Origin of the sequence: Roseovarius confluentis, from assembly GCF_002917925.1 — a bacterium.
Classification (GTDB): Bacteria; Pseudomonadota; Alphaproteobacteria; order Rhodobacterales; family Rhodobacteraceae; genus Roseovarius; species Roseovarius confluentis.
In genome coordinates, this window is sequence record NZ_PPFE01000002.1 from 1 (window position 1) to 113727 (window position 113727).

Annotated in this window: 108 protein-coding genes and 1 pseudogene (1 of these 109 only partly in view); 68 read left to right on the top strand and 41 right to left on the bottom strand. The window is 63.4% G+C overall.

The features are described from left to right. The 5 genes from C2I35_RS04835 to C2I35_RS04855 form a co-directional block, all read left to right on the top strand. Nucleotides 1-127, top strand: a 127-nt coding sequence (locus C2I35_RS04835; protein ID WP_146049968.1) for a formate--tetrahydrofolate ligase, incomplete at its 5' end; no start/stop codon positions are given. 3 nt (nt 128-130) lie between these two features. Further along, nucleotides 131-1003 carry a universal stress protein gene (locus C2I35_RS04840; RefSeq protein ID WP_103761928.1) on the top strand — a complete coding sequence of 291 codons (873 nt, stop codon included), beginning with the start codon at nt 131-133 and terminating at the stop codon, nt 1001-1003. A 120-nt stretch (nt 1004-1123) separates the two neighbouring features. After that, nucleotides 1124-2107, top strand: a complete 984-nt coding sequence (locus C2I35_RS04845) for a Bug family tripartite tricarboxylate transporter substrate binding protein (RefSeq protein ID WP_103761929.1) — start codon at nt 1124-1126, stop codon at nt 2105-2107. 138 nt (nt 2108-2245) lie between these two features. Then, nucleotides 2246-2773 (top strand): tripartite tricarboxylate transporter TctB family protein, encoded by a 528-nt coding sequence (locus C2I35_RS04850; RefSeq protein ID WP_103761930.1) that lies wholly within the window; start codon nt 2246-2248, stop codon nt 2771-2773. 78 nt (nt 2774-2851) lie between these two features. Further along, nucleotides 2852-4309 carry a tripartite tricarboxylate transporter permease gene (locus tag C2I35_RS04855; RefSeq protein WP_274594493.1) on the top strand — a complete coding sequence of 486 codons (1458 nt, stop codon included), beginning with the start codon at nt 2852-2854 and terminating at the stop codon, nt 4307-4309. A gap of 74 nt (nt 4310-4383) precedes the next feature. Here the strand turns inward: C2I35_RS04855 and C2I35_RS04860 are convergent, their stop codons facing one another. Next, nucleotides 4384-5790 (bottom strand): helix-turn-helix domain-containing protein, encoded by a 1407-nt coding sequence (locus C2I35_RS04860; protein WP_103761932.1) that lies wholly within the window; start codon nt 5788-5790, stop codon nt 4384-4386. 127 nt (nt 5791-5917) lie between these two features. Here C2I35_RS04860 and C2I35_RS04865 point away from each other — a divergent pair, with 127 nt between their 5' ends. The 6 genes from C2I35_RS04865 (at nt 5918) to C2I35_RS04890 (ending at nt 12779) form a co-directional block, all read left to right on the top strand. After that, entirely contained in the window at nt 5918-6973 is a 1056-nt protein-coding gene (locus C2I35_RS04865) for a ketopantoate reductase family protein (protein ID WP_103761933.1), read from the top strand. 371 nt (nt 6974-7344) lie between these two features. Then, entirely contained in the window at nt 7345-8352 is a 1008-nt protein-coding gene (gene eutB / locus C2I35_RS04870) for a hydroxyectoine utilization dehydratase EutB (protein WP_103761934.1), read from the top strand. Beyond that, the gene (locus tag C2I35_RS04875; protein WP_103761935.1) at nt 8342-9328 is read left to right on the top strand and encodes a cyclodeaminase; all 987 of its coding nucleotides are present in this window, start codon (nt 8342-8344) and stop codon (nt 9326-9328) included. Before eutB ends, C2I35_RS04875 begins: the two co-directional genes overlap by 11 nt. A gap of 7 nt (nt 9329-9335) precedes the next feature. Beyond that, nucleotides 9336-9818 carry an Lrp/AsnC family transcriptional regulator gene (locus tag C2I35_RS04880; RefSeq protein WP_103761936.1) on the top strand — a complete coding sequence of 161 codons (483 nt, stop codon included), beginning with the start codon at nt 9336-9338 and terminating at the stop codon, nt 9816-9818. 112 nt (nt 9819-9930) lie between these two features. Next, on the top strand, nt 9931-11397 hold the full coding sequence (locus C2I35_RS04885) for an NAD-dependent succinate-semialdehyde dehydrogenase (protein ID WP_103761937.1): 1467 nt from the start codon (nt 9931-9933) through the stop codon (nt 11395-11397). 11 nt (nt 11398-11408) lie between these two features. Further along, complete coding sequence (locus C2I35_RS04890) at nt 11409-12779, top strand: aspartate aminotransferase family protein (protein ID WP_103761938.1); 1371 nt, start codon at nt 11409-11411, stop codon at nt 12777-12779. Between the two features lie 85 nt (nt 12780-12864). Here the strand turns inward: C2I35_RS04890 and C2I35_RS04895 are convergent, their stop codons facing one another. Genes C2I35_RS04895 through C2I35_RS04905 form a run of 3 tightly spaced genes read right to left on the bottom strand, consistent with a single transcriptional unit; the run spans nt 12865 to nt 14666 of the window. After that, the gene (locus C2I35_RS04895) at nt 12865-13920 is read right to left on the bottom strand and encodes a YeeE/YedE family protein (protein ID WP_103761939.1); all 1056 of its coding nucleotides are present in this window, start codon (nt 13918-13920) and stop codon (nt 12865-12867) included. Between the two features lie 42 nt (nt 13921-13962). Beyond that, complete coding sequence (locus C2I35_RS04900; RefSeq protein ID WP_371931646.1) at nt 13963-14343, bottom strand: ArsR/SmtB family transcription factor; 381 nt, start codon at nt 14341-14343, stop codon at nt 13963-13965. 8 nt (nt 14344-14351) lie between these two features. Further along, a complete protein-coding gene (locus C2I35_RS04905) occupies nt 14352-14666 on the bottom strand; it encodes a thioredoxin domain-containing protein (RefSeq protein ID WP_103762464.1) in 315 nt (104 codons plus the stop codon). Between the two features lie 135 nt (nt 14667-14801). Between C2I35_RS04905 and C2I35_RS04910 the strand changes: the two genes are divergently transcribed. The 14 genes from C2I35_RS04910 to C2I35_RS04975 all read left to right on the top strand — a co-directional run bounded on the left by C2I35_RS04910 (nt 14802) and on the right by C2I35_RS04975 (nt 27707). Further along, complete coding sequence (locus tag C2I35_RS04910) at nt 14802-15542, top strand: cytochrome c biogenesis CcdA family protein (protein WP_103761940.1); 741 nt, start codon at nt 14802-14804, stop codon at nt 15540-15542. Between the two features lie 18 nt (nt 15543-15560). Then, entirely contained in the window at nt 15561-16112 is a 552-nt protein-coding gene (locus C2I35_RS04915; RefSeq protein WP_103761941.1) for a thioredoxin family protein, read from the top strand. Nucleotides 16113-16252: 140 nt separating this feature from the next. Beyond that, nucleotides 16253-16726: a sulfur oxidation c-type cytochrome SoxX gene (gene soxX / locus C2I35_RS04920; RefSeq protein ID WP_103761942.1), complete on the top strand. Its 474-nt coding sequence runs from the start codon at nt 16253-16255 to the stop codon at nt 16724-16726. Between the two features lie 20 nt (nt 16727-16746). After that, entirely contained in the window at nt 16747-17169 is a 423-nt protein-coding gene (gene soxY, locus C2I35_RS04925; protein WP_103761943.1) for a thiosulfate oxidation carrier protein SoxY, read from the top strand. Between the two features lie 23 nt (nt 17170-17192). Then, nucleotides 17193-17522, top strand: a complete 330-nt coding sequence (gene soxZ, locus C2I35_RS04930) for a thiosulfate oxidation carrier complex protein SoxZ (protein WP_103761944.1) — start codon at nt 17193-17195, stop codon at nt 17520-17522. 62 nt (nt 17523-17584) lie between these two features. Then, nucleotides 17585-18409 (top strand): sulfur oxidation c-type cytochrome SoxA, encoded by an 825-nt coding sequence (soxA, locus tag C2I35_RS04935; protein ID WP_103761945.1) that lies wholly within the window; start codon nt 17585-17587, stop codon nt 18407-18409. 90 nt (nt 18410-18499) lie between these two features. Then, nucleotides 18500-20197, top strand: coding sequence for a thiosulfohydrolase SoxB (gene soxB / locus C2I35_RS04940; RefSeq protein ID WP_103761946.1), 1698 nt, complete (start codon nt 18500-18502; stop codon nt 20195-20197). A 25-nt stretch (nt 20198-20222) separates the two neighbouring features. Continuing rightward, nucleotides 20223-21497, top strand: a complete 1275-nt coding sequence (soxC, locus tag C2I35_RS04945) for a sulfite dehydrogenase (protein WP_103761947.1) — start codon at nt 20223-20225, stop codon at nt 21495-21497. Then, nucleotides 21481-22701, top strand: coding sequence for a c-type cytochrome (locus C2I35_RS04950; protein ID WP_103761948.1), 1221 nt, complete (start codon nt 21481-21483; stop codon nt 22699-22701). Before soxC ends, C2I35_RS04950 begins: the two co-directional genes overlap by 17 nt. 4 nt (nt 22702-22705) lie before the next feature. Further along, on the top strand, nt 22706-23422 hold the full coding sequence (locus C2I35_RS04955) for a c-type cytochrome (protein ID WP_425442878.1): 717 nt from the start codon (nt 22706-22708) through the stop codon (nt 23420-23422). Between the two features lie 28 nt (nt 23423-23450). Further along, complete coding sequence (locus tag C2I35_RS04960) at nt 23451-24716, top strand: NAD(P)/FAD-dependent oxidoreductase (protein ID WP_103761949.1); 1266 nt, start codon at nt 23451-23453, stop codon at nt 24714-24716. Between the two features lie 88 nt (nt 24717-24804). Then, the gene (locus C2I35_RS04965) at nt 24805-25236 is read left to right on the top strand and encodes a DUF302 domain-containing protein (RefSeq protein WP_103761950.1); all 432 of its coding nucleotides are present in this window, start codon (nt 24805-24807) and stop codon (nt 25234-25236) included. Then, on the top strand, nt 25236-26453 hold the full coding sequence (hemA, locus tag C2I35_RS04970; RefSeq protein ID WP_103761951.1) for a 5-aminolevulinate synthase: 1218 nt from the start codon (nt 25236-25238) through the stop codon (nt 26451-26453). The genes C2I35_RS04965 and hemA overlap by 1 nt, the downstream gene beginning before the upstream one ends. 207 nt (nt 26454-26660) lie before the next feature. Continuing rightward, nucleotides 26661-27707, top strand: coding sequence for a YeeE/YedE family protein (locus C2I35_RS04975; RefSeq protein ID WP_103761952.1), 1047 nt, complete (start codon nt 26661-26663; stop codon nt 27705-27707). A 3-nt stretch (nt 27708-27710) separates the two neighbouring features. On the opposite strand, the gene C2I35_RS04980 is transcribed toward C2I35_RS04975, so the two are convergent. From C2I35_RS04980 to C2I35_RS05000, 4 genes are all read right to left on the bottom strand, one after another. Then, nucleotides 27711-28658, bottom strand: coding sequence for an MBL fold metallo-hydrolase (locus tag C2I35_RS04980; protein WP_103761953.1), 948 nt, complete (start codon nt 28656-28658; stop codon nt 27711-27713). After that, nucleotides 28658-29572 carry an MBL fold metallo-hydrolase gene (locus C2I35_RS04985; RefSeq protein ID WP_103761954.1) on the bottom strand — a complete coding sequence of 305 codons (915 nt, stop codon included), beginning with the start codon at nt 29570-29572 and terminating at the stop codon, nt 28658-28660. The genes C2I35_RS04980 and C2I35_RS04985 overlap by 1 nt, the downstream gene beginning before the upstream one ends. 404 nt (nt 29573-29976) lie before the next feature. Continuing rightward, on the bottom strand, nt 29977-30537 hold the full coding sequence (locus C2I35_RS04995) for a thioredoxin family protein (protein WP_103761956.1): 561 nt from the start codon (nt 30535-30537) through the stop codon (nt 29977-29979). Nucleotides 30538-30617: 80 nt separating this feature from the next. Then, on the bottom strand, nt 30618-31304 hold the full coding sequence (locus tag C2I35_RS05000) for a response regulator (RefSeq protein WP_103761957.1): 687 nt from the start codon (nt 31302-31304) through the stop codon (nt 30618-30620). A gap of 301 nt (nt 31305-31605) precedes the next feature. Between C2I35_RS05000 and C2I35_RS05005 the strand changes: the two genes are divergently transcribed. The 7 genes from C2I35_RS05005 to C2I35_RS05035 all read left to right on the top strand — a co-directional run bounded on the left by C2I35_RS05005 (nt 31606) and on the right by C2I35_RS05035 (nt 40349). Beyond that, the gene (locus C2I35_RS05005; RefSeq protein ID WP_103761958.1) at nt 31606-32229 is read left to right on the top strand and encodes a sensor histidine kinase; all 624 of its coding nucleotides are present in this window, start codon (nt 31606-31608) and stop codon (nt 32227-32229) included. Between the two features lie 61 nt (nt 32230-32290). Next, a complete protein-coding gene (locus C2I35_RS05010; RefSeq protein WP_103761959.1) occupies nt 32291-34039 on the top strand; it encodes a sensor histidine kinase in 1749 nt (582 codons plus the stop codon). After that, nucleotides 34036-35274 carry a sigma-54-dependent transcriptional regulator gene (locus C2I35_RS05015; RefSeq protein WP_103761960.1) on the top strand — a complete coding sequence of 413 codons (1239 nt, stop codon included), beginning with the start codon at nt 34036-34038 and terminating at the stop codon, nt 35272-35274. The genes C2I35_RS05010 and C2I35_RS05015 overlap by 4 nt, the downstream gene beginning before the upstream one ends. Before the next feature lie 143 nt (nt 35275-35417). Then, nucleotides 35418-36752, top strand: coding sequence for an acyltransferase family protein (locus C2I35_RS05020; RefSeq protein WP_103761961.1), 1335 nt, complete (start codon nt 35418-35420; stop codon nt 36750-36752). Nucleotides 36753-37003: 251 nt separating this feature from the next. Beyond that, nucleotides 37004-38005, top strand: coding sequence for a DctP family TRAP transporter solute-binding subunit (locus C2I35_RS05025; RefSeq protein ID WP_103761962.1), 1002 nt, complete (start codon nt 37004-37006; stop codon nt 38003-38005). Nucleotides 38006-38137: 132 nt separating this feature from the next. Continuing rightward, nucleotides 38138-38863, top strand: a complete 726-nt coding sequence (locus C2I35_RS05030) for a TRAP transporter small permease (protein WP_103761963.1) — start codon at nt 38138-38140, stop codon at nt 38861-38863. Nucleotides 38864-38867: 4 nt separating this feature from the next. Next, nucleotides 38868-40349, top strand: coding sequence for a TRAP transporter large permease (locus C2I35_RS05035; RefSeq protein WP_103761964.1), 1482 nt, complete (start codon nt 38868-38870; stop codon nt 40347-40349). A 72-nt stretch (nt 40350-40421) separates the two neighbouring features. Here the strand turns inward: C2I35_RS05035 and C2I35_RS05040 are convergent, their stop codons facing one another. The 7 genes from C2I35_RS05040 to bcoG form a co-directional block, all read right to left on the bottom strand. Further along, nucleotides 40422-41207, bottom strand: a complete 786-nt coding sequence (locus C2I35_RS05040) for a carnitinyl-CoA dehydratase (protein WP_103761965.1) — start codon at nt 41205-41207, stop codon at nt 40422-40424. Further along, complete coding sequence (locus tag C2I35_RS05045) at nt 41197-43242, bottom strand: acetate--CoA ligase family protein (protein ID WP_103761966.1); 2046 nt, start codon at nt 43240-43242, stop codon at nt 41197-41199. Before C2I35_RS05045 ends, C2I35_RS05040 begins: the two co-directional genes overlap by 11 nt. Before the next feature lie 49 nt (nt 43243-43291). Then, nucleotides 43292-44452 (bottom strand): acyl-CoA dehydrogenase family protein, encoded by a 1161-nt coding sequence (locus tag C2I35_RS05050; RefSeq protein ID WP_103761967.1) that lies wholly within the window; start codon nt 44450-44452, stop codon nt 43292-43294. A gap of 4 nt (nt 44453-44456) precedes the next feature. Further along, the gene (locus C2I35_RS05055; protein WP_103762466.1) at nt 44457-45866 is read right to left on the bottom strand and encodes a carnitine 3-dehydrogenase; all 1410 of its coding nucleotides are present in this window, start codon (nt 45864-45866) and stop codon (nt 44457-44459) included. Between the two features lie 14 nt (nt 45867-45880). After that, nucleotides 45881-46420 carry a lipocalin family protein gene (locus tag C2I35_RS05060; protein ID WP_170067125.1) on the bottom strand — a complete coding sequence of 180 codons (540 nt, stop codon included), beginning with the start codon at nt 46418-46420 and terminating at the stop codon, nt 45881-45883. 32 nt (nt 46421-46452) lie between these two features. Then, nucleotides 46453-47217, bottom strand: coding sequence for an SDR family oxidoreductase (locus C2I35_RS05065; RefSeq protein ID WP_103761969.1), 765 nt, complete (start codon nt 47215-47217; stop codon nt 46453-46455). Nucleotides 47218-47293: 76 nt separating this feature from the next. Then, entirely contained in the window at nt 47294-48205 is a 912-nt protein-coding gene (bcoG, locus tag C2I35_RS05070) for a 3-dehydrocarnitine:acetyl-CoA trimethylamine transferase BcoG (protein WP_103761970.1), read from the bottom strand. A gap of 73 nt (nt 48206-48278) precedes the next feature. Between bcoG and C2I35_RS05075 the strand changes: the two genes are divergently transcribed. The 4 genes from C2I35_RS05075 to C2I35_RS05090 all read left to right on the top strand — a co-directional run bounded on the left by C2I35_RS05075 (nt 48279) and on the right by C2I35_RS05090 (nt 53329). Continuing rightward, nucleotides 48279-49223: a GlxA family transcriptional regulator gene (locus tag C2I35_RS05075; RefSeq protein WP_103761971.1), complete on the top strand. Its 945-nt coding sequence runs from the start codon at nt 48279-48281 to the stop codon at nt 49221-49223. A 31-nt stretch (nt 49224-49254) separates the two neighbouring features. Continuing rightward, nucleotides 49255-50508: an NAD(P)/FAD-dependent oxidoreductase gene (locus tag C2I35_RS05080; RefSeq protein WP_103761972.1), complete on the top strand. Its 1254-nt coding sequence runs from the start codon at nt 49255-49257 to the stop codon at nt 50506-50508. Nucleotides 50509-50670: 162 nt separating this feature from the next. Further along, a complete protein-coding gene (locus C2I35_RS05085; protein ID WP_103761973.1) occupies nt 50671-51129 on the top strand; it encodes a (2Fe-2S)-binding protein in 459 nt (152 codons plus the stop codon). Between the two features lies 1 nt (nt 51130). Further along, on the top strand, nt 51131-53329 hold the full coding sequence (locus C2I35_RS05090; protein WP_245890404.1) for a xanthine dehydrogenase family protein molybdopterin-binding subunit: 2199 nt from the start codon (nt 51131-51133) through the stop codon (nt 53327-53329). 243 nt (nt 53330-53572) lie between these two features. On the opposite strand, the gene urtE (C2I35_RS05095) is transcribed toward C2I35_RS05090, so the two are convergent. The 6 genes from urtE (C2I35_RS05095) to C2I35_RS05120 form a co-directional block, all read right to left on the bottom strand. Continuing rightward, on the bottom strand, nt 53573-54268 hold the full coding sequence (urtE, locus tag C2I35_RS05095; protein WP_103762468.1) for an urea ABC transporter ATP-binding subunit UrtE: 696 nt from the start codon (nt 54266-54268) through the stop codon (nt 53573-53575). Nucleotide 54269: 1 nt separating this feature from the next. Next, nucleotides 54270-55010 (bottom strand): urea ABC transporter ATP-binding protein UrtD, encoded by a 741-nt coding sequence (gene urtD / locus C2I35_RS05100; RefSeq protein ID WP_103761974.1) that lies wholly within the window; start codon nt 55008-55010, stop codon nt 54270-54272. Further along, a complete protein-coding gene (gene urtC, locus C2I35_RS05105; protein ID WP_103761975.1) occupies nt 55007-56269 on the bottom strand; it encodes an urea ABC transporter permease subunit UrtC in 1263 nt (420 codons plus the stop codon). Before urtC (C2I35_RS05105) ends, urtD (C2I35_RS05100) begins: the two co-directional genes overlap by 4 nt. Nucleotide 56270: 1 nt before the next feature. After that, nucleotides 56271-58226: an urea ABC transporter permease subunit UrtB gene (gene urtB / locus C2I35_RS05110; protein ID WP_103761976.1), complete on the bottom strand. Its 1956-nt coding sequence runs from the start codon at nt 58224-58226 to the stop codon at nt 56271-56273. Nucleotides 58227-58297: 71 nt separating this feature from the next. Further along, on the bottom strand, nt 58298-59572 hold the full coding sequence (gene urtA / locus C2I35_RS05115) for an urea ABC transporter substrate-binding protein (protein WP_103761977.1): 1275 nt from the start codon (nt 59570-59572) through the stop codon (nt 58298-58300). 293 nt (nt 59573-59865) lie between these two features. Continuing rightward, nucleotides 59866-60240 (bottom strand): hypothetical protein, encoded by a 375-nt coding sequence (locus C2I35_RS05120; RefSeq protein WP_146049970.1) that lies wholly within the window; start codon nt 60238-60240, stop codon nt 59866-59868. 140 nt (nt 60241-60380) lie between these two features. Between C2I35_RS05120 and C2I35_RS05125 the strand changes: the two genes are divergently transcribed. Genes C2I35_RS05125 through ureG form a run of 8 tightly spaced genes read left to right on the top strand, consistent with a single transcriptional unit; the run spans nt 60381 to nt 66014 of the window. Continuing rightward, entirely contained in the window at nt 60381-61313 is a 933-nt protein-coding gene (locus C2I35_RS05125) for an urease accessory protein UreD (protein ID WP_245890438.1), read from the top strand. Nucleotides 61314-61318: 5 nt separating this feature from the next. Further along, on the top strand, nt 61319-61621 hold the full coding sequence (locus tag C2I35_RS05130; RefSeq protein ID WP_103761980.1) for an urease subunit gamma: 303 nt from the start codon (nt 61319-61321) through the stop codon (nt 61619-61621). A gap of 20 nt (nt 61622-61641) precedes the next feature. After that, nucleotides 61642-62217 carry a HupE/UreJ family protein gene (locus C2I35_RS05135; RefSeq protein ID WP_103761981.1) on the top strand — a complete coding sequence of 192 codons (576 nt, stop codon included), beginning with the start codon at nt 61642-61644 and terminating at the stop codon, nt 62215-62217. Nucleotides 62218-62221: 4 nt separating this feature from the next. Continuing rightward, nucleotides 62222-62527, top strand: a complete 306-nt coding sequence (locus C2I35_RS05140; RefSeq protein WP_103761982.1) for an urease subunit beta — start codon at nt 62222-62224, stop codon at nt 62525-62527. Then, a complete protein-coding gene (gene ureC / locus C2I35_RS05145; RefSeq protein WP_103761983.1) occupies nt 62527-64287 on the top strand; it encodes an urease subunit alpha in 1761 nt (586 codons plus the stop codon). The genes C2I35_RS05140 and ureC overlap by 1 nt, the downstream gene beginning before the upstream one ends. Nucleotides 64288-64292: 5 nt before the next feature. Beyond that, nucleotides 64293-64766, top strand: coding sequence for an urease accessory protein UreE (locus C2I35_RS05150; protein ID WP_103762469.1), 474 nt, complete (start codon nt 64293-64295; stop codon nt 64764-64766). Further along, nucleotides 64756-65394 (top strand): urease accessory protein UreF, encoded by a 639-nt coding sequence (locus C2I35_RS05155; RefSeq protein ID WP_103761984.1) that lies wholly within the window; start codon nt 64756-64758, stop codon nt 65392-65394. The genes C2I35_RS05150 and C2I35_RS05155 overlap by 11 nt, the downstream gene beginning before the upstream one ends. Next, complete coding sequence (gene ureG / locus C2I35_RS05160) at nt 65391-66014, top strand: urease accessory protein UreG (protein ID WP_103761985.1); 624 nt, start codon at nt 65391-65393, stop codon at nt 66012-66014. The genes C2I35_RS05155 and ureG overlap by 4 nt, the downstream gene beginning before the upstream one ends. A gap of 563 nt (nt 66015-66577) precedes the next feature. On the opposite strand, the gene C2I35_RS05165 is transcribed toward ureG, so the two are convergent. Next, the gene (locus tag C2I35_RS05165) at nt 66578-67033 is read right to left on the bottom strand and encodes a cyclophilin-like fold protein (protein ID WP_245890405.1); all 456 of its coding nucleotides are present in this window, start codon (nt 67031-67033) and stop codon (nt 66578-66580) included. Nucleotides 67034-67373: 340 nt separating this feature from the next. Between C2I35_RS05165 and C2I35_RS05170 the strand changes: the two genes are divergently transcribed. The 11 genes and pseudogenes from C2I35_RS05170 to C2I35_RS22720 form a co-directional block, all read left to right on the top strand. Beyond that, on the top strand, nt 67374-67832 hold the full coding sequence (locus C2I35_RS05170) for a (R)-mandelonitrile lyase (protein ID WP_103761987.1): 459 nt from the start codon (nt 67374-67376) through the stop codon (nt 67830-67832). Between the two features lie 60 nt (nt 67833-67892). Continuing rightward, nucleotides 67893-68894, top strand: coding sequence for a PQQ-dependent sugar dehydrogenase (locus tag C2I35_RS05175; RefSeq protein ID WP_211286112.1), 1002 nt, complete (start codon nt 67893-67895; stop codon nt 68892-68894). Nucleotides 68895-68990: 96 nt separating this feature from the next. Beyond that, entirely contained in the window at nt 68991-69887 is an 897-nt protein-coding gene (locus C2I35_RS05180) for a LysR family transcriptional regulator (protein WP_103762471.1), read from the top strand. 109 nt (nt 69888-69996) lie between these two features. Next, the gene (locus C2I35_RS05185) at nt 69997-70758 is read left to right on the top strand and encodes a carboxymuconolactone decarboxylase family protein (RefSeq protein WP_103762472.1); all 762 of its coding nucleotides are present in this window, start codon (nt 69997-69999) and stop codon (nt 70756-70758) included. A 50-nt stretch (nt 70759-70808) separates the two neighbouring features. After that, nucleotides 70809-71453 (top strand): NAD(P)-binding domain-containing protein, encoded by a 645-nt coding sequence (locus tag C2I35_RS05190; protein ID WP_103761988.1) that lies wholly within the window; start codon nt 70809-70811, stop codon nt 71451-71453. An 11-nt stretch (nt 71454-71464) separates the two neighbouring features. Next, entirely contained in the window at nt 71465-71860 is a 396-nt protein-coding gene (locus C2I35_RS05195; protein ID WP_103761989.1) for a (R)-mandelonitrile lyase, read from the top strand. A gap of 355 nt (nt 71861-72215) precedes the next feature. Then, nucleotides 72216-72863 carry an aldehyde dehydrogenase iron-sulfur subunit PaoA gene (gene paoA / locus C2I35_RS05200; RefSeq protein ID WP_103761990.1) on the top strand — a complete coding sequence of 216 codons (648 nt, stop codon included), beginning with the start codon at nt 72216-72218 and terminating at the stop codon, nt 72861-72863. Next, complete coding sequence (locus C2I35_RS05205; protein WP_103761991.1) at nt 72860-73807, top strand: FAD binding domain-containing protein; 948 nt, start codon at nt 72860-72862, stop codon at nt 73805-73807. The genes paoA and C2I35_RS05205 overlap by 4 nt, the downstream gene beginning before the upstream one ends. A gap of 4 nt (nt 73808-73811) precedes the next feature. After that, on the top strand, nt 73812-75992 hold the full coding sequence (locus tag C2I35_RS05210) for a xanthine dehydrogenase family protein molybdopterin-binding subunit (protein ID WP_103761992.1): 2181 nt from the start codon (nt 73812-73814) through the stop codon (nt 75990-75992). Between the two features lie 520 nt (nt 75993-76512). After that, the gene (locus C2I35_RS05215) at nt 76513-77163 is read left to right on the top strand and encodes a class I SAM-dependent methyltransferase (protein ID WP_245890406.1); all 651 of its coding nucleotides are present in this window, start codon (nt 76513-76515) and stop codon (nt 77161-77163) included. A gap of 289 nt (nt 77164-77452) precedes the next feature. Next, nucleotides 77453-77605 (top strand): annotated as a pseudogene (locus C2I35_RS22720) (IS3 family transposase); the annotation flags it as partial. Between the two features lie 283 nt (nt 77606-77888). Here the strand turns inward: C2I35_RS22720 and C2I35_RS05225 are convergent. Further along, a complete protein-coding gene (locus tag C2I35_RS05225; protein ID WP_103761994.1) occupies nt 77889-78809 on the bottom strand; it encodes a response regulator transcription factor in 921 nt (306 codons plus the stop codon). Further along, nucleotides 78799-82146 (bottom strand): hybrid sensor histidine kinase/response regulator, encoded by a 3348-nt coding sequence (locus C2I35_RS05230; protein ID WP_103761995.1) that lies wholly within the window; start codon nt 82144-82146, stop codon nt 78799-78801. Before C2I35_RS05230 ends, C2I35_RS05225 begins: the two co-directional genes overlap by 11 nt. Before the next feature lie 269 nt (nt 82147-82415). Here C2I35_RS05230 and urtA (C2I35_RS05235) point away from each other — a divergent pair, with 269 nt between their 5' ends. The 9 genes from urtA (C2I35_RS05235) (at nt 82416) to C2I35_RS05275 (ending at nt 92210) form a co-directional block, all read left to right on the top strand. Continuing rightward, on the top strand, nt 82416-83687 hold the full coding sequence (gene urtA / locus C2I35_RS05235; protein WP_103761996.1) for an urea ABC transporter substrate-binding protein: 1272 nt from the start codon (nt 82416-82418) through the stop codon (nt 83685-83687). Nucleotides 83688-83844: 157 nt separating this feature from the next. Then, the gene (gene urtB / locus C2I35_RS05240) at nt 83845-84753 is read left to right on the top strand and encodes an urea ABC transporter permease subunit UrtB (protein WP_245890407.1); all 909 of its coding nucleotides are present in this window, start codon (nt 83845-83847) and stop codon (nt 84751-84753) included. A gap of 13 nt (nt 84754-84766) precedes the next feature. Continuing rightward, nucleotides 84767-85921 (top strand): urea ABC transporter permease subunit UrtC, encoded by a 1155-nt coding sequence (urtC, locus tag C2I35_RS05245; RefSeq protein ID WP_245890408.1) that lies wholly within the window; start codon nt 84767-84769, stop codon nt 85919-85921. A gap of 9 nt (nt 85922-85930) precedes the next feature. Continuing rightward, nucleotides 85931-86683 (top strand): urea ABC transporter ATP-binding protein UrtD, encoded by a 753-nt coding sequence (gene urtD / locus C2I35_RS05250; protein ID WP_103761998.1) that lies wholly within the window; start codon nt 85931-85933, stop codon nt 86681-86683. A gap of 11 nt (nt 86684-86694) precedes the next feature. Beyond that, on the top strand, nt 86695-87384 hold the full coding sequence (urtE, locus tag C2I35_RS05255; protein WP_103761999.1) for an urea ABC transporter ATP-binding subunit UrtE: 690 nt from the start codon (nt 86695-86697) through the stop codon (nt 87382-87384). Nucleotides 87385-87406: 22 nt separating this feature from the next. Beyond that, a complete protein-coding gene (gene fmdA / locus C2I35_RS05260; RefSeq protein ID WP_103762000.1) occupies nt 87407-88636 on the top strand; it encodes a formamidase in 1230 nt (409 codons plus the stop codon). A gap of 61 nt (nt 88637-88697) precedes the next feature. Next, nucleotides 88698-89033, top strand: a complete 336-nt coding sequence (locus C2I35_RS05265) for an FmdB family zinc ribbon protein (protein ID WP_103762001.1) — start codon at nt 88698-88700, stop codon at nt 89031-89033. 753 nt (nt 89034-89786) lie between these two features. Next, entirely contained in the window at nt 89787-90431 is a 645-nt protein-coding gene (locus C2I35_RS05270) for a GNAT family N-acetyltransferase (RefSeq protein ID WP_103762002.1), read from the top strand. Between the two features lie 60 nt (nt 90432-90491). After that, the gene (locus tag C2I35_RS05275) at nt 90492-92210 is read left to right on the top strand and encodes a tetratricopeptide repeat protein (protein ID WP_245890409.1); all 1719 of its coding nucleotides are present in this window, start codon (nt 90492-90494) and stop codon (nt 92208-92210) included. Between the two features lie 36 nt (nt 92211-92246). Here the strand turns inward: C2I35_RS05275 and C2I35_RS05280 are convergent, their stop codons facing one another. The 4 genes from C2I35_RS05280 to C2I35_RS05295 form a co-directional block, all read right to left on the bottom strand. Next, on the bottom strand, nt 92247-92819 hold the full coding sequence (locus tag C2I35_RS05280) for a hypothetical protein (RefSeq protein ID WP_103762003.1): 573 nt from the start codon (nt 92817-92819) through the stop codon (nt 92247-92249). 73 nt (nt 92820-92892) lie between these two features. Beyond that, a complete protein-coding gene (locus C2I35_RS05285; protein ID WP_103762004.1) occupies nt 92893-94194 on the bottom strand; it encodes a gluzincin family metallopeptidase in 1302 nt (433 codons plus the stop codon). 43 nt (nt 94195-94237) lie between these two features. Then, on the bottom strand, nt 94238-95566 hold the full coding sequence (locus tag C2I35_RS05290; RefSeq protein ID WP_103762005.1) for a TfuA-like protein: 1329 nt from the start codon (nt 95564-95566) through the stop codon (nt 94238-94240). Next, nucleotides 95563-96762 carry a YcaO-like family protein gene (locus tag C2I35_RS05295; RefSeq protein WP_103762006.1) on the bottom strand — a complete coding sequence of 400 codons (1200 nt, stop codon included), beginning with the start codon at nt 96760-96762 and terminating at the stop codon, nt 95563-95565. The genes C2I35_RS05290 and C2I35_RS05295 overlap by 4 nt, the downstream gene beginning before the upstream one ends. A 202-nt stretch (nt 96763-96964) precedes the next feature. Between C2I35_RS05295 and C2I35_RS05300 the strand changes: the two genes are divergently transcribed. The 3 genes from C2I35_RS05300 to C2I35_RS05310 are packed head-to-tail and all read left to right on the top strand — an operon-like array spanning nt 96965 to nt 98787. Next, nucleotides 96965-97672, top strand: coding sequence for a cyclic nucleotide-binding domain-containing protein (locus C2I35_RS05300; protein WP_103762007.1), 708 nt, complete (start codon nt 96965-96967; stop codon nt 97670-97672). Beyond that, nucleotides 97669-98043: a DUF3307 domain-containing protein gene (locus tag C2I35_RS05305; RefSeq protein ID WP_170067127.1), complete on the top strand. Its 375-nt coding sequence runs from the start codon at nt 97669-97671 to the stop codon at nt 98041-98043. Before C2I35_RS05300 ends, C2I35_RS05305 begins: the two co-directional genes overlap by 4 nt. Before the next feature lie 42 nt (nt 98044-98085). After that, nucleotides 98086-98787, top strand: a complete 702-nt coding sequence (locus C2I35_RS05310) for a Crp/Fnr family transcriptional regulator (RefSeq protein WP_103762009.1) — start codon at nt 98086-98088, stop codon at nt 98785-98787. Between the two features lie 917 nt (nt 98788-99704). Here C2I35_RS05310 and C2I35_RS05315 read toward each other — a convergent pair. The 7 genes from C2I35_RS05315 to cbiE all read right to left on the bottom strand — a co-directional run bounded on the left by C2I35_RS05315 (nt 99705) and on the right by cbiE (nt 105712). Further along, nucleotides 99705-100004: a hypothetical protein gene (locus C2I35_RS05315; protein WP_146049972.1), complete on the bottom strand. Its 300-nt coding sequence runs from the start codon at nt 100002-100004 to the stop codon at nt 99705-99707. Nucleotides 100005-100546: 542 nt separating this feature from the next. After that, the gene (gene cobF / locus C2I35_RS05320; protein ID WP_103762011.1) at nt 100547-101284 is read right to left on the bottom strand and encodes a precorrin-6A synthase (deacetylating); all 738 of its coding nucleotides are present in this window, start codon (nt 101282-101284) and stop codon (nt 100547-100549) included. Between the two features lie 67 nt (nt 101285-101351). Beyond that, nucleotides 101352-102071, bottom strand: a complete 720-nt coding sequence (gene cobA / locus C2I35_RS05325; protein ID WP_103762012.1) for a uroporphyrinogen-III C-methyltransferase — start codon at nt 102069-102071, stop codon at nt 101352-101354. Next, nucleotides 102068-103378 (bottom strand): cobyrinic acid a,c-diamide synthase CobB, encoded by a 1311-nt coding sequence (locus C2I35_RS05330; RefSeq protein ID WP_103762013.1) that lies wholly within the window; start codon nt 103376-103378, stop codon nt 102068-102070. The genes cobA and C2I35_RS05330 overlap by 4 nt, the downstream gene beginning before the upstream one ends. Continuing rightward, complete coding sequence (gene cobM / locus C2I35_RS05335) at nt 103375-104178, bottom strand: precorrin-4 C(11)-methyltransferase (protein ID WP_103762014.1); 804 nt, start codon at nt 104176-104178, stop codon at nt 103375-103377. Before cobM ends, C2I35_RS05330 begins: the two co-directional genes overlap by 4 nt. Then, the gene (locus C2I35_RS05340; RefSeq protein WP_103762015.1) at nt 104175-104531 is read right to left on the bottom strand and encodes a cobalamin biosynthesis protein; all 357 of its coding nucleotides are present in this window, start codon (nt 104529-104531) and stop codon (nt 104175-104177) included. Before C2I35_RS05340 ends, cobM begins: the two co-directional genes overlap by 4 nt. Beyond that, nucleotides 104528-105712, bottom strand: coding sequence for a precorrin-6y C5,15-methyltransferase (decarboxylating) subunit CbiE (gene cbiE / locus C2I35_RS05345; protein ID WP_103762016.1), 1185 nt, complete (start codon nt 105710-105712; stop codon nt 104528-104530). The genes C2I35_RS05340 and cbiE overlap by 4 nt, the downstream gene beginning before the upstream one ends. Between cbiE and C2I35_RS05350 the strand changes: the two genes are divergently transcribed. Next, on the top strand, nt 105711-106460 hold the full coding sequence (locus tag C2I35_RS05350; RefSeq protein WP_103762017.1) for a cobalt-precorrin-6A reductase: 750 nt from the start codon (nt 105711-105713) through the stop codon (nt 106458-106460). The two genes, cbiE and C2I35_RS05350, sit on opposite strands and share 2 nt — an antisense overlap. On the opposite strand, the gene cobJ is transcribed toward C2I35_RS05350, so the two are convergent. The 6 genes in view from cobJ to cobW are tightly spaced (at most 3 nt apart) and all read right to left on the bottom strand, a layout consistent with a single transcriptional unit that may run on beyond the window. After that, nucleotides 106433-107185, bottom strand: coding sequence for a precorrin-3B C(17)-methyltransferase (gene cobJ, locus C2I35_RS05355; RefSeq protein ID WP_103762018.1), 753 nt, complete (start codon nt 107183-107185; stop codon nt 106433-106435). The two genes, C2I35_RS05350 and cobJ, sit on opposite strands and share 28 nt — an antisense overlap. Next, nucleotides 107182-107913 carry a precorrin-2 C(20)-methyltransferase gene (locus tag C2I35_RS05360; RefSeq protein WP_103762019.1) on the bottom strand — a complete coding sequence of 244 codons (732 nt, stop codon included), beginning with the start codon at nt 107911-107913 and terminating at the stop codon, nt 107182-107184. The genes cobJ and C2I35_RS05360 overlap by 4 nt, the downstream gene beginning before the upstream one ends. Continuing rightward, a complete protein-coding gene (locus tag C2I35_RS05365; protein ID WP_103762020.1) occupies nt 107910-108539 on the bottom strand; it encodes a precorrin-8X methylmutase in 630 nt (209 codons plus the stop codon). Before C2I35_RS05365 ends, C2I35_RS05360 begins: the two co-directional genes overlap by 4 nt. Then, nucleotides 108539-109669, bottom strand: a complete 1131-nt coding sequence (locus C2I35_RS05370; protein WP_103762021.1) for a ferredoxin-like domain-containing protein — start codon at nt 109667-109669, stop codon at nt 108539-108541. The genes C2I35_RS05365 and C2I35_RS05370 overlap by 1 nt, the downstream gene beginning before the upstream one ends. Continuing rightward, nucleotides 109666-112941, bottom strand: a complete 3276-nt coding sequence (cobN, locus tag C2I35_RS05375; RefSeq protein WP_103762022.1) for a cobaltochelatase subunit CobN — start codon at nt 112939-112941, stop codon at nt 109666-109668. The genes C2I35_RS05370 and cobN overlap by 4 nt, the downstream gene beginning before the upstream one ends. A gap of 3 nt (nt 112942-112944) precedes the next feature. Then, nucleotides 112945-113727 carry the 3' portion of a cobalamin biosynthesis protein CobW gene (cobW, locus tag C2I35_RS05380; RefSeq protein WP_103762023.1) on the bottom strand. It continues 270 nt past the right edge of the window, so the window shows 783 of its 1053 coding nt (coding positions 271-1053); its start codon lies beyond the right edge, outside the window; it ends in the stop codon at nt 112945-112947.

Consider the following 113727-nt stretch of genomic DNA (forward strand, 5'->3'; position numbering starts at 1 on the left):
GTCGGCCGGCGCGGGCTTCGTCGTCGTCGTCTGCGGCGAGATCATGACCATGCCGGGCCTGCCCAGCCGCCCCGCGTCCGAATCCATCCGCCTGAACGACCAGGGCGAAATCGAAGGATTGTTCTAAGCCATGGCTTACGACTCCATCCACAGCATCATGCTTCCGGTGCGGGGCGACGGCAAAGGCGACAACGTCTTTGCCCACGCCGCCGCCCTGGCGCGGCGCTTCGGTGCCCGGGTCCGCGTGGTGCATTGTCATCCGAAAACCGAGGACATGATGCCGTACGGCGTCGTGATCCCGACCATGCTGCGCCGCCAGATCGAGGATGCGGCGCATGCCAATGCCGACGTGACCCGCGACCAGCTCTACGGTGAGTTCGAGAAGCAAGCCAAGAAACTCGGGCTCGAGATCGCTGATCACGAGATGGACAAGCCGACGACGCGGTTCATCGAATACGAGGGCAAACAGGTCGACGCGGTGCAAAGATACGGTCGCCTGTGCGACATTGTCTGCGTGGCCAAGCCGGACCAGGAGATGAACCTCGGGGTCAACACGCTGAAATCGGCGCTGTTTTCGTCCGGTCGCCCGGTGATGATGTGCCCCGATAACGACGTGTCGGACGCGGATTTCGCGGATCACGTGGCCATCGGCTGGAACGGGTCGCTCGAGGCGACGCGGGCCGTGGCCATGGCGATGCCGCTGATTTCCAGCGCCAAGAAGGTCACGATCCTGCACACCGGTGACAGCCCCAAGGACGAACATCCCGGGGCGGATCAGTTGCAGCGCTATCTCGAACTGCGCGGCGTTGCGTCCGAGATCCGGATGTTCAAGGCGGAGGGGCGCAACGTGGGCCGGCAGCTTCTGTCGGAAACCCGCGCGGCGGGCGCCGGCATGCTGATCATCGGCGCCTATCACGACAGTTACGAACGGGAATCCCTGTTCGGTGGCAACTCGCAAGTCGTTGTCGCCGAGGCGGATTTTCCCGTCGTCATGGTTCATTGAGGAGAGAAGGGAGGACAGGCGAAGACTGACTGCAGTACCAAGAATGGGGCAGGCGCCAACCATATCAAGAAACAGCGCGCACCAGCCTCGACACACATGGAGACCATAGGGAGGATAACCATGAATACGTTTAAACTACTCGTTGCGAGTGCATCGGCTCTGGCATTGACGGCGCCGGCGGCGCTGGCGGAATGGCAGCCGAAAAAACCGGTCGAGTTCATCATCATGGCCGGCACCGGCGGTGGCGCGGACCAGATCGCACGCCTGCTGCAAGGCCTGATCCAGAAGAAGGACCTGAGCCCGCGGCCGTTCATCCCGATCAACAAGCCGGGCGGGTCGGGCGCCGAGGCGCTGCGCTACATGCAGGACAAGACGGGCGACAACCACACCGTCATGATGACGCTGAACAGCTTCTACACCACGCCGATCATCCAAGAGGACCTTGGCATCGACGTGACCGAGTTCACGCCGATCGGCCTGATGGCGATGGACACGTTCCTGCTGTGGGTCAACACCGACCGCGAGGACATCACCGATCTCGACAGCTTCAACGCGGCCGTGTCCGAAGCGGGCAAGGACTGGAAAGTCGGCGGCACCGGGTCGGGCCAGGAAGACAGCGTTCTGACCGCGATGATGGAAGCCGAGTTCGGCTATGACGTGACCTACATCCCGTTCCCGGGCGGTGGCACGGTGGCCAAGAACCTCGTGGGCAACCAGATCGACAGCACGGTGAACAACCCCGCCGAGCAGATGGAGTTCTGGCGCGCGGGCAACACCAAGCCGCTCGTGCAGTTCTCGGCCGAGCGGATGGCTGCCTTCCCGGACGTGCCGACGGCCAAGGAGCTGGGCGTGGAGATCGAGTACTACATGCAGCGCTCGGTCAACGGCCCGCCGGACATGGATCCGGAAGCGGTGGAATGGTACGTGAACCTGTTCCAGGAGCTGTTCGACAGCGAGGAATGGCAGGCGTTCTGCAAGTCCGATGGTTTGACCTGCGAGACGATGATGAAAGGCGAGGACCTTGCCACGTTCCACGCGAACCAGAAGGTCGCGCACGAGAAGCTGATCGAAAAGGTCGGCGCCGCGTCTATCACCGGCGAATAAGACAGTCCTGAAAACAGCGGGGTCCGGATGTACCGGGCCCTGCACCTGGATGCCTGACGATCCGGGCGCGGGCAGATTCGTCCGGCAGGGACACGCCCCCTCGAAAGATCGCAAACGATTTATACGGAGCCAAAGAGAATGACGGTCCGGACAGCGGAACTTCTGATGGCCATCACGACACTGATAGTGTCGCTCGGCCTGATGCTAAACGTATACACAGACGACCTCAGTATCGGCTGGGTCAGGGGCAGAGGTCCCGGTGCAGGCATGTGGCCGTTCTGGTTGTCGGCGGGGATGGCCTTGGCTTCCGTCGCCACACTCGTGCGGTGGGCGCAGAAAAAGACGCCCGAGTCGCGCAGCACCGATCCCTACATCTCGAAAGACACGATTTTCCTCGTGTCGATCTCGGCGGGGTCGATCCTGGCACTGCTGATCATGATGACGTTCATCGGCACCTACCTGGCGCTGATCGTCTTCATGCTCTTCTTCGTGCGCTTCATGGGGCGGCATTCCTGGCCGATGACCCTGGCATTCGCAATCGGCACACCGATCTTCGTCTACCTGCTCTTCGAGGTGGCCCTGACGAAGTATTTGCCGAAGGGTCTGCCGATCTTCGAGGACGGTTTCCTCTGGATCGACAACTTCCGCTACGAATGGTTCTACTGAGAGGTCTGACGACAAATGGAAACGATACTTGTATCATTGACAGCAGGCCTTCTTGAGGCGTTTCAGCCCCTGAACCTGATGATGATTTTCGCGGGCTGCCTTGCGGGGCTGTTCGTGGGCTGTATGCCGGGCCTCGGCTCGGTCAACGGGGTGGCGATCCTGCTGCCCATCACCTTCCTGGTGCCGCCGACGACGGCGATCATCTTCCTTGCCGCGCTCTATTACGGGGCGATGTACGGCGGGGCGATCAGTTCGATCACCCTGGGCATTCCAGGGGCCTCGACGGCCGTGGCGACGGTGTTCGACGGGCGACCTATGGCCCAGGCCGGCAAGGCCGACCAGGCGCTCATGGCCGCGGCCATCGCGTCGTTCATCGGCGGCACGGTCTCGATCATCCTCTTCACGCTTTTCGCGCCGCCTCTGGCTGCCTTCGCGCTGAAGTTCGGACCACAGGAGGAGTTCGCGCTGATGCTGTTGGCCTTCGCCACCTTCATCGGTCTGGGCGGGGACGACATACCCAAGACGATCTTCTCGATCCTTCTGGGCCTCGTGCTGGCCGCGGTCGGCTTCGACATCATCTCGGGCAGCCCGCGCCTGATCTTCTTCGACATGGTCGAATTCCAGCGCGGCATCGGCTTCCTCGTGCTGGCGATCGGCATCTACGGTGTGGGCGAGATGCTCTGGACGCTGGAATCCACCAGCGGCAAGGTCCAGATGCACAACGTCAAGATCTCGATGTCGCGGATGAAGGCCAACTTCAAGCAGATCCGGGAATACATCAACTCGACCTGGGTCGGCTCGTTCCTCGGCTTCTTCGTGGGCACGCTGCCCGCGGCGGGGGCCACCCCTGCGGCGCTGATGTCCTATGGTCTCAGCAAGACCTTCTCGAAGGATCCCGACAGCTTCGGCAAGGGTAACGTGGCCGGTGTGGCCGCGCCTGAATCGGCCAACAACGCGGCCTCGACGGGCTCGATGCTGCCGATGATCACGCTGGGCATTCCCGGCTCGCCCACCACGGCGATCCTGCTGGGCGGCATGATCATCTGGGGCTTGCGCCCCGGGCCGCTGCTGTTCACCGAAAGCCCGGATTTCGTCTGGGGCCTGATCGGCTCGATGTACGTGGCCAACGCGGTGACGGTGATCCTGAACATCGCGCTTATCCCGATCTTCATCCGGGTTCTTGCGATGCCGTTCACCCTGCTGACGCCGATCATCTTCACGCTCTGCGTGCTGGGGGTCTTCGCCACGACCGACCGGATGTTCGACACCTGGATCATGCTGATCATCGGCGTGGTGGGCTACCTGATGCGGAAGTTGAACTACCCGGTGGCGCCGGCGGTACTGGCCATCGTTCTGGGGCCCTTGGCCGAACGGTCGCTGCGCCAGTCGCTGATCTCGGCTCAGGGTGACGCGACCACGTTCATCACCCGACCGATCTCGCTGGTCTGCATCTGCCTTGCACTGGCGCTGGTCTTGTTCCCGGTCGTGCAGCGCATCATGCGCAAGCGCAAGAAGGCGGCGGAAAGCCAGGCCTGATACGGGCCACGCAGCTTACCGCGACGCCCAACGCCTGCCCCCTGATCTCCCGGGGGGCAGGCTTTTTTACGCCGTCAGCTTTCGTAGCGGGTGGAGCCGCGCCGGTTGGCGTCGATCGGCAGGTTGATGAACAACGGTTGGTGCGCGCGCTGCGAACAGGCCTGGCGCGGACAAAGCTGACAGTTGATGCCGATCGGCTGATAAAGCGTCGGATCGTCGATCTTGAAGCTGGCGGCATAGCGGAGGCGGTGCGCGTGCCGGGCCTCGCATCCCAGCGTCAGCGTCAGGCGCCGATCCTGGGTTTCCGCGCTGAACACGGGCCGGTGGACCGTCCGGCTGATCGAGAAGAACTGCTGCCCGTCCGGCATCTCGACGAATTGCGGAAAGATCACGCCGGGCACCGAAAAGGCGGCGTGCACGTTCCACACCGGGCAGGCCCCGCCATATTCCGCCAGATCGAACGACGTCGCATTGAACCGCTTGGTCACGTTGCCCGCACGGTCCAGCCGCAACAGGAAGAACGGTATCCCCTGCGCCTTGTCGCGCTGCATTGTCGTCAGGCGGTGGCAGACCTGCTCGAACGTCACGCCGAAGGCCAGCGCGATGCGGTCGATGTCATAGCCCGTCTCCTCGGCGGTCTTCAGGAACGGCTCGTAGGGCATCAGGAACGCGGCGGCGAAATAATTGCCAAGCTCGACCTCAAGCCGGGGCTGGACCCGTTCGGGATCGGCCTGGGCGTTCCGGGCCATCCTGGCAATCATCCGGCCCTCGGTCAGGAAAGCCAGCACATGCGCCATCTGGAATGCGCGGTTCTCTGTATTGAGCGCTTGCGACAGATGCAGCGTCCGACTCTTCTCGTCGTAGATCCGAAGCGATTCGCCCATTTCTTCCAGCGGTCGGACCTCGGCGGACACACCGTGGTGTTTCCTGAGCCCCGCGCGCATGTCCACAAAGAGCGATTCGGGCGCGACCGGAATCTCGCGCCGGGCATTTTCGGCGGCCACCTCGAGCACGGCGAAATAATTGCTGTTCTTGCGGAAAAAATCGTGGATCGCGTTTTCGGGCGAGGCGTTCAGCATCTGTTCATCCCGGCCATCCATCCCGCCGCGCATGATAAGTCTCAGCGCAGCGCGATGCGCCCGGTGCAGTTGCAGGAAATGATCGACAAGCGCGGGGGCGCGGTCGATCGCGCTGCGCAGCTCCTGCACGTCCGGCGGATCGCCTTCCAGCGTGGTGTCGCCGAAGGCGTTGCGCAGGTCGGCCAGCATATGGGCGCTATCGTCTTTTGTCAGTTCCTTGACGTCCACTTCGAACGTCTCGGAAATGGCCAGAAGCATTTTGACCGAGAGGCTTCTCTGGTTGTTTTCCAGGAGGTTAACATAGGCCGGGCTGATCCCGATACGCTCGGCGACTTCTGCTTGGGTCATATCGCGAGCGATGCGCATCTGGCGCAGCTTTGGTCCGATGAAAGTCTTTGACATGGGGTAAACTTTACAAAATTACAGAATAGTGGAGTGTAAGTATTATCAATAACACATTTACACGAATTTTGTAGAAGAATCTGTTCACGCAATTATGTTGCGCAGTGAATAACAAGGAGATCGCATCATGGCTCGCAAGGTTCTTATTCTGGGCGCATCCTACGGCTCGCTGCTGGGCACGAAACTGTTGATGGCCGGCCAGGACGTCACGCTGGTCTGTCGCCAGGCGACGGCCGACATCATCAACGAGCACGGCACCGAAGTGCGCATCAAACTTCGCGACGAAGACGAGCACCGCGCGTTCAAATCCGGCGACCTGCCCGGCACGCTGGATGCAAAGGCACCTGGCGACGTGATCCCCGAAGACTATGACCTCGTGGCCCTCGCCATGTCCGAACCGCAATACGGCAACGACGAGATCTCGAAGCTGATGAAGCGGATTGCGGCGGCCGAGCGGCCCTGCATGTCGATCATGAACATGCCGCCGCTGCCGTATCTGAAGCGCATCGAAAAGCTGGATGCCGACGCGCTGCGGCCCGCATTCAACAGCATTGAGCCGTGGGAGGGTTTCAAGCCGGGCCTCGTCTCGCTTTGCAGCCCCGACCCGCAGGCGTTCCGCCCGCCCGAGGAGGGCCCCAACGTGCTGCACGTCGGTCTGCCCACCAACTTCAAGGCTGCACCTTTCGAAGACCCGGCGCATACCGCCATCGTGCGCGAGTTGGAGGAGAAGATCGAAGCGGTGCGCGTGGATGGTAAAGATGTGCCCGTCAAGCTTCGGCTGTTCGACTCGCTGTTCGTGCCGTTCGCGAAATGGGCCATGCTTCTGACCGGCAACTACCGTTGCGTTCAGCGCGACGGCGCGCGTCCCATCAAGGAAGCCGTGCACGGCGACCTTCTGGAGTCGCAGTCGATCTACAAAAAGGTATGCGACCTTGTCACGGCGCTTGGGGCAGACGAAGAGGATCAGGTTCCCTTCGAAAAATACGCGAATGCCGCGAACGGCCTCTTGAAGCCATCCTCCGCCGCGCGTGCCATCGAAAGCGGTGCCGAGGAGATCGAGCGCGTGGATCTGCTGGTCAAGCTGATTGCGGACCAGATGGGGCAGCCAATGGCAGAAGCCGACGAGACCGCCGAGATCATTGATACCCGGCTGGCGGAAAACCGGCGCAAGGCGGCCGCCTGACTTTCCCGAACTGAAGGCAACTGGACCGCCCCGTGATGTGTGTCACCGGGGCGGTCTTGTTTTTGGGCCGGGTTCAGCCAGCCAGGACGGTGACGTGTCTTTTAGGGACCCAACCTGAGCTGCAAGCCAATGGCCTTTCTGGTCGCAAAGCCAAAGGCGTTTGTCCGGTTCAAACCGATCGGTCTGTCCGTCACCCGTGCTCGGGCCGGCACCAACCGAAAGCGTGTAATCGCCCAGGGAATCCGCCCCACTGACCGCGCCGCGGCGCATTCCGGTTGCGTTTGACCCATCGCATCCCGCATCTTGTTCCAAAAGGGACCGGGTCTCAGCACTTCCGGGTCTGCAAAGCTAACAGCCAGAGGAGTTTCCACTTGGCATTTGCGTTGTCCAACATCCTTGCCGCGCGACGGACGATTGCGGGAATTGCCGACAACACCCCGTTCGTGCCGTCCCCCTTCATGACGCAGAAGTCGGGCGCAGAATTCCTGATGAAGCTCGAGAACATGCAGCCTATCGGCGCGTTCAAGCTGCGCGGCGCGGTGAATGCGGTGATGAACCTGCCGGAGGATGTTGAAGGCGTCACGTGCTGTTCGACCGGGAACCACGGGCGCGGCGTGGCCTATGCCGCCGCGCACCGCGGACTGCGCGCCGTGGTCTGCATGTCGAACCTGGTGCCGCAGGCCAAGGTGGACGGCATAAAGGCCCTGGGCGCCGAGGTGCGGACCTGCGGTAAAAGCCAGGACGACGCCTTGGCCGAAAGTCTGAGGCTGGTCGAGGCCGAGGGTCTGGTGGAAATTTCACCCTTCGACGATCCGCATGTCATCGCAGGGCAGGGGACCATCGGGCTGGAAATGTTGCAGGCGCGTCCCGATCTGGGCACGATCCTTGTGCCATTGTCAGGCGGCGGGTTGGCGGCGGGCGTTGCCGTCGCGGCAAAAACGATCAACCCGCAGATCAAGGTCATCGGCGTCAGCATGGATCGAGGCGCCGCCATGCATGCTTCCATTGCCGAGGGTCGGCCTGTCGAGGTCGAAGAGGTCGCAAGCCTCGCGGATAGCCTTGGAGGCGGGATCGGGATGAACAACAAGCTGTCTTTCGCCCTGTGCCGCGATTACCTCGATGACACCGTGCTGGTGACCGAGGAAGAGATCTATCACGCCATGCAGGTGCTGTTCTACGAGGACCGGATCGTGGCGGAAGGGGCGTGCGTTGTCGGAATCGCCGCGCTTCTGGCTGGCAAATTACCAGAGATGCCGGGGCCGATCGGTACGATTATCACGGGCCGCAACCTCGATATGGGAATGTTTCACCGAATCATGGCCGGTGAGGACATTCAGCTTGGCGACACGCTGGTGAAAGGGAACACCTATGTCACATGAAATCCAGATCGTGACCGAGGCCGAATTGCGCGCGGCGATCCGGCTTGACGTGGACATGGTCGGTGTCATCGAACGCGCCTTCGCCGCGCTGGCGGGCGGCGATGTCGTGATGCCGCCAATCCTTTCCATGGACCTGCCGCAGGTCAACGCCGAAGTCGACGTGAAAACCGCGTATATCCCCGGCTTCGACGGTTTCGCCATCAAGGTCAGCCCCGGCTTTTTCGACAACCCGGCACTGGGCCTTGCCAGCCTTAACGGCCTGATGATCCTCTTCTCGGCCAAGACGGGCCTGGTCGAAGCGGTCTACCTGGACAACGGCTATCTGACCGACATCCGCACGGCGGCCGCGGGTGCGGTGGCCGCGCGGCACCTCGCCCCGGACACGATTGAGACAGCAGGCGTCATCGGAACCGGCGTGCAGGCCCGGCTTCAGATGCAGGCCGCACATCTGGTCCGTCCTTTCAAGCGCGTGCTCGTGCACGGGCGAGACGCCGACAAGGCCGCCGCCTGTGCCGAGGATCTTGCCGCGGCACTGGAAATCGAGGCTGAGGCCGTCACCGATCCCGCCGCGCTGGTGGCCGACAGCCAGCTTGTCGTCACCACCACGCCAGCGCGATCCCCGGTGCTGATGGCCGACTGGCTTCATCCCGGTCTTCACATCACCGCCATGGGCTCGGACCAGGAAGGCAAGAACGAGATCGACCCGCAGGCCATCGCGGCCGCGGACCTTTACGCCTGTGATCGGGTCAGCCAATGCGAAACCAGCGGCGAGCTGGAAGCCGCCCGGGCCGCGGGGGTTCTGACGGGCGCCACCCCGCCGGAGCTGGGAGACATCATTGCCGGAAAGGCCCGGGGCCGACAGTCGGCGCAGGACATCACCATCTGCGATCTCACCGGCACCGGGGCGCAGGATACCGCTATCGCCAGTCACGTCCGCGCGGCACTGCCCGATGCGGGCACGCGTATTCGGACCTGACCCGACCATGACACGGCTGGACGCGCGCGATATCGAGATCCTCAAGGTCCTGGCCGAGGACGGACGGATCACGAAAGCCGCGCTTGCCGAGCGTGTGGGCTTGTCAGCCTCGCCGTGCTGGGAAAGACTGAAGCGACTGGAAAAGGCGGGTCTGATAAGCGGCTACCGCGCCGAGATCGCTTTGCGGAAAATCGGCCCGCACGTGACGGTCTTCGTGGCCGTGGAACTGACCGATCATACCGCCGCGACATTCCGCATTTTCGAGGATGCCGTGCAGCAGTATCCGCAGATCGTCGCCTGCTGGGGCATCGGCGGCGGCTATGATTACCTGATGCAGATCGTGACCCCCGACATCAATGCCTATCAGCGGCTTGTCGACCAGATGCTCAACGACCGGATCGGGATGGCGCGGTATTTCAGCTATGTCGTGACCAAGCCGGTCAAGGGCCTGACCGCCCCGCCCATCGACGTGATTCTGGGTGCGCAGTAGATTCTTCTGTGCCTGCTGCAATTTGCAGAAAAATCCACTTCCACGGCAGGTTCATTCAGGCTCACCCATTGCCCAAACCATATAAAACCTCCGCAAGTCAAAGGAGGACACAATGCCCGACACGTCTTTGCGCCTGATCGAAGACCTGCGCCTCGTGCGCAACTTTTCCTATGTTGGTGGCAAATGGGTCGCCGCCGCCGATGGCAGCACCCTGACCGTGACAGATCCCGCCGATGGCGCGGTCGTTGGCGAGGTTGCCAGCCTTTCTGCCGATGAAAGCGCCGAGGCCGTCACCGTCGCCCAGCACGCCTTTCCGAAGTGGTCGTCCATGCTGCCACAGGACCGCTCCGCGATCCTGCGCCGGTGGTTCGACCTGATCATCGAGAACCGAGAGGACCTCGCCAAGCTGATGGTCGCCGAACAGGGCAAACCCCTGTCCGAGGCGCGGGGCGAGATCGACTACGCCGCGTCCTTCGTCGAATTCTACGCTGAAGAGGCAAAGCGCCCCAACATCGAGGGCGTCACCAGCCATCTGAACACCGCCGAGGTCGAACTGTGGCTTGAACCCGTGGGCGTCGTGGCGCTGATCACGCCGTGGAACTTCCCCTCGGCCATGCTGACGCGCAAGGCTGCCGCGGCCCTTGCCGCCGGCTGCACCATCGTTGCGCACCCCAGCCATGAAACACCGTTCTCGGCGCTGGCACTGGCCGAATTGGCCGAACGCGCGGGCGTCGCGCCGGGGGTATTCAACGTCGTCACGGGCCGCGCCTCGACCGTGGTGCCGCCATGGACCGACGACTCGCGGGTGCGGGCCCTGTCCTTCACCGGCTCGACCGAGGTCGGGCGGCTGCTCTACCGCGCGTCGGCGGAAACCGTGAAGAAGCTGGTGATGGAACTGGGCGGTCATGCCCCGGTGATCGTGTTCGACGATTGCGACCTCGATCATGCCGTCGCCGAGACCATCAAGGCCAAGTTCGCCACGTCCGGTCAGGACTGCCTGGGCGCGAACCGCATCTATGTCCAGCGCGGCATCTACGATGAATTCTGCACGCGTTTCACCAACGCGACACAGGCGCTGACGATTGGCGTCGGCATGGATGACTGCGATCTCGGCCCGCTGATGAACGAAGGCGCCGTCGCCAAGCAGGAGGCGCATGTCGCCGACGCCTTGGAAAAAGGCGCGAAACTGGCCTGCGGCGGCAAGCGTAATCCGCTCGGGCGGCTGTTCTACGACGCGACCGTGCTGACCGATGTTCCGGACGAGGCCGAGATCATGCGAGAGGAAACCTTTGGGCCCGTCGCGCCGATCACGCCGTTCGAGACCGAGGACGAAGCCATCCGCCGTGCCAACGACACCGAATACGGCCTTGTGGCTTACGTCCACGCCCACGACCCGCGCCGCATCTACCGGCTGAGCCGTGCGCTGCAGTTCGGCATGGTCGCGGTCAACCGCACCAAGGTCACCGGCGCGCCGATCCCGTTCGGCGGGGTCAAGCAATCCGGCCTTGGCCGCGAGGGCGCCCGAAAGGGAATGGAAGAGTTCATGGAAATCAAATACGTCTGCCGCGATTGGGGCTAAGGAGAGTACGAATGCTGAAGAACGATCAACTTGACCAGTGGGACCGCGAGAACTTTTTCCATCCCTCGACCCACCTGGCGGAATTCGCCCGGGGTGAGGCGCCGCAGCGCATCGTGACCGGTGGCTCCGGCTGTCATATCGAGGACCGCGACGGCAACCGTCTGCTCGACGCTTTTGCGGGGCTTTACTGCGTGAACGTGGGCTATGGCCGGCCCGAGATTGCCGACGCCATCGCCGAACAGGCCCGCGAGCTGGCCTATTACCACGCCTATGTCGGCCACGGCACCGAGGCGGCGATCACGCTCGCCAAGATGGTGCTGGACCGCGCGCCGGACCACATGTCGAAAGTCTATTTCGGCCTGTCGGGCTCGGACGCCAACGAGACCAACATCAAGCTGGTCTGGTACTACAACAACATCCGTGGGCTTCCGCAGAAGAAAAAGATCATCTCGCGCTGGCGCGGCTATCACGGCTCGGGCCTGATGACCGGCTCGCTGACCGGGCTGCACCTCTTTCACCAGAAGTTCGACCTGCCGCTGGCGCAGGTGCTGCACACCGAGGCGCCCTATTACTATCGCCGCGCCGATGTGAACCAGACCGAGGAACAGTTCGTCGCTCATTGCGTGGCCGAGCTGGAGGCGCTGATCGAACGCGAGGGGGCCGACACCATCGGCGCCTTCATCGGCGAGCCCGCGCTGGGTACCGGGGGCCTCGTGCCGCCGCCGGCAGGCTACTGGGCCGCGATCCAGGAAGTGCTGGCTAAGCACGACATCCTGCTGATCGCCGACGAGGTCGTCACCGGCTTTGGCCGCCTGGGCAGCATGATGGGCTCCGATCATTACGGCATCAAGCCCGACATCATCACCATCGCCAAGGGCCTGACCTCGGCTTATGCGCCCCTGTCCGGGTCCATCGTGTCCGACAAGGTCTGGAAAGTGCTGGAACAAGGCACGGATGAGAACGGCCCCATCGGCCACGGCTGGACCTACTCGGCGCACCCGATCGGGGCCGCCGCCGGTGTCGCCAACCTCAAGCTGATCGACGACCTGAAGCTCGTGCAAAACGCCGGCGAGGTTGGGGCCTACTTCAAGAAGGCGCTGACCGAGGCCGTGGGCGACCACGTTCACGTTGGCGAAGTGCGCGGCGAGGGCCTTCTCTGTGCTGTCGAGTTCGTCAAGGACCGCGATGACCGCGTGTTCTTCGACGCCTCCGAGAAGGTCGGCGCACGGCTGGCCGGTGAACTGGTCAAGGAAGGCGTGATTTCACGCGCCATGCCGCAGGGCGATATCCTTGGCTTTGCGCCGCCCTTCTGCATGACCCGCGAAGAGGCAGACGAAGTGGCCACCAAGCTGGGCAAGGTCGTGAAAAACGTGCTGGGCTGAGACCGTCCTGTCGCAATCAATCAAGGCCGCGCCATCCCGGCGCGGCCTTTTTTTGTCCGCCGGCTTGGTTGTTCCGCCGGCTTGGTTATTCCGCCGGCGCGAACCCGGTGATCAGCTGTTTCAGCCCCAGCGCCGCCCCGGCGAAGATCGCCAGAAACGCCACCGGCGCGGAAAAGGCCAGCACCGAGAAGGCCGAAACCCCCTGTCCGATGCTGCACCCCACCGCCAAAATCGCACCCGGCCCCATCAACGCCGCACCGAAGATCTGCCGCTTCAATTCGCGCGGGTCCTCGCAGGCTTCCCAGCGGAAATGCCCCTTGAAGCAGGACCCGATGAAGGCCCCGATCACGACGCCCAGCACGGACCCCACGCTGAACGACAGGCTGTTGCCCGAGGCAGTCATCGCGTAATAGATCGTGTCTCCGATGGGCGCGGCAAAGGAATGGGTCTCGATCGGTTCGGCCTCGAACCCCGTCATGGCCACCCAGTAGGTGCCGACCCAGCCAAGCACGATGGCCATGCCCACCACGGCGGCCCAGAACACCATATTCAGCGAGCGCAGCATCCGGGCGCTGGCGAGGGAAAATACCAGGATGGTCCCGCCCAGAAGAAGACCGGTCAGCGCGGGGCCGATGCCCAAATGTACCTGCGCCAACTGGCTGAACCCCTGGGGCGATGTCGCACCTTCCTCGACAGTGAAAAGCCAGACGCGGAAATGGGCCAGCGGGCCGGACATCACCAGGTAGGCCGACAGCCCCATCACGATCACGATCACGAAAGAGCGCAGGTCGCCACCCCCCAGCCGCGCCAGCGCGCCGTAGCCGCAATTGCCCGACAGCGCCATGCCATAGCCGAACATCAGCCCGCCGACGATGGTGCCCAAAGGGTTCCAGACCCTATCGAGATACGCGGTGGCGGTTCCGTCCATCAAGCCGCCGGCCATGGCGAAATGCGTGCCCATGATGGCCACGCCGATTGCGATGCCCCACATGCGGATCCGGCGATCATCCGAGGAATAGAGCACGTCCTCGATCGCGCCGAGCGTGCAGAATCTCCCCAGCCGCGCGGCCAGCCCCAAGGCCAGGCCACCCAACAGCCCGATCAAGGCTGCGCTATTGGCTTCGCCCAGAACGTCCAGCATTTTGGTTCCCGTTAAACGACCGGAACCTCTCCTCAATCCCGGTCAGTCTTCCCTGCAAAAGAGGTCATAGACGACCTCCATGATTTGCCGCGGCCTGTCGTCTGTCAAGCTATAGTAGATTGCCTTGCCGTCTCGCCGCGGGGTCACCAGACCCTCCAGTCGCAGGCGTGTCAGCTGCTGCGACACCGCCGCCTGGCGGGCCGACAGCAGGTCTTCCAGTTCCGTCACCGACTTCTCGCCCGAGGCGAGATGGCACAGGATCATCAGCCGCCCCTCGTGGCTGATCGCCTTCAGGAAGTTCGACGCGCGCTGGGCGTTTTTCATCATCTTTTCCATGTCCTCGGCGCGCATGTCGGCGTCGAGCACCGGCAACCGCGTTTCGGGCTCTGATGCGTCGGAAGAATTCTGGGGATCGAGTGTCATGGGGTTCTTCAGCCTGTTTTGTCGGGGTCGATGCGCGCCTCTTCCAGCATCATGCCAAGCAGACCCCAGAAGAAATCTTCTCCGGGGTATCCTTCGATCCGGCCCAGTTCGGCTCCGTCCCGGACCAGGATGAAGGTCGGCGTGAAGCGGACGCGCCGGTCGAATTCCACGTCCGGCGATTCGCTGTAAAGATCATAGCGGCGCAGTGGCGCGGCTTGTCCTTCGGGGGTTTTCGGATATTTCGCCGAAACCTCCTCGTTCCACTGGGCACACCAATAACACCCGTCTTCCTCGGCCATGAGCAGATAGGTCTCTGCCAGCATGGGCGCGGGAAGCCAGGTCAGGAAAACGAGCAGGAATGCTCTGATCGCTGCCACGTGAAACTCCGATTGACGGCTTGCTAAAACCGATCATAATCTAATATTCGAATATTTCAAGAGAATGCAACGGGTGAAGGCATGTTTGACGTAACGATCTACGGGGCATTGATCGCGGGGCTGTTGTCCTTCCTGTCGCCCTGCATCCTGCCGATCGTGCCGTTCTACCTCAGCTACCTTGCCGGTGTGGGCATGAACCAGATCACGGCAGAGGCCGAAATCTCGCGCGGGGTCCGCGTGCGCGCCTTTCTCGCGGCGTGTTTCTTCGCGCTTGGCGTGATCACCGTCTTCGTCGGGCTGGGGGCCTCCGCCACCGCCTTCGGCCAGCTGGTGCAGGAGTATTTCGACATCCTGCGCTGGGTCGCCGCGGCGATCATCATCGCGATGGGCCTGCATTTCCTCGGCGTGGTTCGCATCGGCATCCTCTACCGCCAGTTCCGGGCGGATGCCGGCGATACCAGCAATGTCGGCCTTGCTGGCGCCTTCGTGATCGGCCTTGCCTTCGCCTTCGGCTGGACGCCCTGCGTCGGGCCGGTGCTGGCGGCGATCCTGTTCACGGCGGCGGGGCAGGACTCCGCGGCGCAGGGCGCCACGCTTCTTTTCGTCTACGGCCTCGGCATGACGCTGCCCTTCATCGCGGCGGCGCTGTTCATCGGGCCATTCATGCGGTTCATGGCGCGGTTCCGCCGCCACCTCGGCCTTGTCGAAAAGATCATGGGCGCGCTGCTTATCCTGTTCGGCGTCCTGATCGCGACCAACTCGGTGAACATCATCGCCCAGTGGATGCTTGAAAATGTCCCCTGGTTCAGCACAATCGGATAAATCACAGGACACAGTCAGATGACCAGAATTTTAGCTTTCATAATAGCCACGCTGATCGCGCTGCCGGTCTTCGCGGCCGAGTTGGGTGACGACGGCCTGCACAAGGCCCCGTGGATGCGCGACACCTTCAAGGATCTTGGCGACGACCTCGAAGAGGCCACCGCCGAGGGCAAGCGCCTGCTTGTCCTGATCGAACAGCGCGGTTGCATCTACTGCACCAAGATGCACGAGGAAGTGTTCGTCGTCCCCGAGATCGAGCAGTTCATCGAGGAGAACTATTTCGTGGTGCAGATCAACATGTTCGGCGATGTCGAAGTGACCGATTTCGACGGCGAGGCGATGGCCGAGAAAGATGCCGTGCGCCGCTGGAACGCCATGTTCACGCCGACGATGATGTTCTTCCCGGAGGAAACCGAAGGCGAACTGCCTGCCGACGAGCTGGCGGTTGTCACCATGCCCGGCGCGTTCGAGAAGGGAACCACGCTGAACCTGCTGCGCTGGGTCGTCGAAAAGGGCTATGAAGGTGACGAGCCGTTTCAGAAATACCTTGCGCGCAAGTTGGCCGAATGAATTTACGCTGCACAAGCAAGGTGATCCGCCTCATTTTCTGCGAACGCGAACAAATTTAAAAATTCGCTTAATTGAATTTGTTGTTGCGTGAATCGCTTTTGTGTGTGCAAGTATACAGTAACTGTCATACGGGAGGGCACATGACACGTCTAACTGCTTTTGTATCCGCGGCCGCGCTATTCGCGACCGTTGCGGCTGCGGAAACCATCGCACCGCAAGACGTCGAATACGTCGATGGTGCGGTTGAAACTTCGCTGACCGGCCAGCCCGGTGACCCCGAGGCGGGCGCCGTGCTGATGAACAAGGGGGCGGGCAACTGCATCGCCTGCCACATGGTCTCTGATCAGTCGCATCTTCAGTTTCACGGCGAAATCGGCCCGCCGCTCGATGGCGTCGCCGACCGCTGGAGCGAGGCCGAGATCCGCGGTATCGTGGCCAACGCCAAGGTCATGTTCGAGGGCACGATGATGCCGGCCTTCTACAAGGTCGACGGCTTCACGCGTCTGGGCGACGCCTATACCGGCGAAGCGCACGAAGGTGAGGTCGAGCCGCTTCTGACCGGACAGCAAATCGAAGACGTCGTCGCCTACCTGATGACGCTCAAATACGAATAACTCAGATTCTGGAGGACAAGATGGAACTGAATCGCCGAAAGATGCTGGTGCTGGGCACCGCAGGCGCAGCCGTGACGGCCTTCGGCGCGCTGCCGGCCTTCGCGTCGGCCACCGAAGACGCAATCGCGAAGTTCACTGGCGGCGCCGATGTGGGCGAGGGTGGTGTCGAACTGACCGCGCCTGAAATCGCCGAGAACGGCAACACCGTGCCGATCGAGGTCAGCGCCCCGGGTGCGGTGGCGATCTCGATCTTCGCCGATGGCAACCCGACGCCGCCCGTGGCGACGTTCAAGTTCGGCCCGCTGGCCGCGTCGCAATTCGCGTCGACCCGTATCCGCCTTGCCGGCACGCAGAACGTCATCGCCGTCGCCCAGATGGAAGATGGCTCGTTCAAGCAGGCATCGGCAAACGTCAAAGTCACCATCGGCGGCTGCGGCGGCTGAGTAGAGGACAAGGAGATTAGAACATGGCCGAAGGTGTGAAACCCCGCGTCAAGGTCCCGAGCAAGGCAAGCGCCGGTGATACGATCACCATCAAGACGCTGATCAGCCACCAGATGGAAAGCGGTCAGCGCAAGGATGATGACGGCAACACCATCCCGCGCTCGATCATCAACCGCTTCGTTGTCGACTTCAACGGCGAGAACGTGATCGACGTCGCGATGGAGCCGGCGATCTCGACCAACCCCTTCTTCGAGTTCGAGGCGACCGTGCCCGAAACCGGTGACTTCAAGTTCACCTGGTACGACGATGACGGGTCCGTCTACGAAGAGACCAAGACGGTTACGGTCGGATAAGGCGCCCCGGCGTCAGGGAGGATAACATGACAAGAACGACTGTAACGGGTGGACGTTTGATCATGGCAGCAGCCGCCAGCGTGTTCGCGCTGGCTGCCTATGCCGGGCCCGACGATGACGAACTGGTCGTCAACGGCGATATCGAGATGGTCACCAAGACCGATGCGCCCGATCATATGGATGCCATCGACACGATCTATTCGGGCTGGCGGTTCCGCTCGGACGAAACGCAGGCGGTGCAAGCGGACGATTTCGACAACCCGGCGATGCTCTGGGTGGAACAGGCCGCCGAGGTCTGGAACACCGCGGAAGGGTCCGAGGGCAAGTCCTGCGCGTCGTGCCACAACGAGGTCGACAGCATGGCTGGCGTCAAGGCGGTCTATCCCAAGTGGAACGAGGATGCCGGCGAAGTCCGCACGATCGAGATGCAGGTCAACGACTGCCGCGAGAACCGCATGGGCGCCGAGCCGTGGAAATATGCCGGCGGCGACATGACCAACATGTCAGCCCTTCTGGCGTCGGTGTCGCGCGGCATGCCCGTGAACGTGGCCATCGACGGTCCCGCCCAGTCCACCTGGGAAAAGGGCAAGGAGATCTACTATACCCGGTTCGGGCAGCTGGAACTCAGCTGCGCCAATTGTCACGAGGACAACTGGGGCAACATGATCCGCGCGGACCATCTCAGCCAGGGTCAGATCAACGGCTTTCCGACCTACCGTTTGAAGAACACCAAGCTGAACGCCGTGCAGTCCCGATTCAAGGGCTGCATCCGCGACACCCGGGCACACACCTTCTCGCCCGGCAGCCCGGAGTTCGTGGCGCTCGAGCTTTATGTCGCCTCGCGCGGCAACGGCCTCAGCGTCGAAGGACCTTCGGTCCGCAACTAGACTCAATTCAAGGCTCCGTCATAACGGCGGGGCCTTTTTCATTCGCGCTATATTCAAATATGCGCATATGTCTCAAAGGGTGAGCTACACATGATTTCGCGCAGGGATTTTCTACAGGTCGGCATGGCGGCATCGGCCTTGGTCGGGGCCTCGGGCTTCGGCAACTGGGCCAAGCTGGCCGCACAACAATCACTGACCCAGGACCAGCTCTTGCAGTTCGACACGTTCGGCAACGTGTCCCTGATCCACGTCACCGACATCCACGCGCAACTGAAGCCGATCTATTTCCGCGAACCTTCGGTCAATATCGGCGTGGGCGAGAACAAGGGCGAGGTGCCGCATGTCACCGGCGCCGATTTCCGCCGCCTTTACGGGATCGAGGATGGCAGCCCCAGCCACTATGCGCTCAGCAGCGGCGACTTCACGTCGCTCGCCCGTGAATACGGCCGCGTCGGCGGGCTCGACCGCGTCGCGACCGTCGTGAACGCCATTCGCGCCGACCGCCCCGACGCCATCCTGCTCGATGGTGGCGACACGTGGCACGGCTCCTACACCTGCTATCACACCCAGGGCCAGGACATGGTCAACGTGATGAACGCGCTCAAACCGGATGCGATGACATTCCACTGGGAATTCACGTTGGGGTCCGATCGCGTGGCCGAGCTCGTCTCCTCTCTCCCGTTTGCCGCGCTCGGCCAGAATATCTTCGACGCCGAGTGGGACGAACCCACCGATCTCTTCCCGCCCTACACGATGTTCGAACGCGGCGGCACCAAGATCGCGGTGATCGGCCAGGCCTTCCCCTACATGCCCATCGCCAACCCGGGCTGGATGTTCCCGGAATACGCCTTTGGCATCCGGGATGAGAACATGCAGGAAATCGTCGACCAGGTCCGCAACGAAGGCGCGGAATGCGTCGTCGTGCTCAGCCATAACGGCTTTGACGTGGACAAGAAGATGGCAACCGTGGTCAGCGGCATCGACGTGATCCTGTCGGGCCACACGCACGACGCGCTGCCGGAACCTGTCCTGTCGGGCGAGACGCTCATCATCGCCTCGGGCAGCAACGGCAAGTTCGTCAGCCGCGTCGACCTCGATATCCGCGACGGCCGGATGATGGGCTACCGCCACAAGCTGATCCCGATCTTCTCGGACGTGATCGAACCCGACGCCGAGATGACCACCCTGATCGACGCTGAGCGCGCGCCCTACGAGGACAAGCTTTCAGAGGTCATCGGCCAGACCGAAAGCCTGCTTTACCGTCGCGGCAACTTCAACGGCAGCTGGGACGACCTCATTTGCGACGCACTCCTGTCCGAGCGCGATGCCGAAATCGCGCTCAGCCCCGGCGTCCGCTGGGGCCCGTCCCTGATCCCCGGCCAGGACATCACCCGCGAGGATATTTGGAACGTCACCTCCATGACCTATGGCGAGGCGTATCGCACCGAAATGACGGGTGAATTCCTCAAGGTCGTTCTGGAAGACGTGGCCGACAACATCTTCAACCCCGATCCCTATTACCAGCAGGGCGGCGACATGGTTCGCACCGGCGGTCTTGGTTACAGCATCGACGTCAGTGCACCGCAGGGCGAGCGGATCAGCAACATGACCCTGCTCAGCAGCGGCGAGCCGATCGACCCCTCGCGCAACTACGTCATCGCGGGCTGGGCCTCGGTCAACGAGGGCACAGAAGGGCCGCAGATCTGGGACGTGGTCGAAAGCCACATCAGGAAAATGGGCACCGTCACGGTGCAGGAAAACGACAGCGTCGAAGTGACCGGCGTCTGAGCATTCATCAAGGGAGCGTTCAGCCATGAATGATCTTTTCAAATCACCGTCTCGCCGCGCCTTCCTGCGTGGCAGCGCGGCGGCGGTCGCAGGCTCCGTGGCCGGCGCGGCCTCGGCACAAGATCCCGATCCGCTGATCACCGAGGTTCAGGACTGGGCCGCGATCACCGGCGAGGGCGTCGACGAAACCCCCTATGGCCTGCCGATCCGGTTCGAGGACGACGTGGTGCGCCGCAACGTGCCGTGGCTGACCGCCGACCCGATCAGCTCGATCAACTTCACACCGATCCATGCGCTGGACGGCACGATCACCCCGCAGGGCTGCGCGTTCGAGCGGCACCATTCCGGCGCGATCGAACTGGCCAAGGACGATTACCGCCTGATGATCAACGGCCTGGTGGATAAGCCCCTGGTCTTTCACTACGCCGATCTCGAGCGCTTCCCGCGCGAAAACCACGTCTATTTCTGTGAATGCGCGGCCAATACCGGCATGGAATGGGCGGGCGCACAGCTGAACGGCGTGCAGTTCACCCACGGCATGATCCACAACATGGAATATTCCGGCGTCACCCTGCGCACCCTGCTGGAAGAGGCGGGTCTCGATGCCGCCGGCGACCTTTCGGACAAGTGGGTCTATGTCGAAGGCGCCGACGCGTCCTCGAACGGTCGGTCCATTCCAATGGAAAAGGCTTTGGACGACTGCCTCGTCGCCTTCAAGGCCAATGGCGAGGCGCTGCGCAAGGAACACGGCTACCCGGTGCGCCTTGTCGTGCCGGGCTGGGAAGGCAACATGTGGGTCAAGTGGCTGCGCCGGATCGAGGTCATGGACGGCCCCGTGGAAAGCCGCGAGGAGACGTCGAAATACACCGACGTTCTGGCCGACGGCACGGCCCGCAAATGGACCTGGGTGATGGATGCCAAGTCGGTCATCACCTCCCCCAGCCCGCAATCGCCTATCAGCCACGGTCCTGGCCCGCTGGTCATCTCGGGCCTCGCCTGGTCTGGCCACGGCAAGATCACCCGTGTCGATGTCTCCCGCGATGGCGGCGTCACGTGGGAAACCGCCCGCCTCGGCACCCAGGGTGATGCCAAGGCGCTGACCCGCTTCTACCTCGACACCACCTGGGACGGCGGGGAAATGCTGCTCCAGGCCCGCGCGATGGACGAGACGGGCTATGTCCAGCCGACCAAGGCGCAACTGCGCGAGGTGCGCGGCGAAAACTCGATCTACCACAATAACTGCATCCAGACCTGGCACGTCAAAGCCAACGGGGAGGCCGAAAATGTCGAAGTTTCTTAAGATATTCGCACCCGCCGCCGGTGGCGCCGCGGGCGTCCTGACGATGGCCTACGTGCTGGCCGACCAGTTCGTCGTGGACATCCCCTCGATTGCCCCAGTGCTCGTGTCACAGGCCAATGCCGCCTCGACCGATGCGGCAAGCGACAGCACCACGGACGAAACCCAACCCCCCGCAACCGAAACACCCGAAGGCGGCTTCGGCCTGGGCCGCGAAGCACTGCCCGAGGAAATCGCCGCCTGGAACGTCGACGTGCGCCCCGGCGGCATCGGCCTGCCCGAAGGCCGCGGCGACGTGGAAACCGGCGAACAGGTCTTCGCCGAGGCCTGCGCCGTCTGTCACGGCGACTTCGCCGAGGGCGTCGGCAACTGGCCGGTGCTGGCGGGCGGCTTCGACACGCTCGACAACAAGGACCCTGTGAAAACCGTCGGCTCATACTGGCCGTACCTGTCGACCGTCTGGGATTACGTGCACCGCTCAATGCCCTTCGGGAACGCGCAGTCGCTCAGCCCCGATGAGGTCTACGCGATCACCGCCTACATCCTCTATTCAAACTACCTGGTCGAAGACGATTTCGAGCTCAGCCACGAAAACTTCGCCGAGTTCGAGATGCCCAACGCGGATGGCTTCATCGTCGATGACCGTCCCGAAACCGAATACACCATCTGGCGTACCGAGCCCTGCATGGAAGGCTGCAAGGACAGCGTCGAGATCACCATGCGCGCCTCCGTCGTCGACGTGACGCCCGAGGAAGAGGGCGCCGAGGAAGAAGCCGCCGCCGAACCCGCCGCCGAAGAAGCGGCGGAGGAGGTCGAGATGGCCGCCGCAGACCCCGAACCCACCGAGACGGCCGCGCCAGCGGCTGAGGCCTCCGCTGGCCCCGATCCCGAGCTGGTCGCGGCGGGCGAAAAGGTCTTCCGCAAGTGCAAGGCCTGCCACATGGTTGGCGACGGTGCCAAGAACCGCGTCGGTCCGGTGCTGAACGGCGTCATGGGCGCGACCATCGGCGGCCACGACGACTTCAAGTATTCCAGCGTTTTCGAGGAAGCCGCCGAAGCAGGCCGCAAATGGGACGAGGCCGCCATGGCCGAATTCCTTGCCGCGCCGAAAAGCTACATGAAAGGCACCAAGATGAGCTTTGCCGGTCTCAAGAAGGACGAGGATATCGAGGCGATCATCGCCTATCTGCAAAGCTTCGGAGACTGACCGCGTGACGGTCGGCTTCCGCGCGCTCCCCTTCGCCCTGGCGTCAGGCCTTTTGGCCTGCGCCACCTCTGTGGCGGCTGAAGAGGGCGACCCGGAAGCCGGCAAGGAGGTGTTCGCCTATTGCTCCGGCTGCCATGAAGTGGGCAAGGGGGCCGAGCATGGCATCGGCCCGCACCTCAATGGCCTTTTCGGCCGGCAAGCGGCCACGCAAGAAGGCTTCCCTTATTCCGAAAGCTTCAAGCGCGCTGGTACAGGCGGCCTGGAATGGCACGCCGAAACCCTCGATGTTTTCCTCGAGAACCCCACCGCGATCGCCTCGGGCACAAGGATGAGCTTTGACGGGTTGGAGGACCCGCAAGAGCGTCTGGACCTGATCGCCTACCTGCGGCGCTTTTCCGACAATCCCCGCGACATCCCCGAGGCGGACCCGACCATCCAGGGCATGGACCATGACCTCGATTCGGAAATCCTCGCGCTTGTGGGCGACCCGGAATATGGCGAATATCTCAGCGGCGAATGCGTGTCGTGCCATCAGGCGGGTGGCGCCAATGACGGGATTCCGTCTATCGTGCTCTGGCCGGAGGAGGATTTCGTCGTCGCCATGCACGCCTACAAGAACAAGCAACGCAATCATCCGGTGATGCAGATGGTCGCCGGGCGCCTGGGCGATGAGGAGATCGCCGCACTGGCCGCCTATTTCGGCCAACTGACGACAGAATAAAAATAAATTATCTTAGGGAGGACAAGAAATGACACTCAACAGACGGACGTTCCTTGGAACGACGGCCGCCGCGGCCACGACGCTCGCAGCGCCGACCGTGCTGGCGCAAGGCGCGGGCAAACCGCGCGTCGTCGTTATCGGCGGCGGGGCAGGCGGGGCCACGGCGGCCCGCTATATCGCCAAGGACAGCGACGGCGCCATCGACGTGACGCTCGTGGAGCCCACGCGCACCTATTTCACCTGCTTCTTCTCCAACCTCTACCTTGGTGGCTTCAAGGAGTTCAGCGATATCGGCCACACCTACGGCACCATCGCGGCCAGCGGCGTGAACGTGATCCACGACTGGGCCGTCGATGTCGACCGCGACGCCAAGACCGTGACGCTCGCAGGTGGGTCCACGCTGCCCTATGACAAGCTGATCCTCAGCCCCGGCATCGATTTCGTCGATGGCGCCGTCGAAGGCTGGAGCATCGAGGCCCAGAACGCCATGCCACACGCCTACAAGGCCGGCTCGCAATCCGAACTGCTGCGCGCCCAATTGGAAGCGATGCCAGAAGGCGGCACCTTTGCCATGGTGGCCCCGCCGAACCCCTATCGCTGTCCCCCGGGGCCCTATGAACGAGTCTCGATGGTCGCGCATTTCATGAAGGAAAATAACCCGACCGCGAAGATCATCGTGGCCGACCCCAAGCCGAAATTCTCCAAGATGGCCCTGTTCCAGGAAGGCTGGAACAAGCATTACCCGGGCGTGGTCGACTGGATCGGCGAGGAATTCGGCGGCGGCAACGTCTCGGTCGACACGGCGAACATGACCGTCACCATCGACGGCGAGGAAACCAGCGTCGACGTCTGCAACGTCATACCTGCGCAAAAGGCGGGCCGCATCGCCGACATGGCGGGCGTGACCGACGGCAACTGGGCGCCGGTGAATGCCGCCGACATGTCCACCAAGGCCGACGCGGATGTCTACGTGCTGGGCGACGCCGCTGCACAGGGCGACATGCCGAAATCGGGCTTTGCCGCCAACAGCCAGGCCAAGGTCTGCGCCAACGCGGTGCGCGGTGCGCTCACGGGCTCCAAGGTGTTCCCGGCCAAGTTCTCGAACACCTGTTGGTCGCTCATCGCCACCGATGACGGCGTCAAGGTGGGTGCGACCTACGAGGCGACCGAGGAAAAAATCGCCAAGGTCGACGGCTTCATCAGCGAAACCGGCGAGGATTCCGCCCTGCGCAAGGCGACCTACGAAGAGTCCGAAGGCTGGTACACCGGCATCACCACCGACATGTTCGGCTAAGCCAACGCGCCGTCCCGGCTTTGATCTCGCTCAAAGACCGGGGCGATGCCCCCGTGCGAAAACAAACCGACACCTAGGAGGACCCACCATGAAACCCGTGATTCTGACGGCTGCCCTGACATTTGCCACAGCAGCCCATGCCGAGGCCCCGATCACCACGCCCTACGAGGGGTCGTTCGACGACGCGGCCTTTGCCGTGGAAACGGCGATCGTGGGGCAGGGGCTGGTCATCGACTATGTCAGCCACGTGGGAGAAATGCTAAACCGCACGGGCGAGGACGTGGGCAGCGATGTCATGATCTTCAAGGAAGCGGATATCTTCCTCTTCTGCTCGGCCGTCGTGTCGCGCGAAGTGATGGAGGCCGATCCGATGAACATCGCGCACTGCCCCTACGGCATTTTCGTGGCCGAGGACGCGGAAGGTGCCGTGACGATAGGCTACCGCGACTACCCCGATGGCCCGATGGAAAAGGTCGAGGCTTTGCTGGCCGAGATCGTGAAAGAGGCGACAGAGAACTGATGAACTACCAGGAATTTTTCCGCTCCGAACTCGATGGGTTGCGGGCCGAAGGCAACTATCGCGAATTCGCCGAACTCGAGCGGCGGCGCGGGCAGTTTCCGAAGGCGCATTGCTACAACGGCCCCGAGAACGTGACGGTATGGTGTTCGAACGACTACCTCGGCATGGGCCAGCACCCGGTCGTGCTCGACGCGATGCACGACGCCCTCGACACCACCGGCGCCGGGGCAGGGGGCACGCGCAACATTTCCGGCACGACCCACGCCCATGTGCAGCTCGAGGCGGAACTGGCCGACCTGCACGGCAAGGACAGTGCGCTGCTCTTCACCTCCGGCTACGTGTCGAACTGGGCCGCGCTTGGCACATTGGCGTCGCGCATTCCGGGGCTGGTGGTTTTGTCCGATGCTCTGAACCATGCGTCGATGATCGAAGGCATCCGGCACAGTCGCGCCCAGAAAGTGATCTGGAAACACAACGACCTCGCCGATCTCGAGACCAAGCTGGCGGCCCTGCCCGCCAACGCCCCGAAGATGATCGCGTTCGAGAGCGTCTATTCGATGGACGGCGACATCGCCCCGATCAAGGAGATCTGCGATCTGGCGGATAAATACGGCGCCATGACCTATCTCGACGAGGTGCACGCGGTCGGCCTGTACGGCCCGCGCGGCGGCGGCATTGCCGAGCGCGAGGGGCTGATGGACCGCTTGACCGTGATCGAGGGCACGCTGGGCAAGGCGTTCGGCGTCATGGGCGGCTATATCGCCGCCTCGACCGAGCTGTGCGACTTTGTCCGCTCCTTTGCCTCGGGCTTCATCTTCACCACCGCCCTGCCACCCTGCGTCGCCGCCGGTGCCGCCGCTGCCGTGCGCCACCTCAAGCACAGCAACGAGGAACGCAGCCAGCAACAGGCCCGCGTGGCTGAGGTGCGCGCTCGGCTCGACGCGATCGGCCTGCCGCATATCGAGAACCCCAGCCACATCATCCCGGTGATGGTGGGCGACCCGGTCAAGTGCAAATACATCTCGGACGTGCTGATGCGCGACCACGGGATCTACATCCAGCCGATCAACTATCCGACCGTGCCCAAGGGCACCGAACGGCTGCGCATCACGCCCTCCCCGGTGCACTCCGCCGAGGATGTCGATCGGTTGATATCCGCCCTCGAAGAACTCTGGGCGCAGTGCCAGCTTGCCCGGCTGCCCATCGCGGCGCAGTAATCGGAAAAATTTCCCGCCAACGCGAAAAATAGGAAAATCCGTTTCGCCGGACCGTCCCGCGATGGTCCGGCGTTGCAACGTTGTCCGCGTTCCGGAACGTTGTTTCGCATTCGCTGTAGAACATGGAACAATGCTCTTTCCGCCGGGCTTTGACTCGCGCGAAAACGCACCAGATAAGGGCGGATTACTTGAATCAGGACATGACCCATGCTGCTTGACTCCCTGCCGTTCGACCTGCCTGCACAAACCCTGCACCTGCTGCTGGGCGCACTTCTGGGCCTTGCCTTCGGCATTGCCGCCCAGATCTCGCGCTTCTGCCTGCGGCGGGCCGTGGCGGGCGAGGATGGCATGGACCGCTCGGCCCTCTCGGTCTGGCTGGTCGCGCTGGCCGTGGCCATCGGCGGGGTGGCCCTGGCCGGTGGCATGGGCTTTGTCGAGCTTGGCGACCATCGCTACCTGTCCAGCAGCGTGCCGGTCGCCGCGATCGCCCTCGGTGGGCTCGCCTTCGGCATCGGCATGGTCCTGACGCGGGGCTGCATGTCCCGCCTGACGGTGCTGGCCGGTACGGGCAACCTGCGCGCGGTCAGTGTCATCGCCCTCTTTGCCATCGTCGCCCACGCAACGCTGAAGGGCGTTCTGGCCCCGGTCCGCACTTCGCTCGGCGCGGTCCAGTACGATTTCGGCATCGGCAGCCTCGCGTCCATTCCGGGTGTTGCCCCGGCCGTGGCGCTGGTGTTGCTGGCCATCGCCGTGCTGCTCGCACACCGCTCCGGCGCGCGCGTCCTGCACCTTGTCATGGGCGCGGTGATCGGCCTCGTGGTCGTGGCCGGCTGGGCCGGAACCTCCGTTCTGCTGTTGGATGACTTCGATCCGTTGCCCGCCCAGTCGATGGCCTTCACCTTGCCGTGGACCGACACTCTGTTCTACGCCATCGCGTCCACCGCTGTGCCCGCAGGCTTCGGTGTCGGTGTGATCGGCGGCGTCATCGTCGGCAGCTTCCTCAGCGCCGCCGCGCGCGGTGAACTGGCCTTGCAAAGCTTCTCGTCCCCCGTGCAGACCCTGCGCTACAGCGCCGGCGCCGTGCTGATGGGCTTCGGCGGCGTGCTGGCCGGGGGCTGCACCATCGGCGCGGGCCTCAGCGGCGGCGCGAACCTTAGCATCGCCGCCCTGCTGGCGCTCGGGTTCATCGTGCTGGGCGCGGTCGCGGCCCGCGGCGTGCTGGCACCTCGCGGTGTTGCCGTTCCCGCCGAGTAAGCCCTACTCGAACTCCATCTGCTCAAACACCCGGCCCGCATTCTTGGTGGCCAGTTCTTCAAATGTATGCAGGTGCTTATATGGCGTCTGGTCGACGTAATAGGCGTTGGCCAGGCTGCCGCCTTCCTCCAGGTGCGCGCCCACCTGTTCCCGCAGGTAAACCAGGTAGTCATGCGTGTACCGCCGCACCTGCGCCATGTTGGTCGGATGCCCGTGGCCGGGGATCACATACGTTGCCTCCAGCGGCTCGAACGCGGTCTCCCATGTTTCCAGCCAGTCTTTCGTGATCGTATCCTCGAAGATCGGCAGCATCCGTTCGTGAAACGCCATGTCGCCCGCAATCACCAGGCTCTGCTCGGGCAACCAGACCGAGATATCACCGGGACTGTGCGCCGGCCCAAGGTGCAGAACCTCGATCCGGAACTCGCCCATCTCGATGATCTTCTCATCCTCGAAGGTTTCCGTCGGCCCGGCCAACACCGTGCCCTCGGCCTTGTCGCGGTTGTATTCCTCCATCCGCCGCAGGATCTGGGCACCGTATTCCTCGAATTCCTCGGCGGCATCCAAATGCGCCAGGATCGGCACGCCTTGTTCGGACCAATAGGCGTTGCCCAGCATCGCATGGCCCTGGCCGTTCTCATTGATCACCAGCTTCACCGGCTGATCGGTGATGCGCTTGATTTCGTCGTGCAGCGCTTCGGCCAGGATATAGGCCGCCCCGCCATTCACCACGACAACGCCATCACCCGTCACGATGAAGCTCAGGTTGTTGTTATGCCCGGTGTTTTCATAGGTCGGCGGCGCGGTCGCGCCGATGGCCGACCAGACATGCGGGATCACCTCGACCGGCTTGGAATAGAGCGGCGAACCGGGATACTGGTCGGGTATGTTTTCATCGGCCAGTGCGGGGCTCGTGCACAGGGCAACAAGGCAGGCAGCAAGCGCACGCATCACGCATCCTTTCCGACAAAACGGTATCCGGTCTCTGACGCCTCGGCCCGGCCCACACCGCCCCCCGGCAGGTGGAACCCGATCAGGGTCATGTCGTCGGCGGTCAGGCGGTCGAACAGCGTCTTGCGCGTGGCCACCGCCATGTCCGGGTCCTGGTCCGATCCGCTGGGCCAGTCTGGCCGGGCGAAGGCGACGTGGTGATTGCCGATCGCGTCGCCGATGACCATCGCCGCCTCGCTTCCGCTGCGCAGTTCGAAACTCATGTGTCCGGGCGTGTGGCCCGGGGTCGAGACCGCGGCGATGCCCGGCAGCACCTCCTCGCCGTCGTCGAAAAACGCGACCATGTCCTCGATCGCCTCCATCCGGTTCTTGGCGCCTACGGCGAACGCGGCGCGCGCCTTGCCGATGGTGTTCACGGTCTCGGGGTTCCACCAGTAATCCCACTCGGCGCGGCCCATCATGTGCACCGCTTGCGCGAACAACGGGTCTCCAAAATCGTCCAGGACGCCCCAGATATGATCGGGATGCGCGTGGGTGAAAACGACGTGGGTGATGTCTTCGGGCGACAGCCCCGCGGCCTCAAGGCTGGCCGGCAACTCGCCCGCACTCGGCATGAAATTCGACCCGGCGCCGGCATCGAACAGCACGGTATTGGTGCCGTCGCGGTAAAGCGTCAGGTTGCATTCGGGGCGCAACTCGTCGCGGCTCTGGCCGGTGGCCTCGAGGATCGGCATCAGCTCGTCTTGCGGCATCGGCTCGAACAGGAAATCGCCCGGCAGCACGAGGTTGCCGTCGCTGACGGTCGTGACTGTCGCATCGCCAAGGGACATTTCCGCCAGGCTCCAGCGCGGCAGGGCCGCGGCAAGGGGCAGGGCCGCACCGGTCGCCATCAGGTGGCGTCGGGTCATTCGCATGGTATTCCTCCCAGAAATTCTCTTATAGGAATATGTGCGAATGTTTCGAGTCGCGCAAGCGCCGTCCCTTGTGAAACATCCGTGTCGAGCACTCAGCCGGTTAACAGCCGCGGAGCGGCCCGGCCATCGTCAGCCCCTCCCAAGGGCTGGCGATTTGGCTGAGGCTGGGCGCAACGATCTTTCTGGGGATGTACCTGGCAGGCATAAAGTGCTTTGAAATTGCCGTCGGGTCGCCACCCCATGGGCTGACGTTTGCCTCCGTCGTGAACGGCAGCAAAGTCAGCATGGCCGAAACTCATCTCAACCAGCTCCCGAGATTTTCTTCGGCCGCTGGTTCTTGTCATCAGCGCGTCTTGAACGGCGCTCAGCTCGGAATGGCATCATTTTCCGCAAAGCGCCGGCTCTCACGCCGCCGGTTTCCACTTGATCGAACAGCCGACCGACGCGACCTGGTCGCGCGGACCCTCGCCGGTTTCCGCGACCTGTTTCATCGCATCGAACAATTCGCGCGGCGCGTCCGCCGGCGCAGGCGACATGCGTGACGCATCCAGCCGGCCACGGTATTGCAGCCCGCCTTTTGCGTCGAAACCAAAGAAATCCGGCGTGCAGGAGGCGTGATAGGCCCGCGCCACGGACTGATCCTCGTCGTGCAGATAGGGAAAGGGCAGCCCGGCTTTCTCGGCCAGTTTCACCATGTTGTCGAAACTGTCGTCCGGATACGTCTCGGCATCGTTGGAACAGATCGCCGCAACGCCGATCCCCAGCGCTTGCAAATCCTTGCCGTCGCGCACGATCCGGTCCAGCACCGCCAGAACGTAAGGGCAATGGTTGCAGATGAACATGATCAGCGTGCCGCGCGGGCCGGACACATCGCTCAGCGTGTAGCGCTTGCCGTCCGTCCCCGGCAGATCGAAATCCGGCGCAGGCCAGTTGAAGTCGCACACGGGCGGGGTGTTCGCGGTCATGATCTTCCTCATTCGCTGTTCGCGACCAGTCTCGCCGACCCGCACCAGCTTGGCAACTGGTGGCGTGACCGCCCGCTGGTTCAGCGAAAGGCGAAGGGAGGGTCCGGGTCCATGACGCCGTCGGCATCCCAACGATCGGCCAGCGTCAACCCGCGGGCCGCCAACATGTCCAGAATGCGCTTGTCGATCGTGTCGATCAGGCGTCCGAACTCCATCTCGTCGCGTACCAACTTGGCGACGTCCTGCGCGATCAGCGTCCGCTGTTGTGCCAGAAGTTCCCCGATCCAGTGGCGCGAGGTTTCCGCAAGCACCTTGACGGAGGCCATCATCAGCTCCCGCAGCTTGTCGGTGCTCAACTCGACCTTGTCGAGACAGTCCAGAGAGCCCTGCTTGATCGACTCGATGGCGACGTCGGTGCGCATCTTGTTCGACATCATGACCACGGCGGCCGCAAAGTTCGCCGGGTGGCTTTGTACCATCTTTTGCGCGGCAAGGCCGTCGCTGTCCGGCAGCAGGTAATCTATCAGCACCACGTCGAAGCTGCCGGCGTCGAGCGCGGCGTCGAATTCACGGATCGTCGCGGCACTGACCGTGTTCACGGGCAGGCCAGTCGACTCCAGCGTTCGCAATAAACGTTTCTGGTCGAACGGGTCATCGTCAAGGATAAGTACGTCAAAGCAGTCGCCGCGACGGGCGCCGTGCAGGTTGGCCGCGGGCAGCGCCTGAGCGACCATTTGCTCGGCCGGGATTGGAGAGATAGACGCCATTTCGTTTCCTTTCCTACGAAAACACCCAGAATTCGTGGTGCGATGCTAGGGCCGTGATTGTTACCAGAGCGTTACCGTCGACGCGCCCGGTGTTGCTGATTTTAAAAGTTTCGTCGGCATCCGGCGGCCGCCGTTCACCGGTTGGAAACATGTGCCTGTCAGGTTTGCCCGACGCGCGAACAAAGATGAAAAGGGGAGACACGTGTCACGCTCGTTCACCTCTGACAGTCCTGGACCGGTCCGAGAGGCCGAAGAATTCCTGTATATCCTGACACATGACCTCAAGGCATTCGCCCGTGCCATGCGCACCATCCCCGATTGGATCGCTGACGATCTTGCCGCTCAGGGATTTGCGCTGCCGGCGGACTCCGCGGAAAACTTGGCCATGTTGCGTGACTACGCGCATCGGCTGGACGATACGCTGAACGCTTTGACCGAGTTGTCGCGGGTCGGGCGATTGGCGGATCCGCCTGCCACGCATGACCTTCACGCGCTTGTCGCCAGCAGTTGCGCCGAACTGCCAGCGGTGCCCAAGCTGACCTGCGATCTCCAGTGCCTGGGGCTGAGCGTCAGGGGGGCAAAAAACGATCTGCGCCGACTGTTCGATGCGGTGATCGGCAATGCGGCTGTGCATCATGACCGGGATTTCGGCAACCTGCGGATCGCCGCCACCCACTGGAATGGCCGGGTTCAGGTCACCGTCTCCGACGACGGGCCCGGAATTCCACCCGCTCACCGGGAGGCGGTGTTCAAACCCCTCGCCACCCTGCGCCCCAAAAGCGAGACCGGGCGCGTCGGCGTCGGTCTTGCGATAGCACGGAAAATCGTGCGTTCCATGGGCGGCGAGATCGCGATCGTTGAGGCGGACGCCCCGCGTGGCCTTTCGCTGCGCTTCGACCTGCCACGCTCGGACGCCGGTCACTGACCATGGCGCTCGCGCACGCTTTATCTGGTCAAGCAGGGGACAGGCTTGCTATCACCTTGGCATGTTGTCACTTCTTCGCGCCCGGTGGATCGTCATCGCGTTCTTCCTGCTTGCGGTCACCGCCGCGGCAGCAACCGTTTGGCGCTATGGCCATAGCCAGGGACTGACACAGCTGGCCAAGCAGGGGCGTGCCGATCTTGCGTTGGCGGCCGACCGTTTTACCGGCGAGATGCGCCGCTTTCGCGAACTCGCGGTTCTCATGTCCGATCATCCCAGGTTGGCGGCGTTGACAAGTGCCAGCCCGGACGTCCCCGCGGCCACCCAGCTTTTGCAGGAGGCCGTCGACAAAAGCGGGGCCGCCGGGCTGATATTTACCGATGCCAACGGTACGGTACTTGCGCAGGCGGGCGAGGTCTCTCTTGATCCCGCCGGCAGCAGCTACTTTCGCCGCGCCATGCATGGGGCGCTCGGGTCCTTCTTCGGACGGCTCGGCCCCGAGGGACGACGCGTTTACGCCTATGCCGCACCCTCTTTCGCCGAAGATGGCGCAATCCGTGGCAGTCTCATCGCCGTCGTCGACATTTCCGAAATCGAATGGGGCTGGATCGGCGGCCAGCCGGTGGTTTTCTTTACCGACAATGACGATCGCGTGTTTATCTCCAACAGGGAAGAGATACTGGGTTGGCGCATCCGACCCTCCGCTGCAGGTCTGGCCCCGCCCGGTGCCGCCGAGGCGGAAGGTGGCGCACGCAGGAAAGATCCGGATATCTGGACGCTCGATCACGGCAGCTATCTGCCAAAGCGTGCCTTGCACCTGGCCACCCCCAAGCCGGTGATCGGAATGACCGGTCATGCGCTGATGGACGCGGCCCCCGCGTCTCGCTTGGCGATGCTGCAAGCAGCTGTCTTTGCCGCGACGTGCCTTGCCTTCGGCGCCGTGTTGTTGCTGTTCGCCGAACGCCGTCGCGCGCTTGCCATCTCCAACGCCCAGCTTGAGACGCGTGTTGCGAACCGCACGGCGGAACTGTCGCAGACCAATGCCGTCCTGCGCCGCGAAGTGGCCGAGCGGATGGAAGCCGAAGCAGCGCTGACCCGTGCCCAGGAGGACCTAGTTCAGGCCGGCAAGCTAAGCGCGTTGGGGCAGATGTCGGCGGGTATCAGTCACGAGCTGAACCAGCCGTTGATGGCGATCCAGCAGTTCGCGGATAACGGCGCCGCGCTTCTCGATACCGGCAAGACGCAATCCGCCAGAGACAACCTCGGCCGCATCTCTGATCTAGCGGCGCGCGCGGCGCGGATCATTCGCAACTTGCGGGCCTTTGCACGCAACGAGGCCGAGCCCGCCGGAAAGGTCGACCTGGGCGCCGTGATCGACACCGCCGTCGAGCTGACCGAACAGCGCCTCGGCAACGAAGGCGTGGCGCTGGATTGGCACCGGCCCGAGTTTCCGGTGCATGTGCAGGCCGGCGAAGTCCGATTGGGCCAGGTTATGGTGAACCTGATCAACAACGCGGTCGATGCCATGGCCGGACAGGTTGACAAACATATCGAGATTTCACTCCTCCCCGGTGCTCACCCTACCGTGACGGTGCGGGACAACGGGCCGGGCATCTCCGATCCGGCAAAGATGTTCGAACCTTTCTATACCACCAAGGAGGTCGGCGGCGAGGATGGCCTGGGTCTCGGTCTCTCGATCTCCTACGGTTTGGTCGAAAGTTTCGGAGGCCGCATCAGTGGCAGCAACGCGGATGACGGAGGCGCGATCTTCCGCATCGAACTGGACCCCTGGAAAGACGAGGCCGCGGCATGAAAAGGGATGTTCTGATCGTCGACGACGACGCGGCGGTCCGAGAGGCGCTGGCCCAGACGCTGGAACTGAACGAACTTCGACCGCGCCTTGCGGGCTCGTTCATCGAGGCAAAGGACCACATCACTCCGGACTTTCCGGGCGTGATACTGTCGGACATCCGCATGCCGGGGCGCGACGGATTTTACCTTCTGGACCATACTCGCAAAACCGATGCCGAACTGCCGGTTATCCTGCTGACCGGCGAGGGCGATATCCCCATGGCGGTCCGTGCGATGGGGCAGGGCGCGTTCGACTTTCTTGAAAAACCCTGTGCGCCCGATGCCCTGTTGCCAGTTCTGACCCGCGCGTTGCAGACACGATCCCTTGTGCTGGAAAACCGGCGGCTGAAACGCCAGCTTGAGACGGGCGACGCCGCGGCCCGGATGCTGTTCGGCACCTCGGAACTGGCCGAGCAACTGCGCGAGCGCGTGCGCCGCGTCGCCGCGATGGGGGCAGACGTTCTCGTGACCGGCCCCCCGGGCGCGGGCATTTCGAAAGTGGCCGAGGTCGTGCATCTGATGACGCCCGCCAGCCGTGGCCCCTATGTCAAACACCCTGCTGCCGCGCTTGATGTCGGGGCACTGGATGATGCGATGGCTTCGGCCCGCGGCGGCAGTCTTTTCATCGAAGAGATCACCGCGTTGCCCCCTCATGCCCAGCACGCCCTGCTGGACCGGCTGGAGGAAGGCGCCGAAACGCGCCTGATCGCGGGTACGACGACGGATCTTGCCAAAGCTGCCGGCGACGGCCGCTTTTACCCCGAGCTTTATTATCGGCTTGACGTGGCGCCGGTGCGCATCCCGGCCTTGTCGGAAAGGCCCGAGGACATTCCGGTTCTCTTCCGGCACTACGTGGCGCAAGCGGCCGAGCAATCCGGTATCGCCGCGCCGGACATCGCCCCCGATCACGTGGCCCGCCTTATGGCACAGGATTGGCCCGGCAACGCAAGGTCCTTGATGAGCGCGGCCATGCGCTTTGTTCTCGGCATGCCGGATGAAGTGACCCGCGCCGCCGACCTGGGGCTTTCAGAGCAGATGGCACAGGTCGAGCGCTCTTTGCTGATCGCCGCGCTCGGCCGCCAGAACGGCCGCGCCTCCGAGGCCGCGAAGGCGCTGAAACTGCCTCGCAAGACGTTCTACGACAAGCTTGCACGCTACGGCATCAAGCCCGAGGACTATCGCCGCGGCGACGATTGAGCGCGGCTTCGGTGCCACAAGGGCCGACCCTCTCCGGTCTTTCCGATATCCGCGATTCCGCGTGGCATGGAAGCGAGTTAGCATCCTGACCGAGGTCATGCGGCCCAAATCGCGGACGCGCAGTGCCGGAGCGGAAAACCAGGATGAACACCACCACCGAAGACCGAATACCCAAGGGCCTGATGGCCGCGGCCCGTTGGGCCGCCGAGCGCACACCCGAGAGCCGCAACCGCGCTGTCGACCTATACCGCGCCATCGCCATCAGCTTCGTGATCCTCGGCCATTGGCTGCTGGTCGCCGCGGTGATGCGTGACGGCGAGGCGACGCTGGTGATCCTGCTGGCCGAACAGCGCTGGACCCATTACGCCACCTGGCTTTTCCAGGTCATGCCGGTCTTTTTCTTCGTCGGCGGATTTTCCAACAGCCTGTCCTGGGACTCTGCCCGGAAAGACCCGGAAAAGAAACGCGCCTGGGCCGCCACACGCCTGTCGCGCCTTCTGAAACCCACCGTTCCCGTGGTTCTGGCCTGGGCCGCGGGCGGGGTCGTCGCACGCGCCACGGGCGTCTCGCCCGAGCTGATCGGCTTTGCGTCACAGGCCGCATTGGTGCCGGTCTGGTTTCTGGCCGTCTACATCGTCATCACCATGGCCGTGCCGGTCACCGTCGCGCTCTGGGATCGCATCGGGGTCCTGTCGGTCCTCCTGCTGGCCCTCGGCGCCATCGCGGTGGATGCCATTGCCTTCGGGCTGGACCAAGGCTGGCTGCGCTGGGCCAATTACGGCTTCGTCTGGCTTGCGGTGCACCAGCTTGGCTACTGGTGGCGCCGCGCCGCGCGGCCCAAGACCTGGGCGCTGGGTTTCATCGGCTTGGGCGTCGCCGGCCTCTACGTTCTGATCGTGCAGTTCGGATACCCCGTCGCCATGGTCAGCGTGCCGGGCGCCGAGATGTCCAACACCCGCCCGCCCACCACGGCGATGCTGGCCGTCGGCGCGGTGCAGATCGGCGCGATCCTGCTGTTTACGGATATCGCACAGGCCTGGTTGCAACGCACGCGTCCCTGGGCAATGGTGATCCTTTTCAACCAGATGATCATGTCTATCTACCTGTGGCACATGACGGCGCTGATCATTGTCGTCGGCCTTGCCGTATTGCTGGGCGGCGTTGGCCTGCACGAGCCGCCGGGCAGCGGCGCGTGGTGGGCCATGCGGCCTGTCTGGCTGACCTTGTTCACGGTCGTGCTTGTCCCGCTCGTGCTGATCTTCGTTCGGTTCGAGGCCGGAAGTCGGACACCGTCCTCGGGGCGTCCCGGTCCGCTTGTTGCAATGCTCGGAGCAGTGATGACATGCGCCGGACTGATCGTCATGGCAATGGTCGGTCTTGGGGCCGACAATGCCAGTGGCGTCAATTGGCTGGCCGTGGGGCTGGTCGCGGTCGGCGTTCTGGTTGCGACGCGGCGCTGGCCGGGCCAGGCGGCCTGAACGCCGTCGGTCGGGGGCTGTGCGGAAATCCGCACAACGCCGTAAAAACGCGTGCGGGAATCCGCACAGCCGTTTCGAGCGCGCTTCAGCTCACGGCGATTCGAATCCCGCAAGATATTGATCCTTATCAATATATTTTGATTCGCGTCATCCTGCCTCGAATCGGCTTGTTGCATCCTTCCCAATCGCCATTCTGGCTGCGCAATACCGTGACGGTATCAAAGCCAGTCTCGAACTAGGGAGGAGAGACCATGAAATTCCTGTCTGCCGCAACTGCGGCACTCGCACTTACTGTATCCGCAGGTGCCGTAAACGCCGCCTGTGACGATGGCGAAGTCGTCGTCAAGTTCAGCCACGTCACCAACACCGACCGGCACCCCAAGGGGATCGCCGCCTCGCTGCTGCAAGAGCGCGTCAACGAGGAAATGGACGGCAAGATGTGCATGGAGGTGTTCCCCAACTCCACGCTCTACAACGATGACCAGGTGCTCGAGGCGATGCTGCAGGGCGACGTCCAGCTGGCCGCGCCGTCGCTGTCGAAATTCGAGAACTTCACCAAGGTGTTCCGCATTTTCGACCTGCCCTTCATGTTCAAGAACATCGACGCCGTCGACAGCTTCCAGGCGTCCGACGCCGGCCAGGACATGCTCGATTCCATGCAGCGCCGTGGCCTGCAGGGCCTGGGCTTCTGGCACAATGGCATGAAACAGTTCTCGGCCAACGTCCCGCTGGTGGAGCCAGGCGACGCCCAAGGCCTGAAGTTCCGTGTTCAGACCTCCGACGTGCTCGTGGCCCAGATGGAAGCCCTTGGCGCCTCGCCGCAGCCCATGGCCTTCTCCGAGGTCTACGGCGCGCTGCAGACCGGCGTTGTCGACGGCCAGGAAAACACCTGGTCCAACATCTACGGCCAGAAGTTCTTCGAGGTGCAGGACGGCATCACCGAGACCAACCACGGCATCATCGACTACCTTCTGGTGGCGCCGGTTGACTGGCTGGATTCGCTGGACCCCGACGTGCGTGAGCAGTTCATGACCATCGTCAGCGAAGTCACCCAGACGCGGAACGCCGAAAGCTACAACGTGAACCAGGAAAACCGCCAGGCGATCATCGACGCCGGTGGCGAGGTGCGCGAGCTCGACGCCGACCAGCGTCAGGCATGGGTGGACGCGATGCGCCCGGTCTGGGACCAGTTCGTCGAAGACGTGGGCCAGGACAACATCGACGCGGCCCAGTCCCACAACAGCGGAAGCTGACGTAGGGCAGGGCGGGCGCGCCTGCGGCTTCCTTCAGGTCGCATCGCGCCCGCTGCGCCGGACCCCGGCGGCACCACCCGTGCCGCCGGAACCTGCACCGGCCTTACCCCACAATATCCGGAGGGAAACGCCATGAGCGTGAGCGGATACACACCATCGGGCCCGGTCGGACGCTTCGTCCACCGCGCCGAGGAAATCTTCATCGCCCTGATCCTTGGCGCGATGACCCTGATCACCTTCGCCAACGTCGTTCTGCGCTACGGCTTCTCCGAAAGCCTGCTCTGGGGGCAGGAGGTGGTCGAAATCCTGTTCGCCTGGTTGGTCCTCTTCGGCATTTCCTACGGCTTCAAGGTCACCGCCCACCTGGGCGTGGATGCCGTCATCAACATGCTTGGCGGTGGTCTCAAGCGCGTGCTGGCGCTGATGGCCTGCGTCGTCTGCGTGGCCTATGCCTTCCTGCTGCTCAAGGGCGCCTACGATTTCTGGGCGCCTTTCTCGAACCTCGATTCGACCTCGGGCCGCTGGTTCCCAACGGGTTTCGAAGAGGCCCGCGCCCAAGGCTACGCCGTGGTGCGCCCCGTGCCGATCCCCTTCGGCAAGGAGTTCCTCGAGAATACCTTCAACTGGTACATGGACGGCGACACGCGCGTGGTCGAGGAATACGACTACCTGCCGCGCGTCATTCCCTACCTGATCCTGCCCATCGGTGCGGCGCTGCTGCTGTTCCGCGTGTGTCAGGCCACCCTTGGCGTCATCCGCGGCACCCGCCAGCGCATCATCACCAGCCACGAGGCCGAGGACGCGGTGGAAACCGCCGCCGACAAGCTCGCCCGTGGCGAAAACGCGAAAAAGGTCTGAGATCATGGAAGTCGCCTTTCTCTTCGTCATGATCATCGGCCTTCTGCTGATCGGCGTGCCGATCGCGGTCTCGCTCGGGTTCTCCTCGATCGTGTTCCAGCTGATGTTTTCGAACACCTCCATCGGCGCCGTGGCCAAGTCGCTCTATGACGCGATGGCCGAACATTACACGCTCCTGGCTATCCCGTTCTTCATCCTCGCCTCCAGCTTCATGTCCACGGGCGGCGTGGCGAAACGGATCATCCGCTTTTCCATCGCCTGCGTCGGGCACCTCAAGGGCGGTCTGGCCATCGCCGGTGTTCTCGCCTGCATGATCTTCGCCGCGCTCTCGGGCTCGTCGCCCGCCACCGTGGTCGCCATCGGCACAATCGTCATCGCCGCCATGCGTCAGGTAGGCTATACCAAGGACTTCGCCGCCGGCGTGATCTGTAACGCCGGTACGCTCGGCATCCTCATTCCGCCGTCGATCGTAATGGTCGTCTACGCCTCGGCCACCGACGTGTCGGTTGGGCGGATGTTCCTCGCGGGCGTCATCCCCGGCCTGCTGGCCGGGACGATGCTGATGATCACGATCTACATCATGGCGCGCATCCGCAACATGCCCGCGGGCGAATGGAAAGGCTGGGGCGAAATCTTCGACAGCTTCCGAGACGCCTTCTGGGGCCTCTTGCTGATCGGGATCATCATGGGCGGCATCTATGGCCATCCCTGGATCAACCTCAGCGGCGAGGGCAGCCTGATCTACTGGCAACCCGGCGCCTTCACCCCGACCGAGGCCGCCGCCGTGGCCGCCGTCTACGCCTTCTTCGTGGCCTGCTTCATCTACCGTGACATGGGTCCCCTCGCCGCACCTTCGGAAGAGGAAACCTATACCGGCGCCATGGGCGAGCGCAGCGTCAACGCCGCCGTGGCGCCGCGCCCGGCGACCCTGCTGCAAAAGCCCTGGGCGCTGGTGACGGCCTTCTGGCATCGCGACACGGTCAACACCGTCTTCGAAGGCGCGAAACTGACGATCACCCTGATGTTCATCATCGCCAACGCGCTGCTCCTGAAGCACGTGCTGACGGACGAACAGATCCCCCAGGCCATCGCCGAAAGCATGCTGGCCGCTGGCCTCGGCCCGGTGATGTTCCTGGTGATGGTCAACGTGATCCTGCTGATCGGCGGCCAGTTCATGGAGCCATCGGGCCTTCTGGTCATCGTCGCTCCGCTCGTATTCCCCATCGCCATCGAGCTTGGCATCGACCCCATTCACCTCGGCATCATCATGGTGGTGAACATGGAAATCGGGATGATCACGCCCCCCGTCGGCCTGAACCTCTTCGTCACCTCGGGCGTCGCGGGCATGCCGATGATGAACGTGGTGCGCGCGGCCCTGCCGTTCCTCGCCGTGCTCTTCGTCTTCCTGATCATGGTGACGTATATCCCGTGGATATCGACCTACCTGCCCACGACCTTCATGGGGCCGGAGATCATCACCAACTGATGCCACTGGCGCGCGGTCCGATCACCCGCGCGCCAGAAAATCCTCCGAATTTTCAGCCGCCTTCGACCGCCCTCAGCGCCCCTTCCAGACCGGGTCGCGCTTTTCGGCAAAGGCCTTGGCGCCTTCCAGTTGATCCTCGGAATCATACAGCACATCGACGCTTTCGAATTGCCGCCGCGTGATCCGGTTCATCGCGTCCTGGAACGTCATCGCCTCGGCCTCGCGCACGATCTCCTTGATCGCCGCGTAAACCAGCGGCGGGCCGCTCGCCAGCAAATCCGCCATGTCCCGCGCGTTCGCCATAAGCTGGTCGCCCGGATGGATCTGGTTGATCAGCCCCCACCGCGCGGCCTCTTCGGCATCGATCCAGCGCCCGGTCAGCAGCATTTCCATCGCGATGTGATACGGGATACGCTTGGGCAGCTTCACACTGGCCGCATCGGCCACCGTGCCCGACCGGATCTCGGGCAGGGCGAACTGCGCATGGTCGGCGGCCAAAATAATGTCCGCGCTCAGCGCCCATTCCAGCCCGCCGCCGCAGCAGATGCCGTTGACGGCGGCGATGATCGGCTTGTTCATCGCCCGCATTTCCTGCAAGCCCCCGAAGCCGCCGACGCCGTAATCGTCGTCCACCGCATCACCATCCGCGGCTGACTTCAAATCCCAACCGGGGCAAAAGAACTTGTCGCCCGCCCCGGTAATCAGCGCCACGCGCAACTCCGGATCGTCGCGGAAGTCCTTGAATACGTCGCCCATGATCCGGCTTGTCGTCAGGTCGATCGCATTGGCCTTGGGCCTGTCCAATGTCACTTCCAGAACATGGCCGCGTCTTTCGGTCTTTACCGGATTATCCGTCATCTCGTTCTCCTAGCCGTATCAATGCGTCCGCGACCACCGCGCGGGTGTTCGTACAGATCAGCGGGTTGACCTCGACTTCCTCCACTATGCAGCGATGGGCCGTAACATAGTCCTGCAGCGCCATCGTCGCGCGAATGATCGAAGCCTTGTCCACGCCCGGTTGCCCGCGATACCCGTCCAGCACTGGCGCGATTTTCAACCGTGCCAGAGCCTCGGCGACCTCTTCCTCCGAGATCGGCAACAACATCGAAACCGTGTCCCGCAGGATCTCGGTCAGCGTGCCACCGGCCCCCAGTGTCATCACGAAGCCATGCGCTGGGTCCCGTACCACACCCAGCAGCAGTTCCGCCACGCCACCCGTTATCATCTCTTCGACGAGGTAGCCCTTGCAGGCCATCCCGCCCGCCGCCGCGTCGACGTCCGAGGCGCTCTTCAGGCCCAGGGCGACAAGCCCGGCCTCGGTCTTGTGCGCCGCGCCGGTGCCTTTTAGCACAACGGGAAATCCCACCTTCTCGGCTGCGGCCGCTGCCTCGTCGACTGACCGGGCAGACACCAGGCGCGGCACGTCCAGCCCGGCCTCGACCAGGTGTCGCTTGGCCTCGGCCTCCTCCATAACCACGGATGACTCGATTGGCGCGACGGCCAAGGCCGGCGCGGGCGGCGGTCCGCACTGTCCGGCAAAAGCGGCCGCTTCCAGCGCGGTCAGGAAATCATCGAGGCCCTGCATCGGGATCATACCCCCGGCCACGGCGCGCGCCGCCATGTCTTCGGGCAGCAACTCCGGCAGGGTCGAGACCAGAACCAGGGGCTTGCCGGTCTCTGCCACCGCCGCTGAACCGGCGGCGAACACGCAATCCCACGCCGCCGGATCGCAGCGGTCCTTGCGCGGAAAGTCGATGATCACGCAGGTCAGGTCGGCCTCGCCGCCTTGCATCGTGGCGAAGACCTGTGCCATGCGCTCGTCATCGTTCCAGATAAAGGTGTGATAATCCAATGGGTTGGCTAGCGCTACCATGGGTCCCAGCACCTCGCGCAAACGGGTGATTTGCGCGGCTGTCAGATCGGGGAACTGCACGCCCCTGTCCTCGGCGCTGTCGGCCATCAGGCTGGCCTCGCCGCCGGAACAAGACACCGACGCAAGCGACGTGCCCCGCAAGGGACCGGCGAAATGCAGGAGTTTCGCGGTCTCCAACAGGGCAGGCAGGCTATCGACCTGTGCCATCCCCAGGCGTTTCAACAATGCCCTTGCCCCGGCATTGCTGCCGGCCAGTGAGGCGGTGTGCGAGACAGCCGCAGCTTGGGCCCGCGCCGATTTTCCGGCCTTCAACACCACGATCGGTTTGCCCAGCGCGCGTGCCGCAAGCGCCAGTGCCTCAAACGCGGCGACGTCGCCCACGCCTTCGACATGAAGCGCCAGAACGGTCACCCTCGGGTCGTCAAGCAGCGCCATGCCAAGTTCGGCCAATCCGGTCTGCGCCTGGTTCCCGGCAGTGGTCACATAGGCCAGGGGCAGGCCGCGCGACTGCATCGAGATGTTGATGGCCATGTTGGAACTTTGGGTCAGCACCGCCACCCCGCTTTCGACACGCGCGCCGCCATGCTGGTCGGGCCACAGCAGCGCCCCATCGAGATAGTTGATGAAGCCATAGCAATTGGGCCCCAGGATCGGCATATCCCCCGCGGCATCCAGCAAGGCCAGCTGAAGATCGGCGCCGTCGCCGGTTTCGGCCTGTGCCTCGCGAAAGCCGCTGGCAAAGCACACGGCACCGCCCGCACCCATCGCGCGCAGGCGGCCCACTGTCTCGACCGTCGCGTGGCGGTTCACGCCGATGAAAACCGCGTCGGGCGGTTCGGGCAGATCCTCCAGCCGCGCCCAGGCGGTTTGGCCCGCGATCTCGGTCCTGGTCGGATGGACCGGCCAGACTGGCCCGGCAAAGCCCATCTTGAGGCATTGTTGCACAACGCTCGTGCACCACGCGCCGCCGCCGATGACGGCGATCGACTTGGGCTGGAAGAGGCGGCTCAGGTCGCGCATGGGGCGGATCCTTGCACCAAGGAGTATCCTCGCCGAAGGCATTCGTCTCTTATGCTCCCAGCGGCCGCAGAAGCTCGCGGCTGATGATGTGCCGCTGGATTTCCGATGTGCCGTCCCAGATCCGCTCGACCCTTGCGTCGCGCCAGAACCGCTCGATGGGAAAGTCGTCCATCAGGCCCATGCCGCCAAAGATCTGCAAGGTGGCGTCGGTCACGCGGGCCAGCATTTCGCTGGCATATAGCTTGGCCGAGGCGATCTCGCGGTTCGCCGGCAAGCCTTGATCCAGCCGCCAGGCGGCGGCGAGGGTCAGCCAGTCAGCGGCGTCGATCTCGGTGACCATGTCGGCGATCTGAAAGCTCACGCCCTGGAACTTGCCGATCTGCTGGCCGAACTGTTTGCGCTCGGCGGCGTAACTCAAGGCGTAGTCAAAGGCCCGCCGGGCCCGCCCGACACTCATCGTCGCCACGGTGATGCGCGTGGCGTATAGCCATTCGTTCATCACCGCGAACCCGCCATCGACCTCGCCCAGCACCTGCGCGTCGGGCAGGCGGCAATCATCGAATTCCAGCACCATGTTCTTGTAACCGCGGTGGCTGACCGACTTGTAGCCGTCGCGGATGGTGAATCCCGGCGTGCCGCGATCGACAAGGAAGGCGGTGATGCGTTTCTTGGGGCCTTTGGGCGTGTCGTCCTCGCCCGTGGCGATGAAGACGATGATGAAATCGGCATGATCCGCACCCGAGATGAAATGCTTGGTGCCGTTCACCACCCAGTCGCCGCCGTCACGCTTGGCGAAACACTTCATCCCCCGCACGTCCGACCCGGCATCGGGCTCGGTCATCGCCAGCGCATCCATCCGCTCGCCCCGCACGGCGGGCAGCAGGTACCGCTCGCGCTGCTCGCCCTCGCAGGCCATCAGGATGTTCTGCGGCCGGCCGAAGAAATGCGTCAGCGCCATCGACCCGCGCCCCAGTTCCCGTTCGACCAGCGCGAAATCCACGTGGCCGAGGCCCGCGCCGCCCACCTCGTCGGGGAAGTTGCAGGCGTAAAACCCGAGATCCATGCACTTGCGCTTGATCTCCTGCGCCACTTCGGGCGGCACCTCGCCGGTCCGTTCGACCAGTTCCTCGTGGGGATAGACCTCCTTCTCGACGAAACTGCGCACCGTCGAGACGATCATCTCCTGCTCGTCCGTCAATCCGAAATGCATGGTCTCACTCCTCCGCGTGCAGGGCGGCCAGCGCCGCCACCTTGTCCGCCACGTCCTCGGGCGGCGCGCAGGTGCGCCGGGTCTCCAGGCTCACATGCAGCATCAGCTGGTCGCAGGTCGCCATTACCTCGCCGTCGCTCTTGCGCTTCATCTCGTGAAAACAGCGCAGCTTCTTGCCGCCGCCTTCGGTCACCCGGCTCTCGACGATGATCTCTTCCCCGGCCTGCGTCTCGGCCAAATACTTGATGGTCGTCTCCACGGTGAAATAACTCAGCTGCCGCTCGGACACATAGGCTTCGTCCGCGCCCACAAACGCCATCACGCCCTCGGCCGCATCGCTGAACACCTGCCCGTAGCGGCCCTCGTTCATGTGGCCGTTCATGTCGGTCCAGTCGACCGGCACCATCCGGTCCTGCGTGATCATCGGCTGGGCGTTCTGCGGCGGATGCATCAGCGTGCGTTGATGCTGACCGACCAGCTTGCCCGACGACGTCCCCTGCTGCTTCAGCGCCCGCATCATGGCGATCAGGTTGCGGTCTCGCTTGCGCTCAAGCTCCCGGATCGACAGGTGCCCAGACTGCGCGTCCGACTGGTCCGCGATCAGGTCCACCAACTCGGGCGTGAACTCCGGCACATCCATCAGCTTGGTCCAGGGCCAGCTCAGCGCCGGACCGAACTGCGCCATGAAATGCCGCATCCCGGCTTCGCCGCCCGCCACGCGGTACGTCTCGAAAAGGCCCATCTGTCCCCAGCGCAGACCAAAGCCATAGCGGATGGCGTTGTCGATCTCCTCTGTGGTGGCGATGCCATCCTTCACCAACCAGAGGGCCTCACGCCAGACCGCTTCCAGGAAACGGTCCGCGATATGCGCATCGATCTCCTTGCGCACGTGCAGCGGATACAAGCCAACCTCTGTCAGCGTCGCCTTGGCCGCCTCGACCATCGCGGGCGCCGTGGCCTCGGATGGCACCACCTCGATCAGGGGCAGCAGGTAGACCGGGTTGAACGGGTGCGTGACCATGATCGTCGACGGATCGGCGGCACCTTGCTGCAACTCCGAAGGCTTGAACCCGCTGGTAGACGAGCCGATGGGCACGCCCGGCGCGGCGACCTGGATCTCGGCAAAGACCTTGTGCTTCAGGTCCAGCCGCTCGCTCACGCTTTCCTGTATCCAGTCCGCGCCGTCGACCGCTTCGGCGATTGAGCCGTGAAAACTCAGCTTGCCCTCGGCGGGCAGGGCGCAATCATAAAGCATCGGCAACGCGCCGCGCGCATTGGTCAGCACCTCGCCCACCTTGCGCTCGGCTTGCGGGTCGGGGTCGAAAACCCGCACATCCCAGCCGTTCAGCAGGAACCGCGCGGCCCAGCCGCCGCCGATCACGCCGCCACCAATGATTGCCGCCCGTTTCGCCATCGTCGTTCCCTTCGTCATCGCACCTTGATCCGCGAGGTGTCATAGCCGTTGAAATTCAGGATCTCCGCCGCCGCCCGCAGCCGGTCCGCTCCGCCGTCGGGGCGACGGTCGAGGATCCAGCCATAGCTGCCATCGGGCGTCCCGATTGCCGCCGTACGGAAATCGTCATCCACCCACACGACCCACATCTGCCGCGGCGCTTCGCCCTCGCGGTTCAGTTGCCAGCGGTTCTGGCCCAGCGGCCGGGCCATCCATATCTCGGTGTCCGTCTCGCAGTCGCCGGATAGCAGGCAGGCCTCGGTGCGAAACTCCACCGCTTGCTGGCCGCGTAGATCGGGCAGGAAGGTCACCATCGCCAGCCCGCCGTCGCCGGGGAAATATCCTCGCACGAACCACGGACCGCCCATGTCCTGCATCCCGTTGCCGCGCGTCGTCACCGACAGCGGTTGACCCGTGTCGCGGAATGATCTGTCCGGGGCCAAGGGCCCGCTGGCGCAGCCCGCCAGCGCCAGGGCCGCCGCGAGGTATGTGATCCGGTTCGTCCAGTTTCGCATGGTTTGCCTCATGTCGTGATGCTTCGCGCGCATCATGGCACCAGTGTCTCGGTGTGGCCATCCACCGCCATAACCTGCCCCGAAATCTTCGACGCCCCCGGCGATGCGAGAAACAGCACCATGTCGGCAAGGTCATCGGCGCTGACCCAGGAGCGCAGGCTGACGCCCTTGACGTATTGCGCGCGGACCTCGTCCTCGGCCTTGCCGCTGGCGGCGGCCTCCATGGCCACGACGCGATTCATCCGTTCGCCTTCCACCGCGCCGGGCGCGATGGCGTTCACCCGGACGCCTGCCGGGCCAAGCTCCATCGCCAGTGTCTTGGTCAGGCCCACCAAGGCCCACTTGGCCGAGGAATAGGGCGAGCGATAGGGATAGCCCCATTGCCCCGCCGTCGACGTGGTCAGCACGATCAGTCCAGATTTTTGAGTCCGCATCACTCGCGCGGCCCAGCGGCAGGTCAGGAACGACCCGTGCAGGTTGACCGCGATACATTGCTGCCAGGCGGCATAATCCAGATCCTCGATCAGTCCCGCCTGTCCGCCCGTCCCGGCATTGGCGCAGACCACGTCGGCCCCGCCCCATTCACCTTCGACCTGGCTCAGGAAAGCGTCCATCTCGGCCTCATCGGTGACATCGGCCTGTTGCGCGATCAGCGACGGGTTGGCCTCGGCCATCGCGGCCACCGCCATCGGGTCGGTGTCACAGATCGCCACGCGGTCGCCCATTTCCAGGAACCGTTCGGCCAGCCGCTTGCCGATCCCGGACGCGCCGGCGGTGATGACCACGCGGCGGCTCATGGCCGGGTCGTCCGACAGGCGTAAATGGCACCGACGCGATGCCACCCAAATACCGACGCGATACCGACAGCCATTTTCAGACCGGCGCCCGCTTGGTCAGCCCCAGCTTCTTGCGCACATCCTCGGGCCCGATCACACGGGCGCCCAGCCGTTCTATGATCTCCTTCGCGCGGGCGACAAGCTGTTCATTGGTGGCCAGCACACCCTTGTCCAGCATCAGGTTGTCCTCCAGCCCGACGCGCACATTGCCCCCCGCCAGCACAGAGGCGGCGACGTAAGGCATCTGGTTGCGCCCGAGGCCGAACGCACTGAAGTGCCAGTCGTCGGGGATGTTGTTGACCATCGCCATGAAGGTGTTCAGATCATCCGGCGCGCCCCACGGCACGCCCATGCACAGCTGCACCAGCGCGGGGCTTTCCAGCACTCCGTCGCTAACCAGTTGTTTTGCATACCACAAATGCCCGGTGTCGAAGGCTTCGATCTCGGGCTTTACTCCTAGCTCGGTCATCATCCGGCCCATCGCCGTCAGCATGCCGGGCGTGTTGGTCATGACGTAATCGGCCTCGGCAAAGTTCATCGTGCCGCAATCCAGGGTGCAGATTTCCGGCCGGCACTCCGCCACATGCGCCACCCGCTCGGTTGCGCCGATCATGTCTGTATCGGCCTGGTTCAGGGGCAGCGGGTTCTCCACGTCGCCAAACACCATGTCCCCGCCCATCCCGGCGGTCAGGTTCAGCACCACGTCGACGTCCGCATCCCGGATCCGCTCGGTCACTTCGCGGAACATCTTCACGTCCCGCGACGGCACCCCGGTCTCGGGGTCGCGCACATGACAATGCACCACCGCCGCCCCCGCCTTGGCCGCAGCAATGGCGCTGTCCGCGATCTGCTCGGGGCTTCGTGGCACGTGCGGGCTCTTGTCTTGTGTCCCGCCCGATCCGGTCACGGCACAAGTGATAAAAACCTCTCGGTTCATGGCAAGCGGCATGGTGGTCTCCCTTTGTTGGCCAGATCATATCGCGCTGGCGATATCGCCAAGTTTGCGCTAATTGACAAAAATCATGCTGGAATGGACAAAATCAGCGCTTCATACCACGCGGATCGGGTTTCTGCTGTTCGACAGGTTCTCGAACCTGTGCCTGGCCAATTGCATCGAGCCTTTGCGCGCCGCCAACACGGTCGGACCAAGGCCGATCTTCGACTGGACAGTGCTCAGCCTTGATGGCGGTCCGTCTCGGTCCTCCAGCGACATCGAAATGATCGCCCGCGCCTCGGTGACCGCGATGCCGAAGGTCGACTACCTGTTCGTAGTGGCAAGCTACGGCCACGAAGTGCATGACAGCCCGCGCACCCGCAGGCGATTGCGCGATGCCGTTCACCACGCCGATGTCGTTGTGGGACTGGACGCAGGACCGTGGCTGCTTGCGTCCGCCGGGTTGTTGGACGGGCGCCGGGCAACGGTGCACTGGGACCTACTGGACGCCTTCACCGAGCGGTTCCTGACCGTCGATGCCGAGCAGGCCCGGGTGCTGCGGGATGGAAACGTGATCACATGCGCCGGCGCCATGTCGGCGCTCGACCTGACACTGGAGTTGATCGCGCAGCATGCCGGCATGGCCGTCCGGCTGGACGTCGAGGCGCTGTTTTTGCATGGCGAGCCGCCGGTGGGCCGCGGCAGGACCAGGCAGGTCGCTGACCCACTGGTGCGCCGTGGCTTGCAGGTGATGCGCGACGCCGTCGAAAAGCCGCTGACCCTGCAACAGCTTGCGACGCGTTTGTCGTGTCAGCCCCGGACGCTTGACCGCCGGTTTCGCGCGCGGTTGGGGGCGTCTCCGGGCAAGGTCTATCGACATCTGCGCCTGGCCGCCGCGCGTAAGCTGATCGAGGACAGCACCTTGGGAATTGCCGAGATCGCCATTCGCTGCGGGTACGATTCGCCGTCCTCCATGACCCGTGCGATCCGACGGCAGTACGGCAGCACGCCACGCCAGTTGCGGTGCCATTGACAGCAATGAAGGCGCCGCTAAAGCTGCACCTATGACAGGCAAGACGTGTAATGTTGCAGTGATCGGCGCGGGCATCGTGGGGGTGTCCACCGCGCTTTGGCTGGCGCGCGAAGGTCATACGGTCACCCTGATCGACAAGGCCGGTCCTGGCGAGGCGACAAGTTTCGGAAACGCGGGCCTTCTGGCGTCCGCGGGCACACTGCCTGTGCCTAGTCCCGGCCTCTTGCGCAAGGCCCCGCGCATGGCACTGGATCCTCGTGAACCGCTTTACATCCGGTGGCGCCATTTGCCCGCGCTTGCGCCCTGGCTGATGAAATACCTGCGCCACGCGACGGCCGATGCAGCCAAGACCCGGGCGAACGCGATGCTGCCGTTGATAGGCGACAGCCTGGCAGACCACCAGGCCCTTGCGGCGGGAACCGAAGCCGAAAAATACGTCGTGCCCTGCGACTATCTCTATGGCTATACGACCCGAAAGGCGTTCGATGCGGATCGGTTCACGTGGGACATCCGCACGGCGCAGGGGTTCGACTTTTCGGTGATGGATCGCGAGGCCTTGCGCGCTTACGACCCGATCTACGGGGAGGCGATCGGATGTGCCGCCCGTATCGCGAACCATGGGCGCATTTCGGATCCGGGGGCTTATGTCAAAGCGCTTGCAAGAGCCGCCGAACGCCTTGGAGTTCGGCTGATCCGTGATGAGGTCAAAGCGATCGAACGCACCAATGGGCAAGTCACGGGGCTGCGCCTGACGGGCGAAACGCTCGCGGTGGATACGGCCGTTGTCACGACCGGCGCATGGTCGAAACCCCTGGCCGAGTCGTTAGGCATAGCGGTTCCCCTGCATCCCGAGAGCGGTTTTCATGTCGAGCTTTGGGAGCCGTCGCAGATGCCGCGGTCTCCCCTGATGTTCTCGGCGGGCAAGTTCGTGATCACGCCGATGGAAGGCCGCATCCGGCTGGCCGGAATGGTCGGGTATGGCGGGTTCGACGCGCCGCCGCCCGAGGCGCCCTACCGCATGTTCATGCGTCATCTGAAAGCGGCGCTGCCGGGTCTGACATGGCGCGAAACCACGCGGTGGATGGGCCATCGTCCGGCAGTCTCGGACTCGCTGCCGTTGATCGGGGCGGTGCCGGCTGTTGCCGGTGCCTATACCGGCTTCGGTCACGATCACGTGGGGTTGACCGGCGGACCCAAAACGGGCCGATTGCTGGCGCAGATGATCTCTGGCGGGCGTCCGAATATCGACGTTACCCCCTTTGCGCCGGACCGTTTCACGCGCTGATCCGCCGGTGCCTTGTGCGAATTTGAACGCATGCCTGTGCGGGTGACGTGGCCGGTATCGACTTTTGCGGATCCGCTCTAACTCGTAAGTTGTGATCACCAAGGCGCGGTCCTCGCGCCCGTTTGACGTTCCAGCGACTGCCAACAGGGATAGGAGCCAGACATGACGACATTCACACTCAACGGAAAAAAAACGGAAATCGACGCAAGCCCGGATATGCCATTGCTTTGGGCGCTGCGCGATGAACTAAAAATGACCGGCACCAAGTACGGATGCGGTGTCGCCTCATGCGGGGCATGCACGGTGCATATCGACGGCGTGCCGTCGCGATCCTGCCAGACGTACCTCGGCGACCTTGAGGGCGCGACGATCACCACGATCGAAGGCGTCGAAAACGACGCTGCGAAGGCGATTCAGGAGGCCTGGGTCGAGCTTCAGGTCCCGCAATGCGGCTATTGCCAATCGGGGCAGATCATGTCGGCCTCGGCGCTGCTGGCGGAAACGCCCAAACCCACTGACGAAGACATCGACACGGCAATGGATGGCAACCTGTGCCGCTGCGCGTCCTACGCCCGTATCCGCAAGGCCATTCACCGGGCCGCAGAAATCATGGAGGCGTAAGATGAGACTGATCGACAAACGCGACCTGATGCCCGCCACACGCGCGCTCACGACGACGCGGCGCGGATTTCTGACCCTGTCCGCCGGTGCCGCCGGTGGTCTGTTGCTCGGCGCTGCCGTGCCTGTGCGTGGTCTGGCACAGTCCGCTGCCGAGGGCGACGTGCTGGTGACGCCGTTCGTCCACGTGATGCCGGACAACACCGTTCTTGTACTCAGCAAGCACCTGGATATGGGGCAGGGCACGGCATCGGGTCTTGCCACGCTGGTGGCCGAGGAATTGGATGCCTCGATGGATCAGATCACCACGGATTTCGCACCGTCGAACCCCGAAGTTTATGCGAACAGCGCGTTCGGCGTGCAGGGTACCGGCGGGTCTACAGCAATGCCCAATTCGTGGGAGCAGTACCGCAAAGCCGGCGCGACCGTCCGGGCGATGCTGGTCAATGCGGCTGCAAGCGAGTGGGGCGTCGATGCCTCCGAGATCGGCGTTTCCGAGGGCAAACTTTCGGCTGGCGAAAACAGTGTCACATTCGGCGAGATGGCGAGCCTTGCGGCCGGCCAGCAACCGCCCGAGGATGTTGTGCTGAAGGCACCCGAGGATTGGGTCTATCTCGGCAAGTCCTTCGCCCGCGTGGAGGTGCCGCAAAAGACGCGAGGCAGCGTCGGCATGTTCGGGATCGATCAGCAGCCCGAGGGTGGGCTGGTTGCCGTAACGGCACGCCCGCCGCGGTTCGGCGCGACCTTGGCCTCGATAGACGCGGCCGACGCGAAAGCGATGGACGGCGTGCATGATGTGCTGGAAATCCCGCAAGGCGTCGTCGTGGTGGCCGACACCACGTGGAAGGCGATGCAGGCGCGGGACGCGCTGGCGCTGGAATGGACCGAAGGCTCGGGTGAGGCTCGGGGGACGGACGCCCTGATGGAAGAGTTCCGTGCGCTTTTGGACCAGCCCGGAAACCCGGCAGAGCCAAAGGGCGACGCCGCTGCAAAGCTGGAGCAGGCAGAGACGATCATCGAAGCGGACTACGTGTTTCCTTATCTGGCTCACGCGCCGATGGAACCGCTGGACATGACCGTGCATTTCGACGGCAGTTCCGCGCAGTTCTGGGGCGGTTCGCAGTTGCAGACCGTGGATCACGGCACCGCGGCTTCGGTCCTCGGGCTTGAGATGGGGCAGGTGCAGGTGCATACCAAGTGGGGCGGCGGATCTTTCGGTCGTCGCGCGACGGGCGACGCGCACCTGGTCGCCGAGGCCGCGACCATCGGCAAGGCCTGGCTGGAGGCTGGTCACGACGCACGGCCGATCAAGCTGATCTACACGCGCGAGGATGACATCAAGGGCGGCTACTATCGCCCCCTCACGATGCACCGCGTGCGGGCTGGGCTTGACGCCGACGGCAATATCTCTGGCTGGGAGCACCGCATCGTCAGCCAGAGCATCGCCAAGGGTACGCCGTTCGAGCAATACATGGTCAAGGAAGGGGTCGACGACACCACGATCGAGGGCATTCACCCCACGCCCTATGCCATTCCTGACCTTACGGTCGACGTGCACCACCCGGATGTCGGCGTGCCGGTCCTGTGGTGGCGCTCGGTCGGGCACACGCACACGGCCTATGTCATGGAGACCATGATGGACGAGTTGGCAGAGGCCGCCGGGCGCGATCCGGTGGAGTTCCGCCTGACCTATCTGGGCGAGGATGCGCGGTTGGCCGGAGCGTTGCGGTTGGCGGTAGAAAAGGCCGGAGAATCCGGGCCGGAAGGCACCCATCGCGGGATTGCCGTGCACAAGAGCTTTGGCAGCTACGTTGCCGAAGTGGCCGATGTGCGACTGCGTGAAGACGGCACGATCAAGGTCGAGAAAGTCACCTGCGGCGTGGATTGCGGTGTGCCGATCAACCCCGACAACATCGTGGCACAGGTCGAGGGCGCCCTTGGCTATGGCCTGTCATCGATCCTGCGGGAGCAGATCACCATGACCGATGGAGAGGTGGACCAGTTCAACTTCCCGGACTACACGCCGCTGCGGATTTCGGACATGCCCGAGGTTGAAGTGCATATCGTGCCCTCGACCGAAGCGCCCACCGGCATCGGTGAGCCGGGCACGCCGCCCATCGGCCCTGCCGTGGCGAATGCCGTCTACAAGGCGACCGGCGAGCGGGTGCGCAGCCTGCCGATGTCGCAGCACGGCCTGGCCTGAGGCCGGTCAAGCAAGGCATGAAAAAAGGGGCGGCGACGCCCCTTTTTTGTTTCAGGCTTTCAAACACCCGATCATAGCGCGCGTGCGCAGGTCATTCGATGTTATCGGGGTGATATGCTGCAATCCGTGGATCCGGATCAGAGTTCATTTCAGCCACACCAAAAGCCAAGGCATTTCACCTCAAAGCAAACGGCGTCTTCTTTTGACTTGCCACATACAATCCACCGCGATTTTCGAGCCTCGTCAAATCGCCGTGCTTTTCGCAAGTTCTTCGCTCGTCACGGTTTCCTTGTCCGCGCTCAGTTTCACAGCACCGCGTTCGATCACGTAGAACCGGTCGCCCAGGTCGAAGGCAAAGCTGAAATACTGCTCGACAAGGATGATCGCGATGTCGCCCTGGCTGCGCAGGAGGCGGATGGCTTCGCCGATCTGCTGGATCACGTTGGGCTGGATGCCCTCGGTTGGTTCATCCAGCAGCAGTACCTTGGGCTTCGTGATCAGCGCGCGGGCAATAGCAAGCTGTTGCTGCTGACCGCCCGAGAGGTCGCCGCCGCGCCTTGGCATGAATTCCTTGAGGATGGGAAAGAGGTCGAAGATATCGTCGCGCAGGTGGCGTTCGCTGCGCGGCAGGCAGGCAAAACCTGTCTCAAGATTTTCCTCGACCGTCAGGAAAGGGAAGATGTCCCGCCCTTGGGGGACGTAGCCAACACCGCGCCGCGCCATGTCATACGCGCCCAGTTTGCCGATGCTTTCCCCCGCCAGCGTGTAGGCTCCGCCGGAGCGGGGATGGGTGCCCGACAGCGCCTTCAGCAGAGAGGTCTTGCCGACGCCGTTGGTGCCCATGATGCAGGTGACCTCGCCTTGCCGCGCGCCCATATCGATGCCGTTCAGGATCTGGCTGCCGCCGTAGTGAAGGGTCAGGCCCTCGACGCTCAGGATATCATCGGCCAAGATACACCTCGATCACGTTTTCGTTCTTGGTCACATGGTCGATGGAGCCTTCGGCCAGCACCGCGCCCTCGTGCAGGACCGTGACCTTGCAACCAAGGCGGCGGACGAATTCCATGTCATGTTCGACGACGACTACGGCACGGGTTTTGGCGGCTTCGCGCAGAAGGTCGGTTGTCTTTTCCCGCTCAACGGTGGTCATGCCCGCCGCCGGTTCGTCCACCAGCAGAAGCTGCGGGTCCTGCGCCAGCAGCATGCCGATTTCCAGCCACTGCTTCTGACCGTGCGACAGCTCGCCAGATTTGCGCCCGAGCGCCTGCGCCAGACCGATGGTTTCGGCCAGCTCGGCGACGCGGTCGCGATCCTCGGCGCTCGGCTTGAAGAATAGAACGGCGAAGGGTGAGCGCGGTTTGCGCAGCGCCATCATCAGGTTGGCCTCAACCGTCTGATCCTCGAACACGGTCGGGCGCTGGAACTTGCGACCCACGCCCGCCATGGCGATGCTGCTTTCGGATTTCCCCAGTAATGAAACCGGCGGCTCGCCCCAGAGGACACGGCCCTCGTCGGGCTTGGTCTTGCCGGTGACCACGTCCATGAAGGTGGTCTTGCCCGCGCCGTTGGGGCCGATGACTGCGCGCAGTTCCTTGTTGCCAATCGAGAAGGACAGGTTGTTCAAAGCCTTGAAGCCGTCGAAGCTGACCGAGACGCCGGAGACCTCCAGAAGCTGGCTCATTTGTCGGCCTCCTGTTCGCGCAGGGCGCCCTGGTCTGGGCCGAGGTCGGCGCCGTGGCGGTCAGGAGTCAGGCGATCCGCCAGCAGGTCGAAGAGCCCGCCGATACCCTTGGGCGCAAAGAGCGTGACCGCGACGAATGACACGCCCAGCAGAACGGTCCACCAATCGACCCACTGGATGCGCCAGCTGCCCAGCACGATGTCGGGGGCCTGTCCGCCGGTAAACCACGTCGACAAAAGCGAAACGAAGGCCGCCCCGATGACCGCGCCGTATAACCGCCCGCGCCCGCCGATGGCGACCCATACGGCAAGGTAGATCGAGGCTATGGGCGCCAGTTCCGCCGGATTGATGATGCCGGCCTGCGGATAATAAAGCGCGCCGGCGATGCCCGCGATGACCGCCGACAGAGTGAAGACGAAAAGCTTGTACGCCTCGACCGGATAGCCGAGGAAGCGCACGCGCGCCTCGTCATCGCGGATGCCGCGCAGCACCGAGCCGAACTTGCCCGAGACGACCCAGGTGGCCAGCCAGTAGCCCAGCCCGAGCGCGAGCGCCGAGGCCCAGAGGAACCACACGGAGACGACGGATTGCGGGACATTGCCGAGGCCGGGCAGGTTTTGCAGGCCCGAGAGGCCATTGTTGCCACGCAACCCGCTGTCGTTCTGAAAGAGGTAGAGGGCGAGCGCGAGAGTCATCGCCTGGGTCAGGATCGACAAGTACACGCCCGTCACGCGGCTGCGGAAGGCGAACCAGCCAAAGACCAGCGCCAAGAGGCCCGGTATCAGCACCACGGCGGTCAGTTGCAGCGGCAGCGAGTGGGCGACCGCCCAGATCGGCGGGAATTCGGACGCGCCGACAACGCCGAAGATCTGGCTGGCGATGCCGTCGGATATCTGTTCGGGCGTGGGCGGCAGAACCTCGGCGGACATGCTTTCGACCACGATCAGACGGGTGCGCTCGTACATCAGCCACATGCCGATGGCGTAGCCGCCCAGTCCGAAAAAGGCCATGTGCCCCAGCGACAGGATCCCGCAATAGCCCCAGACGAGGTCCATCGCCAGCGCCACGAGGCAGAGGCATAGCGTCTTGCCCAGCGTCTTGACGAAGCTGGTGGAAATGATGCCTATGCCGAAGCCTTCGGACAGGATGGTGACGCCCACCGTGAAGAGCGCGAGGCAGGCCATGAAGATCAGGATCGCCGGAAAGCGCAGGACCAGAGGCTGGCGCGGTGCGGGGCGGGCGAGGGTGCTGTCGGTCATGTCACGCCTCCGCCGCCCGGCCCTTGAGCGCGATGATACCGCGCGGCCGGAATTGAATGAAGAGAATGATGAACAAGATCATGTAGGTCTGCGCTGCCAGCGTATTCGAGGGGTTCAGCCATTCGATCCCTTTCTGCAGTGAGCCCACGAGGGTTGCGCCCAGCAATGTGCCCCAGATATTGCCGACGCCGCCCACGACCACGGTCATGAAGCTTTGCACGATGTAGTCGGCACCCATCTCGGACGTGACCTTGGCATATAGCCCGATGGCCACACCGGCGATGCCCGCGATGCCCGACCCGAACCCGAAGGTCAGCATATTGATCCGGTCGGGGTTGATGCCCATCGAGGCCGCCATGCGCGGGTTCTGGGTGACCGCGCGCACCTCCAGCCCCAGCCGGGTGCGGTTCATCACGACCAGGAACAGCGCAAGGAACAAGAGCGCCAGCACGAATATCGCGATGCGGATATAGCTGATCGAAACGATATCGTTGAACACCAGTGACCCGTCGAGCCAGCCCGGCGCCGTCAGCGGGCGGGCCTGCGTGCCAAAGATGTTCTTGGCGATCTGTTGCAGCGCGATGGAGATACCGAAGGTGGCCAGCAGCGTTTCCAGCGGGCGGTGATAGAGCCAGCGGATGACCAGCCGTTCCATCGCCACGCCCGCCGCGAAGGTCACGGCAAAGGCCAGCGGGATGGCGAGGATCACCGAAAGCGTCTGGTCAGGGATGATCTGCTGCACGACAAAGCCGGTATAGGCGCCCATCATGATGAACTCGCCATGGGCCATGTTGATCACGCCCATCACGCCAAAGGTGATGGCAAGCCCGATGGCGGCGAGGAAATAGATCGACCCGAGCGAAATGGCGTCGAGCGCGAGGTCGGCGGCCTGGTTGACGGCGACGCGGGTTTCGATGCCGTTGAGGGCATCCATCGCGGCCAGCGCGACGGCGGGCGGGGCGCCGGTAAAGACCTCGTAGAACGCGTATTCGCCAAGTGTCTCGTCGATCTCAGCCTCGGTAGCGACGGGGTCGACTGTACCTTGCTCGGCCAGCTTGGCATAGGCCATGTCGCGGGCGTCTTCGGTGTCCAAGGTGGCGACCTCGATTCCGGCGACTGCCGCGTCGTCGATATTGACCACGAGCGCCGCGGCCTTGTCGGTGCGGCTGATGCGGGGCTTGGCGAACCCTTCCGAGACCAGCAGGTCGTAGGCGTCCTCGCGGGGCAGGGCCTCGGAGCCGGGTTTCAGGACGCGGGCGATTTCGGGGCTTTCGGGCGCGGTTTCCGCGGCTTCTAGCCGGGTCGTCACCAGCGGGTTCAGCGCACCGCGCAAATCGACTCCCAGGTCGCCCTGGAAGCCTTCGATGGCGGCGATGCGTTCTTCTTCGGTTTCGCCGAAACGGATGGTCAGCAGACGTTCGAGGCGTTCGGCGCGGGCCTTGAGGGTCGGGCTTGTCTCGGCCTCGATCGCCTCGCGCAGGGGGGCCAGGTGCGAGGCTTCTGCGTCCCGCTCGATGTTGTCGATGGCGGTGCGGCGGGTTGGGAGGTCTTCGGCGGTCAGCTGGAATCTCACCAGCGCGGCGCCGATCATCTTGCGCACGCCGGAATTGGGTTTGGACTGCTCAAAGTCGTCGTCGGGCAACTCGCCCAGGGCCGTGTCCCCGGCAAAGTCGAAACCTCGGATAGTGTCGCGGTCGATTTCCTCGGCCCAGATGAAAAGGCCGGTCTCAGCATTCCGCCACAGCTCCTTGTCCTGCCACTTGCGCAGGACGGTCTGCGCCTCGGGTAGGCCACTTCCGGCGATGGCGTCGATGGTGGGGGCGACCTTGGTGCGCGATGGCTTCGCCAGCTGGTTCGCATGCTCCTGCATCAGTTGCTGGATCGGCGCATCCGCTTGCTGTGCCGAGGCGGGCAAGTATGCGAAAACAAGCGTGAGGATCAGCAAAAGACGTGCCATGCACGGGCCTCCCAAAGGGAAAAGAAGGGGGTGAAGGGCGGCGCAGGGTCCGCCCTTCAAGTCTTAGAGGGTCAGTAATTCGACTTGATCTGCACGCAGGTCTCGGTCTCGGTGTTGTACATACCGCACTCGAGTTCCTGCCAGTCGGACTTCAGCACAGCCGACTCCGGAAGGTAGTCTGTCCAGGCGTCGCCCGGCACTTCCTCGGTCTGGCTGATGATGTCGAATTGACCGTCTTCCTGGATCTCGCCGATGAGAACCGGCTTGGCCAGGTGGTGGTTCGGCAGCATGACCGCGGTGCCGCCGGTCAGATTCGGGAATTCCTGACCGTACATGGCGGTGCGGACCGCATCGACGTCGGTAGTGCCGGCCTCTTCGGCGGCGTTCACCCACATGTTGAAGCCGATGTAATGCGCCTCCATCGGGTCGTTGGTCACGCGTTCCTCGCCCATGCGGGCCTTCCATGCCTCGATCCATTCGGCGTTGGCATCGGTGTCGGCGGACTGGAAGTAGTTCCACGCCGCGAGATGCCCAACGAGGTTCGAAGTGTCGAGGCCCGACAGCTCTTCTTCGCCCACGGAGAAGGCGACGACGGGGATGTCATCGGCCGAAACACCCTGTGCTGCGAGTTCCTTGTAGAATCCCACGTTAGCGTCGCCGTTGATGGTCGAGATCACGCCGACCTGTTTGCCGCCTGCACCCAGCGCCACGACGTCCGACACGATCTTGGACCAGTCTGAATGGCCGAAGGGCGTGTAGTTGACGAAGATGTCCTCGTCGGAGATGCCCTTCGATTTCAGGTAGGATTCCAGGATATTGTTCGTGGTGCGCGGATAGACATAGTCGGTGCCTAGCAGCGCGAAGCTTTCGACGCCAAGTTCTTCCAGGAAGTAATCCGTGGCGGGGATCGCCTGTTGGTTCGGTGCCGCGCCGGTGTAGAATACGTTCTTGGAGCTTTCCTCGCCCTCGTACTGCACGGGATAGAACAGCAGCCCGTTCAGTTCCTCGATGACTGGCAGCACGGATTTGCGGCTGACGCTGGTCCAATTGCCGAAGATCACGTCGACCTCGTGCACGGTCAGCAGCTCGCGCGCTTTCTCGGCGAACAAGGGCCAGTCCGAGGCGGGGTCGACGACCACTGCTTCCAGTTCGCAGCCCAGAACGCCGCCTTTCTCGTTCTGCTGTTCGATCAGCATTTCCATGGTGTCTTTGAGCGTGGTCTCCGAGATTGCCATGGTGCCCGACAGCGAGTGCAGTACGCCGACCTTGATCGGGCAGTCCTGCGCCATTGCGGGCAGCGCGGTTGCCATCACGACAGCGACGGAGCTTAACAGCTTTTTTGACATTGATTCAGTCCCCTTTGCGTAACGCGCAGGGTGCTTGTGGGCAATATCCAAATGTCCCATATATCCCCCACGCAACATGTTGCGGAGTGCGGTGGTGATCTGGATTGCAAGGCCTGCACCATCGCACGTTCGACCGGACGGGATTCGTCCGCCGCACACAGTGCTTCCACATGCTTCTGCAAAGCGGCGAGGTTGCAGCGTGGCGATGGGCCGGAGTCTCCTGTCGAAGTCTAAATTTTCAGCGCAATCGGCAGTTTTCGCCTGTTTTTTGGGCGCTCTCTTTTTCGCGACGATCAGCTTTCCAGGAGCAAGCTTTCACAATAGTCGATCTCGACCTTCGCGCGGTGTCTGGCCCAACGGGCTATGTCTGGATCTCGTTCGAATTGTGCCATGCTCAGAATGTGCGCATGCGCGCTTTTCGCCTTTATCCGCTGATCCAGAAGGCTGCTGCGCATCTCGTTTTTCGTCACTGAGGCGAGCATGTCTTCGAAATGCGCCCGGCGCAGTTCCAGAACCTCCGCGTCTACGCTCCGCATCAACCAGGCATGTTCAAGCTCGGCGGAGAAACGTCCGGTGCAGCTCGCAAAGACCTGCGGCAGCGTCGTGGCGGCGGCTGGCCCACCTAGCATGATGCCGAGAACAAATGCGCCTGTCTTCATTCCGCTCATTTCCTGATCGTCCAGTCTAAAAATCCGGCAAGCAACATGAGTTTCACCGTTGCTCCAAGGGCCGCGATGGGTGTGGCCATTTCGTCCCGCGTGTGCCCAATTTTCGAGCATTACGGGTCAAAGCTGCCGAATTCTTGAGCGTGGCGGCATGGCGACGGGGCCTCCAGAAGGGCTTGGACTGGAACAGGGCGCATGGGGCGTGCTCGTTTCCGGTGTCCTCTCGCTCGGAAACGCCCATGCATCTCGTTCAAGACTTCAAGGCTTCTGCCGATGCACCGTGCCTTCCCCGGGCGGTCGGTGGGTTGCAGGTGTCGTCGAAGATGCGGGATGGCCATAGCTGGATCGACGGATTGCACAGTGCGGGATGCGCACGCGCTGTTTTTCCGCGCCGAAAGGATGCTGTCGAAGCTATCGTGGTTAACACCTCCGGTGGGCTGACAGGCGGGGATCGTTTTGACATCGACGCACGCGCCGGTCGTGACAGCAGGCTGGTGTTGACGACGCAAGCCGCAGAACGGGTGTATCGCAGTTCTGGTGGCCGTGCGCATGTCAGGACAAGACTTGCTGTCGAGGCCGGGGCGGCGATGTACTGGCTTCCGCAGGAATTGCTGGTTTTTGATGGCGCGGCACTGGACCGACGGCTGGAGGTCGATCTGTCCGAAAAAGCCGCGGAGTTCGTGATGGCCGAGCCGATCGTCTTGGGGCGTACGGCGATGGGCGAAGTGGTCAACGATGCGACTTTTCTCGACCGCATCAGCGTTCGTCGCGGCGGGCAGCCGGTCTATGAAGACCGTCTTGCCCTGACAGGGGATATCCCGGCGCTTTTGGTCCAGGCCGCGACCGCTGGCGGGATGCACGCGATGGCAAGCGCGCTTTATGTCGGCCCGCGGGCAGAAGCCTTGCTAAAAAAGGTCCGCGGGTTTCTGTCGTCAACTGGCGGTGCCAGCCTTCTTCGTCCCGATACCCTCGTGGTCCGCGTGCTTGCACAAGATGGTTTCCTGCTGCGCACGGTGCTGTGCCCGGTGCTGGAGGCGCTGTCGGGTGCCACACTTCCCAGATCCTGGAGGCTTTGAGAGAAATGCAACTGACGCCAAGAGAAAAGGACAAGCTGATGGTCGCGATGGCCGCCGAAGTGGCGCGAAAGCGGCTGGCGCGGGGGGTGAAGCTGAACTATCCCGAAGCGATTGCCTTGATCACGGACGCGGTTGTCGAAGGCGCACGGGACGGCCGCACTGTCGCGGACATGATGACCGCCGGGGCCGAAGTGGTTTCGCGCGGGCAATGCATGCAGGGCGTGCCTGAAATGATCCATGAGGTTCAGGTCGAAGCCACTTTTCCCGACGGCACCAAGCTTGTCACCGTTCACAATCCCATTCGCTAAGCCCACAGGAGACCACCCTCATGCAACGCCTCGCCATTTCCCTCGTTCCCGCTTTGCTGGCTGCCGGCCCGGCGCTTGCCCATCTCGATCCGGGTGCGCACGGCTCTTTCGCGGCGGGTGCCTCGCATCCGGTCTTTGGGGCCGATCATATCCTTGCGATGGTAGCGGTGGGGCTGTGGGCCGCCAGCCTTGGCGGACGCGCATTTTGGGCGTTGCCGGTGGGCTTCGTGGCCGCGATGACGGGTGGGTTCGTGCTGTCACTGGGTGGACTGCCGCTTCCCATGGTCGAGCCGATGATACTTGCCTCTGTCCTCTTTCTTGGCCTGTTGGTCGCCATGGCGGCGCGGTTGCCCTTGCCTGGCGCGGTGGCGATCGTGGCGGCGATGGGCGTGTTCCACGGTCACGCGCACGGGGCCGAGATTGGCAGCGCGGGGGCGTCAGCCTATCTTGCCGGGTTTGTCGCCGCGACGGCGGCGCTTCATGCATTGGGGGCCGCGGCAGGTTGGACGCTGGGCCGTTCGGGCGGCGCGCTGATGGCGCGTGGCGCCGGGCTGGCCGTCGCCATGGGCGGGTCCGCATTGGTCATGATTGGATAAATCGATGATCCCCGGAGAAATCTTTCCCGCCGAAGGCACGCTGGAGCTGAACGCTGACCGCCAGGCGATCACGCTGGAGGTGGCGAATACCGGCGACCGGCCCGTTCAGGTGGGCAGCCATTATCATTTTGCCGAAACGAACCCAGCCTTGGATTTCGACCGTGACGCCGCACGCGGCCACCGTCTTGACATCGCGGCCGGCACCGCCGTGCGGTTCGAACCCGGACAGCGGCGCGAGGTGCAGCTGATCCCGATGTCGGGCGCGCGCCGCGTGTACGGCTTCAACCAGCACATCATGGGAGAGCTGTAATGCCCGCCACGATCTCACGGGGCGACTATGCCGCGATGTTCGGCCCCACGACGGGCGACAAGGTGCGTCTGGCCGACACGGACCTGATCATCGAGGTCGAACGTGACCTGACCGCCTTGAACGCAGGCGCCGCCACGACGGGCGGTACCGGAGATAACGCCACGCTCTACGGCGAAGAGGTCAAGTTCGGCGGCGGCAAGGTCATTCGCGACGGAATGGGCCAATCCCAGGCGACCCGGGCCGAGGGCGCGGTCGATACGGTTATCACCAATGCGCTGATCGTCGATCATACCGGCATCTACAAGGCTGATGTTGGCCTGAAAGCGGGGAATATCCACAAGCTCGGCAAGGCCGGCAATCCCGATACGCAGCCCGGCGTCGACATCATCATCGGTCCCGGCACCGAGGTCATTGCAGGCGAAGGCCGCATCCTGACCGCAGGCGGGTTCGACAGCCACATCCATTTCATCTGCCCGCAACAGATCGAGGATGCGCTGCATTCCGGCCTGACCACCATGCTGGGTGGCGGTACGGGGCCCGCGCAAGGGACGCTTGCGACGACCTGCACACCCGGCCCCTGGCATATCGGGCGCATGTTGCAGGCGGCGGACGCTTTCCCGATGAACCTCGCATTCGCGGGAAAAGGCAACGCCTCGTTGCCCGGCGCGCTGGAAGAGCAGGTCAATGCCGGGGCCTGCGCGCTGAAACTGCACGAGGATTGGGGCACCACGCCAGCCGCGATCGACTGTTGCCTGTCGGTCGCCGACGCGATGGATGTTCAGGTGATGATCCACACCGACACGCTCAATGAATCGGGCTTTGTCGAGAACACGGTGGCCGCGCTCAAGGGGCGAACCATTCATGCCTTCCACACCGAGGGTGCGGGCGGCGGCCATGCGCCGGACATCATCAAGATCTGCGGGCAGGAAAACGTGTTGCCGTCGTCTACCAACCCGACGCGACCTTTCACCGTGAATACGCTGGAAGAACACTTGGATATGCTGATGGTCTGCCATCACCTCGACAAATCGATCCCCGAGGATATCGCGTTCGCCGAAAGCCGCATCCGGCGCGAAACCATAGCTGCAGAGGATATTCTGCACGACATGGGGGCCTTTTCGATCATCGCCTCCGACAGCCAGGCCATGGGCCGCGTCGGAGAGGTGATCATCCGTACGTGGCAGACCGCGGACAAGATGAAGAAACAACGCGGGCGGCTGGATGAGGAGTCTGGCGAAAACGACAACCTTCGTGTCCGCCGCTACGTCGCCAAATACACGATCAACCCCGCCATCGCGCATGGTATTTCGGGCCACATAGGCTCGATCGAGGAAGGCAAGCGGGCCGACCTTGTGCTGTGGAACCCGGCGTTTTTCGGGGTGAAGCCCGAGATGGTCCTGATCGGCGGCTCGATTGCCTGTGCGCAGATGGGCGACCCGAACGCCTCGATCCCGACGCCACAGCCGGTCTACACGCGACCCATGTTCGGGGCATTCGGGCGCGCCGTCGAAGCGTCGGCCGTGACTTTCGTTTCGGCAGCCGCCGCGGATGCGGGCATTGGCGACAGCCTGGGTCTGGCCAAGCGGACACTGCCTGTTCAAAAGACCCGCGGCATCGGAAAAGCCGATCTGAAGCTTAACGATGCCTGCCTCGAAATCGACGTCAACCCCGAAACCTACGAAGTGCGCGCCGACGGCGAGCTGCTGACCTGTGAGCCGGCCAGCGAATTGCCCATGGCGCAGCGCTATTTCCTGTATTGACCGCCATGACCCAACTCCCGATCGCCCAACACCTGCACAAGGCCGGAACCTGGACCGGTGACGCGGCACTTTGTGCGCTGTCCTACGAAGACCGGTTTTTCCGGCGCCGCAAACTTACCGTCGATCAAGGATGGTCGCTCGTGGCCGATTTCGAACAGACGGTATCCTTGAACGACGGGGACGCGCTGGAAACCACCGACGGCCGTCTCGTGCGGATCATCGCGGCCCCGGAGGCGCTGTTGGCCGTGTCGGGGTCCGATCTGGCGCGGCTGGCCTGGCATATCGGCAATCGGCACACGCCTTGCCAGGTGGAGGCTGATCGGCTTTTGATCCGCGACGATCCGGTGATCGCGCATATGCTGGCGCATCTGGGGGCGACCATGACGGCGGTTGCCGAGCCCTTCAAGCCCGAGGGCGGCGCCTATGGCCACGGCCGCACGCACAGCCATGAGCACGGGGCGACGGCGCATGCCCACTGATGCCGAGCTGCTGACACTGGCGCAATGGCTGTCCCCGGCCTATCCCATCGGCGCTTTTGCATGGTCGCACGGGATAGAGCAAGCCATCCGGGATGAACAGATCAAGGAAGCCGACACCTTGCAGGCATGGCTGCGCAGCTGCCTGAACCAAGGCGGGGGCCGCAATGACGCGATCTGGTTGCGGCTTGCCGCCGGACCAGGCGATGTGACCGAGATCGATTCGCGGAACCGCGCCTTCGCGCCCTCCGCCGAACGCCTGTCCGAGACCGTGCGGCAGGGAGCAGCCTTCGTGCGCACGACCAACGCCGTCTGGGGGCTTGATCTTCCGCAGCTGACCTTGCCGGTTGCAACAGGTCGGGCGGCGCATCTCATGAAGCTCGACATTGACGCCTGCGTGCTGCTTTACCTGCAATCCTTCGTCTCCAACCTTGTGTCCGCCGCGCTGCGCCTGATGCCGCTTGGCCAGACAGACGGGCAACGCGTGCTGGCCGCGCTTCAGGCTGACGTGATCCGGGTGGAGGCCGAGACGCGCGGCGCGGTCCCTGACGACATTTTCAGCAACGCGTTTCTGTCCGATATAGCGTCGATGCGGCACGAAACTCTCGAACCGAGGCTATTTCAGTCATGACCAGGATGAACGGCCCCTTGCGCATCGGAATCGGCGGTCCGGTCGGCGCGGGCAAAACCACGCTGACCGCCCGTCTTTCAGAGGCGATGAAAGACAGGTTTTCGATCGGCGTGATCACCAATGACATCTATACTCAGGAAGATGCGGACGCCCTTGTGCGGATGCAGATCCTGCCCTCGGACCGGATCATCGGAGTTGAAACAGGGGGCTGTCCGCACACGGCGATCCGTGAAGACGCGTCCATCAACCTCGCCGCTGTCGCCGAGATGCGTGAACGCCACCCGGATCTCGAGGTTGTCCTGATCGAGTCGGGCGGTGACAACCTGTCCGCCACGTTCAGCCCGGAACTGGCCGACCTGACGGTCTATGTGATCGACACGGCGGCGGGAGAGGAGATCCCGCGCAAGGGCGGTCCGGCGATAACACGCTCCGACATACTGGTGATCAACAAGACCGACCTCGCACCCCATGTAGGCGCTTCGCTCGACGTGATGCGACAGGACGCCACGCGGATGCGCCAAGGCCGCCCGTTCATTTTCACATCGCTCAAGTCGGGTGTCGGTGTCGACGAAATTCTTCAGGAAATCACGATGATTTCTGGTCTTGGCTCGACACAATAACGGCTCTTCTGTTTTGGCGTACTTGCGTTTGCTTGCGTCACGATCCGCCCGTTTGTCTTTAGGTAACAAAGGACCCTCCGAACAAATCGGCATTCTGATTTCCTTTCACATAGGAACACCACCCACCGGACTCCAGTCCGACGCTGCCCGAAGGCGGCGCCCATATTTTCGGGATTTGTTGATAAGGATCAATTGGCTCTTAGTTTTCGGTCACTTCAAGTTTATGATCCAAAGATCCGATTGATTAGACTAGGTAGGCAGTTCATGGCATTCACGTCGTCCTTCAGTCTCTTTCAATCGCCTTTCCTGCGCGCCTAGAGTGGAGCGCAAAGTGCCGTCCATGATGTCTTGATGGGCTGGAAGGATACAACAAAAGCTGGCCACCTATTCCCGACGATAGCATCTGTTTGCCTCTTTAACATTCATGCCCACGTTACCGCGGTGGGAAATCCGGAATGCTAACATATCGGCCATGGTGTTGGGGTTCTCCTTTACCACGGAACGCCAGCAGCCCCGCACGCGTAACATACGCAGCCCGGTCAGGATTGGTGCGAGGACAGTTATCAGTCGGCGAGTTCGATGCGCACGGAAAAATCCCCCGCCCGCATCAACGGCTCGAGCGAACCGTCAATCTCGCCCAGCCGCAGCAGGCCTGCCGAGGACTGGAATGGCTTGTAGAAGATCGCGAGGTTGCCCCATGGTCGATACTGCGTGATGTCACCCGGCTCGGGTTCATAGGCGCGCGGCGCGCCCGTGTCGTCGAGCTTTCGGTCAAGGTTGGCGACCTTCTCGATGCCGTGGTAATCGCTGAGCGTCAGGTCGATCGGGAGCATCGATTCGAAGTCCCGCGCGGCAGGGGTGTCGTCCAGCGTCGCGGGCATCACCTCGTCTCCGACAATAACGTTGATCCGGGTCATGGCACTCCTGCTATTGAAATCATCAGCATTTCCGGCCTTGGCCGGTGCAAAGAAAAGGGCCGCAGCGGTCAGTGCCAGTGGAATATCGGGTCTGCCGGCCATACTGGGTTTCCTTCCTCGCCTCGCCAGCACTCTAACCGCTACGACGGCGGAGAATAGGGGGAAGATGTCGCTTCCACTCATGAGCCACGGCCATCAGTATGACGGCATTCCGCCCTTCAGGTCCATGCCGGCCCGGGTGCCGGCCCTGTCGACAAGGATGCGACAGCGAGCCCGGCGGTTCACGATCCACTCGCAAGCGTACCCGTTCATGAATGCGTCTCATGGGTGGATGCCGCCTGCGCCGCATTATCCCGGCTGATACGCACTCTACCTTGACTGTGAGCGGCGCGGGACGTGCCCCGCCGCAAGGCCGCAATTCGACGAAAGGAGACATCCCGTCATGAAACACCTTATCGGAACGACCCTCGCGCTTGGGCTGGCCGCCCCGGCCGCTTTTGCGCAATCCCAGACCATCACCCAGACCGAAGATCGCGGCGGGCAGATCGGGAGCGAAGAAACCTTTACCGGCACCGCCTATGTCGCGCCCGTTTTCCCGCCCGAGATGAACGGCGTCAGCGCGGGCGAGGTGACATTCCTGCCCGGGGCCCGCTCGGCCTGGCACACGCATCCGGTGGGGCAGATGCTGGTGGTCACCCACGGCACTGGCTGGGTGCAGGAACGCGGGCAGGAAAAGGAGGTCATCCAGGCCGGTGATGTCGTCTGGTGTCCGCCGGAAACTGAGCACTGGCACGGTGCGACCGACACCACCTCGGTGACGCACTATGCCGTCCAGGGAAACGAGGACGGCTCGGCCGTGACCTGGGGCGAGCATGTCACCGATGAGGAATATGCGCAGTGACCTTTCGGCGGTCCGCGTTGTGCGGGCCGCCTACTCTCAGGCTTTGGAGCTTTCGTCGACATGAAACGCGTTCTGCACTTTTTGACCGCAGCGATGCTGGCGCTGCCCGCGCATGGCCAGACGATTGAAACGGTTCTGCCCGACCTGAACTACCCCTGGGACATCGAGGCCAGTAAAGGGAGTCTCTATATCACGGAAAAGGCCGGCACCCTGTCGGTGCTGGAAAACGGCGAGTTGCTGCGCCTGCCGGTGGTCACCAGTGTGCCGATCCTCGACGACCGTGGCGGTGGGCTGCTTGGTCTCGCGCTGAGGCCGGATTTCACTGAAAGCGGGCGTGTGATCCTGTATCAGCACCATGGAACGCCCGAGAACCGCAGGAACCGGGTTATCGAGGTTGTGCGCGACGGCAATGCCTGGCGCGAGACGCGGGTTCTTGTCGAAGACATCCCCGGTCACCCGCTCTACAACGGTGGCCGCGTCGCCTTTGGCCCGGATGGCATGCTTTATGTCACCACCGGGTGGACCGAGAACCGGGAGCGGCCGCAGGACCTGCAGAGCCTGGCGGGCAAGGTCCTGAGGGTCACGCCTGAGGGCGACGTGCCCGGCGACAATCCGTTTCCGGGCTCGCCAGTCTATTCGCTGGGGCACCGCAATCCGCAGGGCCTTGCCTGGAACGACGACGGCGTGCTGTTCGTCGCCGAGCACGGGCAGTCCGGCCAGGACGAGGTGAACCGCGTCGAGGCAGGCGGCAACTATGGCTGGCCGCTGATAAAAGGTGACGAGACGCGGGACGGGATGCATGCGCCGCTGGCGCAGTCCGGGGGCACAACCTGGGCGCCGTCGGGCCTGGCCTGGGACGGTGAGACTCTGTTGTTGGCAGGACTTCGGGCGCAGGGTGTGCTTGCCGTGACCGAGGACGGAGAGGTGCGCGAAGCCTTCCACGCCGGCGAACGGATACGCGACATCGTTGTCACGCAAGAGGGTATTCTTGCCATCACCACCAACCGCTCCCCGCGCGGCGACGGCGCCTCGCGCGACCGGCTCATCCGGATCCTTCCGTAACTCGCAAGCGCATAATGCATGGACTTTATGAGCCAAGCACATATATCCGGAGGCGAACCCGCCATGATCACCGACAGAGAGATCAGAGCTTCCGCCATGCTACGAGAAAACATCAACGACCTCATCGCGCTGGCCGCCGTTGCGGAGGAACGCAGCTTTACCAGGGCCGCGGCGCGGCTGAACGTGTCGCAATCCGCGCTCAGCCACACGATCAAGGGGCTGGAAAAGCGGCTTGGCCTGCGCCTGCTGACGCGCACGACACGTTCGGTTGCACCGACGATCGAGGGCGAGGATCTGCTGGCCACGCTGAATCCCTGCTTCGAGAAGATCGAGTCTAGGCTTCAGGCGCTGAACGATGCGCAGGACCAGCCGACCGGTACGGTGCGGATCGTCGCGGTGGAATACGCGATAGAGTCCCTTCTGTGGCCGAAGCTGTCCCCGGTGCTCAAGGCGCATCCGGCGGTAAAGGTCGAGTTCGTGGTCGATTACGGCTATTCGGATCTTGCGGAGTCGCAATGTGATGCCGGTGTGCGGTACGGCGAGCAGGTGAGCGAAGGCATGATCGCGATGCGGATCGGGCCGGACGAGCGGATGATCTGTGTCGGCGCCCCTGACTACTTCGAGACGGCAGGTGTGCCCGAGACGCCGCAGGACCTGACGAGCCATCGCTGCATCAACCTGCGCCTGTCGACGCATGGCGCGCTCTACGCCTGGGAGTTCGAGGATGCTGACGGAAACGAGATCCGGGTGAAGGTGCAAGGGCAGGCTGTTTTCAACATGATCAACCCTGTCCTGCGTGCGGCCACGGACGGTCATGGTCTTGCATTGGTGCCAGAACGCCTGGCGCAGGAGAAGCTCGATGCGGGTGAATTGCGCATCTGCCTTGACAGTTATTCGCCGTATTTCCCCGGTTTCCATCTGTACTATCCCAGCCGGCAACGCCCGTCCTCGGCGTTTCAGGTCGTTCTGGATGCACTGCGCGAGCGTGCGTGAGGGTTCATGAGCCAAGCTCATGAGTGGCTTGGGGCCGGACGGCATTAACGTTTCTTCCGAAGCGACCAGATCATGGGGCAGTTACAACATGATCCGAAAGGTTTTCCCCATGAAGACGCATTTTGCCGCTTCTGCCCTCTCCCTCCTCGCCGCGTCCGCCTCGGCGCAGACACCGGCTGAAACACTTCCAGACGCCGTCGGCAGCGTGGCCCCCGCGCTGGAGGCCTATTCCCAGGATTCCCTCTTCGGGTCCGTGTGGCAGTCCGAAGACCTGTCCGTGCGCGACCGTTCCCTGATCACCTTCGCCGCCCTGATGACCCGGCACGAGACGGAAGACCTTGGCGATTACATCGCCCTCGCGCTTGATGCCGGTGTGACGCCCGCCGAGATTTCCGAGACGATCACGCATCTTGCCTTCTATTCCGGCTGGGGCAACGCAACCGCTGCCGCCGAGGCCGCCGCCCCGGTCTACGAGGAGCGCGGCGTGAGCGCCGAGGACCTGCCGGACGTCGATCCGGAGCTCCTGCCGCTGGACGAAGAGTCCGAAGCCGCTCGTCAGGAGAACGTCCAGGGCACGTATGGCGAGGTCAGCCAAGGTGTGGTGGACAACACCGAGCAGCTGCTTTTCCTCGACCTGTGGCTGCGCCCGGCGCTGGCGCCGCGGGACCGCAGCCTCGTTACCGTGGCCGCACTGATCGCCGCCGGTCAGCCCGAGCAGATGACCTTTCACCTGAACCGCGCCATGGACAACGGCCTGACGCAGGAGGAAGCCGGCGCGGTGCTGTCGCACCTGGCCTTCTACACGGGCTGGCCGCGCGTCTTCTCGGCGATGCCGGTGGCCAAGGACGTGTTCGCAAACCGCTCTGAATGAGCCTTTGCCGGCGGGGACAACCCCCGCCGGTTCATCAACAGGAGACCGGAATGAAGATCGGCATCATCGGAAGCGGCCTGATGGGATCGCAGCTTGGGCGGCTCTGGGCTGCCAGCGGGCATGCGGTCACGTTCTCGTATTCCCGCAGCGCGCAAAAGCTTGAGCGGCTGGCGCGAGATGTAGGCGCCGCGCATGGCAGCGTGGCAGAGGCCGTGTCCGGGACCGATGCCGTTCTGCTTGCCGTCCACTGGTCGCGCATCGTCGATGTACTGGACCAGGCAGGAGACCTGAGCGGTGCGGTCGTGCTGAATTGCTGCGTGCCATTGGATGACAGCAATACCGACCTCGTCGTCGGAACCACCACCTCGGGGGCCGAGGAACTGGCGGCGTTGCGGCCGCGCGCCCGCTGGGTGTCGTGCTTCAACACCGTGCCGTCTGAAGCCTTCGGACCGGTCTTCGACCGCAGGAACCAAAAGCCGCGGCCGCAGGTTCTTACCTATGGCGACGACGAGGGCGCAAAGGAAGTGGCGCGCGGCCTTATCCGCGAAGCCGGCTTCGAGCCGCTGGAGGCCGGTGGTTTGCGCACCGCTCGCTTCGTCGAGCCCTTTGCCATGGTCACCGCCGAACTGGCCTATGGCCAGCCCGGAGGTCCGGCCCTGACCTACCGTTTCGAAAAACTGCGCGCTGCGCATTGAAAGGAAAAGACATGAAGATCACCCGTTCCGGCAGCTCGCCGTCCAATCCGGGACCGGAAGACTATTTCACCGGCACCGTTCGTATCGACCCCCTGTTCCAGGCCGAGGAGCCCGGCCGCACCAGCGGTGCGCACGTCACCTTCGAGCCCGGCGCCCGCACCGCCTGGCACACACACCCCGCGGGCCAGACGCTGATCGTCACGTTCGGCCGCGGGCGCGTCCAGCGCGACGGCGGGCCGGTCGAAGAAATCAGCCAAGGCGACGTGGTCTGGTTTCCCGCCGGCGAAAAGCACTGGCACGGTGCCGATGCAGATACGGCGATGAGCCACATCGCGATCCAGGAAAGCATCGACGGTACGCCGGTCACGTGGCTGGAGAAGGTTTCGGACGCCGATTACAACGGCTGATCCGGCGCCATATTCCGCCAAGGATGAAGCCGACGCCCGCGTGCCACGGAACTGGGAGGCGAGACCACGGCCCGCTGGCGCGCGGTGGACACTGTGCGAAAGCCTGCGACCCGCGGACCCGCAAGCCGAAGCCGACGTGCCGCTGCGACGCCGAAGACAAACCCGACCGGAGGGGCGTCACCATCACGGATGGATTGCACCTGCGTGGCAGCGAGACGTGCATGCGCTGCCCCGTGCCGGTCAACTCATGAGCCCGGTTCATCGGTGCTATCGGCTACCGCAGACTGTGCAGCGGCGGCGGAGGCGCTACGTGAACCTGTACATGATTGCGAGACAGGTCAGGAAGGAAACTCATATGAGCCCGCCCCCCATCGAATTCGAACTTCGGCGCAGAACGCTGCTGGTTGGCACGGCTGCCGCCGCACTAGGAGCCGGCGTTGGCCGGAGCGTCGGCGCACAGACGGACAACGGAACCGCGCCGGCCGGCCCCGAGACGACCGACATCACCGTCACGGTCAACGGCACGCCGCAGGACATGACCGTCGACAACCGCGTCACGCTGCTTGATGCCCTTCGTGAACATCTGCACCTGACCGGCACCAAGAAGGGCTGTGATCACGGCCAATGCGGCGCGTGCACGTGCACCGTCAACGGATCGCGGATCAACTCGTGCCTGAGCCTTGCCGTCATGCATGACGGTGACGAGGTTGAAACGATCGAGGGTCTCGGCACGCCCGATCAGATGGAGCCGATGCAGGCGGCTTTTGTCGAACACGACGGATTTCAGTGTGGATACTGCACACCGGGCCAGATTTCGTCTGCCCGCAAGGTGATCGAGGAGATCCGCGCAGGCATCCCCAGCCATGTCACCGCCGACCTGACGGCCGAGATCGCCATGACCGACGCCGAGATCCGCGAGCGGATGTCCGGCAATATCTGCCGCTGTGGGGCTTATTCCAACATCCTCGCCGCCATCACTCAAGTCGCGGAGGAGCAGACATGAGAGCGTTTTCCTACGAAAAGCCGGCCGATGTCGCCGCTGCCGCCCGCGCAGCCGAAGCAGACGGCGCGAAATTCATCGCGGGCGGGACCAACCTGCTGGACCTGATGAAGCTGGAGATCGAGACGCCGGCCCATCTGATCGACGTGAACGGTCTTGGACTGGACGAGATCACGGAGACCGAGGACGGGGGGTTGCGCATCGGCACGCTGGTGTCGAACACCGATCTGCTGGCCGACATACGGACCCGCCGTGACTATCCGGTCCTGACGCGGGCACTGGCCGCCGGCGCATCGGGCCAGTTGCGCAACAAGGCGACAACCGGTGGCAACCTGCTGCAACGCACGCGCTGTCCGTATTTCTATGACACGGCGATGCCCTGCAACAAGCGCGAGCCCGGATCGGGGTGCGGTGCATTGACCGAGGGCGCGTTTTCGCGCCAGCTGGGGATCATCGGCACGTCGGACGCTTGCATCGCAACCCATCCTTCCGACATGGCCGTCGCGATGCGTGTGCTTGATGCCACGGTCGAAACGGTGACCCCCACGGGCATGACGCGCCGTATTGCGCTGGAAGATCTTCACCTGCTGCCGGGCGACACGCCCGAGATCGAGACGGCGCTGATGCCGGGTGAGCTGATCACCCATGTTAGCCTACCGGCGCCGGTCGGCGGAACGCAGGCCTATCACAAGGCGCGTGACAGGGCCTCTTATGCCTTTGCGCTGGTGTCCGTCGCGCTGATCCGTCAGCCGGACGGCACGGGCCGCGTCGCGCTGGGCGGGATCGCGCCGAAACCCTGGCGGTCGGACGCGGCCGATGCCGAGGTGCCGAACGGCGCCCGCGCGGTGATGGCCAACTTGCTGGAAGGCGCGCGCCCGACCGAAGAGAACGCGTTCAAGATCACCCTGGCAGAGCGGACGCTTGCCGCCATGCTGGCAGAGGAGTAACCCCATGCAGTTCACCGAACCCGCAGGACAGAACCTGTTCGACAATGCCCGCATCGTCGGCCGGCCCGCGCACCGCATCGACGGCCCGCTCAAGGTGACCGGCACCGCCCCCTATGCCCACGAACGGCATGACGTGGTGCCGGGCCAGCTCTACGGGTATCCGGTCGTTGCCGGCATATCGCACGGGCGCATAACCGCCATGGACGCTGAATCCGCGCGGAACGCCCCCGGTGTCCGGGGTGTCGTGACGACGCTCGAGATCGAGCCGCTGGGTATCTGGGATTACAACGTCGCGCGTCTTTTCGGCGGCGACGTCATCGAGCATTACCACCAGGCGATCGCCGTGGTCGTGGCCGAGAGTTTCGAGCAGGCGCGCGCCGCGGCCGCGCTAATCGAGGTCGATTACGAGGAGGGCGATCCGGCTGATTACGATCTGGACGCGGCCTTCGAGCGGCTGGAAGGCACGGGCGAGCCGGGCACGATGGTGGGAGACGTGGACGGCGCGTTCCGCGACGCTGCCGCAGTGGTCGACCAGATGTATCATACCCCGTCCGAGAGCCATCAGATGATGGAGCCTTTCGCCTCGATCGTCGATTGGTCCGACGGCGAAAACATGACTGTCTGGACCTCGAACCAGATGATCGAGTGGAACCGACAGGCGCTGGCGACCAATTTCGGAATCGAGCCGGACAGCATCCGGGTGGAAAGCCCGTATGTGGGCGGCGGCTTTGGCGGCAAGCTCTGGCTCAGGGCGGACGAGGTGTTGGCGGCGCTCGGGTCACGCGCGGTCGGAGCACCGGTACGACTGGCGATACCCCGACCAATGATGATGAACAATTCCACGCACCGGTCCGCGACCGTCCAGCGTATCCGGCTGGCCGCCGATGCCGACGGGCGGCTTCAGGGTATCTGGCACGAGGCGGCCTCGCATTCGCTGCCGGGGGGGCGGGGCGAGAATGCCACAGCGCAGACGCCTTTCTTCTACGCTTCACCGGCCCTGCGCGTGCAGCATCATATCGTCGAGATGCCGCTGCCCGAAGCCTCGGACATGCGTGCCCCCGGCGAAGCCTCCGGGTTGATGGCGCTGGAAATCGCCATGGACGAGATGGCCGAGACGCTGGGCATGGACCCGGTGCAGCTGCGCATCATCAACGACACGCAGGTGAACCCGTCGAACCCGGAACAGGATTTCTCGGATCGTCATTTCGTCGAGTGCCTGGAGCGGGGGGCGGAGGCCTTTGGCTGGTCGGAGCGCAATGAGACGCCGGGCGGCCGTCGCGAAGGTCAGTGGCTGATCGGGCACGGTATGGCCGGCGCCTATCGCGGCGCCCCCACGCTGGCCTCGGGCGCGACGGTGCGGCTGTCCGGCGGACAGCTGGTGGTCGAGACCGACATGACCGACATCGGCACCGGCTCCTACACCATCCTGGCGCAGACCGCGGCAGAGTGCCTAGGCCTGCCGCTCGACGCGGTGGAGGTCCGGCTGGCCAACAGCGCCTATCCGGTGTCTTCCGGCTCCGGCGGTCAGTTCGGGGCGGCGAGTTCGACCGCTGGTGTCTATGCAGCCTGCATTGGACTGCGCGAGCAGATCGCCGAGCAGCTGGGGGTCGACGACCTCGAGTTTCGCGAGGGCCGCGTCACTGGCGGCGACACCGACATGGCGTTGGCCGATCTCGAAGGCGAGCTTGAGGCAACGGACACGATGGAATGGGGCGAGTTCAAGCAGGACTATGTCCTTGCCACATTCGGTGCGCATTTCGTCGAGGTGGGCGTGCATGTCGGCACCGGCGAGATCCGGCTGCGCCGGATGCTGGCGGTCGCGGATGCAGGACGTATCCTGAACCCCATTACCGCCCGCAGCCAGGTCATCGGCGGTATGACCATGGGTGTTGGCGCGGCGCTGTCCGAAGAGATGGCGCTGGACAGCGGGCGCGGGTTCTTTGCCAATCACGACCTCGCCGGGTACGAGGTCGCCGTCCATGCGGACATTCCCGAACAGGAGGTCATCTTCCTCGACACGCTCGACGCGATCTCGACGCCGCTGAAGGCGAAGGGCGTCGGCGAACTGGGGATCTGTGGCGTGGCTGCAGCCGTAGCCAATGCCGTCTACAACGCCGCGGGCGTCCGCGTCCGCGACTATCCGGTCACGCTGGACAAGTTCATCGACCAGTTGCCCGAGGTCTGAATTCAGAGGGCGGACCCAGGGTCCGGCCCGTTGCATATCGTGGTGCCACTCGTGACCTGGCCCCCTGAGAGCATGACACCAAACCACGCCATGGCTCCCGAAGAAATCTTCGGGAGCCATCTACCCTCAAGGACGACTTGGCAGGAGATTCTTGCCGTTCAAGTGGCGGTCAAATTGACTTTTATTGCCTTGCGGTCAAAACCGCCCGCATGGTTGAGAAGGATTTCCACATAGTCGTCCGGTCAGCCTGTATCCCCTTGGCGGGATGCCAGCATGACGATCACGCGACCTGACCACGCCGATTGCCAGCCTCGGCCCTGCTCTTTTGGACGAGGGACACTGGTGTGGAAAACGTGCCTCGTATCCCCTTACTTTGGAGATGAACATGGCACAGAATATCTCCGACAATCCCGAATTCTTCACCGGCTACAGCTAGCTTCCCCGGCAGGTGCAAGGGCTGGACGGGGCGCCGGAATGGAACGCCATCCTTACCGTGCAGCCGGACGTAGCAGGCAAGTGCGTGGCCGATCTGGGCTGCAGCTTTGGTTGGGCGTCCCGCTGGTTCCGCAAGAACGATGTGATCTCGGTTCTGGGGGGCGATCTATCGGAGAACATGATCAACCGGCCACGGGCCGACGCAGACGATGCTGCAATCGACTATCGCATTGCCGATCTCGACACGCTCGACCTGCCGGAAGCCGCGTTCGATCTGGTCTGTAGCGCGCTCACTTTCCCTTGCGTGCGGGATTTCGGTCGGCTGATGGGCGCGATCCACCGCGCGCTGACACTCGCCGGAGATCTAATCTTCACCATTGAACACCCGATCTTCATGGCGGCTTCCCATCCGCATTGGACTGAAGACGAAGACAGGCGAAAAACATGGCCTGTAAACGGGTATTCGGCGGAAGGTGAACGCCGCACCAACTGGTTTCCACGAAGGGGTTCTGAAGCAGCATCGGAAACTGGCGACCACGATCAATACCCTGATCGGCGTGGGCTTCACCCTGCGCCGGATCGAGGAGTTCGCACCGACACCGGGCCAAATCGCCGTGATGCCAGAGTTGGCCGACGAGGTGGGACGGCCAATGATGTTGATGGTTTCGGCATAAAAGACCTGATCTCGTTGCCTCCCGGTCCTACCGGCCAGGCGGCATGCTGTCGAATGTCGTGAAATGGCTCGTAGCGGTCGTCGAGTTGCGAGCCCTGACAGCACTCATCTGGACTTGCCCTCGAAAAGTGGAGAGCATCAACTGAGGAACCAAAAGGCGTACTATGTCCAACGGGAAACGACCGACGCCGGAATTTCGTCGTGAAGCGGTGCGACTGGCGCTGACGAGCGGGCGCACGCGACGTCAAATCGCCGACGATCTCGGCCGACCGCTCAACGCTGACACGCTGGGTGAGGCAGGATCGCGACGCTGAGGAGCCTGTTGAAGACCTGCCAGCGTCTGCGGCAGGCTATGGTTCACCTTGCAAATAACCGCACGGCCTTCGCCCTGCCGAATGGCACCTATGGTAACCCACGGATGCATCGGGATCTCGTCGGCGACGGCCATCGGATCGGGCGTCACCGCACGGCTTGGCTGATGCCGGAGGCTGGCCTCGTGGCCCGTCAGAAGCGGCCGTTCAAATGGACCACGGACAGCGAAAACGCCATCGCCAGATACATCGACGGGTTCCATAACCCCGTCAGGCGACACTCATCGCTCGGCTTCCTGAGCCCTATCGCCCTCGAGCGCAGGGCCCTCGAAGTGCGCTAAACGCTCTCCACAAGACTCGGGCAAGTCCACAAGTCCGATTGAGGCGCTTTCGCTGCAATAGTCTACTAATAAAACATTCCGATTGCTGCCCGCCGATCATCTCAGAGGCACAACTACTCTGGTGCAAAGCAAGCTTTCAAACGCCGTGCAGCGCCCGGTCCGCCAGAACGGCGGCAGAGGTACGGTTGTCCACCCCCATTTTGTGAAAGACCTGCTCGAGATGCTTGTTGACCGTCCGCGCGCTCAGCGACAGGATTTCCGCGATATCGCGGTTGGTCTTGCCGTGCGACAGCCACAACAGGACCTGCGCCTCGCGTGTGGTCAGCGCAAAGGTCCGCGCCAACTGCTCATCATCGCTGATCGCCGTCTCGACCTCCTTTAGCCGCACAACGGTTTCGCCCTGGACTTGCCCGAGGTATACAAGGCTCAGCCGCCCCTCGACATAGGGCTGCGCATCCGACATCGGCTGCGCCCCCAGCTTTGCCAGCCACGCCTGCACCGGCAGCGATGCGACGCCGTCTTCTGTCAGTGGTGTTTCCGAAAGGCGTTCGACCGCCTGCGGCGTGCCCCAGCTGATCCGTCCGTCAACTGCAAAGCTGACCACCGTCTGCCCGGCATAGTGCAGCGCGGCGCGGGCCGACTGGATCGCACGAGCGTTCAACACGTGCGTTGTGATCCGCGCGAGCAGTTCCTCGACGACTACGGGCTTGGTGATGTAATCCACACCCCCGGCCCGCAACCCTTTCAGGATATGTTCGCTTTCAGTCATTCCGGTCATGAAGATCACCGGCGCGGGTGTCGCGCCGGGCGCGGACTTCAGCCGCCGAGTTGTTTCGAACCCGTCCAGTTCCGGCATCAATGCGTCCATCAGGATGACATCCGGCTGCACCCTTTGTGCCAGCTTGATGCCTTCCTCGCCCGACCGCGCCACCAGCACGGTCATCCCGTTCTCTTCCAGCGCGCGGGACACGAGCCCCAGCGTTTCGGGTGCGTCGTCGATCACCAGCGCGATGAAACGGCCGGCGGCAACGGTGTCAAGCAAGGCATCAGGCGGCATCTTGCATCATCTCCTTCAGTATCCGGGCGATCCCGGGCAGGTCAAACACCTCCAGGTGGCGGCGCACTCGCGCGACCTGCCCGCTTTCCGGTCCGGTCCCGGCCGTCATCGCATCCAGTTCCCGCGCGATACCCGCGGCGTGGCCGATCTCGGCCAGCCGGATCATCCGTGCCAGCGCATCGTCGGGTATTCCGGCCGCCGGCCCAGCCTCTGTTTCGGGAGCTTCGGTCGTAAGCTCCACCTTCAGCAGACCGGCCATCCGCGCCAGGAAATCGCTGAGCGAATAGGGCTTTACGATGAACGCGTCGTAAAGCTGTTCGCGGTCGATCGACTGCCGCGCTTCGAGAGCGTGGCCCGTCACCATCATGATGGGGGTCGAGCGGTACGCAGGCCGGTCGCGCAGTGCCTGCGCTAGTTCCCAGCCAGTCATCCCGGGCATGTCGATATCCAGCACGAAAAGGTCCGGTGTCACGTCCTCCAGCGCCTTCAGTGCATCCTCGCCGCACGGCATCGCCTGCACGAGGAACCCCAAAGGCTTCAGCGTGGCTTCCAGGAGGCGCAGGTGATTCATGTCGTCATCGACCACCATCACCGTCTTGCGCACCCCGACATAGCCCACCGCCATGGCGCGCTCCTGCATGTTCCACGCGGCACTGGGAATGGCGCTCTCACGCAGCGACGGCAGCATCAGGCGCACCGAGAATGTTGTGCCTTCGCCCGGCACACTGTCCACAGTGATCTCACCGCCAAGGATATCCACCAGCAGCCGCGTGATAGTCAGGCCCAGCCCCGATCCGCCCGGAGAGCTGGTCGAGAATCGCTCGAACGGCTTCCAGATTCGTTCGAGGTTTCCTTCTTCGATCCCGGTCCCGGTATCGCTGACCTCGATCCGCGCGACCTCGTTGCGATAATGCAGGTGCAGGGTCACGGTGCCCTGGGGCGTATAGTTGATCGCGTTGGACAGCAGGTTGATGATGATCTGGCGTAGGCGCTTCTCGTCGAACTCGATCCACTCGGGCGGATTTCCCGAGGTCTGGATCCCGAAATCCAGCCCCTTTTCGCGCGCCTGCCGCTTGAAAACCGCCGCGATCTGCCGCAGCAGCTCGGGCAGGTTGATCCGGTCACGGTAGATTTCCAGCCGGCCCGCCTCGATCTTGGAAATGTCCAGCAGGTTCTCGATCAGCGCCGCCAGGTGCTCGGACCCGCGTCGAATCGCCAGTACCGCCTCGCGTCGGCCGGCGGGCATGTCGCGGTCCTGTTCCAGCAGCTGCGCATATCCGTAGATCGCGTTCAGCGGGGTGCGCAGCTCGTGGCTGATCCCGGCCATGTAGCGCGTCTTGGCCAGGTTCGCGGCCTCGGCCTTTTCCTTGGCGGCCTGCAACGCCGCGTCAGTTCGGTCGTGCGCCCGGATCTCGCGCAGCAGGCGCTGTGTCTGAAATTCGGCCTCGTCGCGCGCCTTGTGGTGGCTTTCGCGGAACAGGATCAAGGTCCAGACCACGATCCCATTCACCACCAGCAACGTGCAAAAGATAATCGTCAGCACCGCGTCCAGCTGTTCGCTCTGCGCCCGTGCGCGGATCAGAAGCAACAGCCCCGCCACTACCGACGACGGCACCGCCGTGGCCATGAAGAACACCGACAGTCGCGCGGTCAGCAGGTCGATCGCCCGTTGCGGCAACGTCCTGCGCAAGGCGCTCATCCACATCGCGCCCAGCGTGGCATGCGGTTTGCAGCTGTCCCGACACGAGGCATCCAACGTACAGCACAGCGAACAGATCGGCCCGGCGTAGAACGGGCAGTCGGTCATGTCTTCGCGGTCGAACCGGTATTCGCAGACACAGCAGGTCTGCGCGCCTTCCGGTGTGGTAGGCTGCGGCGCGGTATCGGGGCGCGCGATGTAATACTTGCCACCCGTACCCCACGCGATCAGCGGTGCCACGACAAAGGCCGTGGCCAGCGCGATCAGCGCCGAGAACGGCTGCAAGATCGTCCCCGCCCCGCCCAGCAGCACAAGAATGGAGACCAGAACCGCGGCAAGCATTGCACCTGTGCCCACCGGGTTGATGTCGTAAAGATGCGCGCGCCGGAACTCGATGCCCTTCGGGCTCAGGCCCAGCGGCTTGTTCACAACCAGATCCGCCGTCAGCGCGCCGATCCATGCCAGTGCCACGTGCGAATAAAGACCAAGGATCGATTCGATGACGTGAAAGACGCCCAGTTCCATCAGCATCAGCGCGATCGACACGTTGAACACCAGCCAGATCACCCGTCCGGGATGCGAATGGGTAATTCGGGAAAAGAAGTTCGACCAAGCGATGGACCCGGCATAGGCGTTCGTCACGTTGATCTTCAGCTGCGACAGGATCACGAACGCGCCTGTCAGGGCCAGTGCCACGAAGGGCAGGGTGATCACCTGGTCGAATGCCGTGAAATACATCTTTGTCGGGTCGGTGGCGTCACGCGGCGGCACCGCTGCATCGATCGCCAGCACAAGCAGGAATGATCCCGCCAGCATCTTGGCCACGCCCAGAACCGTCCAGCCCGGGCCGGCGGCCAGCAGGGCGAGCCACCACTTGCGGCGCTCGGCAGGGGTCCTTGGTTCGCGCAGGAAGCGCAGGAAATCGACCTGCTCGCCGATCTGCGCGATCAGCGACAGCACCACCCCCATTGCCGCCCCGATCATCATGATCGTCGGCCCGTCGCCGCCGCGCTGGCCGGTGAACTGGGTCCACGTTCCGAGGTCGACGCCGGAATAAGCCAGCAAGGCAAAGGGCAGAATATGCAGCACGACCCAGAACGGCTGGGTCCATGTCTGGAAGGTCGAGATCTTGGAAAAGCCGTTGACAACCAGTGGGATGACTACGACCGCGGACACTAGGTACCCGATCCCCAGGGGTACGCCGAAACAGAAATCCAGCGCGAAGGCCAGGATTGCGGCCTCTAGCGCGAAGAAGATGAATGTGAAGGTTGCGTAAATCAGCGAGGTGATGGTCGAGCCGATATAGCCGAACCCCGCACCGCGAGTCAGCAGGTCGATGTCCACACCGTATCGCGCGCCGTAATAGCTGATCGGCAGGCAGGTCAGGAACAGGATCAGCCCCGCCAGCATGATCGCGATGATAGCCGCGTCGAAGCCGTAGATCAGCGTCAGCGCCCCGCCGATCGCCTCCAGTGCCAGGAACGAGATTGAGCCGAGCGCGGTGTTGGCCACGCGTCCATAGCTCCAGCGCCGCGCACGCCGCGCGGTATAGCGCAGGGCGAAGTCCTCCATGGTCTCGTTGGCGACCCAGCGGTTGTATTTTCGCCGTCCGCCCGTGGCGCTGAATGATATGGCCATCACCTATCCAGTTTTCGCATTTCGAACCCGGGCGTTCTGATACACACGATGGTGTCCCCGAGCCGGCCCGTTCCTGCCGCAGACATCCCGCGCGTTCGCTTGCGCGTCTTCCCGGTACAGGCCCGATCTCGGGTGCCATACTGCCGGGTAAAAACACCTAACCATATACGTCATTCGACGTATACTGCATCGCAGCAATCCCTGCCAGCTTGTCCTCCAGAGGCACACTCGTCCCGTCTCACCGACTGTTGCACTGACAAGGAGGCACTATGTCTGACAGCAAAAAATCAACCGGAATCAATAACCTCAGCCGCCGCGCCGTGCTCGCGGGCGGGGCAGCGCTTTCGGCGTCTCTGTTCGCGCCGAAAATGCTGCGAGCGCAAGATTACCCGACTGCGGAAATTAACACCACCGGTCTGGCCGTCACCGACGATACCGTGACCTGCGGTATCCTGCACTCGGTCACAGGCACGATGGCGATCTCGGAAACCGGCTCGGTTCAAGCCGAGAAGCTGGCGATCGAGCAGATCAACGCGCAGGGGGGGATCCTGGGCCGCAAGATCGAGTACATCCAGGAAGACGGCGCATCCGATTGGCCTACCTTCGCCGAAAAGGCGCGCAAGCTACTGGTGCAGGACAAGGTCGCTTCGGTCATGGGCTGCTGGACCTCGGCCAGCCGAAAGGCTGTGCTGCCGGTCTTCGAACAGAACAACGGCTTCCTCTACTATCCCACCTTCTACGAAGGCCTCGAGGAAAGCCCGAACGTCATCTACACCGGCCAGGAAGCCACGCAGCAGATCATCGCGGGCCTCAACTGGGTGAACCAGACCAAGGGCGCCAAGTCGTTCTACCTGCTTGGGTCCGACTACATCTGGCCGCGCACCTCGAACAAGATCGCGCGCAAGCATATCGAGAACTTCATGGAGGGCTGCGAGGTCGTGGGCGAAGAGTATTATCCGCTCGGCCACACCCAGTTCAACTCGGTCATCAACAAGATCCGTCTGCGCAAGCCCGACGTGATCTATGCCATCGTCGTGGGCGGCTCGAACGTGGCCTTCTACAAACAGCTCAAGGCCGCGGGCATCGACCCGGCCGAGGAAAGCCCGATCGTCCTGACCATCTCGGTCACCGAGGACGAGATCCGCGGCATCGGCGGCGAGAACATCGACGGCGCCTATGCCTGCATGAAGTATTTCCAGAGCCTCGAGAACGAGAACAACCAGGAATTCGTTTCGGCCTTCAAGGAAATGTGGGGCGAGGACATCGTCATCGGCGATGTGACGCAGGCGGCCTATCTTGGTCCGTGGCTGTGGAAGGCGGCGGTCGAAAAGGCCGGCTCATTTGACGTCGACAAGGTGCGTGAGGCCAGCCCGGGCATCGAGCTTCAGACGGCGCCGGAGGGCTATGTCAAGGTCCACGAAAACCACCATCTGTGGTCCAAGACACGGGTTGGCCGCGCAAAGACGGACGGCCAGTACGATGTGGTTTACGAGACCGCCGACCTCGTCGAGCCCGATCCCTTCCCAGAAGGCTACCAGTAAGCGCTGACCGCGCCCGGCCCGAATGCGTAACCGGGCCGAGCGCGAACTGCGCTCCGCCTGCGCCGCGTGCCCGAAATGCGCGGCGCAGGCATGACCTCCTGCGATCTGCTGCCCACTTCCAGAAACGGAAAGACGTTCCATGTTCTCAGACTATTCCATGAGCGAGCTGACCGCGATCTTTGCCATGCAGGGATTTGCCGGTCTCATCTTGTTTTCGGTCTTCGTCCTCATGGCGCTCGGCCTTGCGATCATCTTCGGCCAGATGGGCGTCATCAACATGGCGCATGGCGAATTTATGATCCTCGGTGCCTACGTGACGTACCTGATGTCGAACCTTTTTGCCGATTACATGCCGGCGCTGTTCAGCATCTATTTCTTCATCGCAATGATCTTCGCGTTCATCGCGTCCGGCGCGCTGGGGATGCTGGTGGAATGGGCACTCATACGTCACCTCTACAAGCGTCCGCTCGACACGCTGCTGGCCACCTGGGGGCTCAGCCTGATTTTACAACAGCTTTACCGCACTGTGTTCGGCGCGCGTGAGGTGGGTGTCACCATTCCCGATTGGATGATGGGTTCTCTGCCGCTCACGGACCTGATCGAGGTGCCGATCAACGGCATCTTCGTGATGGTGCTCGCGGTCGGCATATCGGTCGGCGTCTACGTCATGCTCTACCGCTCGGGCTGGGGCAAGCAGGTGCGCGCGATCAATAACAATCGTCAGATGGCCGATGCCGTGGGCATCAACACCGCCTGGACAGACCGCATGACCTTTGCCATCGGCTGCGGCGTGGCGGGGGTGGCAGGTTCGGCCTTCACCATGATCGGCTCTACCGGGCCGACGGCGGGACAGCTTTATATCGTCGACACCTTCCTCGTGGTCGTGTTCGGCGGTGCGGGCAGCCTTCTGGGCACCATCGCCAGCGCCTTCTCGATCAGCCAGGCACAGTCGATCATGGAGTTCTTCATCTCCGGTTCGATGGCCAAGGTCCTCACTCTCCTGACCGTGGTCGGCATCCTGATGCTGCGCCCGCAGGGTCTCTTCTCCCTGAAACTGCGCAAGTAAGCCGGAGGCACCCATGCAACCCATGCCGATCAAACACCCCTTCCTGACCCGGCGCGACATTGTCGGCTATGCGATCCTCGCAGCGGTCATCTTCGTCGCCTTCCCGCTGCTGCTGGAACCCTTCCGCCTCAACCTCTTCGGCAAGTACCTGACCTATGCCTTCGTCGCGGTCGGTCTCGTACTCTGCTGGGGCGTAGGGGGTATCCTCAGCCTGGGGCAGGGTATCTTCTTCGGGCTGGGCGGCTACTGCATGGCCATGTTCCTCAAGCTCGAGGCGTCCACGCCGGAAAACACCTCGATCCAGTCGACGCCGGGCATCCCCGATTTCATGGACTGGAACCAGCTGACCGCGCTGCCGTGGTGGTGGGAGCCGTTCAACTCGCTCTTCTTCACGCTCATCGCGGTGGTGATCGTGCCGGTGGCCTTTGCCTTCATCATCGGGGTGGCCATGTTCCGCCGCCGCGTGGGGGGCGTCTACTTTGCCATCATCACCCAGGCCATCGCGGCAATCCTGACGATCCTGATCATCGGCCAGCAGGGCTTTACCGGCGGCGTCAACGGAATCACCGACCTGCGCACCTTCAACGGCTGGGATATCCGCACCAACGACGCCAAGACGCTGCTTTACTTCGTCAACGGCGCGTTGCTCTTTGCGGTGCTGCTGATCGCGCAGTTCGTCCGCAAGTCCAAGCTGGGCCGCCTTCTGATCGCCATGCGCGACCAGGAAGATCGTGTTCGGTTCTCGGGTTATGACGTGGCCAACTTCAAAATCTTCGTCTTCTGCCTCGGGGCAGGTTTCGCCGCCATCGGCGGGGCGATGTTTACGCTGCAGGTGGGCTTCATGTCCCCGACCTTCGTGGGCATCGTGCCCTCGATCGAGATGGTGATCTACGCCGCCGTCGGCGGTCGGCTTTCGATCATCGGTGCGGTCTACGGCACGCTTCTGGTGAATTACGCCAAGACCACATTTTCCGAAAGCTTCCCGGAACTCTGGCTTTTCGGTCTGGGCGCGCTCTTCATCGCGGTTGTGATGGCCTTCCCGAACGGCCTCGCCGGTCTCTGGGCCGATCATGTCGAACCGCGGCTGAAATCGCTCTGGCCGCGCGGTGATGCAAAACACCCCGCATCCACGAGCCCGGCCACGACCGAAGAAACCCCGGCGGAATGAGGTTAGGATATGCTGGATTACGATAACCAGAACTTCGTGCTGATGGTCGAGGACCTCACGGTGTCCTTCGACGGGTTCAAGGCGGTCAACGACCTCAGCTTCTATGTCGAACCCAACGAGTGCCGGGTGATCATCGGCCCGAACGGGGCGGGCAAGACCACCGTGCTCGATCTCATCTGCGGGCGCACCCGCGCCACATCGGGCTCGGTCGCCTTCAAGGGCAAGGACCTGCTGAAGATGCGCGAGGACCAGATCGTGCATGCCGGGGTAGGACGCAAGTTCCAGACGCCGTCGGTCTACGAGGATCTGACTGTCTTTGCCAATCTCGAGCTCAGCTATCCCAAGGGCCACGGTGTCTTCGGCGCGCTGTTCTTCAAGCGCGACCAGGCCGTACGCGACCGGATCGCAGAAATCGCCGAGATGATCTTTCTCAGCGATCACCTGACCCAGAAGGCCGCGTTTCTCAGCCACGGTCAGAAACAATGGCTCGAGATCGGGATGCTGTTGATCCAAGATCCGGAGCTTTTGATGCTGGACGAACCCGTTGCGGGCATGTCGGTGGCCGAGCGTCGCAAGACCGCGGAACTCCTGAACCGGATCATCGCCGACCGCTCTGTCATCGTGATCGAGCACGACATGGGCTTCGTCGCCGACATCGCCACCCGCGTGACCGTCCTGCATCAGGGCAAGGTCCTGTCAGAAGGCTCGATGGAACATGTGCAGGCCGACCCCAAGGTCGTCGAAGTCTACCTCGGACATTGAAAGGACCTCCGATGTTGAACGTCAAGGAATTGCGATCCGCCTACGGGCAAAGCGAGGTGCTGCACGGGCTGGACCTTAATGTGAAGCCTGGAGAGATCGTCGCCATCATGGGCCGCAACGGCATGGGCAAGACCACGCTGATGAAAACGCTGATGGGCATCATGCCATCAACATCCGGCGCCGTCAGTGTCGAGGGCGCAGAGGTGACGGACCTCAAGCCGCACCAGCGCGTCAAGAACGGCATCGCCTACGTACCGCAGGGCCGGATGATCTTTTCGTCGATGACCGTGAAGGAGAACGTCGAGACGGGCCTTACGTCCACCGGAGAGAAATCCGTGCCAGAGGACATCTACGAACTCTTTCCGGTGCTGTTGGAAATGAAGTCGCGCCGTGGCGGCAACCTGTCCGGCGGCCAGCAACAGCAGCTCGCCATCGCCCGGGCGCTCGCGTCCAAGCCCAAGGTACTGCTGCTCGATGAACCGACCGAGGGCATCCAGCCGTCGATCATCCGCGAAATGGCCCGCACCCTGCGCCGCATTCGCGACGAAAAAGGACTGTCCATCATCGTCTCCGAACAGGTCCTGACCTTCGCGCTCGAAGTGGCGGACCGGGTCGTCGTTCTGGAGAACGGCACTTTCGTCCATGACAGCCCGCGCGAGGGCATCGACGAGGCGAAAGTCTCGAAATTCCTATCCGTCTGACCAAAACTGAAGAGAGGACAACATGGCAGATACGCTTATCTCGGTCGATCTTTCCGATAGCCCGCACACCAACGAGGCGGTACACAACCGCTGGCACCCGGACATCCCGATCGCCGTCTGGGTCGAGCCGGGGGACGATTTCAAAATCGAGACCTACGACTGGACCGGCGGCCAGATCAAGAATGATGACGATGCCGCCGACGTGCGCGACGTGGAACTGGAACAGGTCCACTACCTCTCCGGTCCCATCGGCGTGAAGGGCGCCGAGCCGGGCGACCTGCTGAAGGTTCACATCCTCGATATCGGCGCCAAGGAAGAGATGAACTGGGGCTTCAACGGATTCTTTTCGAAACAGAATGGCGGCGGCTTCCTGACCGATCACTTCCCCGAGGCGCAGAAATCCATCTGGGATTTCCACGGCATGTTCACCTCGTCGCGTCACGTGCCGGGGGTCAAGTATGCGGGCCTCATCCACCCCGGCCTGATCGGCTGTCTGCCCGACCGCAAGATGCTGGATATGTGGAACACCCGTGAAAAGGCACTGGTGGACACCGATCCCGACCGCGTACCGCCCCTTGCCGCTCTGCCCGACACCCAGTCGGCGCATATGGGCAAGCTGATCGGCGACGAGAAGATGAAAGCGGCCGGCGAGGCCGCCCGCACTGTTCCGCCGCGCGAACATGGCGGCAACTGCGACATCAAGGATCTTTCCCGCGGCTCGACCTGCTACTTCCCGGTCTATGTTGACGGCGCGGGCCTTTCGATGGGCGACCTGCACTTCAGCCAGGGCGACGGCGAGATCACTTTTTGCGGCGCGATCGAGATGGCCGGCTGGCTGCATATCCAGGTCGAACTGGTCAAGGGCGGGATGGAGAAGTACGGGATCAAGAACCCGATCTTCAAACCCTCGCCGATCACGCCGAAATACGACGACTACCTGATCTTCGAGGGCATCTCCGTCGATGAAAGCGGCGAGCAACATTACCTCGACGTGCACGTCGCCTATCGCCAGGCGTGTCTCAATGCGATCGAGTACCTTAAGAAGTTCGGCTATACCGGTGCGCAGGCCTACGCGATTCTCGGCACAGCGCCGGTGCAGGGGCATATCTCGGGTGTGGTGGATATTCCCAACGCCTGTGCCACTCTCTGGCTGCCGAACGAGATCTTCGATTTCGACATCATGCCGGGTTCCGACGGACCGACCAAGCATCTCGATGGCTCGGTCGACATCCCGCTGGCTCCAGATCTCTGAGACCCCGATTGCCAGACGGGCCACTGATGTGGCCCGTCAATCCAGTTATGCGGAGATTTCAATGCCTTACTATGACTACAGCTGCCCTGAATGCGGACCCTTCACCGATTTCGCCGCGATGGCGGATTTCGACAAACCTTGCGTCTGCCCCACCTGCGCGGCATCCTCGCCCCGCGTTTTGTTGCGCGCCCCAGCCTTTGCCAACATGGACGGAAGTAAGCGTGCCGCCATGGCCACCAACGAACGCAGCCAGCATGTGCCCAAATCCAATAGGTCACATGGACCCGGCTGTTCGTGCTGCTCTGCAAGCTCAAAAAAGCTGCCCAGTCGCACACTCCACCGCGCGGACGGTTCCAAGAGTTTCCCTTCCTCCCGTCCTTGGATGATAAGTCATTGACCTGAGCAGCCTGATCTGACTGGTGCGGTTTGATTGTTAGTGCACCGTCAGCCTTGGGTCCATTGGAACGATGGTTTCTGGCGCTGGTGCCTCTGTCCGGATGCTCGCAGCATACACCCTGTTCCGAAAATCACGACCCAGCATCGGCACTGGGATGATAATACCGTTTACGAGCCCGCTGGAACGCCGCAACAAAGAGATCAAGCGGCGCACCAAACGTTGTCGGGATCTTCCCCAACCGAGAGGCCGTCATCCGGCAGATCAACGGTCCATGAACCGGGGGCTAGGTATGCATCCGTGAGTGGTGCTCCCAGTTCCTCGGGCCGCATCTTGCAGCGCGTATCAATAAATCCTTCTAATCCAGCAAGTAAATCTTTGAAATATAAATACTTTTACAATCACTTTGTACTTTATAAAATAATCCCTGGTGAAATACAACGTATGATAGAATTTCGTGGCAGAGGACAATGCCTACTGTGGCGCGGGGGCTTTGTGCCGCTTCGCCGCATTCCTGACAGGTGAAAATATTAGTTTTTGCAGCCATCCTTAAGAACAGCAAAAAAACCGTATGTAGCTTGCCCTATAGTCAACCTTTCCCTCGTTTGAAAACGATACGTGCGCTTCCTATTCACGCTCGGGACGAGCAACTAAGCCCAGTGCTAAAGATGCCAGTGTTCAGCAAAGCAGAATATCCGATTGCCCAAACTTTGTGCTACGCTGTTTTATACAAGCTCCATTCAACGGTTTTGACACATGCCTGACAATACTTCCAAATCATTTTCATTGAGACCATTGGAAAAGCCCGACCTGACGTGCATCACACGATGGTTTCAGGAAGTGGGAGATTTGGCGCTCTTTGATCGACATTCGCGCGTCCCCTACGATCTGGCGACGAGTGAGAGGCTGTGGAACATGTCTGACACCCCGCAAAACGCGTACGACAATTGCTGGTTCGCGATCACGTCCAAACCCACCGGCGTTGCCGGCATCGTAGGCCTTGAGCGCATTTCGCCCGTCAACCGCGATGCGGTCATCGCACTTTATGTCGACCACGCGATCCGGCGGCAGGGAATTGGCATTCGGGCATCAGCGCTGATACTGGATTTCGCATTTCGGCAACTGGGATTGAACCGGGTGACGTCCTTCTATCGCAAGGACAACGCGGGCAGCCGCGATCTGACCAGTCAGGCCGGCTTCGAAGTGGAGGGAACGATGCGGCAAGCGTGGTTTTCCGACGGGAAGTTCCATGACATGATCGTCGTCGGTCTTCTGGCGGAGCACTGGAACACTCGACGAGACGCGCTGGCAGAAGAACTCGGAGAAACAACAGTGATCGCGTTTGGCGATGGGAAGAGTTCGGGTTCTAAATGGCCACCGCACAGGTCGGTAACGCACTGAATGAAAGCCGGATAGTTGAACGCACGCGAACCAACTTTCAGACAGCGGCTCGGGGCTGTCTTGTTTGCCGATGTCGTCGGGTATTCCCGGCTCATGGGGCGGAACGAGATTGACACCTACAAGGCCTTGCGCGCCCTTCTGGAACGTCTCGAGGCGGCGTGTGTCGAAAACGGCGGACAATTCGTCGACGTCAAGGGCGACGGCATCCTCGCCCGGTTCGACACGGCGACCGATGCCGTGCTTTTCGGCGTGGAACTGCAACGTATCACCGAGAGCAGCAATGCCGACTTGCCCCTGGCGCAAAGGATCAGCTTTCGCGTCGGAATCCACCTTGGTGAGTTCCTGCTCGACGACCGTGGCATTCATGGCGACATCGTCAACATCGCAGCCCGACTGCAAGAACTCGCCGAACCCGGCCGTGTCTTCGTCAGTTCCAGCGTGTATGAGCAGGTGCGCAACAAGCTGCGCCTGGGCTACGAGTTTCTTGGCCCGCAAATGCTTAAGAACATCGAGCAGCCCGTCCCCATCTTCTGCATCCGAACCGAAGTCGAGGGCGCAACCATGGCGGCCACGGTTCGGCCTTCGGCGCCCTCGATGGAGTACAGTCGGCCCGACACACCTTCGATCGCCGTTCTTCCCTTCGATATCCGCGGCGGCGACGAGTCCGAAAGCTGGTTGGCGGAGGGACTGACCGAGGACATCATTCTCGCGCTTTCCAAATTCAAGAACCTGTTCGTCATCAATCGGAACACAAGCTTCGCGTTCAGGGCGCAGGATCTGCCCCCAAGCAAAACTGCCACGAAACTGGGGGTGCGCTATGTCGTGCGCGGCAGCGTTCAGCGCGCGAAGACGAAGCTGCGCATCAAGGTCGAACTGATAGACACCGACTCGTCTCGGACGATCCGGGGCCAAACCTACGACCGGGATCAGGAGGACATCTTCGAGATTCAGGACGAGATGACCGCGTCAATCGTCGGGGCGGCCGCTGTTCTGGTCGAGGCAGAGGAACGCCGGCGCTTCAGTGCTTCGATCCCGTCCGACCTTGCGGCCTACGGCTTCGTGCTGCGGGCACAGCAGCTGATCTTCAAGTACACGCGGCGTGACAACGAGCATGCGCGAATGCTCTACGAACAGGCTTTGTCACTGGACGGGAAATATGCCCGTGCCTCCGCGGCCCTGTCGCGGACCCTGAACATCGACTGGCGCTACTCCTGGAACGCGGACGGAGATCAGGCGCTCGACACCGCTCTTTCCTATGCCCGTCGGGCCGCCGACCTCGATCCCACCGATGCGCGTGCATTCGGAGAACTCGGATTCGTTCACCTTTACCGCAAGGAACACGATGCGGCGCTCGGGGCTTATGATCGTGCGCTCAAGCTCAATCCCAACGATGCCGATTTGCTGTCGGACTATGCAGATGCCTTGGCGCATTCAGGCCAGAATGAAGAGGCGATCCAGCACCTGCAGCGCGCCATGCGATTGAACCCGTTCTTCCCGGACCAGTACCTTTGGCATCTTGGCGGGGCTTACTACAATCTAAAGCAATATGACGCGGTGATCGAAACCGTCAGCAAGATGAACAACCCGACAGAAGGTCAACGGATGCTGGCGGCAAGCTACGCGCAGCTGGGCCAAATCGAGTTGGCAAGCAAGATTGCCGAGAAACACCGTACCGTGCATCCGAACTTTTCGATCAAGCATTGGGAGCAGATAATTCCCGACCGCCTGCCAGAAGACACGCAGCATTTCCTCGAAGGATTGAAAAAGGCCGGGTTCTGATTGCTGGACCCCGCTGCGCAAAGGTCGCGTTTGCGTTCAGTCGCCGGAGCCGCGCGCCTTTGCCCCGCTGACCTTGGCACCGCTCACTTTCGCGCCACTGACCTTGGCGCCACTGACTTTTGCACCGCTAACCTTCGCGCCGCTTACGCCCGCTCCGTCACCGGCGAAGTAAGCTTCCAACAGTATCTGTTCGAACATGCCGGTCGACACATCCATGCGCATGGTCTGATCGGCCTTGTCATAGCTCCAGACCCGGATATCGTTCGCGATTTGAAAGTCGGCCGCGGCGACCCCGCTTTTGGAGGGGTCGTTGGGCGCGCGTGACCCAAGGTTGCCGGGAAGGTCCCCGTCGGTGGCACTTTGACCTTTTCCGTGAACGAGAAAGATCACGGGTTCCGGCAGGTCGAAATACGTGCCTTCGTGGGCGAAACCGTAGATCTTGGCGAAAGCGGGTGACTGCTCGCTTTCCTTGTCATCGGCCAAGGCGAACTGGTCATCCAGATGCTTGTTGCCGCCAAGCGTCCTGGACGCTCTGCGTTGATACACCAGATCATCAAGAATTCTGCCAAACAACAGCACTTCTGAAAAGCTCAATAAAGACTCCGACATGATGCCCTCTTTTTAAAATGGATTAACGACAAGGTGCCACAAACAACAAAGAACGCAAAACGTATTTAGACTATTACAGGTGCGGCACTCGTGTGCGCACGGAAACCGCATGGCTGTCGCCATCGGGGTCGGCCAGTCTCGGACCCACCTGCGTAAGGCCGATATCGCGCATACGGAAATTACCCTCGATGATCCGTTGGTACGCCCCGCCGGATATGTCGCGATCGACGGCCAGCAGCGCCTCTTCGACATGCGAATAGCTCAGCCCGTCCGCTTCCAGCATATCCCATGCGTCAGCCAGGTAAGAACCCATCAGGTCCCGCGCTTCCAAGAGCGCAATCCGAAATCCTTCGGGGTTTTGCGCGTAGCGATAATCGAACATGTCCTGCATGACGTCGCTGTACTCGGGCGAACCTTCGAGCCGATCCGACAGGTCTTCGATTTCCGGCGTAATCAGCCCGGTTTCCAGAAGCCTTTCGTGAAACAAGTCGATCAGGATGTCGAACAGGGCCCCGGTCAGCGGTTCCGACAAAGCGTGCTCGCTCGTCCAGCCAGCCGAGAAATCCGACAACAGTTTGTCATTGGCCGCCATGCGGATCTGGGCTGTCTGCGCCGTTTCAGCAAACCGGTTGAGCCGATTGTAAGTGTAAAGGTTTCCCCGGGTTTCCTCCAGCAGAGCCTCGACTACCGATCCGAAATGCAACGAGGCCAGAAGCGCGACCATGTCCGCGGCGGATTCGTGAAAACCGTAATATTCGCCCGACGCGTCTCCTTCAGTGGGCAGGCCGATCACGCTGTAGATCAGCGCGTGCCCGATTTCATGGGCGACAACATCGAAGTTCAGGCTGTAGGGCCTGTACTCACCCTCGTGCTCGGTGGTCCCGCCGGTCTCCAGAAAACCCCAGCCGATATGCGCATTGTCGAGGCCGGGCAGCAGCGACAATTCCAGCTTGTCGTAGTCGGACTCGAAATGCCACGGGATCCGGCGCCCGAAATACCCTTCCCAGACATCCATCGTGAAATGCGCCGAGCCGAATAGATGCGCCGCCTCGAATTCCGGGTCATCGGGCGCGATGTGGATGAAGTTGCCGAACTCATCGGGGATGGCCGGCGCGTTGCGCTGCCCGTTCCAGGGCGGAAGGTACATGCCCGGCCCGACGGGCCCGGGCACGATGGCGCCATAGGATATGGTCTTACCAATGGGGTCGACCACGTACATGCGCGGCCCTGACGGACCGGGACCGATCGTACCGGGCGGGGCCGAGATCTCGACCAGTTCCAGTTCCGCCGCGTCCTCGCCGAACGGAGATTGCGGAAACAGAAGAAAGCGCGTGCCCGGCGCTTCGTCCTCTGCCGCGTAATCTGGAAACTGCATCAGATCCTCCGTTGCGTTTCGGCCCCCATGCCTCGAGCCAGAATCAGCCCTGGCTTCCGGCCCTCAGCGCGTCGTCTTCATCCAAGTTATACAGGAACTCGCGTGCGATCAGAGCGATAAGTTCATCGCGCCCGTCCAGCCCAAGCGACCGGGCGAATGCGTCCGGGTCGTCGGGTACAGGGCGGCCCAGGCGGGTTTCGAAAAACCAGACAAGCAGACGCAGCCTGTCCGGCGATGCCTGCGCGCCATTTTCGACAATAGACCGGGCCTTGGCCTCGGCCCGCGCCTTCAACTCGGAATAGGCCCCGGACCAGCGCAGCTCGGACATAATATGCCCGTCCAGCCCGGATGACCGCGCGGCTCGTGTGTCTTCGATCAGCGCAGCCTCCGCCAGCAGCGCCTCATAGCAGGTCTCGTCTAGGTCGTTCGCCTCCAGCCAGTCCAGAACAGCGTCACGACGCGACAGGTTGTTCAAGCGGCGATGCCGGTCCATCACAGCGCGCAGCGTTTCGCGATCCGCCCGGGCACCGCGGCGCTCCGCATCCTCTATGGCAAGACCGCGCAACATGGCCTTGTTGCGCGTGGTCTCATACCTCTCCGGGTCCAGCCGCAACTCGTCCAGCACGGCCTTCGACGCAGCGGCTCCGGCATCGGTTTCGCCCTCGATGCGCCGGACCAAGCCTTGCCAGGCCAACGTCCGCTCGACCCTATGGGCCTGGTCAGTTTGGATGTCATTCTCGAGGAACGCAGCCATGCGGACCAGCATGGCCCGGGCGTCTTCGCCTTTCGCGTCGACCTTGCCCGAAGGCAGCCAGGGGAATAACGCGGCAAGGCTCGGCTCATGCAGAAGTCGGGCGGAAATCTCATCCCAGGTTCGGCTCTTGTAGTGCAGCGATTTTGCCGTCGCGTTCAAGAGTTCGGCCGCCTCGGGCGTCAGGACCTTGGCAGCAACGGCGCGTTCCGCCGTGGCGCGGACGGATACCATCGGCTCGCTCAGGGCCATGAACCCAAGCTCGGCCGGCCCGTGCTGGACCGCCACGTCGTCATCGTCGGCAATCTCACCTTTCAGGTAGGCCTCGAATATCGCACCGACGCCGATCATGCCGAAATCGTGCAGTTCGGCGGCCCGCAGGGCCCCTATACTGGCGCTTCCGAAAACTGGAATGCCCTGCTCCATCGCCCAAAGGATTTCCTTGTGCCAGACCGACGGCACCCCTTCGAAATAGCCGTCGATAATGCCGATGGCCGGTGGGCACCGACGCGCCACGCGATAAACGTCGCCCTGTGCCACGGGCGGCAGAACCTCGGCGTCCAGTGCCGCGAGAATGGCCTCGGCGTCTATCGTCGGGCCTGCAAAAATCACTGGCTTCATGCGGCACCGGCCTGCACGGCGCGCGCCCGTGGGCCCGGTATAAAATCCGGGTCGTCATGCGGTGCCTCCAGCCCCGGAATGACCGCGCGGATCACCGAAATCCCGAATTCCGGACGGGACAGGTCGACCGTCACCACTTGGTCTATCCCGGCGGAGGACAGACGCGCCAACAACAATGCAAGGTCGTCCTCGAAGGTTTCCGTTGTCACATTCGGACCGTCCAGGAAACTGCCTGCTGGCGGCGCGTTGGCGATCAGGTGACGCACGTAGCGCCCTCTGGCCGCCACGGCCTCGGTCGTGAATTCCGAAGGGTCCAGATCGTCACGCGCCCCGGAAATATAGGTCAGCCGGGTCTGCGCCGCCTCTGTCACCGCGCGCAGAAGGGCGATGGCGCGGTCCGGGTGGCAGCCATCGCCGATTCCGATATGGCCATGGCTGTCGCCTGCCTCGCAAATCATGCAGCGAAAGCTGGGCACGCCGACATCCGACGTCGTGTCCCACAGCCCGACATCCAAGCCAGCACCGACCAATCGGTTGAGTGCATCCCGGCACCTTGGGTCGTCAACCGATGCGGGGTCGATCCGCGTGTCGCCGGACGCGTAATGCCACAAGGTTGTCGCGTCCCGCTCGATCAGTTCACAGATCGCATGGCAGGTCGCCTCGGTGGTGTCATTGCCGGACGCAAGCCCGTTCGTCGTGCGCGGAAACGCGCCGTGACCGCCATGCGGCGGCTCGGTATAGTCGGTATCGACCATCTCCAGCGGCACCCAACAGGCGGCATCCCGACCAAGGTCCCGCCCTTCGACCCACAAGATCCGCCGATGCGGGTCAAAGCTGGCGCCAGTGACTTTAGGCAGGCGAGAAACGTCCGCAACAGCCACCTCGGCCTGCAATTCGGCGAAAGATTCGCGGCGGATCGGCCGCACGATCCTTTCCGCATGCCAACTCTCGATGGCTTCCATGACACCCGAAACCTGCGCCGCCTCCAGCGACAGCCCTTTGCCCAGCGACACCGCGACCGAGCGGGAGTTCGGCCGCGTCACCATCACCGTGGGCAATCCGATACGATCCAGACCCGTTAGGTTGGCGATGCGTGTGATCCCCATGCGGGACAAGTGAGGCCTGACACGCTCCATCGTTTGGGCCGGATCGCACAGGCGATGCGTATCAAGCAGATATTCTTTTCTCGACGACATGCGAATGACGGTGCTTTCAGCAGTTTGAACAATTTTAAGAAAGCAATTGCATCAACAATCCAGTTCTCGTTTCAAGAGTGCGTCATCATCCCTCGCCGGTCAATGTGACTGATGATGATCGCCCAAGGGCACCCGTTCTTCGCCAGACTTCGAAAAAGTGGTATACCGGATGCAAACCAGAGCCACCTGACGGAGCCAGCGGATGCTGTATGGTATCCCCGAAGACGTTTACCATTGGATCGGATATTGCGGTGTCGCGCTTTATCTGGGGGCGTATGCCTTATTGCAAACCGGAGTGATCCGCGGACACGGCTATCCGTACGTCATCCTGAATTTCCTCGCGGCGTCGTTTGTCCTTGTCGGTTTGACCGTCGCCTTCAACCTGTCTTCCGCGATCATTCAGATTTTCTGGATCATCATCAGCCTTGTCGGCCTGACGCGCATGTTGCTTCTGGATCGCATGGCCCGGTTGAACGAGGAGGAAAGCGCCTTGGTCGCGAGGATCTTTCCCGACTTTTCCAGGACAGCCGCGCGCAACTTCTTTGATCACGGCATCTGGCTCGACGCCGAACCGGGCATCAGGATCACGCAGGAAAACGAACCCGTCACGCACCTGACTTACCTCGCTAAAGGTTCGGCTGACGTGTTTTCTTCGTCTGAAAAGATCGGTACGGTTGTCGGCGGGCTCGTCGGCGAAATGAACGTCATGCAAAAGGGGCCTGCCTCCGCGACCGTGCGCACGGCAGAGCCAAGCCGTCTCTTCATGATATCGTCTGAATCCCTCTCGGAACTGGCAAAGTCCGACATCGAATTCCGGCGCGCGCTGGAAAGCGGCATGCACCTGGATACCCGCAGCAAGCTGGTTGCGGCCAACAAGGCCCTGACACGACAGAAGGCAGCGGCAGAGTGACCGAGACCGGGATCCTGATCTTTCTCGTCCTCGTACAGGTCAAACACTATTTCGCGGACTTTCGATGGCAGACGGGTGAAATGCTCGCCCACAAGGGGAAGTTAATGCACCCCGCGGGACTGGCGCATGCGGGTCTTCACGGTTTGCTCAGTTTGCCGGTCATGGCGCTTGCGGGTCTTGGCGGGCCGGGTCTGATCGTCGCGCTGGGATTGGCCGAGGTTTTCGTGCATCACGTGATCGACTGGCAGAAGGCCAACCTGCAGACAGAAAAGGCCGACCTTGGCGAGGCCGGGTTCTGGCGGCTGGTCGGCCTGGATCAGGCAGCGCATCAGCTGACCTATGTGGCGATTCTTGCGGTCGGTTTGCTATAATTGGTTTCACTGGTTTGCACACGCGCGCTAACGGAGCATTCGATGAACATCGCGGACAAGCAGAAGCGCAAATACCTCAGCTCCTGCCCGCTTTTCTCGGACCTGAAGAAAGACGTGGCCGAACGGATAGCGGGGCGGGCCCGCGGCGTGTTTCTTCCGCGCGGGCAGGTTCTGTTTCACGAGGGCGATCCGTCTGACGGTCTTTATGTCCTGTGTACTGGGCTGGTTCGGGTCAGTATCGTCAATACGGACGGTGACGTGCTGACCCTCGCGGTGCCGGAACACGGCGCGCCCCTGGGCGAGATGACTTTGGTAAGCCCAGATCCGCGGTCGGCAACGGTGACCGCGCTGGAGGATTCCAGCCTGCTTCACCTTGAAACGGGCACGATGGTCGCGCTTCTGGCCGAAGAACCGGCACTTGCTGCGCATTTGATCCAATTTTTGTCGCAGCGGTTGCGCGAGTCGAACGAGACGCTTCAGAACTTCGCATTCGAGAATCTGTCACAGCGGCTGCTTCAGAAGCTTGCGGAACTCGGATTGAAACACGGCACGCTCAACGAAGAAGTGCTGGACCTTGGCCGGAAGTTTTCTCAAAGCGCGTTGGCCGAGATGCTGGGTGTCACGCGGGAGGCGATCAACAAGCAGCTGAAGCTTTTGCAGGACCAGAGCAAGATCACGATGCGGAAGGGCATCATTCAGATCGCGTCACCTGCGGATATCGTCAAGAAAAAACTCGGTCACTGACGCCTCATTGCCTATCCTGAACTCCAGACAAGTCTGAGAATTTTCCGGAGCGCAACACCTTCGGTTTACGCAACAAAATTGTTTCAAACGTGCCCATGGAGATAAAATCGAAAACATGTGAACCCGTTCACAGTAGGAAGCGTGAGTTTGGTTAATACTGATTAACAGGAGGACAGAACTCGCCTCTGGGAATTCTGGTAGCAGCCTTGGGTATAAGCCAGCTGCGATCCAGGCTAGGGCGGTCAAGGCCGTCTGGGCAAACCAGGGGAAAGGCAGTGAGTGGTCTGTGAGAACTGTTCTCTCGGGTTGGCAAGATACTAGCCGGCCGAGTTCTAGATAGGAAACATCTATTTCAATAACCAAATCTCCCGGGACGGGCTGGCAGCTGTGTCAAAGCAGTATGCGGCTCGGACCCGGGTTTTTGCTTTCAATCCTGGAAGCGGCTCTGAGATGAAGAACGACCTTCAGAACGGCCACATCCTTCGCGTTACCGCGCCCGCGGACGGCATCGCCTCGGAACGCGCCTGCTATTTGAGAGCTGCGCGCTCCAAGGCGCGACGCCCAAACTGGCCGACATTTCCTCCGCCGCACTGGTAGGCTTAACGCCGCCGTTGACATGTTCGCCGCACTTGCCGGGGTCGTATATGCCGCGAAATCGATCCCTTCATTGGCGAAGAGATTTAAGCACGTCCGGAAACTTTCCTCTAATTTTTTGCCTGCGTCCCAGGCTGATTATCTCTGTGTCAGTGCTGCCAGAGAGGCTGCGCCCAATTCGCGACAAGTCAGGTTTGGTCGCGCCCGAAATGGACCTGTCGGGTATTTTTGCCGCTCCTTTGACCACTATCGTGTCGCAAAGGAGAACACATATGGCGTCACGACCGACCGAGGAATTCCGTGCCGAAGCAGTGCGCGTGGCTTCAACCAGCGGCTTGCCGCGCAAGCAGGTGGCAGCCGATTTCGGTATCGTCTTCTAGACGTTGAACCGCTGGATCCAGCAGGATCATCGCACTCCCGAGTAACCAGCCGTCCAGTCTGATCTTGAGCGCGACATCGCCCAGCTGGGGAAAGAAAACCGCATGCTTCGGGAGAAGAGGGACGTGGCAAAAAAAGGCCACCCAGTTCTTTGCGGAGCGAAGCAAATGAGGTTCGCTTTCATCCATTGCCCGGCAGGCGAATCGTGGAACAAATCTGCCGAGATGGGCAAAGAACACCGACATGTTGCCGTCGAACGGCTGTGCCAGATCATGGATGTCAGCCTGCGAGGGTATCGGGCCTTCTGTCGGGTAACAGATGGGGGCGACCGAGAATGAGATAGCCTCTGAAGTCTGGCGAATGGTGGCCCACTTTGTGCCTGGGTCCTTCCCAGCCCCTGTCTGCACGCGGGTAATTCGCACCCTGGTTGGGGAGCTTTTGTTCTGACCCTGGCGTGTTGAGATTTGGGTTCTTGTTGTTTTTCAGCAAGGCCTCCCAAAAATAGTTTTCAAATTACAGACTTTGGACTTCAGGTAGCGGCAAAGGCCCGCGTCATGACCCAGAGGTTGGAAGGGAGCCTTTCTTTCAAGAGAACGGAACTTGAAAATAGAAACACAGTTCAGCAGAATTCGTTTCTTCGCCGCCGTCAACACAGCTACCGCCTCGTCGAGGGTCGGAACAGGCGGTAAAAGGGATTACTAATTGTGGCGGCGGCATTACCTGACCGCGCAATCGTGTCACTCGCCAGGCGTTTCGAGATGACCAGATTTGACATGTCCGGTCTCGTTCAAATGCGACGCAACAGGTAGCTGTCCATTATCCAACCATTTGCGGCGCGCGCTTCTCCGCGTTTATCCACGATCTTCTGTCCGACATCGACCAAAGCTCCTTCGATAAGGATCTCTTTCTCGGAGCCGAGATAAGCGCCCCACCAGATATGAATGCCGATCGGGTCGATGTGCTGAAATGAGCACAGTCCATCCAGCATCACGACTGCTGTGGTTTCATTTTTAGGCAGGCCGGTCTCGCGGAGTTGTCTCCCTGTCGTGATGCGCACGGGGCCGTCGACGGTGTTGAGCGGGATGGCATGGGCCGCGGTCAGCGCTTGAATGGCGGTGATGCCGGGCACGACGCGGATCGCCGGTTTCGGAAAGAGACGCTCGGCGATCCGAATGGTGCTGTCGTAGAGCGAGGGATCGCCCCAGACGAGCAGGGCAACCGGTCCGTCGACGGACTTCCCTTGCAGGGCCGTGATCCAGCGCCGGGCGATCTCGTCGTGCCAGGCGGCGACGCGTTCCATGTAGGGCAGGTCGGGGGCGCGCATCGGGTATTCGAAGGGGACGATGCGGGCCGTACTGCCGGACGCGGTGATGATGGCGCGTCTGAGATGGGCGAGATCCTCTTTGTTGTCGCCCTTCGTCGGCAGCAAGATGACGGCGGCGTTTCGCAGCGCATCCGCGCCTTCGTGGGTGACATGCGCTGGGTTGCCCGTGCCGATCCCGATGAGCCAGAGGTTTTCGATCATTGGCTGGGTCCGGTCCTGGCCCGTCGCGTCGCGCCGAGGGGGCGTGAATGTGGGGCGCGTCGTTGCATCATGTGTCTGCCAGCGAACCGTAAAGGATGAGGGCGGGATGGTCGCTGCTCTCTTGCGCCAGCAGGTGCGACAGGGTTGCGACGGTGTGGCGGGTGATCTTCTGTTCCGGGCGGCTGACGGCTTCGGCCAGGATCGCGGGGGTCGTGGGCGGCAGGCCAGACTCGATCAGGCGCGCGGCCAGTTGTGGAAAGGTGCGCTTGCCCATGAAGACGACGGTGGTCGCGGCCGGGTCGGCCAGGGCGGCCATGTTCACGTCCTCGGGCAGCGCGCCGGTGACGTCGTGGCCAGTGATGTATTGAACGCGACGGGCGGTCAGGCGGCGGGTCAGCGGAATGCCGGCGGCGGCCGCGGCGGCATTCGCGGAGGGAACGCCGGGGATGATCTCGTATGGAATTTGCTCTGCCTTGAGAGCGACTATTTCTTCTTCCAGTCGGCCGAACACACCGCTGTCGCCGGATTTCAGGCGCACGACGCGTTGATCCAGGCGGGCGTAATCCACGAGCAGGCGGCTGACATGGTCCTGCTTCGGCGAGTTGCGCCCGGCCCGCTTGCCAACGCCCACAAGGTCGGCGCCGCGCCGTGCGTGGGCCAGGATCGGACCCGAAGACAGGTCGTCGAACAGCACGGCGTCGGCGCGCTTGAGCCGATCGACGGCCTTGAGCGTCAGCAGGTCGGGGTCGCCCGGACCCGAGGACACGAAGGAGACGAAGCCGGTCATGGCGTCTCGTCCCCGGTGATCAGGTGAAAGAACGTTCCGGACGCGTGACCCCGGGTCGAGCCGGTTTCCGGCACCGGGTTGCCATCGGCATCCGCCACCAGCGCCAGCGAGGCGTCGGGCTGGTCGAGGATGGTGGAATAGTGGAACTCGTGACCGCGCAGGGTTGCGCCTGCATCGAATCCCGGCATCGGGCCCGAAAGGGTCGCGCGGCGGTATCCAAGGTGGAACTTGCGCTTTTCATAGGAGGTGACGAGGCCCAAGAGCCCGGCCATTTCGTGGCGCGTTCCGTCCTTGTCGATCAGCGCCTGGCCGAGGGCCATGTAGCCGCCGCATTCGCCGTGGACCGGCTTTGACTCGGCATGTTTGCGCAGGGCGGCGCGGAACCGCGTGGCGGCGGCAAGCTTGCCTGCGTGCAGTTCGGGATAGCCGCCGGGCAGCCAGACGAGATCGGCGTCGGGATCGGGGGCCTCGTCCGCCAGGGGAGAGAAGGGCAGGATCTGGGCCCCGGCGGCGTGCCAGCCTTCCAAAAGGTGCGGGTAGGTGAAGCTGAAGGCCGCGTCGCGGGCGATGGCGATGCGTTGCGCCGGGGGGCGGGGCAACGCGGCAGGCGCGGGCAGGGGCGCGCCTTGGGCGGCGGATTTGATCGCGTCAAGATTGACATTCTCGCGCAGGAAGGCGGCGTATCCGGCGATGGCGGCGTCGAGGTCGGGATGTTCGACCGCCTGGATCAGCCCCAGGTGCCGTTCCGGCAGGGTGAGGTCGCCGCGCCGGGGCAGGACGCCCAGCACCGGCAGCCCCGCGCGGTCCATCCCCAGCCGGGTCAGCCGCTCGTGGCGGGGCGAGGCGCAGCGGTTCAGGATGACCCCGGCGAAGGGCAGATCGGGCATGTATTGCCGGAATCCGAGAGCTGTGGCGGCGGCGGATTGCGCCTGGCCGCCCACGTCGAGCACCAGCACCACGGGCCAGCCCATGGCCTGCGCGGTTTCCGCACTTGACCCGAAGCCTTGCTGGCCGCGCGTGGCGACGCCGTCGTAGAGCCCCATCGAGCCTTCGGCCACGCAAATATCCGCGCCTGCGGCCTGCCCGGAGATGGCCTGCCAAAGGCCCTTGCCCATGGCCCAGCCGTCGAGGTTGAAGCTGTCGCGCCCGCAGGCGGCCTTGTGAAAGGCGGGGTCGATATAGTCGGGGCCGGACTTGAACGGTTGCACCTTGAGCCCGTCATCGGCCAGCGCCCGCAGGAGGCCCAGCATCACGGTCGTCTTGCCGGTGCCCGAGGAGGGGGCGGAGATCAGCAGGCCGGGACTCATGACGTGCCTTCGCTTTCCGGGGTCCAGTCCGACCAGGGACTGTCGGCGCTTTGGGGCCGGTAGCGGCGGTCGTAGCCCACGGCATAGAGGCAGGACTCGTCGAAGCCTTCGCCGGCAAGCGCGGGCCCGACGAGGATCAGTGCGGTGCGGGTGATGTCCTCGCCCAGGCGGGAGGCGATATCGCCAAGCGTGCCGCGGATGATCTGCTGATCCGGCCAGGAGGCGCGGTAGACCACGGCGACCGGACAGTCGGCGCCGTAGGCCGGGGTGAGATCGGCGATGACGGTTTCGAGGTTCTGGATCGACAGGTGGATCGCGAGCGTTGCGCCTGTGGCGGCGAAATTGGCCAGCGTCTCGCCCGCGGGCATCGAGGAGGCGCGACCGGGCGTGCGGGTCAGCACAACGGATTGCGCGATGCCGGGCAGAGTCAGTTCCGCGCCGAGGGCTGCGGCGGCGGCGGAGAAGGCCGGCACGCCCGGTGTGACAGACACGGGGATGTCGAGCGCCCGAAGCCGGCGCATCTGTTCGCCCATCGCCGACCAGACGGAAAGATCGCCGGAATGCAGGCGGGCCACATCGTGGCCGGCCCGGTGCGCGGTCTGTATTTCCGCGATGATCCGGTCGAGATCGAGCGGCGCCGTGTTGATGATTCGCGCACCGTCGGGGCAATGCGACAGCACTGCTTCGGGCACGAGAGAGCCTGCGTAGAGGCAGACCGGGCAGGACGCGATGATGTCGCGGCCGCGCAGCGTGAGAAGATCGGGCGCGCCGGGACCGGCGCCGATGAAGTGAACGGTCATGGGGTCTTTCCTTGGGCCAGGGCACAGGTGGCCATGCGGTCGGTTGAAACGGAGCGGGGGGGCAGCAGCGTCGCGCCGGGACCTGCGGCGGCAAGGGCCGCGGCTTCGGCGACAGAGCCGGTGCCGCGTGCGCGCAGGGACGCCGCGGAGGTGCTCTGCGTGGCTTGCTGCGCCAGGTCTTCGGGCGGTATCGCGTGCAGGGGCAGGCCAAGTTCACGGGCGAAGGGCGCCAGTTGATCGGCCTTGTCCTGCGCGGTGGCCAGCGCATCGGGCGCGCCGCCGGTCCGGGCCAGCGCGTCGCGGAACGATGCGCGCGTGGCGCGCGTGGTGAAACCCATCCCGGCGACGATCATGGAAAGCTCCATTGCGTGATCGGATAGGCTTGCGCCCAGCCGCGTTTGCGTCCCATGGGTTGGGCTTGTGCCACTTCGAAGCGGTGCAGCTCGCCGCCGCGGCGGGCATGGGCGTCGGCCAGAAGCGCCTCGGATTCCAGGGTGACCGCGTTGGCGACGATGCGCACGCCTTCCAAGGCCTCGACATAGGCCAGAAGCGGAGCCGACAGACCGCCGCCGATGAAGATGGCGTCGGGTTTCGGCAGGTATTTCAGAGCGGCGGGGGCCGAGCCTTCGACCACGTGCAGGCGGTCGACGCCGAGCGCGCGGGCATTGGCGTTGATCAGCGCGATACGGTCGGCGCGGGGCTCGACGACGCTGGCCGTGAGGGACGCGTCACACAGCAGCCATTCGATCCCGACTGTGCCAGAGCCGCCGCCGATGTCCCAAAGGTGCTCGCCCGGCCGGGGGGCCAGCGCAGAGAGGGTCAGCGCCCGGACGTGGCGCTTGGTCATGACGCCGTCGGTTTCAAAGAGCGTGTCGGGCAGGCCGCTGGCGAGGGGCAGGACGGGGCCGTCGCCCGCGACCTCGACCGCGGCGCAGACCGGGTGGGCGAAGTCGCCGGACAAGTTGTCGGCGGTGGCGTGCGTCGTCCGTTCTCGAGGTCCGCCCAGTACTTCCATCACGGTCACCGCCGACGCGCCGAACCCGGTGTCGCACAGGTAGGCCGCAAGCTCTGTCACCGCGTCGCCGTCGCGCAGCAGGACGATCAGGCGTGCGCCCGGCGCCAGGTGCGAGCGCAGTCGCGTCAGCGGCGCTGCGTGCAAGCCCGTGCAGATCGTGCGGTCGAGCGGCCAGCCGAGGCGATTGGCCGCCAGCGAAAACGTCGACCGGCCCGGATAGGCGTGCCACTCGTTTCGGTCCAGATGCGCGGTGATCGTCGTGCCCGCGCCGAACCAGAACGGGTCACCGGACGCCAGGACGACGCAGGGCGTGCCGCGCAGGGCCAGCAGGTCTTCGACCCCCTTGGAAAAAGGCACGGGCCAAGGGATCGTGCGGGCGGATGTCTCGATCAGCGACAGGTGCCGCTGTGGCCCCATGACGATTTCCGCGGTGTCCAGCGCGGATCGGCTTGCGGCGCACAGGCCGCCCGGGCCATCTTCGCCCAGACCAATGATCGTAAGCCACGGAGCCTCAGACATGACACCGACCGTTCTGCTGCTGGGTGGCACGACCGAAGCCATACTTGTGGGGCAGGCACTGGCCGCGCGGGGCGTCCGTACGACGATCAGCCTTGCGGGACGGGTCAAGACCCCCGCGGAGCAGCCGCTGCCGTTGCGCATTGGCGGGTTTGGCGGTGTGGATGGGTTGGTTGCCCACCTCAAGGCCGAAGGCGTGACCCATGTGATCGACGCGACCCATCCCTTTGCCGCGCAGATGAGCGCCAACGCGGTTGCCGCCTGTGATGCGTTGGACCTGCCCTTGCTGGCGCTGACCCGGGCGCCGTGGCAGGCCGGGGGGCAGGATCGCTGGACCCATGTGCCGGATGTAGAGGGCGCGGTGGCCGCGCTGGCCGGTCCGGCGCGTCGCGTTTTCCTGGCGCTGGGCCGGATGAACCTGCCCGCCTTTTCCGCGCAGCCGCAGCACGACTACCTGTTGCGGCTGGTCGATACGCCGGATCGGGTGCCGTTGCCCAAGGCCCAAGTCGTCGTAGATCGCGGCCCGTTCGAGGTAGAGGGAGATCTGGCATTGATGCGGGCGCACGGCACCGAACTGATCGTGTCCAAGAACGCGGGCGGCACGGGGGCGCAGGCCAAGATCTTCGCCGCGCGCCAACTTGGCCTTCCGGTGGTCATGATCGACCGGCCCACCATCCCGGCCCGTGCGGAAACGCATAGCGTCGAAGAGGCGCTGGACTGGCTTCATGGCGCCACCGCGCGCGGCGTATAGACGAGGGTCGCGCCGCGCCGTTCGATGAGCCGGGTGGTAGAGTTGCCGACAAGGACGACCGTGCGCATATCGGCCATTTCGGGTGTGCACTGTGACAAGGGCACGATCTGCAACGTTTCCTCGGGGGTGCTGACGGCGCGGGCGAAGATCACCGGGCGATCGTCGCCACAGGCGTCGTTCAGGATGTCCAGTGTTTTGGCAAAGCCTTCGGGCCGGGATTTCGACCGTGGATTGTAGAAGGCCATAGCGAAATCAGCCTCTGCCGCGAGACGCAGCCGCTTTTCGATCAGCGCCCATGGCTTGAGGTTGTCGCTGAGGTTAATGGCGCAGAAATCGTGTCCGAGGGGTGCCCCGGCGCGCGCGGCGGCGGCCAGCATGGCGGTGATGCCGGGAAGGACGCGGATGTCGAGCTCGCGCCATTCGGGCGGCCCCGCCTCGACCGCCTCGAACACTGCCGAGGCCATTGCAAAGACGCCTGGATCGCCCGAGGACACGACGACCACGCGCTTGCCCGCGCCGGCCATGTCCAGCGCGTGGCGAGCGCGGTCCAGCTCGACGCGGTTGTCGGAGGGGTGCAGCGTCAGTCCCGGACGTTCGGCCACGCGGGCGACGTAGGGAATGTAGCCGACCACGTCCGTGGCCTGGGCAAGTGCTGCGGTAACCTCGGGCGTCACCAGGTCGTCCGCGCCGGGGCCGAGGCCTGCTATGACAACGCTTCCCGTCATGGGCGTCGACCCTGCCCATGCACGAGGATGATCGAGAAATAGGGCGTGATCTTGTCCTCGGCCTCGGACAGGCGTTGCACCGTCTGGTTGGGCATCGAGGCGTATTCCACCAGCCATGCCGCGTCGTACCGGCCTGCGCGGCGCAGCGCGCGGCGGATCTTTTCGATGTTGCGGCCGATCTTCATGATCACCAGCGCGTCGGCCCGCGTCATGTGTTCGGCCAGCATATCCTCGGGCAGGGTGCCCATCAGGGTCGAAAGCACGTCGTCGCCCCAGGTGATCGGCGCGTCGGTGGCCGTCCATGCGGCGGACATGCCGGTGATGGCGGGCACGACCTGCACCGGGCAGTGGTCGCAAAGGCGTGAATGCAGGTGCATGAAAGAGCCGTAGAAGAACGGATCGCCTTCGCAGACGATCACCAGGTCCTCGCCCGCGTCGGACAGGGCGCGCAGGCGGTCGGTGCAGGTCTCGTAGAATACCGACAGCATTTCGTTGTAGCGCGGATCGGTCAGCGGAATTTCGGTTGTGACGGGGTATTCCATGGCGATCTCGGTCACGTCGGGGCGCAGCATCCCCTCGACGATTCGCCGGGCCTGTCCCTGCCGCCCCGCCTTGCGGAAAAACGCGACGTGCCGCGCGCCGCGCAGCAGGCGGTCGGCCTTGACCGACAGAAGCTCGGGGTCGCCGGGGCCGAGGCCCACGCCCCAGATCGTGCCGGGCGTGCTCATTCCGCGCGGCTCGCGACGGCGTTGATGGCGGCCACGGTGATGGCGCTGCCGCCAAGGCGACCCTCGACGATGCAGCAGGGCACGGGCTGATCGGCCCAGAGCGCATCCTTCGATTCGCGCGCGCCGACAAAGCCGACGGGACAGCCGATGATGGCCGCCGGGCGCGGGCAATCCGGATCTTCGAGCATGTTGAGAAGATGGAAAAGAGCGGTGGGCGCGTTGCCGATCGCTACCACGGCCCCGGCGAGTTTTGGGCGCCACAGTTCCAGTGCCGCGGCGGAGCGCGTGTTGCCCATCTCGCGCGCACGCTCGACGATGCCGTCGGCGTGAAGGGTGCAGATCACCTCGTTGTCGGCGGGAAGACGGCTGCGCGTGACGCCTTCGGAGACCATGCGCGCATCGCAGAAGATCGGCGCGCCGTTTTCAAGCGCGGCGCGGGCGGTTCTGGCGAAGCCGGGGGAGAAGCGCACATGCTCTTCCAGCCCGACCATGCCGGCGGCGTGGATCATGCGGACGGCGATGGATTCTTCATCGCGGTCGAACCGCGACAGCGCGGCTTCGGCCCGTATGGTGGCGAAGCTTTCGCGGTAGATGGCCGCGCCGTCCTTTTCGTATTCGTATGGCATCAAATGGTCTCGTTCAGGTCTTCGGGACGGAGGCCCCGTGCGCAGGGTGTGTCCCACGGCGCTCCGTTGCGGACAAGGTCGAAACGTCCGTCGCGCCCGGTCAGGGTGGTGTCTGCGGCGCGAGGAAGGGCGCAGCCCTTGGCGCAGCCGGAGACGTGCAAGGTGCCGGAAACGTGGGGGGCGATATGGCGGGCGATATCCATGGTGGCCACGGTCGCCTGCGGGCAGAAGGGCGCACCGGGGCAGGCGTGGGCGGACATGAGCGGATTGCCGGGTTCGATGACGAAGGGCGTGTCACCGGGCGTGCCGCCCAACAGCAGGAAGAGACGGTTCAGCATCAGGCGGATGTGCGATGCGCCGCTGGTTTCCAGCAGGGTTCGCAGGTCTTCGGCAGCCAGTTTTCCGAAAGGTGCGCCGAGGATGAAACCTTCGGAGACTGCGCCCGGGATGCAGGAGGCGCTCTGAGGTCGCGGTTTTGCCTGGGTCCAGGCTTGGGGAAGGGGTTGCTTGGCGAGGTGCCGCGCCATGCGGCCCGCCGCGTGGCCGCCGGTGTCGGTGAACCATCTAGCCAGGTCCAGAAGGGCGGATGTGGCCGAGGCCTCTGTCACGGGGCGGGCCTTGAGCGCGCCGTCGGCGCGCAGGAGAAGCGCGCCGGAGGTGTCCAGTTCGAACCGGAAATCCGCCGAGCCGTCGCCAAGGCAGGCGTCGGGGCCGGTGTCGATGGTAAAGCCCATCTTTTGAGGCAGATCGGGCAGGTCCGGAATGGTGGCGAGGACCCTGTCATAGAGTCGGTCGGTCAGCCCGCCCGCATCGCGCCGAGCCGGGACGAGGATGTTGCGATGCCCCTCGATGGCGGGGTCGGCATCAATTAGGCCGAGCGCGTCGAGCGCGGCGAGCAGGGCGGAATGGTCGGCCTCGGCGACGCCGCGCAATTGCAGGTTGGCGCGCGAGGTGAGGTCGATCACGCCGTTGCCGTAACGCTGCGACAACTCGCACAAGGCCAGCACTTGCGCCTTGGTCAGCTCGGCCCGGAAGGGGCGCACGCGCACGACCAGCCCGTCGCCCGACAACATCGGGCGGTGCGCGCCGGGGCACCAGCCCTTGACGATTGGGTGTGTCGCGCCGCTCATGTGCTGTCCTCCAGCCCGGCCCGGATCGCGTTGCGACGGGTTTGCCAAAGCCTAGCCTCAAGCAACGCGCGGAACCTGTCTTGCATGGCGGCATGGGCCTCGGGGTTGGCCTCTCGCAGAAAAGCGTCGGTGTCCGGGTCGCCCAGGGTCGCATCATGGTAGGCGTCGAAGAGATGCGGACCGACGACCTGAGCCAGATGGGCGAAGGCGCCCATGTGGTCGAGCGTGGCGGCGATTTCGGCGGCGCCTCGGAACCCGTGCCGCTTCATGCCTGCGATCCAGCCGGGGTTGGTGGCGCGGGCATGGACGACGCGGGCGATCTCCTCGGGCAGGGTGCGGGCGCGGGGGCGCGCGGGATCGCTGTTGTCGAGATGGTAAAGCGCGGCCCGCCCGCCGGTCACCGATTGCGCGGCGGCGAACCCGGCCTCGTGCGTGGCATAGTCGGCAGCGAGCAAAAGGTCGGTTTCGGGCAGATCCTGAAGGTGAACGAAGCTGTCGGCGTTTTCGACTCGGGCGCGTATACCGGCCTCGTCGCGGGTGGCGTGGTCGCCGTCAAGCGCCCATGCGGAGGCGGAGAGCCAGGCCTTGCCCGCTTGGGTGCGGGCCTCTGCGGTATAGGTTTCGGGCGCTGTGCCCATGCCGAGGCCGAAGCTGCCGGGGGCGGGGCCATAGACGCGCGCGCCCGAGGCGTGACCGGCATAGGGGTTCCAGTCGGGGGCTTCGTCGCGCTGTTCCAGCGCACGTACCGCTTGTGAGTAGAGGCCCGAGAGCGTCGGAAATACGTCTCGGAACAGACCCGAGACGCGCAACGTGACGTCAATGCGGGGGCGGTCGAGTTCGGCGATGGGCAGGACCTCAAGCCCCGAGACCCGTTCCGAGCCCGTGTCCCAGACCGGCTTGACACCCAGCAGGTGCAGGGCCATGGCAAATTCCTCGCCCGCCGTGCGCATGGTGGCTGAACCCCAAAGATCGACAATCAGGCCGCGGGGCCAGTCGCCTTCTTCCTGAAGATGACGCCGGATCAGTTCCTCAGCCAGCTTGACGCCTTGTGTGTGTGCGGCTCGCGTGGGAACCGAGCGGGGATCGGTGGTGAAGAGGTTGCGCCCGGTGGGCAGAACGTCGTCGCGGCCGCGATAGGGCGAGCCGGAGGGGCCAGCCGGGATGCGCCGCCCGTCGAGCGCGTCGAGGAGGGACTGCCGCTCGGCCTGGGCGCTGCAAACCATCGGTTCCGCGTCGGTATCCGGTTGGCCCCAGATGTGCAGGCCGTCGCCGAACATGCTTTCCTTTATGTCGCAGACAAAGCGGTCGATGCGGGTGATCGCCTCGGCGGTCGATGTGGCGCGGTCGAGGCCCAGATCGTCCTCGACACCCAGGGCCTGCGCCTCGGCGCGGATATCGGCCTGCAGGCGGTCGCGGCGGCGGGGGTCGAGCCCGTCGGCGGTCGAAAATTCGTCCAGCAGCGATTCCAGCGTCGACAGGCGGTCGGGTGCTGCGCTGGCCTGCATCGGTGGGGGCACGTGGCCCAGGGTCACGGCGCCGATGCGGCGCTTGGCCTGCGCGGCCTCGCCGGGGTCGTTGACGATGAAAGGGTAGATGACGGGCATCGTGCCGGTCAGTGCCTCGGGCCAGCAGGCGGGCGACAGGGCGACGGCTTTGCCCGGCAGCCATTCCAGTGTGCCATGCGCGCCGATGTGAACGAGCGCGTCGGCCTGGGTTTGCAGCCAGAGGTAGAAGGCGACATACGCGTGGCGCGGCACGCGGGACAGGTCGTGGTAATCATCGTCGCGGGTCTTGGGCGTTCCGCGTTCGGGTTGCAGCGCGACGATGGCGTTGCCGAGGCGCAGAGCGGCGAAACGGAACTCCCCGCCCACTGCATCGGCGTCGTCTTCGGGCCGGCCCCACGCCAAGTACAGGTCCTCGCGCAGAGGCGCGGGTAGGCGCGCCAGCAGCGTCTTGTACTCCGATAACGCCAGGCGCATGTCGCGCGCCAGCAGGCGGTCTTCCAATGCCGCCGGAGTCTCGTCCACCGAATAGCCTGCCTCGCGCAGGTCCGACAGGATGGCGCGGGCCGAGGCGGGGGCGTCGAGGCCCACGGCGTGGCCCATCTGCCAGTCCTTGCCGGGATAGGTGGAGAGGATGATCGCTGGCCGGCGCGTGGCGGCGGGTGTTGCCGCGAGGTCGAGCCAGCCTTGCACGCGGGCCACGAGTGCGGCGGTCAGGTCCGGTTCGGCCCGGTGTGCGAAGCGGGAGAATTCCAGGTCGGGATCGCGCACGCCCGGTTCCTTGAACGAGATCGTGCCGCCGGTCAGCCGCCCGTCGACCTCGGGCAGGACGATGTGCATGGCAAGGTCGGCGGGCGAAAGACCGCGCTCGGACCCGTCCCAGGCGTCGCGGGTGGAGGTGGCCAGCGCTGCCTGGAAGACCGGCACGTTGCCGGCGTCGAGCGGCGAGGTGCCGTCGTCGCCCTTGCCGGAAAATGCGGTGGCGTTGACGATGGCGTGGGGCGCGTAAGCCTGCACCTGCCGGCGCAGCCAGCCCGCCGCCTCGGGGGCTTTGAGCGACGGGGTGAAGAGGGCGCGGACATGATGGCCCCGTGCCTGGAAGGCCCGCATCAGCGCCTCGATCGGGGCGAGGTCGGCGGCCACCACGTAGGAGCGGTAGAAGACGATCAGGATGCGGGTCTGCGTGACGGGCAGGTCGGCGAGAGGGCAGCAGGCGCCATGCTCGGGCGTCCAGGCGCCGACCATGGGCAGCACCTTGGCCCCGCGCACTGGCGCGGCGTAAAGGCCGGCGGCGAGCGCCAGTTGTTGCAGGGCGGCCTGTGCCGCGACGCTGCCGCCGTTGTCGCAAAGCTCTGCAAGGCGCCGCAAGGTCGAGACGGGCAGGGTGGAATAGGCGTCAAGCCGGGGGTCGGGCCGGCCGTCGGCGGGCAGGACGGCGAGCGCGATGCCTTTTTCCTGCGCCAGGGCCAGCACCTGCTGTAGCCCGTATTCCCAGTAGGGCACGCCGCCGATCAGCCGGATCAGGATGCCCTTGGCGCCGGCCAGCGTCTGTTCGACATAGGTGTCGAGCGACAGCGGATGCCGCAGGGCGGTGAGGTTTGCCAGGCGCAGGTCGGGCAGGCTGTCGCGCCGCCGGTGCCATCCTTCCGCGAAGGCGCCAAGGTCGCTGTCGGAAAACGACAAGACCACCAGGTCCGCCGGGCTTTGTCCCAGGTCGGTCGGGGTGTCGGTTTCTTCCAGACCGTGGCTTTCGCGGAAGACGACGTGCATCGGTTACTCGGCCGCCTCGGCCGGAGCCAGTACGGCGCGGATCGCGTCGATATTCACGTCGTCATGCTCGGCGATGACAACGAGGCGCCCGCGGCGGGCCTCGTCCGGTTTCCACGGGCGGTCATATTGATGGCGCACGCGCGCGCCCACCGCCTGCACCAGAAGGCGCATCGGCTTGCCGGCGACGCTGGCATAGCCCTTGACGCGCAGGATGTTCTGGTTGTTGGCGAGATCCTCGATGCGGCGCACCAGATCGGAAGGATCACCCAGTTCCGGGATGTCGATGACGATGGATTCGAAATCGTCATGCTCGTGGTCGTCGTGATCGTCGTGGTGGCTGGGTCGGGCGTCCATGTCATCCTCGGCGGCGGCTTCGAGCCCGAGGATCACGCGGGGATCGACGACGCCCTCGGCGACCTCGACCACGGGCAGGGGGCGGGGGGCTTCGGCGGCGATGACCTCTTTCGCCTTGGCCACGCCGTCGGGGCCGGCAAGGTCGGGCTTGGTCAGCAGGATGATGTCGGCGCAGGAGATCTGGTCCTCGAACACCTCCGACAGAGGGGTTTCGTGGTCGATGCTGTCATCGGCGAGGCGCTGGGCATCGACCCGGGCCACATCGGGGGCGAAGCGGCCTGCCGCGACGGCCTCGGCATCGGCCAGCGCGATGACGCCGTCGACGGTGATTTTGGAGCGGATATCGGGCCAGTCGAACGCCTTGAGCAGAGGCTTGGGCAGAGCCAGGCCGCTGGTTTCGATCAGGATGTGATCGGGGCGCGGATCGAGCGC

Bases quoted from the DNA above. Each gene is read 5' to 3' on its own strand.
- C2I35_RS04840 (WP_103761928.1), top strand. From the start codon at position 131: ATGGCTTACGACTCCATCCACAGCATCATGCTTCCGGTGCGGGGCGAC.
- C2I35_RS04845 (WP_103761929.1), top strand. From the start codon at position 1,124: ATGAATACGTTTAAACTACTCGTTGCGAGTGCATCGGCTCTGGCATTG.
- C2I35_RS04850 (WP_103761930.1), top strand. From the start codon at position 2,246: ATGACGGTCCGGACAGCGGAACTTCTGATGGCCATCACGACACTGATA.
- C2I35_RS04855 (WP_274594493.1), top strand. From the start codon at position 2,852: ATGATGATTTTCGCGGGCTGCCTTGCGGGGCTGTTCGTGGGCTGTATG.
- C2I35_RS04860 (WP_103761932.1), bottom strand. From the start codon at position 5,790: ATGTCAAAGACTTTCATCGGACCAAAGCTGCGCCAGATGCGCATCGCT.
- C2I35_RS04865 (WP_103761933.1), top strand. From the start codon at position 5,918: ATGGCTCGCAAGGTTCTTATTCTGGGCGCATCCTACGGCTCGCTGCTG.
- C2I35_RS04875 (WP_103761935.1), top strand. From the start codon at position 8,342: ATGTCACATGAAATCCAGATCGTGACCGAGGCCGAATTGCGCGCGGCG.
- C2I35_RS04880 (WP_103761936.1), top strand. From the start codon at position 9,336: ATGACACGGCTGGACGCGCGCGATATCGAGATCCTCAAGGTCCTGGCC.
- C2I35_RS04885 (WP_103761937.1), top strand. From the start codon at position 9,931: ATGCCCGACACGTCTTTGCGCCTGATCGAAGACCTGCGCCTCGTGCGC.
- C2I35_RS04890 (WP_103761938.1), top strand. From the start codon at position 11,409: ATGCTGAAGAACGATCAACTTGACCAGTGGGACCGCGAGAACTTTTTC.
- C2I35_RS04895 (WP_103761939.1), bottom strand. From the start codon at position 13,920: ATGCTGGACGTTCTGGGCGAAGCCAATAGCGCAGCCTTGATCGGGCTG.
- C2I35_RS04900 (WP_371931646.1), bottom strand. From the start codon at position 14,343: ATGACACTCGATCCCCAGAATTCTTCCGACGCATCAGAGCCCGAAACG.
- C2I35_RS04905 (WP_103762464.1), bottom strand. From the start codon at position 14,666: ATGCTGGCAGAGACCTATCTGCTCATGGCCGAGGAAGACGGGTGTTAT.
- C2I35_RS04910 (WP_103761940.1), top strand. From the start codon at position 14,802: ATGTTTGACGTAACGATCTACGGGGCATTGATCGCGGGGCTGTTGTCC.
- C2I35_RS04915 (WP_103761941.1), top strand. From the start codon at position 15,561: ATGACCAGAATTTTAGCTTTCATAATAGCCACGCTGATCGCGCTGCCG.
- soxX (WP_103761942.1), top strand. From the start codon at position 16,253: ATGACACGTCTAACTGCTTTTGTATCCGCGGCCGCGCTATTCGCGACC.
- soxY (WP_103761943.1), top strand. From the start codon at position 16,747: ATGGAACTGAATCGCCGAAAGATGCTGGTGCTGGGCACCGCAGGCGCA.
- soxZ (WP_103761944.1), top strand. From the start codon at position 17,193: ATGGCCGAAGGTGTGAAACCCCGCGTCAAGGTCCCGAGCAAGGCAAGC.
- soxA (WP_103761945.1), top strand. From the start codon at position 17,585: ATGGCAGCAGCCGCCAGCGTGTTCGCGCTGGCTGCCTATGCCGGGCCC.
- soxB (WP_103761946.1), top strand. From the start codon at position 18,500: ATGATTTCGCGCAGGGATTTTCTACAGGTCGGCATGGCGGCATCGGCC.
- soxC (WP_103761947.1), top strand. From the start codon at position 20,223: ATGAATGATCTTTTCAAATCACCGTCTCGCCGCGCCTTCCTGCGTGGC.
- C2I35_RS04950 (WP_103761948.1), top strand. From the start codon at position 21,481: ATGTCGAAGTTTCTTAAGATATTCGCACCCGCCGCCGGTGGCGCCGCG.
- C2I35_RS04960 (WP_103761949.1), top strand. From the start codon at position 23,451: ATGACACTCAACAGACGGACGTTCCTTGGAACGACGGCCGCCGCGGCC.
- C2I35_RS04965 (WP_103761950.1), top strand. From the start codon at position 24,805: ATGAAACCCGTGATTCTGACGGCTGCCCTGACATTTGCCACAGCAGCC.
- hemA (WP_103761951.1), top strand. From the start codon at position 25,236: ATGAACTACCAGGAATTTTTCCGCTCCGAACTCGATGGGTTGCGGGCC.
- C2I35_RS04975 (WP_103761952.1), top strand. From the start codon at position 26,661: ATGCTGCTTGACTCCCTGCCGTTCGACCTGCCTGCACAAACCCTGCAC.
- C2I35_RS04980 (WP_103761953.1), bottom strand. From the start codon at position 28,658: ATGCGTGCGCTTGCTGCCTGCCTTGTTGCCCTGTGCACGAGCCCCGCA.
- C2I35_RS04985 (WP_103761954.1), bottom strand. From the start codon at position 29,572: ATGCGAATGACCCGACGCCACCTGATGGCGACCGGTGCGGCCCTGCCC.
- C2I35_RS04995 (WP_103761956.1), bottom strand. From the start codon at position 30,537: ATGACCGCGAACACCCCGCCCGTGTGCGACTTCAACTGGCCTGCGCCG.
- C2I35_RS05000 (WP_103761957.1), bottom strand. From the start codon at position 31,304: ATGGCGTCTATCTCTCCAATCCCGGCCGAGCAAATGGTCGCTCAGGCG.
- C2I35_RS05005 (WP_103761958.1), top strand. From the start codon at position 31,606: ATGCGCACCATCCCCGATTGGATCGCTGACGATCTTGCCGCTCAGGGA.
- C2I35_RS05010 (WP_103761959.1), top strand. From the start codon at position 32,291: ATGTTGTCACTTCTTCGCGCCCGGTGGATCGTCATCGCGTTCTTCCTG.
- C2I35_RS05015 (WP_103761960.1), top strand. From the start codon at position 34,036: ATGAAAAGGGATGTTCTGATCGTCGACGACGACGCGGCGGTCCGAGAG.
- C2I35_RS05020 (WP_103761961.1), top strand. From the start codon at position 35,418: ATGAACACCACCACCGAAGACCGAATACCCAAGGGCCTGATGGCCGCG.
- C2I35_RS05025 (WP_103761962.1), top strand. From the start codon at position 37,004: ATGAAATTCCTGTCTGCCGCAACTGCGGCACTCGCACTTACTGTATCC.
- C2I35_RS05030 (WP_103761963.1), top strand. From the start codon at position 38,138: ATGAGCGTGAGCGGATACACACCATCGGGCCCGGTCGGACGCTTCGTC.
- C2I35_RS05035 (WP_103761964.1), top strand. From the start codon at position 38,868: ATGGAAGTCGCCTTTCTCTTCGTCATGATCATCGGCCTTCTGCTGATC.
- C2I35_RS05040 (WP_103761965.1), bottom strand. From the start codon at position 41,207: ATGACGGATAATCCGGTAAAGACCGAAAGACGCGGCCATGTTCTGGAA.
- C2I35_RS05045 (WP_103761966.1), bottom strand. From the start codon at position 43,242: ATGCGCGACCTGAGCCGCCTCTTCCAGCCCAAGTCGATCGCCGTCATC.
- C2I35_RS05050 (WP_103761967.1), bottom strand. From the start codon at position 44,452: ATGCATTTCGGATTGACGGACGAGCAGGAGATGATCGTCTCGACGGTG.
- C2I35_RS05055 (WP_103762466.1), bottom strand. From the start codon at position 45,866: ATGGCGAAACGGGCGGCAATCATTGGTGGCGGCGTGATCGGCGGCGGC.
- C2I35_RS05060 (WP_170067125.1), bottom strand. From the start codon at position 46,420: ATGCGAAACTGGACGAACCGGATCACATACCTCGCGGCGGCCCTGGCG.
- C2I35_RS05065 (WP_103761969.1), bottom strand. From the start codon at position 47,217: ATGAGCCGCCGCGTGGTCATCACCGCCGGCGCGTCCGGGATCGGCAAG.
- bcoG (WP_103761970.1), bottom strand. From the start codon at position 48,205: ATGCCGCTTGCCATGAACCGAGAGGTTTTTATCACTTGTGCCGTGACC.
- C2I35_RS05075 (WP_103761971.1), top strand. From the start codon at position 48,279: ATGCTGGAATGGACAAAATCAGCGCTTCATACCACGCGGATCGGGTTT.
- C2I35_RS05080 (WP_103761972.1), top strand. From the start codon at position 49,255: ATGACAGGCAAGACGTGTAATGTTGCAGTGATCGGCGCGGGCATCGTG.
- C2I35_RS05085 (WP_103761973.1), top strand. From the start codon at position 50,671: ATGACGACATTCACACTCAACGGAAAAAAAACGGAAATCGACGCAAGC.
- C2I35_RS05090 (WP_245890404.1), top strand. From the start codon at position 51,131: ATGAGACTGATCGACAAACGCGACCTGATGCCCGCCACACGCGCGCTC.
- urtD (WP_103761974.1), bottom strand. From the start codon at position 55,010: ATGAGCCAGCTTCTGGAGGTCTCCGGCGTCTCGGTCAGCTTCGACGGC.
- urtC (WP_103761975.1), bottom strand. From the start codon at position 56,269: ATGACCGACAGCACCCTCGCCCGCCCCGCACCGCGCCAGCCTCTGGTC.
- urtB (WP_103761976.1), bottom strand. From the start codon at position 58,226: ATGGCACGTCTTTTGCTGATCCTCACGCTTGTTTTCGCATACTTGCCC.
- urtA (WP_103761977.1), bottom strand. From the start codon at position 59,572: ATGTCAAAAAAGCTGTTAAGCTCCGTCGCTGTCGTGATGGCAACCGCG.
- C2I35_RS05120 (WP_146049970.1), bottom strand. From the start codon at position 60,240: ATGAGCGGAATGAAGACAGGCGCATTTGTTCTCGGCATCATGCTAGGT.
- C2I35_RS05130 (WP_103761980.1), top strand. From the start codon at position 61,319: ATGCAACTGACGCCAAGAGAAAAGGACAAGCTGATGGTCGCGATGGCC.
- C2I35_RS05135 (WP_103761981.1), top strand. From the start codon at position 61,642: ATGCAACGCCTCGCCATTTCCCTCGTTCCCGCTTTGCTGGCTGCCGGC.
- C2I35_RS05140 (WP_103761982.1), top strand. From the start codon at position 62,222: ATGATCCCCGGAGAAATCTTTCCCGCCGAAGGCACGCTGGAGCTGAAC.
- ureC (WP_103761983.1), top strand. From the start codon at position 62,527: ATGCCCGCCACGATCTCACGGGGCGACTATGCCGCGATGTTCGGCCCC.
- C2I35_RS05150 (WP_103762469.1), top strand. From the start codon at position 64,293: ATGACCCAACTCCCGATCGCCCAACACCTGCACAAGGCCGGAACCTGG.
- C2I35_RS05155 (WP_103761984.1), top strand. From the start codon at position 64,756: ATGCCCACTGATGCCGAGCTGCTGACACTGGCGCAATGGCTGTCCCCG.
- ureG (WP_103761985.1), top strand. From the start codon at position 65,391: ATGACCAGGATGAACGGCCCCTTGCGCATCGGAATCGGCGGTCCGGTC.
- C2I35_RS05165 (WP_245890405.1), bottom strand. From the start codon at position 67,033: ATGGCCGGCAGACCCGATATTCCACTGGCACTGACCGCTGCGGCCCTT.
- C2I35_RS05170 (WP_103761987.1), top strand. From the start codon at position 67,374: ATGAAACACCTTATCGGAACGACCCTCGCGCTTGGGCTGGCCGCCCCG.
- C2I35_RS05175 (WP_211286112.1), top strand. From the start codon at position 67,893: ATGAAACGCGTTCTGCACTTTTTGACCGCAGCGATGCTGGCGCTGCCC.
- C2I35_RS05180 (WP_103762471.1), top strand. From the start codon at position 68,991: ATGCTACGAGAAAACATCAACGACCTCATCGCGCTGGCCGCCGTTGCG.
- C2I35_RS05185 (WP_103762472.1), top strand. From the start codon at position 69,997: ATGAAGACGCATTTTGCCGCTTCTGCCCTCTCCCTCCTCGCCGCGTCC.
- C2I35_RS05190 (WP_103761988.1), top strand. From the start codon at position 70,809: ATGAAGATCGGCATCATCGGAAGCGGCCTGATGGGATCGCAGCTTGGG.
- C2I35_RS05195 (WP_103761989.1), top strand. From the start codon at position 71,465: ATGAAGATCACCCGTTCCGGCAGCTCGCCGTCCAATCCGGGACCGGAA.
- paoA (WP_103761990.1), top strand. From the start codon at position 72,216: ATGAGCCCGCCCCCCATCGAATTCGAACTTCGGCGCAGAACGCTGCTG.
- C2I35_RS05205 (WP_103761991.1), top strand. From the start codon at position 72,860: ATGAGAGCGTTTTCCTACGAAAAGCCGGCCGATGTCGCCGCTGCCGCC.
- C2I35_RS05210 (WP_103761992.1), top strand. From the start codon at position 73,812: ATGCAGTTCACCGAACCCGCAGGACAGAACCTGTTCGACAATGCCCGC.
- C2I35_RS05225 (WP_103761994.1), bottom strand. From the start codon at position 78,809: ATGCCGCCTGATGCCTTGCTTGACACCGTTGCCGCCGGCCGTTTCATC.
- C2I35_RS05230 (WP_103761995.1), bottom strand. From the start codon at position 82,146: ATGGCCATATCATTCAGCGCCACGGGCGGACGGCGAAAATACAACCGC.
- urtA (WP_103761996.1), top strand. From the start codon at position 82,416: ATGTCTGACAGCAAAAAATCAACCGGAATCAATAACCTCAGCCGCCGC.
- urtB (WP_245890407.1), top strand. From the start codon at position 83,845: ATGAGCGAGCTGACCGCGATCTTTGCCATGCAGGGATTTGCCGGTCTC.
- urtC (WP_245890408.1), top strand. From the start codon at position 84,767: ATGCAACCCATGCCGATCAAACACCCCTTCCTGACCCGGCGCGACATT.
- urtD (WP_103761998.1), top strand. From the start codon at position 85,931: ATGCTGGATTACGATAACCAGAACTTCGTGCTGATGGTCGAGGACCTC.
- urtE (WP_103761999.1), top strand. From the start codon at position 86,695: ATGTTGAACGTCAAGGAATTGCGATCCGCCTACGGGCAAAGCGAGGTG.
- fmdA (WP_103762000.1), top strand. From the start codon at position 87,407: ATGGCAGATACGCTTATCTCGGTCGATCTTTCCGATAGCCCGCACACC.
- C2I35_RS05265 (WP_103762001.1), top strand. From the start codon at position 88,698: ATGCCTTACTATGACTACAGCTGCCCTGAATGCGGACCCTTCACCGAT.
- C2I35_RS05270 (WP_103762002.1), top strand. From the start codon at position 89,787: ATGCCTGACAATACTTCCAAATCATTTTCATTGAGACCATTGGAAAAG.
- C2I35_RS05280 (WP_103762003.1), bottom strand. From the start codon at position 92,819: ATGTCGGAGTCTTTATTGAGCTTTTCAGAAGTGCTGTTGTTTGGCAGA.
- C2I35_RS05285 (WP_103762004.1), bottom strand. From the start codon at position 94,194: ATGCAGTTTCCAGATTACGCGGCAGAGGACGAAGCGCCGGGCACGCGC.
- C2I35_RS05290 (WP_103762005.1), bottom strand. From the start codon at position 95,566: ATGAAGCCAGTGATTTTTGCAGGCCCGACGATAGACGCCGAGGCCATT.
- C2I35_RS05295 (WP_103762006.1), bottom strand. From the start codon at position 96,762: ATGTCGTCGAGAAAAGAATATCTGCTTGATACGCATCGCCTGTGCGAT.
- C2I35_RS05300 (WP_103762007.1), top strand. From the start codon at position 96,965: ATGCTGTATGGTATCCCCGAAGACGTTTACCATTGGATCGGATATTGC.
- C2I35_RS05310 (WP_103762009.1), top strand. From the start codon at position 98,086: ATGAACATCGCGGACAAGCAGAAGCGCAAATACCTCAGCTCCTGCCCG.
- C2I35_RS05315 (WP_146049972.1), bottom strand. From the start codon at position 100,004: ATGTCGGTGTTCTTTGCCCATCTCGGCAGATTTGTTCCACGATTCGCC.
- cobF (WP_103762011.1), bottom strand. From the start codon at position 101,284: ATGATCGAAAACCTCTGGCTCATCGGGATCGGCACGGGCAACCCAGCG.
- cobA (WP_103762012.1), bottom strand. From the start codon at position 102,071: ATGACCGGCTTCGTCTCCTTCGTGTCCTCGGGTCCGGGCGACCCCGAC.
- C2I35_RS05330 (WP_103762013.1), bottom strand. From the start codon at position 103,378: ATGAGTCCCGGCCTGCTGATCTCCGCCCCCTCCTCGGGCACCGGCAAG.
- cobM (WP_103762014.1), bottom strand. From the start codon at position 104,178: ATGACCGTTCACTTCATCGGCGCCGGTCCCGGCGCGCCCGATCTTCTC.
- C2I35_RS05340 (WP_103762015.1), bottom strand. From the start codon at position 104,531: ATGATCGTCGCCGGGATGGGTTTCACCACGCGCGCCACGCGCGCATCG.
- C2I35_RS05350 (WP_103762017.1), top strand. From the start codon at position 105,711: ATGACACCGACCGTTCTGCTGCTGGGTGGCACGACCGAAGCCATACTT.
- cbiE (WP_103762016.1), bottom strand. From the start codon at position 105,712: ATGTCTGAGGCTCCGTGGCTTACGATCATTGGTCTGGGCGAAGATGGC.
- cobJ (WP_103762018.1), bottom strand. From the start codon at position 107,185: ATGACGGGAAGCGTTGTCATAGCAGGCCTCGGCCCCGGCGCGGACGAC.
- C2I35_RS05360 (WP_103762019.1), bottom strand. From the start codon at position 107,913: ATGAGCACGCCCGGCACGATCTGGGGCGTGGGCCTCGGCCCCGGCGAC.
- C2I35_RS05365 (WP_103762020.1), bottom strand. From the start codon at position 108,539: ATGCCATACGAATACGAAAAGGACGGCGCGGCCATCTACCGCGAAAGC.
- C2I35_RS05370 (WP_103762021.1), bottom strand. From the start codon at position 109,669: ATGAGCGGCGCGACACACCCAATCGTCAAGGGCTGGTGCCCCGGCGCG.
- cobN (WP_103762022.1), bottom strand. From the start codon at position 112,941: ATGCACGTCGTCTTCCGCGAAAGCCACGGTCTGGAAGAAACCGACACC.